Here is a 114044-nt window from a genome sequence, read left to right on the forward strand (position 1 = left end):
GATCGGCCAGAACCTGAAATACGACTGGGTCGTGCTCAAGCGCTACGGCATCGATCTGCGTCCCTTCGACGACACGATGCTGATTTCCTACGTGCTCGACGCAGGCAAGGGCTCGCACGGCATGGACGAACTCTCCCGCCGCCATCTCGGCCATTCGCCGATTTCGTTCGGGGAAGTAGCCGGCACCGGCAAGAATCAGGTTTCATTCGACAAGGTCGAGATCGCCAGGGCCACGGCCTATGCGGCGGAGGATGCGGATGTAACGCTGCGCCTGTGGCAGGTGCTGAAGCCGCGCCTTGCCGGCGAGCACCGCACCACCGTCTACGAGACCCTGGAGCGGCCGCTGGTCGATGTGATCGCGCGCATGGAAATGCGCGGCATCGCCGTCGACCGGCAGATCCTGAGTCGCCTCTCCGGCGATTTCGCCCAGAGCCTCGCGCGGCTCGAGGACGAGATCCACGAGATCGCGGGAGAGAAATTCGCGCTCGGCTCCCCGAAGCAGATCGGCGACATTCTCTTCGGCAGGATGGGCCTGCCCGGCGCGAAGAAGACGCCGTCCGGCCAATGGGCGACGCCCGCGACCCTGCTCGACGAGCTGGCGCAGGCCGGCCATGTGCTGCCGGAAAAGATTCTGGAATGGCGCCAGCTCGCCAAGCTGAAATCGACCTATACCGACACGCTGCAGCAGCACATGCACCCGGAAACGAAGCGGGTGCACACCTCGTTCTCGCTCGCCGCAACCACGACGGGCCGCCTGTCCTCCTCCGAGCCGAACCTGCAGAACATCCCGATCCGCACGGAAGCCGGCCGCAAGATCCGCAAGGCCTTCATCGCGCCGGAAGGCTCGAAGATCATTTCCGCCGATTACAGCCAGATCGAGCTGCGCATCCTCGCGCATATCGCCGATATCCCGCAATTGCAGGAGGCTTTCGCGAAAGGACAGGACATTCACGCGGCGACCGCCTCCGCCATGTTCGGCGTGCCCCTCGACCAGATGACGCCGGATCTGCGCCGTCAGGCCAAGACCATCAATTTCGGCATTATCTACGGCATCTCCGCCTTCGGCCTCGCGGTGCGCCTCGGCATTCCCAATGCGGAAGCCGCCGCCTTCATCAAGCAGTATTTCGAGCGCTTCCCCGGCATCCGCGCCTATATGGACGAGATCAAGAAGACGACGCGGGAAAGGGCCTATGTCACGACCCTGTTCGGGCGCGTCTGCCATTATCCGCAGATCAAGTCCGGCAATCCGTCGGAGCGCGCCGCCGTCGAGCGCCAGGCGATCAATGCTCCCATCCAGGGCACCGCCGCCGACATCATCCGCCGCGCCATGATCCGCATGGAGGATGCGCTCAAAGCCGAGCGCCTCTCCGCGCGCATGCTACTGCAGGTGCACGACGAACTGGTATTCGAAGCGCCCGACGAGGAGATCGAGGCAACATTGCCGGTGATCTCCCGCGTGATGACGGAAGCTCCCTTCCCCGCCGTGACGCTGAAGGTCCCGCTCGCCGTCGAGGCCCGGGCCGCGCAGAACTGGGACGAGGCGCATTAAAGCGTTATCCGGTCTGCCGGATCGGATAACGCTCTATGCTCTTTGACTGTATTTCATTCTCTTTTGCAAAATGTCAGACCTGATCGTACGTTCTGCCCGCGCCTCGGATTCGGAGGCTTTTATCGCGGAAAGGACAACAGAGCCGGTCGGCTTTGTATCCCTCTTCCGTGGCTATGCCGGTTGGCGCGGCTGGATTCGCATTGAATTGTTCGTAGAGGAGGGCCGTCCTGCTCTCCGTTTCTATGAATCAATCGGCATGCGCGATCTCCATCATCGGCATCAGCGCCATAGCCCAACAGGGGCTTCGGCGCTGATGTTAGGAAGTGAGTGGTTCCTATATCGCCGGACCTGCTCTCATGGCCCGGTTAGCGGGGCGTGACATCGAAGCCGAAGTACTTCATCGAGAGCTTCTCGATCGTCCCGTCTGCCTTCGCTTCCGTGATCGCCTTGTCGAACATGGCTTTCAGTTCCGGGTCGCTCTTGCGCAGACCCACGGAGCTCCCGCGACCGAGCATGCCGCCCTGAAAACGTGGTCCCGCGATGGTCATCTGCTCATTGCCTGGCTTCTCTGCAGCGCCGGACAGATAGGCCGTCGATGCCATGATGACATCGATGCGCCCTGCCGTGAGATCGAGATCATGCTGCTCCGTGGTCTTGTACTCGCGGATCTCCGCGACATCCTTCAGGTACTTGTCGAGGAAGTTTGCAGCGATCGACGAGCCCTGCACGCCGATAACCTTGCCTTTCAGGAGCGGCTTCAGCTCCTCGACGGCTGCGGCAGCTCCCGCCTCATTGGTCGCCAGGGAGAAGGGCTTGCCCTTCTCGGGCAGGTTTACGAGAGGGCTCGATTTCAGCACAGCAAAAGTCTGACCGGTGGTCCCGTATGCTTCCGAAAAGGCCATCACGGCTTCACGCTTCGGCGTGGCCGACATGCCGGCCATGATGGCGTCGAACTTGCCTGCGTTCAATGCCGGGATCATTCCATCGAAGGATTGAGCCTCCAGTGTGCACTCCACCTTCATACGCCGGCACAGATCCTGATAGAGTTCGACCTCGAAACCATCGAGCGTGCCGTCCGGTTTCGTGAAGTTCCACGGCGCAAACGCACCTTCCGTCGCAACGCGGATCTTCGTCCACGTCTTCCCCTGCGCCATAGCGCCCGGCCCAATCATAAGAGACGCGCCGGCAAGCGCGAGCACCATGATTTTGTTGATGATTCTCATAATCTGCCCTCTGTTGATCGTTATGAACGAGCAAACGCTGCGTTCTAGGCGGGTGGTTTCAAGCGGATCGAATAATCCTCAGGACGCGACATGCTCAGACCTGGGTTGCCATGAGGCTGACAGGCGGATCCACGTCATCCGGAATGGGATTTACAAAGGGTGCGCCGGCTAACCGCTCGCGAAAGTCGGCCTTGGCCTCCTCGATCAAGACAGGCATGCGGAAGAGATCGACGGCCGTCCCGGCCATCACCTTCGCCGCATGCTCCATCCCCTTGTGAGCGGCAGGTGCTTTTCCCTGTGCGACGAGTTGCCAGGAATGGCCCGGTGTGCCGATGGCGTAGGTTGCGCCGCGCATCTGAACGGTGGGAACGACCCAGCTGACAGTACCCACGTCGGTGGAGCCCACGAGCGTTCCATCCCCGCTTTCGGGTGGAAAGATCATGTCGCAGAGCGGAACTCCCATCCTCGGCTTGAGGCCGAACCGAGCAAAGGAGGATTTGATATCCTCCTGTGTCAGGGTCTTTTGAATCTCGGCCGCGAAGGCCTTGTCCTGCTCGTCGAAGACCGGTGGTCCCAGCCGCTCCAGGTTCTGGTGCATCAATTGCTCGAGGGGCGTGTTGCCGACGAGGTTGGCGTCACCACTGACGATCTCGCTGCACACCGTGGTCTCGGTCATGAGGGCGGCACCCTCGGCGATCTTCTTCACCCGGTGAAGCAGCCCCTGCATCTCCGGCAGGTCGCGCGCACGGATCAGGTAGCGTACTGTCGCGCGGGCCTGCACCACATTCGGAGCGGAGCCTCCGGTGTCTGTGACGGCATAGTGGATGCGCGCCGTGCTGGGCATATGCTCGCGCATATAGTTGACGCCCACGTTCATGAGCTCCACCGCGTCGAGCGCACTGCGGCCCAGGTGAGGAGAAGCCGCAGCATGAGAGGCTCGACCGTTGAAGTGGAAATTGATTTCGTTGCACGCGAGAGAGATCGGGTTGTTGACCCCCGCAAAGGGTGCCGGGTGCCAGGAGATGGCGATATCGACATCGTCGAAAATGCCCGCTCGTGCCATGAACCCCTTGGCGGAGCCCCCCTCCTCCGCCGGACAGCCATAGTAGCGCACGCGCCCTTTAAGACCGTGAGCCTCCAGGTAATCCTTCACCGCAGTCGCGGCCATGAGAGCGCCGCTGCCGAGCAGGTTATGCCCGCAGCCATGCCCATTGCCACCCTCGATGACAGGCCGCTGCTCTGCGATTCCGGCCTCCTGGCTGAGACCCGGCAGGGCGTCGTATTCGCCCAGAATGGCGATCACGGGCCCGCCCTCACCGGCCTCCCCCATGACGGCGGTCGGAATATCCGCCACCCCGCGGGCGACCCGAAACCCCTGCTGCTGCAATATGGCGGTGTGCTCGGCACAGGAGCGGTGCTCTTCAAAGTTGAGCTCCGGCATGTCCCAGATCCGGTCGCTGAGGGTAAAGAAAATCTCGCGCTTTGCCTCGACGAAATCCCAGACTTCCGAAGTGTTCTTTGTGGACACGGCCCGGCCCTCCAACGCGTGGCGCTTCGCTTGAGGCCGACCGGGCTTCAGAACCGAGAACGCTAGATATTTGCCAAAATTGGTACCAATATGATGCACGGCAATGGCGATCAGGCAAGAGGGGATGTTGCCATATGACTTTGCCATCACTCGGACGTTTGCCTAAAGGACAAGCAGCGGCGACAGCTCGACTCAGGGAAAGGGCGTTGCGAGGCAATGATGGATGCAATGGTAGACACGCTGCCGAAGAAGGCTTGGATGACAGTGGCCGATCTGATCACGCGGGATGTCCGGTCCGGCCTCTTCTCGCCCGGCATGTGGCTGAAGCAGATCGATCTTGAAAACCGCTATGGGTACAGACGCCCGGACATACGCCGCGCCTTGGACCATCTGGCGCGGAAGCGTCTGCTGCAGCACGTGCCTAACCGCGGGTATCACGTCTTCCTGCCCGACAGCGATCAGACTGCCCACATCCTCGAACTCCGTGTCATCTTGGAGACAGCAGCTGTGGACAGCATCGTCGCGAATGTGACGCCCGCCGCAATCGAGCGAATTGATCATTGCGCCCGACGATTCGACGATCTGGTACTCCACGGCACGGTCCTTGACCAATACGAGGCGAACCTCGCCTTCCATCGTGAGCTTCTCAGCCTGTGCTCAAATCCTGAGCTTCTCAATCTTGTAGCGGAGCTCCGCAGCCGGACCTCGTCAGCTCTGGCTGGGCAATGGAGCACCCGGGCCCGCGTCGAACAATCGAGCCGCGAGCATCATGCAATGGTCGAGGCCCTGACCGCCCGTGACACGCAGCGCCTGAAGGAGATCATTACGCTGCATATTCGTCAGCCAAAGGGTATATAGAAAGGCCCCATCGCAAATCCGGAGCACGGACGAGCTCGACCATCGACAGCTGCTGGTTCTTTGAACTTGACGAAGACGAGTTTCCCGCATGTAGCGCGGCTCCTCATAAGCGCTGCCGTAGCGGCGCAACGGTAGGAGAATTCAGCAATCCTAGGAAAGTTCAGTCACCCGCTAGCAGAGCCAGCCCGCCTCGTCGGCGTAGGGCACATGGAGCGCAGGGCGAGGTCGGCAGAGAATCTTGCCGTGGATCAAGCAGAGCAGCCAGCAAAAGCTTCACTCGACAGCGGCCTCTGCACGTAGAAGCCAGCACGAAACGACAAGTGACGCAGGAGGAGCTGATTTTTGCGTTGCGGTCGCCCAATTCTGTCCTCACTGGGCCTAATCATGCCTAGTCGGCCTTGGTACTGATTGCAATTCCTCATCTAGGAAAGGTCGATCAAGAAAAGCGCATTAAGTGCATCTGAAACGTGATTCGGCGCAATGCATTTTGATGGTATTACAGCAATATCATACCACCGGCGCAGACACCGTGATCACCTCGTGACGGGGTATTAATCGGTTGTTAATCGGCCGCAGTGTCTTTGCCCGTCGGGGGCTTAATCAAAGACAAGGAGCGTCGATGACTTTAGCCAAAGTTGGTCTTGCCGCCGCCCTCGCCGCGTTCGTCGGCGTGAGCGTGAATGCTGCGAATGCCGCGCCATTTTTGGCTGGCAGTGTTTCTCAAAGGCAGGCAGAGATCGTTCAGGTTCAGTATCATGACCGCGGTCGGCATTTGCGTCCGACGCGCAAGGTCTGCAAGACCGAGGTTGTCCGTCGTTGGGTCAACGGCCGGCCGATTAAAGAGCACGTCCAGCGCTGTTTCACCCGGCGCTGATACACAAGATTGGGCTCGAAAGAGCCCAATCTTTTACGCCCGACTTTCCGCCAACTCCTGATCGCGGATCGAACGGCGAGCCGTGGTACTGACACCTCGGAGGTATAACTGCTCTGGTTCAATAGCTCATTCTTGGACGGTCCTGGAGTAGCTCGCAGTATCACATTCAAAGAGACGCCGATTAATTATACTCGTACTAAGTGGATACGAGACCCACCTCAGCATAAAAGATTTTAGAGTTACGGCAGCAAGGAGACGTCGGGCTGCGATCGAGACAAGTCCGTTCTCCGGGGTGTTTTTCGCCCAATGTGAGGGCGTCGAGACCGTCGTAAGCCGACACCCATCAGAATAATCGGTGCGACCGCTGGCACCCGCCATAAGAGGAACGAATGCGTTGCTTTTTCCACCTCGTAAATGACCGGATCAGTATCCCTGACGACATCGGTGTGGAGTCCGCAGATCTTGAGACGGCAGCTAGGCAAGCTATAGCGACTCTTCACGATTTATGGGTCGAGGATCCTGGTACGACGGATGACTGGAGCGGCTGGAGCCTCAACATTGCCGACGGCACCGGCATTACTCAGATATCCACTAGCCTTGGCGATCTCACTCAAGGGTTATGGGTCCGGATTCAGTGAGCGTCATGCCGCCTAATCGGATATCTGGTCCGTCCAAGCTAAGAGGGTGAAGCGGCTCACTTCTGCCGGCACTGGATCCCGCGCGCCTGATGCTGGTTCTGACTATAGGCTTTGTTGTAGCCGCTGCCTTCTTCGAACTGAAACTGGGATATCTCGTCAGGCACATGGTCGGCGGGCGGGGACAGGGTTGGATACCAGCGCCCATCTCGGCCAGGATCCAGTAGCCGAGCAAGTCGCCTCCGAACTGCAAACCCTTCTTGCCATGGGCCACCCGCACAACAATTTCTTGCAAAACTGGGGCGAGCTCGGCTTCCCGGTTTGTATAGTTGCGCCGATTGGCCGTATCTGAATGTGCCTGATGACCTGATAGAGATTGCCGGAATGAGCATACAAGAGGCCTCAGATATTATTATTGGCTTCGTGCGCAATCACGAGGCCTGGGCGATCCCGATTGTGTTCGCCCTTGCGTTTGGCGAGTCGCTGGCGTTCATCTCGCTTTTGCTTCCCGCAACGGTGGTCCTGCTGGGGATCGGTGCGCTAATCGGCAAGAGCGGCATCGCCTTCTGGCCTCTTTGGGCTTCCGCCATGGCTGGGGCTGCTCTTGGTGACTGGGTGTCCTTCTGGATTGGCTTGAGACTGAAGCACGATGTGGCGCGCATCTGGCCCCTGTCCCGGCATCCTGAGCTGCTCCCGCGAGCTCATGCGTTCTTCGAGCGCTGGGGCGCTTTAGGAGTATTCATCGGACGTTTTTTTGGTCCTCTGCGGGCGGCTGTTCCCCTCGTGGCAGGTGTCTGCGGCATGTCAGTGCTCCCCTTTCAACTGGCCAATTTCGCCTCGGCCGCGGTGTGGGCCGCCGGGATTCTGGCTCCCGGCGTCCTTGGCGTACAGTGGCTCGAGGCGTGGCTTGGATGACATCCGCCGTCTAGAGAAGCGTTCCACTCAAGAAGGCGAGAGCGATACTGAAATAGATCAGCAGCCCTGTCACATCGACGAGAGTTGCCACAAAGGGCGCTGATGCGCTTGCCGGGTCGAAGCCTAGTCGCTTCATCACAAAAGGCAGTGTGGCGCCAGCAAGCGAACCAAATGTCACAATGCCGATCAGGGCAGCGCAGACCGTCAGGGCAATCAGCATCCAATGCGCGCCATAGTCGTAGAATCCGAGGTTCTGCCAGAGCGCAATCCGGAGGACCGCGATCCCACCCAGGATCCCACCGAGTGTAATCCCGGTCGGCAGCTCGCGCAAAGCAACCCGCCACCAGTCTTTAAGCCTGAGTTCTTGCAGCGCGAGGGCGCGGATGAGAAGCGATGTGGCCTGCGAGCCTGAGTTCCCGCCGGAACTCATGATCAAAGGAATGAACAGCGTCAGCACAACGGCTTTGGACAGGGCGTCCTCGTAGTGTTGCATGGCACTTGCGGTCAGCATCTCACCCATGAAGAGCACTGCCAGCCAGCCGCCCCTCTTCCGGATCATCTCCTTGAAGCTGATCTCCATGTATGGGCGGTCGATCGTCTCCAATCCACCGAACCTCTGGACCTCTTCGGTGCTCTCCTCGATCATGGCATCGATGACATCATCGACCGTCACGATGCCGAGAACGTGGCCGACATCGTCGACGACCGGAACCGCGAGCAGGTCGTATTTGGAGATGAGGAGCGCGACCTCCTCACGATCCATGAGTGGAGATGCGACAACAGGGCTTTGGGCTTGTGCCACCGAAAGGATGTCAGCGTTCGGGTCGCTGATGATCAGACGACGCAAGCTCAATGCTCGAAGGAGCGTCTGCGCCATCGGGTCGATGATGTAGATCGCGTATACCGTCTCGCGCGTGCTCTCGACCTCACGGATATGTTGGAGTGTTTGCCCGACGGTCCAGGTCGCCGGAACACTGACGAATTCGGTCGTCATCAGGCTACCGGCGGTGTCCGGTGGATAGGAGAGGAGTTGCTGCAGCGAGACACGGGTTTCAGGGTCAAGCCGCGCAAACAGATGTGAACGCACCGGCTCATCGAGCTGCCGGAACACCTCGGCAGCGCGGTCCTCGGACATTCCCCTAAGCAGGGTTGTCGCTTGCTCGACGGGCAGGCGCTGAAGGATCTCAGCGGAGGCATCGAACTCCGGCTGGTCGAAAACCTCCACCGCACGTTCGTGCGGTAGAAGCGCGAGAACGCTCGAGGCGGTTTCCGTTGGCTGCTCGTTAAGGACTTCGACGATATCGGCGACGTGCTGCGGCGCGAGTTGCGCCGCGAGAGCAGCAGGGTTCTGACCTGCTTCGAACGCAGTACGAGTAGCTTGCATAACTCACCTTTTCGATCTGCCGCCGGCGGCAGGTCGTGGTGAGTCGATCCTTGAAGATCAGGCCACGACAGCCGCGGACGGCAAAAACAATCGACTAGAACTGTCGCTTGGCATTGAATTCAGGGTTCCTGTGGGTCCGGGTTGAATGCGGGAAGCATACCAACCTCGATATTGGGAAATGCTCTGCTAATTAGCCTTCGTCAAGAGAGTTCGCGGCAAGAATCTGCTAAGTTCAAGCTCTCAAGGCATTCTGTCCGATCGTGGGCGGCCATTGGCGAGCGACCCGTTCACGGATCCCGTAAAAAGTCAGGTAAATGAGTTAAACCGGGCGTGCCATTGATAGATCTTGTTCTCCAGTCGGTCTCCGCCGCCGGACATCGAGAACCGGATTTCATGATCGCGGCGCCGGCCTCTCCCGACTGACCAAACCGGAGCAATGATCCATCTAAGTCCGGTCCAACATGTTGTCAGATTGACGAGAGTGACCGCTCCGGCGTGAGTATGGCCGCGGACCAAGGCAATGGTCGCGAACAGATAATAAATTTAGGCAACGTAAAGCAACTTCATCGATTTGCCCGGAAAGGCGCTCTCGATGGTGGACTCACCTGTCTGCACTCGTCCTTTAATAACGCATGTTGGCGAACTGCGGGACCCAGGTGGACCATACGACGCCGTTTCGTTGAATCCAGGCTTATGCGCCAGGCTCCCGCTTGACCTACACCGAGGTCTGCAACGGAACCCTTGAGCCAGAGATCCCTGACCAAGAGTTACCGTGATTTCCCCACTATGGGTGGCGATCGTCGTGCGGCCGACTTGCCTCAACCTCCATACTGCCGCGCAATCCACCCGGCTGACTGAGCTTGGGATACAGATGCGCCATTTCCGCCATGAGAAACTTGGTCGGCACGTCAAAGAAGCCGCCGTGGTCACGGAGATACTCCATGAACCTGCGGCCTTCGCTGTCATACGCCTGCAACAGTGCATCGCCCGTGCCGTCGAAGTCCAAGGGAGCGACGCCGAGCTTGGCGCAGAGAGAGGCATTGAATGTCGGGGTGACCTTGACCCAACCGGCCCCCAAGTGGACGTCAACGTAGCCATGAAACGCGAAGACGTCCGTCCCGACCGCCTCGATCAGGCGCGGTGTGGCAAGATGGTTGCGCACGTCCGCCAGGCCGACCCGCGCCGGCAGTCCCACGGCACGGCAGAGCGCCGCGTAAAGGGCAGCCTTGCCCACACAATACCCGGCCCCGGCCTGAAGCACGCTGCTGGCCCGGAACACCTCGCGGTCGGTATAGTCGACATAGGGATCGTATCGGATGCAATCCCGCACGGCGTCATAGAGGCGGCGGGCCTTTTCAGTTGCGCTGCCGGCCCCGGCTGTCACCTCACCGGCCCACGACCGGATCGCCGGATGATCGCTGTCGACGTACTCGGCCGGGCTGCGCAGAAGCCGGATCTCTGTATCGGTCATTTCGAGGCGCCTCCCCTGCCCTACAAGGGACGCTTCAACCGCGAGCCGATGAAGCCGACAATCCCCTCACGGAACAGCAGCACGCATACCACAAAGACGAAACCCTGAATGACCGTGACCCAGTCGCCGAACGACGCCAGGTAGTTCTGCATGAGGACGACGAGGGCCGCACCAACGATCGGGCCGAAGAACGTATACATGCCCCCGATCAGGGTCATCAGGACGACCTCTCCAGACATGGTCCAGTGAACGTCGGTCAAGGTGGCCAGCTGAAACACGACCGCCTTTGTCCCACCGGCCACGCCTGCCACTCCAGCCGAGATCACGAAGGCGATCAATTTGTACCGATTGACCGCGTAACCCAACGACACAGCACGAGCCTCGTTGTCCCGGATCGCTTTCAAGACTTGGCCGAACGGCGAATGGATGACGCGGTAGACAGCCAGCAAGCAAGCAAAGAAGACGGCAACGACAAACCAGTACAGCGTCCTGTCATCGGCCAAGGGGATCAGTCCGAACAGCGCACCGCGCGGCACCTTCTGGATGCCGTCTTCGCCCCCCGTAAAGGGAGCTTGGAGCGCAAAGAAATACACCATTTGAGCGAAGGCCAGTGTGACCATCGCGAAGTAAATGCCCTGGCGCCGGATCGCGAGCGCGCCGAAAATACAGCCCAACAGGATAGCGATGCCAACCCCGCACAGAATAGCCAGTTCCGGAGAAAGTCCCCAGACCTTTGCCGCATGCGCAGCGACGTAGCTTGACATGCCAAAGTATGCCGCATGCCCAAACGACAACAAGCCAACATAGCCGAGCAGCAGATTGACCGAACAGGCAAACAGCGCAAAGCACAGGATCTTGATCACCAGAATGGGATAAAGCAGGAAGGGTGCCACGAGAAGCACAGCGCCCAATCCCAGCATGACCATCAGGTGGCCGCGCGGCATGCCTAATTTTTGGAACGGGGCCGCAGCGGGCCCACTGCTGTGGGTCGACATGTTAGGAGTTTCTCCCAAAGAGGCCTGCGGGCTTTGCCATGAGGACGATGGCCATGATCACGAAGATGACCGTCGCGGATGCTTCCGGCCAGAACACCTTGGTCAGGCCTTCGACGAGCCCCAGCGAGAAGCCCGTGATGATCGATCCCAGGATCGAGCCCATGCCGCCGATGACGACCACCGCGAAGACGACGATGATGAGATCAGAGCCCATCGTCGGATTGACCGAATAGATCGGAGCGGCGAGCACGCCGGCGAAACCGGCCAGCGCCACACCGAAGCCATAGGTCATGGTGACCAGCAGCGAGACATTGATGCCGAAGGCTTCCGTCAGCGCTGGATTTTCGGTTGCTGCCCGCAAGTAAGAACCGAGACGCGTCTTCTCGATCACGAACCAGGTCGACAGACAGACGATGAGCGACATCGCGATCACGAATGCGCGGGAGTTTGGCAGAAACATGAAACCGAGATTATGTCCGCCGGTCAGAAGCGGTGGCAACGTGTAAGGCATGCCGGTCGCGCCGTAGAAGTTACGGAAGAGGCCGGTGATCATTAACGCGAGGCCGAATGTCAGGATCATCCCATAGAGGTGATCAAGGTCGTAGAGCCACCGCAGCAGGCAACGTTCGATCAGAACGCCGAACAGCCCCACCATGAGAGGCGACAGGATCAGCGCCCACCAATACCCGACCCCCAGGTAATGGAGCAGCATCCAGGCACCGAATGCGCCCATCATATAGAGGGCACCGTGGGCGAAGTTGACGATGTTCAAGAGGCCGAAGATCACCGCGAGCCCGAGGCTGAGCATCGCGTAGAAAGCGCCATTAATGAGCCCCAGGAGCAGCTGACTGAAGAAAACCTGAGGAGGGATGCCGATCAATTCGAACATGAAATCCCCTTTTCTACACGCCTAGATAGCGGCTGAGTTTCGCCGCACTCGCCGCAAGATCGGCATTCGGAACCATGTCGACGACCCGGCCGTGTTCCACGACGTAGTGGCGGTCCGCAACCGTCGTGGCAAAATGAAAATTCTGTTCCACGAGCACGATGGTGAAGCCCCGGGCCTTCAGCTCCCGAATCGTCCGACCGATCTGTTGCACGATGACGGGAGCCAGCCCCTCGGTCGGCTCGTCGAGAAGCAGGAGCTTGGCGCCGGTTCGCAGGATGCGTCCGATGGCGAGCATCTGCTGCTCACCGCCGGATAATTTCGTGCCTTGGCTCTTCAACCGCTCACGAAGGTTGGGAAACATGCCAAGGATTTCCTCGACGGAGAGGCCGCCATCCTGGACAATGGGCGGGAGCCGCAGGTTTTCCTCGACATTGAGGCTCGCGTAGATCCCCCGATCCTCGGGACAGAATGCGATGCCGCTTTTCGCAATGGCACGCGCATTCAGGCCGATGGTCTCCCGGCCCGCGAAACGAATCGACCCCTTGCGCCGGCGCATGATGCCGATAATCGCCTTGAGGGTCGTGCTCTTTCCTGCGCCGTTCCGCCCAAGCAGCGTGACGACCTCCCCGGCCGGGACATCGAACGTCACGCCGTGGAGAACATGACTTTCACCGTACCAAGCCTCAAGCCCCTGAACGGCGAGGAGGGGCATCGATCCGGTATTTCCGGCGGGCGCGCTATGCATGGGCCACCCCGATATAGGCTTCGACGACACGAGGATCCTTCGACACGGTGGCATAGTCGCCTTCAGCCAGGACCTTCCCTCGGGTCAGAACGGTGATCCGATCGGATAGCGATGCGACGACCGAGAGATTGTGCTCCACCATCAGGATTGTCCGGTTCTCGGATATTCTCTTGATCAGCATGGAAACGCGCTCGACGTCTTCCTGCGTCATGCCCGCCATCGGCTCATCCAGCAGAAGCATCTCGGGATCAAGAGCAAGGGTTGTTGCAATTTCCAGGGCACGCTTGCGTCCGTAGGACAGCTCTCGGGCCGGCGTCATGGCGAATTCGGTCAGACCCACAGCCGCGATCAACTCCCAGGCTTCCCCATGCAGTGAGGAGAGGGCCCGCTCGGAGCGCCAAAAGTCGAACGAGTTCCCTCGGATCCGGCGCTGAAGGGCAATGCGGACGTTCTCAAGCGCCGTCATGTGGCCGAAGACCGCCGAGATCTGGAACGAGCGCACCAGACCCAGCCGAGCGACGCTGTCCGGCGCCATCTTCGTGATGTCACGGCCATTGTAAACGATCCGTCCGCTCGTTGGACTCAGCACTTTGGTGAGGAGATTAAAGCAGGTCGTCTTCCCGGCCCCATTGGGGCCGATCAAGGCATGGATTGTGCCGCGCCGCACGGAAAGCTTGACGTCGTCAACGGCGACAAACCCCTTGAACTCCTTAGTCAGCCCCGATGCGCTCAGAATGATATCGTCCGCCATGGCTCCATAGACACCGTTCGAAGGCACGCGCCCGGAGGCACGCGCCGATTTCAGGTTGCAAGAAGTCGAAGTCTACCGATCGAGATGACGGTTACTTGCGGACGAGCGGACAATCGCTCTCCGACAGAGGGCGGAAGGCCTCCTCGCCCGGCACCGTCCGCAGGATCTTGTAGTAGTCCCATGCCGCTTTGGACTCGCTCGGTGCCTTCACCTGCGCCAGATACATGTCATGAACCATGCGGCCATCGGCCCTGATCTTGCCATTCTTCGCGAAGAAGTCGTTGACGGGCGTCTCCTTCATGCGGGCCACCACCTTTTCGGCGGCATCGGTGCCGGCACCTTCAATGGACTTCAAGTAATGCATGATGGCCGAGTAGACGCCGGCCTGAGACATCGTCGGCATGGCGCCGTGGCGCTTGAAGAAGCGCTGCGACCATTCGCGGGTTTCCTCGTTCCGGTCCCAATAGAAACCGGTCGTCAGGTAGAGACCCTGGGCCGTCTGGAGGCCGATGGAATGAACATCGGTCAGAAAGATAGCGAGGCCCGCGATCTTGGCCTTCTGCGTAAGACCGAACTCCTGCGCCTGCTTCAAGGAATTGATTGTGTCGCTGCCGCCATTGGCCAGCGCGATCACATCGGCGTTGGTGCTCGGAATCCGCATCAGGAACGAGGAGAAATCCGACGTGTTGAGGGGATGCTGCACCGAACCGACAACCTTTCCGCCCGTCGCTTCGACGACGCGCGAAACATCCGCTTTCATCGTATGGCCAAAGGCGTAGTCGGCGGTCAGGAAGTACCATGACTTGCCGCCCTCCTGAACAATGGCCTTGGCCGTGCTCACGGCAGCGGAATAGGTATCCCAGGTCCAGTGGATTCCATTGGGCGAACAGGCCTTGTTGGTCAGGTCGGCCGTTCCGGCACCGGAGACGATCAGGACGCGGTTCTTCTCGCGCGCCAATTCTTGAACAGCAAGCACAACCGACGAGTTGGGCACGTCAATGATCATGTCGACGCCCTCGGCATCGAACCAGCGGCGCGCGATCTGGGTGCCCACATCGGCCTTGTTCTGGTGATCGGCACTGACGAGCTCGACCTTCTTGCCGCCAATTTTCGTACCGAAGTCTTCGACCGCCATCTCGGCGGCAACGATCGAACCCTTGCCGGCCAGCGAGGAGAAGACGCCGGTCTGGTCCGTGAGCACACCGATCTTGACGGTGCCATCCGATACCTGCGCAGAGGCGGCCGTAATGGAGCAGGCAACGCCGATAAGTCCGAAGCAGAATTTCTTCATACAGTCCTCCCGATCAATTTTATGGAGTTGATGGCATTCGTTTTTGTTGTTGTGCCCGGAGATTGCCAGAAAACCGCTCCCATTGTGCAAAAATATATTCCGCTGTGCGGAAGGATGGCGCCTGTTCCGGCCGGACAGGCTCAAAGCACCTTTGGGCCCATGCACAGATTGCGGCAACCGGCGGACGACGAGATCGCTGAGAGCGCATCGTCTCGTCGTTCTCTTGCTTGGTGTCACATCAGAGATCAGAGAAGGCTGCGGATGAGGCCTCCATCAACCGCGATATTTTGCGCCGTTATGTAGTCGGCGTGCCGCGAGCAGAGGAAAGCGCACAAGGGACCGAAATCCTCTGCTGTGCCGAGGCGTGCAGCCGGGACGGATGCCGCCATGCGGGCCGATGCTTCCGGTTCCGTGATTCTGTCGCGGGCCGCGCGGGCTCGGATCACGCGATCGAGTGCCCCCGTGGCCATGAGGCCAGGCAGAATATTGTTGACCGTTATCCCCTTGCCCGCGACTTCCCGAGCCAGGGTGGCCATCGCTCCCGTCAATCCGGCACGGACCCCATTGGCGAGAGCCATGTTCGGGTAAGGTTCCTTGACGGCAAACGACGTGATGTTCACGATCCGGCCGAACCGGGCCTCGATCATGCCTGGCAGAAGAAGACGCGCCGCTTGGATGGCCGACAGCATGTTGATTTCCAGCGCTCTGCGCCAGGTCTCGACTGTGTGATCCGCGAACTCTCCCGTCGGCGGGCCGCCGGCATTCGTGACCAGGATATGAATTGGTCCGAGCTGACGCTGAGCCTCTTCGATGAGGCGCGCCGGTTGATCCGGGTCGGCGAGATCTCCCTGCACGAAGATGGCACCGCCCCCAAGCAGAGCAACGGCCTGTGCCCCTTCCTCGGCGTTACGCCCGTTGATGGCCACGCGAACGCCCGCTGCACTCAACTCCCGTGCACAGGCGAAGCCGAGTCCCTTCGTTCCACCCAGCACCAGTGCGGTCTCGCCACTTATTTTGAGATCCATGATCATCCCTTTCCCGAATCGTCCGCAGATCTAGCCTGTTCGCATCGTCGTCATTCCACCGCTTTCGCAGGAGGAGACAACACGATTATGCTCCCTTGTAGTTTGGAGCCCGCTTTTCCAGGAATGCCCGCATGCCTTCGTTCTTGTCGCTGGTGGCGAAGAGAACTTGAAGAGCCTTTCGCTCGAGAGCCAGCGCCGCAGCGAGTGACGCATCCTGACCGTGGAGAATGACCTCCTTGATCTGCGCAAGAGCAATCGGCGGAAGCTTGCTTAACTGCTCGGCCATGGCCATCGCGGTATCGAACACGGCATCATCCTCAGCGAGCTTGCTGACAAGGCCCATGGCATAGGCCTCCTCAGCACCGATAATCTCGCCGGTGAGACACAAGCGCATCGCCTTGAACTTGCCGACCGCGCGCGTCAGGCGCTGCGTCCCGCCCGCGCCCGGCATGATGCCGACGCGCACTTCAGGCTGGCCGAGCTTCGCGTTGCGCCCGGCAATGATGATATCGGCATGCATCGCAAGTTCGAGCCCGCCGCCGAGCGCGAATCCGTTCACCGCTGCGATGACAGGCTGCGGGCAGCGGCCAACGGCTTCCCATAGCCGCTCAGTGTGGCGCAGATACATGTCCACTGCGCTGATCTCCGCCATATCCTGGATATCGGCGCCCGCGGCAAAGCTGGTCTCATCACCGGTCAGGATCACGCAGCGGAGTGACGTGTCGTCCACGAAGCTCTCGAAAATTTCCGCCAGCCTGCGGCGCACCGGCATATTGAGGGCGTTGCGCACCTTTGGCCGGTTGATGCGAACCACGGCTATGGCGTCGGTCTTGCGCTCGAGAATGACTTCCGAATTGGCTGGATTTTCCATCATGCCCTCTCCACGATCAGGGCAATGCCCTGCCCCACGCCGATGCACATGCTACACAACGCCCGCTTGGCATCCCGTTCCTGCAGCTCCAGGGCTGCTGTCAGCGCAAGGCGCGCACCGGACATGCCGAGGGGATGCCCGAGGGCAATGGCGCCGCCGTTGGGATTCACATGCTCGGCATCGTCCGGCAGCCCGAGCTGGCGCAGGCAGGCCAAGGCCTGGGCCGCGAAGGCCTCATTGAGCTCGATCACATCCATGTCTGAAATCCCCAGACCCAGGCGGGCCATCAGCTTCCGGCTGGCGGGAACCGGGCCGGTGCCCATGATCCGCGGCTCCACCCCAGCCGTGGCAAGGCCGGCGACGCGGGCGAGAGGTGTCAAGCCGTATTGGGCCACCGCATCGCCCGAGGCGATGACGAGAGCCGCAGCGCCGTCGTTGACGCCTGAGGCATTGCCCGCTGTCACGCTGCCGCCCTTTCGGAACGGCGTGGACAACTGGCCGAGCTTGTCCAGAGTGGTCTCGCGAGGATGCTCGTCGCGCTCGATCCTGATCGGGTCACCCTTTCGCTGAGGAATCGCGACGGCTACGATCTCGCGGCCGAAGCGGCCCGCCTGCTGCGCGCGGGCCGCGCGCTGCTGGCTTCGCATGGCGAAGGCATCCTGGTCCTGCCGCGAAATCTGAAACTGCTCGGCCACGTTCTCGGCCGTCTCCGGCATGGAATCGATGCCAAACCGCTCCTTGAGGATCGGATTGACAAAACGCCATCCAATCGTCGTATCGAAGATGTCGGCAGAGCGCGAGAAAGCGGTGTCAGCCTTGCCCATGACGAACGGCGCCCGCGTCATCGACTCGACCCCGCCCGCGATGATGACCTCGGCTTCGCCTGCCCGGATAGCCCGTGCCGCCTGACCGACAGCATCGAGGCCCGAACCGCAGAGGCGGTTGATCGTCGTTCCCGGCACCGTATCGGGCAGGCCCGACAAAAGCACCGCCATCCGTGCGACGTTGCGATTGTCCTCGCCGGCCTGATTGGCGCAGCCCATAATGACATCGTCGATGGCCTCCGCGGGAAGAGAGGGGACGCGTGCCATCAGTTCGCGCAGGACCAGGCCTGCCATGTCGTCGGGCCGCACGGCCGCCAGCACGCCGCCGTAGCGCCCGATCGGAGTCCGTACGCCCGCGCAGATATATGCTTCCGCCATGGAGCGATCTCCTTAGAGGGGACAGTCTTTGGTGAAGTTCGGACGGCGCTTATCGCGCAGGGAGGCCAGCCCCTCCTGGACATCCGGCCCCTTGAAGCCCATGAACTCGAGAGCGAGCGATGTGTCGAAGGTCGGCCCGGCCATCCGCAGCCAGTTGTTGAGAGCGTACTTGGTCCAGCGGATTGCGGTCGGCGATCCGGCGGCCAGCTTTCTCGCCACTTCGAGAGCCTTGTCATGAAGCTGCGCGTCATCGACGCACAACGACACGAGGCCGATGCGCTCTGCCTCTTCGCCGCTCACCGGCTCGCAGAGGAGAAGATAGTACTTCGACTTGGCGAGGCCGCAGAGAAGCGGCCAGACGATTGCGGCGTGATCGCCCGCAGCAACGCCGAGCCGTGTGTGCCCGTCGATGATGCGAGCGGTGCGCGAGGCAATTGACACATCAGCCAAAAGGCCAGCGACGAGGCCGGCGCCAACCGCCGGGCCCTGCATGGCGGAAACGATCGGCTTGGAACAATTCACCAGGTTGTAGACCAGATCGCGAGCTTCTTTCCACACCCGGGTGAGCGTGTTGAAATCCTCCGTCATCTCCTTCACGAGATCGAGATCCCCACCCGACGAGAAGGCCTCACCGGCGCCGCGGAGGATGACGACCGAGACATTCGGATCGGAATCGATGTCCCGCCAGATTCGAACCAGCTCGCCATGCATGACCGCGTCGGCCGAGTTAAGACGGCCCGGGTTTTCCATGGTGATGCGCAGAATACGCTCTTCCGGCCAATCGAATTTCAACCGGCTGTAATTGGCGTAGTGGTCGCTCATATTTTTTTCTCCCGATCTTTCCAGTAAGGTTCCCGCAGGACATTTTTCTGAATCTTGCCAATAGGCGTCTTGGGGAACTCCGGCACGAACTTCACGACGCGCGGCCGCTTGAACCGGGCAAGACGCTCCGCGCAGTGCGCAACGAAGTCATCCTCGTTCGCCACCATACCGGCCCTGATCTGAATGTAAGCCGCCGGCACCTCGCCCCATTTATCGTCAGGGATGCCGAAGACCGCACATTCGGCCACGGCGGCATGCTCATAGAGCACGTTCTCGATTTCCTTCGGATAAACGTTCTCGCCGCCGGAGATGATCATGTCTTTCGAACGGTCGACGAGCGTGACGAATCCTTCTTCGTCCACGGTGGCCAGATCGCCGGTCCACCCCCAGCCGTTCCGGAAGAAGCTCGCAGTCTGCTCGGGCTCCTTATAGTATTCGAGCATGACATTCTCGCCGCGCGAGACGAGTTCGCCGATCTCCCCCACCTTGACCGGTTTCCCATTGCGATCGACGACCGCGACATCGACATTGTAGGCCTGCCTGCCGATCGAGCCGAGCTTGGCAGGCAGATGCCAGTGCCGCAGCACGGTCAGTACGCCGACCTCGGACTGGCCATAAATCTGGGTCAGCTTCACATCGGGCAGCTTGTGCAGCAGATCCCGCTGCACCCAATCAGGCATCGGCGCACCGGCGAAGGACAGCTTGGTCCATGTCCTGTAGTTGGCCGCATCAAAGGCCGGGTCGCTGACAACGATGCCGGCCTGGGTCGGCACCATGAAGGCCGCCGTCATTCCCGTTTCGCGCACCATGGCGGCAAAATCGGCGACGTTCCATTTCGACAGGAAGGTACTCGTCGCTCCGGCAAGAACAGCCGGCTGGAACATGATGTTGAGCGCAGCCACATGAAACAGCGGCGTCACAATGCCGACGACGTCGCGCTCGTCGATCGCCTCCTCGACCATGACCGTATGGGCCGTGATCATGCGGTTGCGATGGCTCGTGAGAACCCCCTTTGGACGGCCTGTCGTGCCGCCCGTGTACGTCATGCTGAACGGGTCGTCCTCGTGAATGTCGACAGAGGGATAGTCGTCAGAGCCGCGCGCAAGGACGGCCTCGAACGGAATTGTTCCCTCGACCTCGCCCCCGACGCAGATGAATGTCTTGATCCTGGGCAGGTTGGCCCGCACCGCCATGACCTTCTCGGCAAAAGGATGCTCGAAGATCAGGATTTCGACATCAGCCTTGTCGAGCACGTACTGAAGTTCCTCCGGCGCATAAAGAACGGAGATATTGACCAGGACACCGCCGGAACGCGCGGCACCAAAAAAGGTAATGCCGTATTCGGTACGATTGCGACTGATGATGCCGACCTTATTGCCCTTCGCCAACCCGAGATCGATCAGTGCGTTCGCTAACCGATTGGCGGCGAGATCGAGATCCCGGTAACTCAGTGACGTGCCCTGCCAAAGGATAGCGGGCTTTCTCGGAAAACGCTCGGCCGAGCGACGCAACATGTCACCAGTCAGCATCCAGTTTCTCCCATATTCTGCGTTCGACGACTGTCCGCTTCTGTCGCGGCGGGTGCGTGGACTTTCTCTGAGAGCGGTGCTATTCGCAATGTGTATTTGCGGAAAGCCTTTCCGCAGAGCGGAATAATTAGGAAGTTGCCATGGAGCGTGAGGACCGACAATTCGTCGACGCGTTCGCACGGGGTCTTGCCATTCTCGAGGCCCTGTCCCGCGCGCAGCGACCGTTGAGCAACGGAGAGCTCGCGCGAGCAACGGGTCTTCCTCCCTCCACCGTCAGCCGATTGACGCATACGGCGATGGAACTGGGCTATCTGCGCTTCAGTCAGTCCAAGCGCGCCTATGAGCTGACCCCCAAAAACCTGACCCTCGGCTATCCCGTCCTCGCCGGCATGACGATGCTCGATCGGGCGAAGCCCTTGTTGAAGCAGCTCTCCGAACGGACCGGTGAAACCGTCGGCCTCGTGATCCGCGACGGGCTGCACGTCACCTTTGTCGAAGTGGTCCAAGGTTCCGAACTTGTCGCGGTGCGGCTCGCGACGGGCGGCCGCCTGCCCATTGCGGTGTCGGCCGCGGGGATTGCAATTCTCGCAGCGATGCCGGAGCGGGACCGGCGACTGCTCGCCGCGCGCGCCTCGGCCCATCTCGCCAAGCGCGGCGGCAATGTCGAAGCCTTCAAAGTCGGCCTCACTGAGGCATGCGAACTCGGCATCTCCTTCATTCGCGATGCTTGGCGGCGTGGCATCGGCGGCGTCGCCATCGGCTTTGAGGATGACGGCGACATGGCAGCCATTACCATACCGGTCGCTACCGGCAGCGTCAGCGAGGCCGACATGCGGGGCCGCCTCGCCGATGCGCTGCAGGAGACCGTGGCAGCCCTGTGGGGAGCGACGGGTGGAGCTCACACAGTCCAGACGGCGACATCCAGCGAGGCGCGCCGCCGCAACCATTGACTGGCGCGATAGCGGTCATCGCCTGTCAGCGACTGCAGGGTCGTCAGAACAGAGAGAACATTACCCAAGCCCATCGACTGGGCGAGTTCGAGCGGGCCTTGCGGATAGTTGAGCCCAAGGCGCATGGCCTTGTCGATATCCTGAGGGTCGGCAAGTCCGGCCTGTGCCATCTCGCAGCCCAGATTCGCCACCATCGCGGCAATCCGCTGCGCGATGAAGCCGGGAGAATCCGCGATTGCCGTCACGGCGCGGTTGCTCGCGATCAGGGCGTCGATGACGGCCTGCCGCGTGGCGGGATCCGAGCCCGGCGCCGTCATGACCGTGATCCGCTTGGTCGTGTCGAAGCTCAGGTCCAAAGCGATCAACCGGCGGGCATCGCATTCCGTCCGCGCAGCGAAAGCGGTCGCATCTTCGCCCAGAGGCGCAGCCAGCAACGGCGAAGTACCGTCATCTGCGTCGAGAAGCGAAAGTCCCAGTTCAAGTGCTAACGTCTTCAGCTTTTCGGTGGGTTCGACCAGAAAGACCTTCTCAGCCGCGATGCCTGTTGTTGTCGCATCGGCCGAAGGCTTCTGTGCCCCCTCCCCATATTGGTAGAAGCCGCGCCCGGCCTTGCGGCCGAGTTGGCCCGTTTCCAACAAGTAGCGATGATACGGTGTCGAGCGAAGGCGTGGGTCGCTGAAGAAACTCTCATGAACGAAACGCGTCACGGGAAAGTTCACATCGATTCCCGTCAGATCCATCAACTCGAAAGGCCCCATGCGGAAGCCGCAGCAATCCCGCATGACGGCATCGATCTGTGCGGGCGTGGCCACGTTCTCGTGCAGAATGGCAAGCGCTTCAGTGGTATAGGCCCGCCCGCCCAGATTGACGAGAAAGCCAGGTGTGTCCCGTACAACGACCGGATCCCGTCCCAGCCGTTTGCCGAGCGCGACGAGGGCTTCGATGACGGCGTCAGCTGTCTCCGGACCGGGGATGACCTCTACCAGCCGCATGAGGGGAACCGGATTGAAGAAATGCAGTCCGCCGACACGCTTGCGGTGCTTCAGGTCCGCCGCGATGGCACCAATCGGCAGGGATGAAGTGTTGGACGCAAGAATGGCCTCTTCTCTGACGAGACCCTCGAGAGCCTTGAACAACTCACGTTTGGTGGCGAGATCTTCAATGATCGCCTCGACGACGACATCGCATTCGGCGAGAGCCTCGATCCTGTCCGCCACGTTGAGACAGGCAACTGTCTTCTCGGCTTCCGCAGCTTTGAGCTTGCCTTCATCGACCCGCTTCCACAGGCGCTTGGCGATCTCGTTCCTGCTGTTGGCGGCTGCGTCCTTGCGCATGTCGAAGAGCTGCACTGTGATCCCGGCGGCGGCAGCAACCTGTGCAATACCCGAGCCCATGGCACCGGCTCCGACGATGCCTAAGGTGATCTGGGCTTCAGTCGCGTTCCCCATCGTCCTTGTCCTCTTTCTGCCTCGCACAAAACCAACCCCGTCCGCTGCCGCAACCAGGGCGGCAAAGGCCAACACGTGATTTGCCGGCGGCAAGGCTCTTTCCGAATGAATCCTAAAAGACCTGCGCGGGCCGAACGGTCAAGCAAATTTGCGGAAAACTCTTCCGCTGTGCGGAACAGTTTCTGCCGCCGCGTCGATCGCGCTCCGCTAGATTGACGGCGCCAATTGCTGTTGCCTTTCCTTCCACTGTCCAATCCAGGGCTTGCCCATGCCGAACGATTTTCGAGACCAAGCTGAGGCTGAGGCTGCGCCCATACTTCTGGAACGGGGCGAAGGCTATCGCATCCTGAGCCTCAACCGGCCTGCGCGACTGAATGCCTTCAATGTCGCCATGCACGAGGCGTTAGCAGCCGCTCTCGACGAGGCCGATGCGGACGCAGCCTGTCGGGTCGTGATTCTCACAGGCGCAGGGCGCGGCTTCTGCACGGGCCAGGATCTCGCAGATCGGGTCCGTCCGGACGGATCCGCGCCGGATCTTGGAGCTAGTCTTGACGCGTACTACAACCCCCTCATACGCCGCCTGCGCTCCTTCCGCTGCCCGGTGATCGCGGCCGTCAACGGGGTTGCGGCGGGTGCGGGCGCGAACATCGCACTCGCCTGTGATATTGTCATCGCCGCCCGCTCGGCACGCTTCCTCGAGCTCTTCACCAACCTGGGCCTCGTTCCTGATTGCGGCGGCACCTGGCTCCTCCCGCGCTTGATCGGCATGGCGCGCGCCAGGGCGTTGACGCTGCTCGGCGAGCCGCTCTCCGCAGAACAGGCCGCCGAATGGGGCTTGATCTGGAAAATTTGTGACGACGAAGCACTGCTGCTTGAGGCCCGTGACATCGCTGCGCGCATTGCATCGAAGCCACCGCTCGGCATTACGATGACGAAGCGAGCGCTGGAAGCCTCCGCTACCAACGACCTCACGACTCAGCTTGACCTGGAACGCGATCTTCAGCGCGAGGCAGGATCTGACCCTGGATATGTAGAACGCGTGAAAACGTTCTTAGTAAAGCGCTGAGACGCCTTCATAAGGGGCTTTGTTGCGGTAACCTGGGTAGGTCCAAAGTGCGCTTGCGAAGGCAAAGGCTCCGATGGCGTGGAGTCGTCCCCCACCGAGCCAGGAGAGGCGATCCGCAGTAGGGGCAGTAGGGAACGTAAGAAACAACATTCATCACCGCCTCCGCCGAGACAAAGAAACTCTTTGCAAAACTCCCGGTGCGATGGCCGAGTTCCTGATCCGGCCGGTTGCCGCGGCCGCTCAAGGCCGGATCTCGATCTCGCCGTCGAGGCTGACTTGCTCAAAGTCCGAGATCAGTGCATCGACACGCACTCGCCACAGCCCGGGGATGGGCAAGACGAGGCCCTGGACCTGCCAAGTACCATCCGCCGCTTTCACGGCGCGCCGCTCGATTGGCTCGATCCCCGCATCGGGCTTCGCCAGCGTCACCATCACCTCCTTGGGATCGAGCGGCCCGAAATCCCCGGTCATGAGCACCATGGAGGCTCGTACCGGCCCCACCCTGCCGGGGCTCAGCGTCAGCTCGACCATGGCGGGCGCTGTATGGATATGAACGCTCACAGGCTCTGCGGCGGCCGCGAGGGCCCGCGGCGGCGGGGTGAAGCGCCAGGTTGCAACCAAGCCTAGGATGACGACTGCGAGAGCGATCTCTCCCATGATCGAACGGATCAGATGCTGGCTCGCGGCTGGACCGCTGGCCAGGGCCGGCGTCAGGCGCTGCCGGTTGAGGGCTGCCAATCCGAGGAGAGCGATCACCGCCGTCAATTTGACCAGCAGCACGCGACCGTAGGCTGTTGTCAGCAGGGCCGACGGGGTTTCGACCTGGATGACGCTCAGTGTCAGGCCCGCGAGGACAAGCAAGCCAACCAGAGGAACCGCCACGGACGAGAATCGGCGCACGATGGGCAGGGACGCCTCGCGCAGCTTCCCGACGACGAGTGCCAGGGGCACGAGACTCCCGATCCAGAATGCCGCCGCCGCGCCATGAATGAACACGGCTGGCCGGGTCAGCCACTGCGGCTCGGCTGCGCTGGCATGGCCGCTGAGGGCGAGCGCCAGCCCGGCGCCTCCAAGGCCCAGCAGAGCCAGGATCCTTGGCATAGCCCTGGTCGGAAGAGCCAAGGCGAGCCAAGCGCACAGAAGGGCTCCAACCGCAGCCCATGCGGTCAACCCAAAGGAGGTCGCGATCCCTTCGTGCCACGGATGAAGAGACAGCAACGCGGAGAAGGGCGCATTGAGCGCGTCCAGTCCTTGCAGTCCCACCGACAGGATTATTGCCGCCAGTCCAAGGCCAATGGCTGCTCTGACCAGCGCCAGTGCTGTCTGCGGCGTTGCCTCGGGAGCGATCCAGCGGGCGAAAAAGGCTCCGCCCACACCGGCAAACAACCCGATGTAGAGAGCGAGGCGGGCCACCCAGATGGCCATGGCGACAGGCCAGTCGAGACCCGCAGGCTGCTCAAGGGGAGCGGTCGTCGGGGTGCCGATGGAGAAGACAATAGATCCGGCGACAGGATGGCCATCCGACGAGATCACCCGATAGCTGACAACCTGAGTTCCCTTCGGAAGATCGTTCGGCAGAGTGAGCGTGACCGTTTCGTTCCGAGCCTCATAGTGCAGATTGTCGTGCGCCGTGCCATTGGCGTCGGTGAGCCGCAGCTTGAGCGGCGAGACGGGCTCGTTGAAGCGCAATCGCATACCGGGCGGCGCCGTCGTGACGACCGCCCCGTCGGCGGGAGACGCCTCGATGAGCGAGGCATGCGCCTCGGCCCGCCCACCGGCGAGACCGCAGGCCAGCACAAGAGTGCAGAGAAGGTAACGAAGCCAAGGCATCCCAATATCAGGGCACGCGGGCCAATAGCCGACGCTCCCTGCCCGCTCTCAGTCAGTGGCCTTGGGACGCAGCCTCACGCCCGGTGCCGGATACTTGTAGTCGTCCACTTTCTTGCCCTCGGCCGGGATCTCGATCCAGCGCTCGGCCTTGCCGCCTCCGCATTCCTGCACGGTTGGGAAGTACAGAGTGGTGTCCGGCTTGAGGCCGTCTGTCAGGAAGGCGCGGAAGACGAACTCGTCATAGTGCTTGTCGAGCAGCTTGCCGGTCCAGACGATTTCCCGCACGCCCTCGGTCATGGGCGTGCCGTAATAGTCATAAGGCTGCTTGTAGGGCGCCTCGACGGTATCGACGTCCCAGCCCGCCTTGGGCATGGGCTTGACGGCGATGACCCCCTCCGGGATCTGCACCCGCAGCTTGAGGGTCGGCTGGCCGTCGCAGCCATGCGGCACCCGCAGCACGGCCTTGTAGGTCGAGCCTATCGAGGACTGCTGGGCTTCGAGCGTCACATGGGCGAAGGCCGCTGTGGTGAGGAGACATAGGGATCCGGCAGCGCTGAGCATGCCGAGGCGACGAACGATGGTCATCGAAATGTCCTGTCGGTTGGGTTGATGGAAAGCGGGTCCAATCAGGCAGGAACGGGAGGAGCGCGTGCTCCGATAGGAAGGTTCAGGGAGCGCCTCGAACCAATCGCCCAGTGAGCGGAGGCAAAGACGACGGTCAGGAAGGCTGCCAAAGGGATGAAAGCGATGCAGGATGACGGTATCGGTCCAACCGCGACGCCCAGAACACCGCACAGGATGCAGCAGCCGGCAACGTGGTGGGCGCTGTCATTGGGGACGGGGGCGGCCGGGGCATGATGCTGGTGATGGACATGCGCCTGCCCCGCAGGAGGCTGGTCCTGAACGTGGGAGCGCAGTGGAGCACTGAGTCCCGCGAGGGCTGCTTGCAGAACAAGAGCCAAAACGGCCGCCAGAACGGTGGCGCGGACCGCATGGCTTTGGATCCTGGATGCGCTCCTCATGGCAGCGTTATCTACATGCCAGCTCCGAGAATGCAATGGCCAAAAGTCCTGAATGTGACCGGGGCTTGTGTGTTGGCCAAGGATTTCAGGATCGAGAGTCTGCCGACCATGTTCGGGTTTAAGGCAAAGCGCCCGGGCGATCTCGGGCGGCATCGAAATGGTGCATCTGATCCGGAAAGGACAGATGACGTGCGCCAGAAATCCGTGCTCCCCCCGCTCACTGTGCAGTTCGAGAGGCTCGCCGCATAAGCGTCCACAGTTCGCTTTGGCAGCTCTTTATCCATCGCCAAAAATTGCGACAGGTCCCTCGCTTGACCCACATCACAGTTTGCAACGGCCCTTTGGCGCCACACCGCTGTCGTGTGCGGCAGGATTTCACGGACTGAAAGCTGGCTGAAAGCTTGGCCTGCCATTGTTCCGGTGTAAGCGGCCGCCCACGGGACTAAAAAGGCCGATACAGGAAACGCAAAGGAAGGACCCGATGCTCACACGTCACATCAAGTTGCTTGGCCTGCTCGCTGCCACGATACTTTCAAGTGGGGCGCTCGCCCCGAGTTCGGCCTCGGCGGCCGACAAGATCACGCTCATGGTCGGAGGGCTCGAGAAGCAGATCTATCTGCCCTTTATGCTGACCCAGCGCCTGGGTTATTTCAAGGATGAGGGGCTTGACGTCGAACTTCTGACCGAGCCCTCGGGTGTCGACGCCGAGGACGAGCTCCTGGCGGGCGCCGTGCAGGGCGTCGGGGGTTTCTACGACCACTGCGTCGATCTTCAAGCGAAAGGCAAGTTCGTCGAGTCTGTCGTTCAGATCAACCAAGCACCGGGCGAGGTAGAACTCGTCTCCACGAAACACCCTGAGATCAAGTCCCCTGCCGACTTCAAGGGAACGAGCCTGGGCGTTACGGGGCTTGGCTCCTCGACCAATTTCCTGACGCAATACTTGGCTGTGAAATACGGCGTCAAGCTCGGGGAGTTCACCTCCGTGCCCGTCGGCGCCGGGGATACTTTCATCGCTGCGATGCAGCAGGATAAGATCCAGGCCGGCATGACCACCGAGCCAACCGTCTCGCGGATGCTGAAGACCGGGGAGGCCAGGGTGCTGGTCGACTTGCGGTCCATGGAGACGACCAAGGCTGCCCTCGGCGGCACCTACCCGGCAACCGCGCTCTACATGCAGACCTCGTGGGTCGAGGCCCACAAGACTGAAGCGCAGAAGCTGGCGAATGCCCTCGTCAAGACGTTGCGCTTCATCAACGCGCATTCCGCGGACGAGATCGCGGACAAGATGCCGAAGGAATACCTGGTCGGCGATCGCGAGGGTTATGTCAAAGCGCTGGCTGACGGCAAGGGCATGTTCACTCCGGATGGCGTGATGCCCGAGGGCGGACCGGAAACGGTTCTGGCCGTGCTTTCCGGCTTCTCCAAGAACGTCAAGGGAAAGACGATCGATCTTTCAAAAACCTATACGACAGAGTTCGTGAAGAACGTTCCAAAATCCTGACAACGGACGTTTCGACGCGCTCCGGGGCGACGTCCCGGAGCAACGGGGCGATCCAACAGAAGCAGAGGCGCCGGCTGGCGTGATCCGGCGCCTTGGGCACACACGTCGCGCTTGCCCGACGCATCTTGCCCGCGTGGGCCGGGAGGCGGCCCGCGCACCGTTCCAGATTGCGATCCAGAAGTTTAGGTCTCTTCGGGTGGAGAATACCATGACAGACAACGAACACTCATTTGGCCCTGCCATTGAGCTGATCAATGTCAGCCGGCGCTTTCTGAGCCCCGACGGCAAGTCATTCACGACGCTGCGTGACTTCAACATGACCGTCGGGCGAGGGGAATTCGTTGCGCTCGTCGGCCCGACGGGATGCGGGAAATCGACCACCCTCAACCTGATCACCGGCCTGGGCCGCCCGTCGAGCGGAGAGGTCCGGGTGATGGGAGCGCCGGTGCGCGGCATCGACCCGCGCATCGGTTTCGTGTTCCAGGCCGATGCCCTGTTCCCATGGCGGAACGTGATTGACAATGTCGCGGCCGGCCCGCTTTTCCGTGGCAGGGCGCGCGCCGAGGCGTATGGCGCGGCGCGCGATTGGCTCGGCCGGGTGGGACTTGCTAAATTCGAGATGCACTATCCGCACCAACTCTCCGGCGGTATGCGCAAACGTGTTGCCCTTGCGCAAACCTTCATCAACGAACCGGAGATTCTCCTGATGGACGAGCCGTTCTCCGCACTCGATGTGCAGACCCGCGTCGTGATGCACGAGGAACTGCTCAGGCTCTGGTCGGCATCCAAGGCTTCCGTGGTTTTCGTGACGCATGATCTCGAGGAGGCCATCGGGCTCGCCGACAAAGTCTATGTGCTGACTGCCCGGCCTGCCACGGTGAAGGCGATCCACACCATCGATATCCCGCGGCCGCGCGTGATCTCCGAGATCCGTTACGAGCCGCACTTCATCGAACTGTCGCGGACGATCTGGCAAGACCTCAAGGAGGAGGTCAAGATGAGTTCCGACGACGTGAAATCCGCAGCCTGATCGAGAATGACCATGACAGACATTGCAATCCAGAGCGGCGGAGCCATCGTTTACGCACCCGGCACCTCGGACGTCGAGATCGAGGCCGCCGCCCGTGCGGCGGCGCTCCACCGCAGACGCATGGTCATCTTCTGGCGCTGTCTTATCCTGGCCGTCATGCTGGCCGCATGGGAAGTGACTGCCCGCACCGGAATCATCGACGCCTTCTTCTATTCCTATCCGTCCGCAATCGCGGAGCGGCTGTATGAGCTTGTGATGGAAGGAACCGATGAAGCTCCCCTCTGGTACCATCTCTGGATCACCATGGAGGAGGCTCTGATCGGTTTCTTCTTCGGGTCCGTGTTCGGCATCGTGTTCGGCGTCGCTTTGGGCCGCAACCGGATGGCGTCTGACGTGCTGTCCGTCTACATCAAGGTCCTGAACGCGATTCCCCGCGTCGTGCTGGCGCCGATCTTCATCCTGCTTTTCGGATTTGGGTTGTGGTCGAAGGTTGCTTTGTCGTTCATCATGGTCTTCTTCGTCGTGTTCTCCAACGCCTTCCAGGGGGTCCTGGAGGCTGATCGGGCGATGATCGCCAACGCACAGATCCTTGGTGCATCGCCCTGGCAGGTGACCCGCTCCGTGATCATTCCATCGGCGATGAGTTGGATCTTCGCCAGCCTGCATATCAGCTTCGGGTTCGCCATCGTCGGAGCCATCGTCGGCGAGTTCATCGGGGCTCGCTACGGAATTGGCTTCATCATTCAGACTGCACGAGGGGTCCATGATACGGCAGAGATGTACGCCTCGATCGTCATCATCGTCGTCGTGGTCCTGACGGCGGAATATTTGATGACCTTGATCGAGGAACGGCTCGCCAAATGGCGACCTGCGCCGGTGATGGACGGGCACAACTGAACGGAGGTCAGTCGCTATCCTCCACGGTCGGCAGCCAGACCTCGACCGCAAGACCCGGCCCCTGGGCCGGGTCCCTCAATTCGATCCTGCCCTCATGGGCTTCCACGATCATCCGGACGATGGCAAGGCCAAGCCCCGACCCCTCCGCCTCTGTGCCGGGCATCCGATAAAAGCGCTCGAAAACACGCTCTCGTTCGCTTTCCGCAATTCCAGGGCCCGTATCCGTGACGGTCAGGTGCGCCATGTGGAGCTCACTCGTGACGCTGACCGCAACGGCTCCTCCCGCCGATGTATGGCGCAGGGCATTGTCGACGAGATTGGCGACAATCTCCGTCAGGAGCATCCGGCTGCCGCGAACGTGCGCCGGCCCGCCGCGGGTCTCGAAGCTGAGTTCCTTGCCGCTGGCAACGGCGCGCTCCGCTTCCGCAGTCAATACCGTACGAGCGACATCCACGAGATCAACGATCGTACGGTTGGTGATCGCGGCTTCCGCCCCTGCCTTTGCGAGCGTCAGAAGCTGATTGGTCAAGCGTGTCATCTGGGCTGCGGTCGCTGCGATGGCGTCGAGAGCCTCGTCCTTGTCAGCCGGAGCGGAACTTTTGCGGCCCACGGCCGCCTGCGTTCGTAAAAGCGCCAGCGGGGTTCGCAACTGGTGGGCCGCATCGGCAATGAACTGCCGGCGCTGCCGGATCTGCTCCTCGATCCTTTTGATCGCCGCGTTCAAGGCGATGACGAGCGGCTTTAATTCGTTCTGGACGGACGCGGGATCGAACCGGCTGAGGGAACGCGGATCCTGGGTCCTGACAGCGCCGCTCAGACGTATCAGGGGACCGAGGCCCCGGTTCAGCCCGACGAGGGCCAGAACCACCGCCATGGCGACCATCAGTGCCTCCTGCCATGCGGTCCGGAGCCAAAGTTCATGCTCCATCCGGTTGCGGTTCAACAAGGTCTGGCCGACAATGACGCCTGCTGGCCGCGTCTCGCCGCCGGGCAAGGGTTGCCCAAGCGCGACGGCGCGGATCGGAAGGCCGCGGAAGCTGCTATCGTACCACTGCGGCGTGAGGCTTTCGATCGCGGCAGGTGGGGACGGGACGTCCGGATAGCCTGCCAGGAGATCCCCGGCGGGGCCCAGAACACGATACACGACCCGGTCCCGGTCAGGTGACGAAAAACGCTCGATGGCAGAGGGTGGGATCAGCACCTCAATGCTCCCGTCCCTCTCATTAATTTGTTCAGCGATGCTTCGCGCGGAGGCAAGCAGGGCCGTATCCTGGACGAGCCCTGCCGTAACGCGGGCGCTCGAGTAGCTGATCCACAGGTTGAAGACCAGCAGCAGAGTCAAGGGCACCAGAATCCACGCGAGGAGCTGAACGCGAAGGCTAGTGCGAGCCATCATCGATCACCCGGAGCATGTACCCGATACCGCGCAGGGTTGAGATCTCGACACCGCTGCCCGTGATCTTCTTGCGGATGCGATGGACGTAGATTTCGATTGCGCTGGGCTCGGTGTCTTCGTTGAAACCGAATATGGCGCTGGCGAGGGTATCCTTGGGTACGACCGAGCCGGCGCGGATCGTCAGAACCTCGAGGACGGCCCGTTCGCGCGGCGTCAGGTTCAAGGGCTTGTCGAGAAGACTGAACGTCCGCGTGTTCGTATCGAAGGCGAGAGAACCGGCGCGGATTGTGGTCGTCGCCTGTCCGTGGGCCCGCCGCAATTGGGCTCGAATCCGCGCCTCGAGTTCCTCGGCCTCGAAAGGCTTGGCGAGATAGTCATCGCCGCCGCTGTCGAGTCCGACGACGCGGTCGCTCAATTTGTCGCTTGCGGTTAGGATCAGGACCGGTGTTCGATCCCCGCGGGCTCGGAGCTGCTTGAGGAATTGCAGCCCGCTCATTCCCGGCAGCCCAAGGTCGAGAATGACCAAAGCATAAGGATGCAGGAGGATTGCAGCATCGGCCTCCTCGCCGTCGAATGCCTGATCGACCGTGTAGGTCCGGTCCGCAAGCAGCCGCGACAGCCACTGAGACAGTTTCCTGTTGTCTTCGACGAGCAGAATCCTCACGGCGGGATCTCGGCCATCCTGTGCCAGAGCCTTATACTCTTTCGATCGAGCGCCAACAATCAACTTGGCGCTTGGTAGGTCATACGGTCCCGCAATGGACCTCGAAGCTGCTTGAAAACCGTCATCGTCTGGCTTCGCCGCGCCAGACGGGCATCGTTTCCCCTTCACGGGATCGGAAAGGCAATGGACCGGTCTATCGCGGCACTCTCCGCCCCGGCCTAATGTCTGCGCCTATGCACCGTTAGCAAAAGCGCGGCGTTCGAGGCGATGACCACGCGTCCGATGGATCCTGCCGAACTTGCCCGCCGGGTGCTGAACGGCATCGTGGGAACAGGTTCCGCATCTTCACTCATCCGGCGAGCCACGGTAGACACCTTTGCTTAGCTCCTGAGGGAGCAGGGTGTTCGATCTTTTTTTTTGACCGGCCCACAGCTCGGCGGCAAGCATCGCGATGCTCTCCCGGTCGTTCTACCCAAGCTGGTACGGCATGGAGTTCAGCCCGTGGGCGGGCTTGCCACCATTGCAGTGGCCGGCACGCTTGGCGTTGTCGTGCCACCCTCGCTCGTGCCGATTCTGCTCGGCGACGCCATGATGGGCAAACAGCGACTTGAGATTGGCTTTGACCTGACGCAACTCCACACACCAGAGCTCGAGCATCTGCTCGACGGCCACACCGGTCATGGCAGCCTCCTGGGTCAGATCAGGAGATAACTAGGGCGCCAGCGGCAGGTGCAACTGTAGTGCTAGGGAAGAGGCCTCTGCATACCGATATGCCTCCACCATAAGCCACATCAGGCTCGACGCCACGAGCAGGGCTGCGCCGGCAGCAACGCCTGACATAGTTGGTTCCTGGTCTGGATGAGCGCCCCGGCCCTATGAGGATCTGGCTGGAAGGATGTTCATGCCGGTTCCGGCGTCGCATAAAGCGTGCGCCCCGAGACCTTGATCTCTACGTCAACAAGATATTTGCGAATGCCTTGCCGATCGATATCGATCCCGAGCCCCGGAGCATCGGGCGCAGCGATTTCCCCGTTGCTATCCCGCTGCAGAATGTTTGCCGTAAACGCATGGGCCACCGGCTTGGGCGCAAAGGGAAACTCGCAGATCTTGTGGTCTGCGAGGCCCGCGTAGGGCTGCAATGACGCGCTCAGGGCAAGATGCGAAGTGAATGTATGATTCACGAACGTCACATTTCGGGCCGCTGCGTAATCTGCAACCTTCTTGGCCGGCCCGATGCCGCCTATACGGCCGCAATCGATCTGGATAAACCCAACGCCGCCATAGTCGATAAGATGCCGGGCCATGGAGATGTTGTGTGCACCCTCGCCGCCAGCGATCTTCACTGTGCCGCTCCGGCGGGAAAGCTCACCATAAGCCTCGAGCGCGCTGGCGTGAAAAGGCTCCTCCAGCCAGACGGCACCCGCCGCTTCCAGTGCCGGCAGTCTCGCGGCCGCCGCTTCTACATCCTCTCCCCAGATCTGGCCGACATCGACGAGGAGGATGCCGTCGGATCCGAGCCCCTCGCGGGCCGCCTGAAAGTGTTCCGCGTCGTCCTCGATACGGCCTCGCCCGATCGGCCCCCAGCCGAATTTCACCGCCCTGAAGCCGTCCTTTCTCGCTCTCACGGCACCTTGGTACGTCTCATGGGGCGTGTCGCCGAAAAGCTGGGACGCATAGGGCGTCTTCTTGTAGGAAGCATTGTATCCGAGAAGCCTCCAGACTGGCTCGCCCCTTACCTTGCCGAGAAGATCCCACAGCGCCATTTCCACTCCGGAGAACGTGTGCGCAGCTTGCAGCAGGTCCATGCTGTTGTAGGCGACCTCTGCCGCAATACGGGCGATATCCTGGGGAACGTCGATGCTCTGCCCCAGGACAGAGGCGCCGACTGGGCGGCATACCCCGTGGGACATGGGGCAGACGAAGCTGGCGATCGAAACAAGAGGCGAGGCTTCGCATTCGCCCCAGCCGATATGTCCGCCTGCCGCGACACGCACCAAGAGCGCGTCCTGACTGCCGTCGGCCTCTGTCGTCACCTCTGGCATGGATAGATAAAAGAAATCGACCGCCTCGATCTTCATCGTGGTTACCATGGTTGGATTGGCGTTAGACTAGCGAACGTAAAGGCTGACTTCCGGGGTAAACTCGACGTTCTCGTCCAACGGATACATGGGCCGCGAACAGATAGTATGCCCAAGGCTCTTTAGGTTTGCCGAGGTTGCACCTGGCGCATCGACATTGAAGTTCTTTTCAACCCAGCCATCATACATGTGATGCTCCGTATGAGGTGACTTGACCACGATCAAATCGAAATCCTGTGGATCGACTCCGTTGGAATAGTACATGGCGCGATCGAACAGGCTGACCGTTCGGCTAAGGACGACCACCGTGAAGTTGCCGAACGTCAAAACTGCGGTCGGGCCTGCTTCGAGGCCTATCTTCATGGTCTCGAGCCGCGAACGTCCATTCGACAGCAGTTTGACTTCGGCGCGCACAGACATTGGCTTGAAACGCGTAGAATCGTAGTAGCCGCCGAGAGTGACCTCGATCGTGGCTCCGACGCCCGCCTCGTGGGCCGCGTCCGCCACCTGCGGATCGACGATCTGCGCTAGGACGCGCTTGCGATATCCACTATCGCACAAGGCTTTGAGAATAGCATTGGAGTCACCGGTGGCGCCCGACGATGTGGCGTCCGCAGCGTCGGTGAAGACAACGGGTCCGTCGATCGTGGCCGCCTGGGCGATGGCACGATCGAGCGGGATCAGCTTGCCCTGCATCCGGAAACGCTGCGGCCAAAACTCTTTGGCCAACCGCGTGGCTTCGCGTTGTGCGACTTCTGCATTGCCGTCAGTCATGACCAGGACCTGCGTGCAAAGCTCTGGAACATCGGTGAACGGATTGCCGATCATGATTCCGGCTGCCATCGCGGTGCCGTTCCGCTCAATCCGCTGGCACTCGCGGATCAGATCGCCGTAACAACCGATCTTCGTGATTAACTCGTCTCCGCGAACGAGCGCGGGAATGACGACGCGGGCAATCGCAGGATTCAGGTTGCTGCGGAGCAGCTTGAGCAGGAGCCGGGCGGCACGCTCACCCGTATCTGCGAAGTCAACGTGCGGATAGGTGTGATAGATCGCGAGCCCATTGAGCTGGCGCAGCATTCTGTCTGTCAAAATCCCGTGCAGATCAAGCGATATGACGATTGGGACGTCAGGCCCTGCCATGCGGCGTATCTCAGCGAGAAGATACCCTTCCGGATCGAGTTCTCCGTCCGCGCCCATGGCGCCATGCAGGGAAACGTAGATGCCATCGATGCCATTCATTTTGGCCTCGACGGCCTCAAGGATCTCGGACGAGAGCTTCTGCCAACCGCTTGCGGACAGCAAGCCGGCGCTGCCTGCGCGTGCGCCAATGGCTGGAACTACGGACACACCGTGGCTTGCCTCGAATACCGACAAGGCGCCGCCGACCGCCGTATTCAAACCGCGCTGGGCGTAAAGTTCCTCGCCGTGCTCGACATGGAAATTATCATACTGGGACTGCAGCGGATTGAAGGAGGAGATCTCCTGCATGCATTCGACGATCAGAACTTTCGGCATGATGTTTCCTCAGGCATTCAAGTCGTAAGTGGGAAGCGTGCCATCGGCAGCGCGATGGCATGCGACGAGGCGGTGATCGTCCAACGACCCAAGGGGCGGATCGGCAACCCGGCAGCGTTCCTGCACGAACGGGCAGCGGGAAGCAAAGCGGCAGCCCTTCGGTATGGCCAGCGCGCTCGGCAAATCGCCTGTTAGTCGATGCCGGTGGCGAGGCTCATCTGGATGAGATGGGGGAATGGCCGAGAGGAGCGCCCGCGTATACGGATGTGCCGGGTTTGCAAATAGAGCATCAGCTTTTGCAATCTCGACGATACGCCCGAGATACATCACCGCTACACGGTCGGAGATATGGCGCACGACGGACAGATTGTGCGAGATGAAGAGGTAGGTCAGGTTCAGTTCACACTGCAGATCCTGCAGGAGATTGATGATCTGCGCCTGCACCGACACGTCGAGAGCCGAGACCGCCTCGTCGCAGACGACGAAACTTGGTTTCAGGGCCAGGGCACGGGCGATGCCGACGCGCTGGCGCTGGCCGCCAGAGAATTCGTGCGGGTAACGCGTAGCCGCCGAGCGCGGAAGATGCACCAAATCCAACATTTCGTAGACGGAGCGCTGCCGCATAGCATCGTTGCCGATGTCATGGATCACGTAGGCTTCAGCTATCGCATCGCCGATCGTCATGCGCGGATTGAGCGAGCCGTAAGGATCCTGGAAGATGATCTGCATCTGCCTTCGGCTGCGGCGCAATTCCGCCCTGGTCAGTTCCGTCAGATTGCGTCCATTGAAGAACACCGATCCGGCGGTCGGCTCGATCAGACGAAGGAGCAGGCGGCCGGTGGTCGACTTGCCGCAGCCGGATTCACCTACGAGACTGAGGGTTTCGCCTAAGCGCACGGTGAGGTCGATCCCGTCAACGGCACGGGCCTCTGCGGATTGTCCTTTGAAAAGCCCGCTCCGGGTGCCAAAGACCTTGGTCAAGCCGCGCGCTTCAATGACTGTTCCCGACGTCATGCCAGGGCCCCTTCCTGCGGCTCCTCGAAACCGAAGGGTTGCCTGCAAGCCACGGCCTGGCCGAGCGAGACAATGCCCAATCGGGGCGGCTCCTGCTCGCATATGTCGCGCCGGAACGGGCAGCGCGGCGCATAGCGGCATCCTCTGGGCATGGCACCGATGGAAGGAACCGCGCCTTCAATGGTCATGAGCCGCCCGCGCGGCCCGTTGATTTCCGGGATCGAAGCCAGCAAGGCGCGCGTATAAGGGTGCTGCGGACTGTCGAAGATCTTCCGGACGGGAGCAAGTTCCGCAACGCGCCCGGCATACAGAACCAGAACCCGGTCGGCGATTTCTGCAATGACGCCGAGATCGTGCGTGATGAAGAGCAGAGAGAGGCCCCTCTCCTTTTGAAGTTTCCGCAAAAGGTCGAGGATCTGCGCCTGAACGGTCACGTCGAGCGCCGTCGTCGGCTCGTCGGCGATGAGAACCTTCGGGTCCGCCGCAAGCGCGATGGCAATCATGACCCGTTGCCGCATGCCGCCCGACAATTCGTGCGAGTACGCTCTGACGCGTTGCTCAGGTGAAGAAATCTCGACTTGCCTGAAGAGATCGATCGTCTCCTGTCGGGCCTTCTCGCTAGGCATGCCTCGACGGCGCAGAACCTCCACGACCTGATCTCCGACCCGCATGACGGGATTGAGCGCGGTCATGGGCTCCTGGAAGATCATCGCGAGGTCGCGCCCGCGCCTCTCCCGCCAACCGCCGGACGACAAGCCAGTCAAATCCTCGCCGTCGAGGACGATATGTCCTGCGGTTCGACGGATAGCCTTCGGGAGGAGGCCCATCACGGAGAGGGCAAGCATGCTCTTTCCGCTCCCGGATTCGCCGACGACGCCAAGTACTTCGCCTCGCTCTAGGGAGAAGGATACGTCTTCGAGGACCGTGGCCCTGCCGCTGGCAAGGGCCGTCGTGAGGCCTCTGATCGCGAGAAGTGGGCCCGTCATTTCAGGTCCTCATCCGCGGGTCGAGCACATCGCGCAGCCCGTCGCCGAGGAGGTTGAGCCCCAGGACCGATACGATGATAGCCAGGCCAGGGAAGATCGTGATCCAAGGGGCCTCTGCGATAAAATCCCGCCCTTGCGCAATGATATTGCCAAAGGATGGCGCAGGTGGCGGTGGGCCAACCCCGATGAAAGACAGGGCTGCCTCTGCGAGGATGGCCGTGGCGAACACATAGGTAAGGCGCACGATGAGCGGGCCGAGGGCATTGGGAAGCACGTGCCGGAAAAGAAGCCTGAATTCCGATGCACCGAGTGCCCGCGCCGCCTCGACGAACTCATGCTCGCGCACGACCAGCACAGAGGCGCGTACGATGCGAGCCGTATGCGGCGTCGTCGCGATTGCTAAAGCGATGATGACATTCGTCACCGATGCACCAAGAACAGCGGCGACGGCGATGGCGAGTAGAATGGCTGGAAACGCCATCAGGGCGTCCATGAGGCGCATCATGGGGTTGTCCAGCGGTCGGAAGAACCCTGCCGTTGCCCCGATGAGCGTTCCCGCAATCCCGGTTAGGAGCGCCGTGAGAATACCGATCGTGAGAGAGATCCGGGCGCCTAAGATCACGCGTGAGAAGATATCCCGCCCGAAATGGTCCGTACCGAACCAGTAGGTCCCGTCTGGCGAGCGAAGCCGCGTCCGAAAACTGTTCCGCAGCGGATCATAGGGAGCCAGAACATCGGCAAAAACCGCGATGAGGGCTATCCCAAGCACCAGCCCAGCCCCGATCAGGAAGGAGCGATTGTGCAGGAGTCGCGTCGCGGCGTGCCAGGTCGGACTTTGGCGAGAGGCCTCCAGGCCGGATACAACGGCACTCATTCCAAACGCACTCGCGGATCAACGATGGCGTAGAGGATGTCGACGGCAAGGTTCACGCCAAGATAGATCACCGCCAGAAACAGCAATCCCCCCTGGATGACCGGATAGTCGCGTGAAAGGATGCCTCCGATAATAAGGCGCCCGACCCCGGGAATGGAGAAGACCTGCTCAATGATCACGGCGCCGCCGAGAAGGGCGCCCGCGACGATTCCAGCAACTGTGAGAACGGGAACGAGGGCATTCGGAAGACCGTGACGCAGCATGATCGCGCTGCGCTTGAGTCCCTTGGCGTCGGCCGTCCGGATGAAGTCCTGGTTCAGGACCTCCAGCATCGAAGCACGGGTCATGCGCGCGATGAAGCCGACCTGAATGGCCGCCAGCGTCATGGCCGGCATGAAGATGCTGCTCAGCCAGCCGAGAGGATCCTCGCTAATCGGAATGTAGCCGCCCGTCGGGAAGAAGCCGAGCTTCACGGCAAACAGCAGGATCAGCATGATCCCGAGCCAGAAATCCGGAACCGACAACCCGAACAAGGCAGCCGTCATGACAACCTGATCGAGCCAACGGTTGTGGTTGACTGCAGCCACGATGCCAGCCGAGACGCCGGCTACGAGAGCCAGGACGAACGCGATGCCGGCAAGCGAAAGCGTCACGGGCAGGCGCTCAAGGATCGCCGCCGTAACGCTCCGGCTCAGAAGAATAGACTGTCCGAGATCACCTTTCAGAACACGGCCATACCAGTCGAGCATCTGGATGAGCATGGGCTGGTCGAGGCCAAGCTCATGGCGCAGCCGGGCCACTTGCTCCGGTGTAGCGCTGGTGTCGAGAAAGGCTGCGGTCGGATCACCCGGCACGAGCCAGATGATCGCGAACGATATCAGCGACACGAGCACGAGGACGACAAATGCTCCAGCAAGCCGTTTGGTCAGAAACCTCACCATTATCCCTCCCTAGCGCATCGTGCGGAAAAGTGGCCCCGGTTTTCCGCAAAGAACGATGCGCTCATCCAACAAGAGAGCATCGAATCGATCCCAAAAGTGGATTCCACTTTTGGGTCCGATGCTCTAGAGAGACGGGCAGAGGCGGCAACGCCCCTACCCGCCCGGTGTTCTCAGTTCTGTTCCAGCCATACTCCCCACATCCGCGGGATCCGGGAAGGCTCGAAGTTCTTCAGTTTCGCGCTTGCGACCTGGAATAGGCCATAGTTACCAGCTTTCAGGGCGACGGCGTTGTTGTACATGTGTTTCTGGAAGTCGGCGAAAATCTGCTTGCGCTTGCCTTCGTCCATCGTTGTCGTCAGGGCAGCGTAGAGTTGGTCGATCTTCTCGTCCTTCTTCTGTTGCGAGGTGCCGTTGACCCAGGGCGCCATGACTGAGGCTGGCCCCTCGTAGGGCTCGATCCCATAGCCATGAGCCCAGAAGTTCCAGCCTGTCGGCGTGAAGCCGATCTTTGAAACGGTTGGCCAATCCGCAACCGAGAGCTCGACATTGATGCCGATATCCTTCAGCCGCTGCTGCACTACCGTTGCCGTATCAGTGTTGGCTCGCAGATTGTCGACGATGAAGGTGAGCTTCTCACCCTTGTAACCTGACTTCGCGAGCAAGCCCTTCGCGGCCGCTAGATCGGCTTGGTTGTATTTCTCCGTATTGGCCTTCGTGTGGAATGCGGCCCCCGGGTAGAGCCATGCTCCATCCATCTGATAGATATCTGGATAGGAGATCGCCATGACCTCTTCCATGTCCAAAGCGGCCTGAACGGCCAGACGGAAGCTCACGTCGTTCGCCGGCGGTTGAGCGTGGTTGAACTTGATCACCTGGAAGGCGAAGGGGAGAACCTTGTAAACGACAAATTTCTTGTCGTTCTGGAGACGTTTCGCGGTCGGTCCATCGACGGTCTCCAGAAGCTGCACTTCGCCCGCCTCCAGTGCCGCATTGCGAGCGCCGGCCTCCGGCATGAATCGGAAGGTCACCGAGTCAAGGAAGACCTCCTTCTTGCCGGCCAGACCATCGCGCCCCTTGGCATTGGGATTAGGCACGTATCCGTCGAAACGCTCGATCTTTACATGGCTGTCGGGTTTATACTCGACGAACCGGAACGGCCCGGTGCCGATATAGTTGATTTGGTTCGCCGGCTTGGAGGCCTCCTCGGCAGGATAGATCGCAATCGGCGCACGTGGCGAAGACAGGTTGTCGAGGAAGGTGGATTGAACATCCTTCAGGGTGATCGTCACCTCTCGCGGGCCGGTCGCACGGACCGAGTCGACCGCGCTCAGAAGGGGAGCGGAAGCACCGATTTTGCGGTACCGCTCAAGCGAGGCGACAACATCGTTGGCATCGAGTTCCTTACCGTTGTGGAACTTGACCCCCTGACGAACAGGGAAGACATAGGTCTTCCCGTCATCGGAGATCTTCACACCCTCTGCGAGTTCCGGAACGGGCTTTGCATTTTCATCCCGCGCATACAGTGTTTCGTAGATGTGCAGCGTGACGTTCCGCGCCGCCTGCGCTGTGGTTACATGGGCATCGAGGGACGGGGGAGCCTGGACGATGCCGACGATGACCTCACCACCCTTGCGTTGAGCGGAGGCGGCCCCGGGAACCATCAACAGCATTGCCGCTCCCAAGGCGACTGCGCCAAAGTCTAACCATTGTCTCATATCGTCCTCCGTTGTTGCGACCTAAGGCCGGTTTCCCTCATGCAATGATTGGATCGTCGGACTCGTACCTTGGCCTTCCCTGCATGTTCTGTGACTGAATCCTCTGCTTCGCCACGACCGCCCTTCATGCAGCCGCTAGCGCATCTTCGTAATCGTTCATCACTACAGCGACGACGTCGCCACGCTGCACGCGACCTGGCCCCGATGCCATCCAGACGACGCCGGACTTTCGGTAGCGGATCTCGACTGGCGCGCGGTCTATATCTTCGACGAAGTGCAGAAAGCCGGCGACGTCACCCTCATCGATAGTCTCTCCCGCTAGATGCCGCGGTTCGAAAACGCCGCCAGCGGGAGCAAACAGATAGCAATCCTGACCGCGCACCATCATGTGGCGCGTCCTGGACGCCCCATCACGCTGCGAGGTGTCGGGCCTGCCATCCATCACGCCAATATGCTTGAGGACATTGGCGAGGCCTCGTTTGCCGATACGCACACCCTCAACGTTGACGCGGCCCCAGCCGCCGAGCTCCGTTCCGACCGACAGGATGCCGCGGCGCTCGACGGCGGAGGTCAGAGTGGCGCCTTCGTCGACGCCCCAGAACACAACGTTGAACGGCGCGCCGAAGGCAGCCGCCGCATCCATCGTTCGCTTGCGCATCTTCGGATCCGGCAGATAGTGCATGTTCGTGGAAAGTGCCGCCTCCATTGAATGCCCTGCCGTATGAACATCGACCGAGATGTCCACCAGCGGCAGCAGGACGGTGTCGATGTAATGGGCCAGCATCTCCGAGAACGTACCGCGGGGATTGCCAGGGAAGCAGCGGTTCATGTCGCGGTGGTCGACAGGCGATAGGCGCGTGTCGTTCTGGACAGCCGGCACATTGACGGCCGGCAGCATGATGACACGCCCCTGAACGGCCGAGGGATCCAGTGTATGCGCCAGGCGGGATACAGCAATCTGGCCTTCGTATTCATCGCCATGCACGCCACCGGTAAACAAGACCGTAGGGCCAGTGCCATTCTTCACACAGACAATGGGGATCTCCACTGTCCCCCAGCCCGACGTGTTGCGCGACAGAGGCGCCCGTAAATAGCCGGCCTGCCGTCCGTCCCTATCGAAATCGATCCCGCACTGAATTCGGCTCTTGATCTCAGTTTCGGCCATCGGTTTGCCCCAAACGATCTTGTTTTGCCATTCGTATGAATGTATACGATCCTACAATTGTCAATGGCCTCCCGTTTCCGAAACGCTCTTCATGCAAGCAGCGCAAGAAACGGTGGCCGGCAACCTGGAGATGGCGCAGCTGCTCCCGCCGACCACGAATTGAGCAATCGACCGATGAACGCAACGAAATCCCATTCCATAAAATCGTCTCCCCCCGAGAGCGCTGACGCCGGCTCGGACAGTGGTTGGCGGCCCTTGAAGCCACGTACGCTGGTCGACGCGGTGATCGATGAAATCGTTGCCGCAGCTGCATCGAGTCGCATTCTTCCCGGCGATCGGATCGTCGAGGCCGAGCTCGCGCAGGGTCTCGGAATTAGCCGCGTGCCGGTGCGTGAGGCGTTACGGATCCTGGAGAGCCAGGGCCTTGTCGTTAACGAGCCTTACAAAGGTATCCGCCTGCGCTCGGTTACGCAGGAGCGCATCGATCACCTCATCGAGGCGCGGGTTGCACTGGAGACGGCTGCAGCGACCCGCGCCATTGTGGCAGGGCGGAACGGCAAGCGGGAGGTGCAGCTTCTCCACCGTCACGTGGACGAACTCGAACTGATGGGAGCGCGTGGCGATGCCTACGGGTTTGCAAATGCCGATACCAGCTTCCATCGGGCCTTGTGCCAACTCAGCGGCAACGAGGTGATTTGTGACCTTTGGGAAATGTTGTCGCGGCAGCTCACGATCATCGTCGGTCTATCGACTCTCGGGAAGCGCATGGCCGACATCGTCGAAGAGCACCGGACCCTCGTGAGGGTCTTCGGGACCGGCAACCTGGAGCGGATGACCAAGGCCCTCGACGATCACATCAACGTGCAGACCCATGCGGTGGACTTTCTCGGCCTCATTGCTCAACGCCGGTCGGAGCGGGAGGCGGAGCGGAAACTGGCCACCAAAACTTGACCGCGTTTTCTCGTTCTCTCCTCTCCCCTCGAACAAGGCTCTCCCCATGGCATATGCAGCGGCTGCTCCAACCCAGCATTCGACGGCCATTCCACCCATCAAGATCCGGTCGATCGAGGCTGCTCCGCTCTTCGGGGAAAGCCCGAAAGGAGGATGGTCGGCCGAGATCAAGCCCGAGGATTCAATCCATGCCATCGTTGCTGTTCATACGGATGCTGGGATTACGGGTTTTGGCAGCGCCTTTACCGACGGGCGCCTTGTCCAGGCCAGCTTAAAGGTCCTTGAGCCGCTCTATGCTGGAGAGAACGCGCTGGAACCGGAGCGCGTCACAGAAAAACTTCACCAGAACACTTTCTGGATGGGCCGGGGCGGGACGCTGACTCACACCATTAGCGGCATCGACATCGCCCTGTGGGACATTCTGGGCAAGGCCACCGGAATGCCAGTGGGACGCCTGCTCGGAGGAACCTACCGGCAGCGCGTTCAGCCCTATTGTTCGCTTCTCATGGAGGAGCCGGCAAGGATGCGCGATATCGTCGCCGAATATCGCGCAAAGGGCTTCCGCGCGTTCAAGATCGGCTGGGGCCCGTTCGGACGGGCGCAGGATACGAAGCTCGACGAAGCCATCGTCCGCGCTGCGCGCGAAGCTGCGGGAGATGGCAACAGGCTGCTCGTCGATGCCGGTGCGAGCGACGCACATTGGCCACATGGGCTCAAATGGGCGATTCGGACAGCCGAAATGCTGAAGGATTACGATGTCGGTTGGTTCGAAGAGGGGCTCAAGCCCGACGCCATTGACGATTTCTGCCATCTCAGGCGCATAAGCCCGGTCCCGATTGCCGGTGGAGAGGTTTTGACCCGTCGGCAGGCTTTTATCCCATGGCTGACCCGAGGCGCATTCGATATCGTGCAGCCGGACGTCACAAAGGTCGGCGGCATCAGCGAGCAGCGCCGGATCGCCTGGATGGCAGCGGATCTCGGCGTCAAATATATCGGCCATGGCTGGAACACGGCGCTTGGCGTCGCCGCCGATCTGCAAATGGCCGCGGCCTTCCCCGATGCGGATCTTGTCGAGTTCATCGGCGGGAGCCCCTATGTGGACGGAATCCTGGCCCAGCCCTTCAAACTCGATGACGAAGGCTATCTGGCTATCCCCGATCAGCCTGGTCTGGGGATCGAAATCGACCGCGATAAGGTCGCCCGGTTCGTTCCGGATGCATCTTCGCTCTTTGCATGACCCGAAGGACCCTGCCGCCTCCCGCATGAGGGGCAGAATGGCACAAATGGATTAGACCGGATGCCCTGGAGAGAGGCGAATACAGGAACCTCGTCATTCGGCATCAATGCGAGTTGAATAGCTCACGGAAGCACACAACGACCGTGCAACATCATAAGAACCACAAAAGCGGGCAGCTGAAATCTGCGGAGGAAGGAACCATGTGGAGAACAGCCATTGGGCTCACACTGAGCCTTTTCATCACGACCGCCAGCGCGCAGGAGTTCCAACATGAGGCATCGCCCCTGTTCGACTCGTGCGGGGACGGCTCCTATCAGAGAGCCGTGAAGGATGGCATAACGCTGGGGATCTCCCCCTCCCCGCCTTATACCTCGCTTGATCCGGCAACCGGCAAAGCGAGCGGACTCGACGTGGAAATCAATGAGGCGGCCTTGAAATGGATGGGCGTCTCGAAGATTCGGTATGAGGTCGCGCCGTTCGGGCAGCTCATTCCGGCTCTTCTAGCGAAACGCATCGATACGGTTTCCTCCAACATCCACATAACACCGGATCGACTGAAAGTGGTGTCCTTCACAGGACCTGCGTGGTGGTACGGACCGGCCATCGTCACCCAGAAAGGGAATCCCGAGAAGCTGACGTCCTTTGACATGCTGAAGGGAAAAAAGATCGGCGCGATCGCGGGCTCCGCTGCCGATGAGTACCTGCGGAAAATCGGGGCTGATGTCGTTGCCTTCCAAACGGATGCTGAGGAATTTGCCGCAATCTCGACCGGACGCGTTCCCGCCATCGTCGAAGACGACGTGAAGGTTCTCGAATTTCTCGATGCGAACAAGTCGGCGCCCATCGAAATCGTAGGCAACGTTAAAGTTCCGGACGAGCTCATCTTCAAGTACGGCTATGGTTACGCCCGCTACGCTGTTCGCAAGGAAGACTGCTCCCTGCGCGCCGCTTATACGCAGGCACTCGCCGAGACACGCGGCAACGGCACCGTCTCAGCCATTCTCAAGAAATATGGATTGTCCAATCGCAATCTGTTCTTCTTTCCTCTCTGACCTCTCCGAATACTCGCAGGACTGCCTGCCCCATCGGGGCAGGCAGAATAGAGAATGGATCTTTTAAACCTTTCGGTTATTTGGGATTATGGCGACGTCCTTCTCAAAGGATTGCTGACCACTGTTCTCCTGACGCTCATTGTCATCGTGCTTGCCGGGGTTCTCGCAATTCCGGTCGCCCTCGCGAGGCTGGCGCACTCGCGTTGGATCCGCCTGCCGGCGGATGCCTATGTCGAGTTCCTACGAGGAACGCCGCTGATCCTTCAGCTTTTGTATATTTATTATGTCCTTCCGAGCGTCGGGATCCGCCTTGAACCATTCACCGCAGCAATCATCGGACTGACGGCAAACTACACTGCATATATGAGCGAGGTCTATCGCAGCGGGATCCAAGCCGTTCCGCGCAGCCAGGTCGAAGCGGCCAGCTCGCTTGCGTTGCCGCCATTCCTCACGTTCAGACTGATCGTGCTGCCGCAGGCGTTCAAAATTGTGCTGCCTGCCCTGGGCAATTACCTGATCGCGCTCTTCAAGGACACCGCGCTTGCATCGGTTGTTACAGTGCAGGAACTCATGTTTACGGGTCAGATCATATCGGCCCGGAGCTATCAATATTTCACCGTCTATACAGTGACGGGAATTCTCTACTTTGCGGTCGGGTATCCGGCTGCACTCATCGTTCGCAGGCTTGAAGCGCGATCACGCTCCGGCTGGGGGCCCTCTCCTCTCATTTCCGCGCGACCGGCGCCTGCTCTACAGGACGTAAAGAGTCGATTGTCCTGATCAGCACTCGCCTTAATAGCAGGAACTTGGAAAGGGCATAACGAGCCCACCCGATGGATTCATCAAACGGCAAGGCCGAATAGCCGGCCGACCGGACGGACCAGCCCCTGAGCTTCGACCTGGCGCAACTCCGTACACCAGAGTTCGAGCAGCTGCCCGATGACCACGCCGGTCATGGCAGCCTCCCGCGCCAGAGCAGGAGGTGACTCGCGCAAGATCGCCAGGGACAACTGTCGTGATAAGGGAGGGAACCTCTTCTATATTCCCTCGCGTTGCCCACCGAAACGCGGGAGCGCCACATGCCCTATGAACTCTACTACTGGCCCAGCATTCAGGGACGCGGCGAGTTCGTGCGGCTGGCGCTGGAGGAGGCCGGGGCGAATTATGTCGACGTGGCCCGGACGCCGAAGGGCATGGCCGCGATGATGCGGATGATGGACAGCGCCGAGCATCCGCCCTTCGCGCCGCCCTTCCTGAAGGATGGCGATCTCATCATCGGCCAAGTGGCAGTAATCCTTCTTCATCTGGGCCAGCACCACAACATCGCGCCGAAGAGCGAGGCGGGGCGGCTCTGGACGCATCAAATCCAGCTCACCATCGCCGATCTGGTGACGGAAGCGCATGACACGCACCACCCGCTCGGCCCAAACCTCTATTATGAGGATCAGAAGCAGGAAGCGGCCCGGCGCGCCACGGATTTCCGCAAGGACCGGATCCCGAAATTCCTCGACTGGTTCGAAACGATACTGGCCCGCAACCCTTCCGGCGACAGACATCTCGTCGGCGCGTCGGTAACCTATGCCGATCTCTCCCTGTTTCAGGTGGTGGAAGGTTTATCCTATGCCTTTCCCAGGGCGATGAAGCGCGCCCTGAAGGACGCACCGCGTGTCGCAACTCTGCACGATGCGGTCGCAAAGCGGCCGCGCATCAAAGCCTATCTCGAAAGCGACCGGCGCATCCCTTTCAACGAGGAAGGGATTTTCAGGCACTATCCGGAGTTCGACGGCTAGAGCCCGTTTTGTGAACTCCGCTCGTAAGATGGCCCCGGTTTTTTGAAAGAAAATGCTCTGGTTCGAAACCGGCCTCTCAGACGAACCCATCGGGTGAATGGCAACGATGCCTTAAGAGTCGCGTGCGCAATGTCGGCCTGCGGACTGGTGATGGTGCGATGGTCCCGCCCTCTCCCAGGTTCGCAGCGCGTGCGTGGAGTAGCCGATGAGTGATGAAGCCGAAACAATTGCGACCCGCCTCTGGCGTGACCGGATCGGGATCCGGGAGCAGGAGCGCGATGCCGCGCTGGCCCGGGCCCGGCAGGCGGAGGAGAAGCTTGCGGCTCTCATGGCCGAAAACGATCGGCTGGCGCGGGAAAATGCGCGGCTGCGGATGCAGATCGGTTCGGAGACCGGACAGGCCCCATCCGAGACGGAGCTTCAGATGGAAGCCCTCAAAGGCGCCCTTCTGCCCCTGCTATCGTCGCCGGGTATCGGACTGAACGCGTAAAGCAGCGGACCCAAAAGCGGATTCCACTTTTGGGATCATCCGATGCGCTCTTCTCTCGAGAACGCGTCGATTCCGTTGAAACGCGGCTTCAGGCCGCCAGAGAGCTGATCGCCTCGTTGAGGCACTCGACCCGGATCGCCTCGCCCGCGCGGGCGACGAGGGTGCAGCCCTTGGGGACCTCGCGCCAGCCGCGATCCTTGTCGTCGATGGGTTCCGAAACCACCAGAAGACCGTCCGGCTCCTCACGGAAATAGAGGGTCGGGGGCTTCGCATCGCAGGACCAGCGATAGGCGAAGAGGCTTTCCCCGTCGGTGAAGGCAGCGGTAAACCTGAACGGTTCGTCGATCCCGGCCTCGTCCATCAGGCCGCGCACGGTCTTCAAGGTTCGCGCCATGGCGGCGACCGGCTCCGTGCCGAGGCCGTTGGCGAGCGCGAGGAGAAAAATCGCCTCCGAATCCGTTGTACCGACGCGCGTGTCGTAAAGTTCGTCCGGAATGAGCGCCTCGAGACGGCGCTTGATGCGCCCATAGCCGCCGATCTGGCCGTTATGCATGAAGAGATGACGGCCATGGGTGAACGGATGGCAATTGGCCCGCGTAGTCGAGGTGCCGGTGGAAGCGCGCACATGGGCGAAGAACAGGCGGGAGCGCACCTGATCGCACAGGCTTCTCAGATTTTCGTCGGACCAGGCGGGACGGACTTCCCGGTAGAGCCCCGGCTCGGTCCGCTCTCCATACCAGCCGATGCCGAAGCCGTCGCCGTTGGTCTCGGTCTTGGCCTCGATCGCGTGGAGCGATTGATGCACCAGCGAATGGGCCGGCGCGCAGACGAGATCGGCAAGGAAGATCGGCTCTCCCCGATAAGCTAGAAAGCGGCACATCGGTGTCTTAACCCCCGGGGCGTTCAACGCTTTATGAAACTATGTTTACTGTCTTTCAGGCTTGGTGAACAGCCGGTTAATGGAGGGGCCGTTGCGGCTTCGGCGTCGTTCCCCTACACCTTACGCGCCATAGGATAGCGCCAGCCGAACTGGCGACATGGGGAAACAGCATGCTTCGTGCCTTGAGTCTGGCGCTCGCCACCGCCCTGACCGTTTTGCCCGAGGCCGCCTTCGCGGCCGAGCTCGACGGGCGAAGCTTGAGCGCCTTATGGGCACTGCCCTTCGCAGGAATTCTGCTGTCCATCGCGCTGTTTCCGCTTCTGGCCGCCCATACCTGGGAGCATCACCAGGGCAAGATCGCCGCCCTGTGGGGTCTGCTCGTCCTCATCCCCATGGGCCTGATCGCCGGGCCGGAGGCCGCCCTGCATGCTCTCGCTCACACGGCTTTTCTCGAATACATCCCGTTCATCCTGCTGCTTCTCGCCCTGTTCACGGTGGCGGGCGGCGTCGTGGTGCGCGGCAATCTTCACGGCTCGCCCGTCACGAACACCGTACTCCTCGCCATCGGCACCGGGCTCGCAAGCTTCATCGGCACCACGGGCGCATCCATGGTGATGATCCGCCCCGTATTGCGAGCGAACGACGACCGGCGGCACAACGCCCATGTGTTCGTGTTCTTCATCTTCCTCGTGTCGAATATCGGCGGCTCGCTCACGCCGCTGGGCGATCCGCCGCTCTTCCTCGGCTTCCTGCGCGGCGTCGATTTCTTCTGGACGACGCAGCATCTCTGGCCCGAGACGCTGTTCGTCGGCGGGCTCGTGCTGGCCGTCTTCTTCCTGCTCGATTCCATCATCTACCGGAAGGAAGGCCATATCCGCCCCGACCCGACGCCGGATCAGCCGGTGCGCGTCACGGGCGGCATCAACTTCCTGCTGATCGCCGTCATCATCGGCGCGATCCTGATGAGCGCGACGGTGGATCTTGGCAACATCACGCTCCTCGGCATCGAGATCGAACGGGCCAATGCCCTTCGCGATCTCATCATGGTCGCGGTGACTTTCACGTCGCTCGCGCTCACGCCGAAGGAGCACCGGCTCGAGAACGGCTTTTCCTGGGGGCCGATCCAGGAGGTCGCGAAACTGTTCGCCGGCATCTTCATCGCCATCATTCCGGTTCTCGCCATGCTCAAGGCCGGCGCGGAGGGCCCCTTCGCGCCGCTCGTCGCCCTCGTGTCGAACCCGGATGGCAGCGCCAACAACGCCGCCTATTTCTGGCTCACCGGCGGCCTGTCCTCCTTCCTCGACAACGCCCCGACCTATCTCGTCTTCTTCGAGCTCGCGGGCGGCGATCCGCAAAAGCTCATGACGACCGGCGCACTTTCGCTCGCCGCCATTTCGGCGGGCGCGGTCTTCATGGGCGCGAATTCCTATATCGGCAACGCTCCGAACTTCATGGTCTATGCCATTGCCCGCGACGGCGGCGTGAAGATGCCGAGCTTCTTCGGCTACATGCTGTGGTCGGGCGCAGTGCTGATCCCGACCTTCCTCATCGCGACGTTCCTGTTCTTCAGGGCATAGGGTGCAATCGTCTTCCCTCCCCCTTGCGAGGAGGGACCGAGTGTGGGGGTCGCAAAGTCGAAGCGCTGCGCGTCGTGATGAAGATGCGTGGCCGATACAGTGCCTTTCTCTCGGCACCGCTCACCAAGCTGAACCACCCCCACCCCTGCCCTCCCCGCAAGGGGGAGGGGAATAGCGTCACGCACCCAGCCGCTCCGCCACATCCTCGGCAATCGACAGGCATGACGTCAGCCCCGGGCTTTCGATGCCGAACAGATGCACCAGACCGGCCAAGCCATGCTCGGCCGGACCCTCGATCATGAAATCCGCCGCCTTCTCGCCGGGTCCCGTCAGCTTGGGACGAATGCCCGCATAATCCGGCACCAGGGCGCCGTCGGGAAGGCCGGGCCAGTAACGGCGGATGGACGCGTAAAAACTCTCCGCGCGGCGCGGATCGACCTCGTAATCCTCCCGATCAACCCATTCCACATCGGGCCCGAAGCGCATGCGCCCGGCAAGGTCGAGGGTGACGTGGGTTCCCAACCCGCCTTCGACGGGAGCCGGATAGATCAGGTGCGAAAAGGCGGGCTTGCCGAGGCAGCCGAAATAATTGCCCTTGGCGAGAACGAGGCGCGGCACTTCCGCTTTCGGATAACTCTCGGTCGCGCGGGCCAGCGCCTGCGCGCCGAGGCCCGCCGAATTGACGACCGCATCGACGGGAATCACCGCCTTTTCGGCGCCGCCCGCATGCACCTCCCATCCGGAGCCGGCCCTTGCGATGCGCTCGACGGGGGAATGGAAGGCGATCATGCCGCCCACGGCTTCGAGATCGCCCTGGAGCGCCAGCATCAGGGCATGGCTGTCGATGATGCCCGTCTCACGGGAGAGCACTGCGCCCGTGCAGGCGAGGTTCGGCTCGAGCGCCTTCGCCTCGGCAGCCGACAGAAAGGACAGGCCCTCGACGCCGTTGGCGATGCCCTGCTCGTAGATGCCCTCGATCTTGGCCTGTTCGAGATCGTTCGTCGCCACGATGAGCTTGCCGCATCTGGCATGCGGCACGCCGTGGCTCTCGCAGAATGCATAGAGCATCCGCCGCCCGGCGACGCAGTGGCGCGCGCGCAGGGATCCGGAAGGATAATACATCCCCGCATGGATCACCTCGCTGTTGCGCGAGGATACGCCGTTGCCGATGCCGCCCGTCGCCTCGGCCACGATCACGCTATGGCCGCGTAGACCGAGCGCGCGGGCGATGGCCAGGCCGACGATTCCGGCCCCGATGACGAGAATATCCATCGATACTTACAGTTTTTTCTTACGGAGAATGACAGAGAGGAAAGACGCCAGCAGGATCGCCGTGACGATGGGAGAAACGATAGCACCTGCAAGGTAACTTCCGCCACATCCCTCTTCCCGCGCGGCTTCCACGATGCGGTGAGGATAGAGGTTTTCCCACACGGATATCCACGAGATCGACGCAGAGAAGATCATTGCCGTCAGAGTAAGCCACCGCAGTTCCTGAGAGAGAAAGTTCAGGACAGCGACGCCTAGCAGGATCAGCGTCAGGAAGGAAAACACCTCGTTGACGAGATAAACCCATAAAGGCGCATGCATGAGCCAGAGAGGGGCCCAGTCTCCCAGAACCTTATCGCAAACCTCGGCCATAGCCGGCGAAGCGGTAAGACCGAGGGTGATGACTGAAAGCAACACCGTTTGGTGACATGAAATGAAAAGGCGACCCATAGGCCGCCTTTTACACTATTCAAGCATTAATGTAACAAAGTTCGCTATGCCGCAATCGATGTCTGCGGTGCGGCGGCGCGCACGTCGGCGTCGACGTGGCCCTCGAAACGCTTGAAGTTCTCGTTGAACATGTCGACGAGGCGCTTCGCGGTCTGGGCGAAGGCGGCCTTATCAGCCCAAGTCTTGACGGGATAGAGGATATGCGGCTCGACGCCGGGCACCGAGGTCGGCACCGCGAAGCCGAAGTAAGGATCGCGGCGGAAATCGGCGCGGGAGAGCGAACCGTCGAGCGCCGCTGTCAACAGGCGGCGCGTGACGCGGATCGGCATGCGCCGGCCGGTGCCGTATTTTCCGCCGGTCCAGCCCGTGTTGACGAGCCAGCAATCCACATGGTGCTTGGCGATGAGATCGCGCAGCAGATTGCCGTACACGGACGGATGGCGCGGCATGAAGGGTGCGCCGAAGCAGGTGGAGAACGTCGCCTCCGGATCCTTCACGCCCTTTTCCGTGCCCGCCACCTTCGCGGTGTAGCCGGAGAGGAAGTGATACATGGCTTCCGCCGGGGTCAGCTTGGCGATGGGGGGCAGGACGCCGAAGGCATCGCAGGTGAGCATCACGATGTTCTTCGGGATGCCGGCGCGACCGGTGACGCTCGCATTCGGGATGAAATCGAGCGGATAGGCGCAACGCGTGTTCTCCGTCTTCGACGCATCGTCGAAATCCGGCACGCGGGTAATCGGGTCGATGACCACGTTTTCCAGCACCGTGCCGAAACGCTCGGTGGTGGCGAAGATCTCCGGCTCCGCCTCGCGGGAGAGACGGATGGTCTTGGCGTAGCAGCCGCCCTCGAAATTGAACACGCCGTTCGGGCCCCAGCCATGCTCGTCGTCGCCGAGCAGGGTGCGGTTCGGATCGGCGGAGAGAGTCGTCTTGCCGGTACCCGAGAGGCCGAAGAACACAGCCACATCGCTGGTATGGCCCACATTGGCCGAGCAATGCATCGGCATGACGTGCTCGGCGGGCAGCGCGTAGTTGAGATAGGTGAAGACCGACTTCTTCATCTCGCCCGCGTAGGAAGTGCCGCCGATCAGCACGATCTTGCGCGTGAAATCGCAGGCGATGACCGTCTCCGAGCGGCAGCCGTGGCGGGCGGGGTCGGCCTTGAACGAGGGCAGGTCGATGATGGTGAGGTCAGGCACGTAGCCCTTGAGCTCGCCCTGGTCCGGGCGGATCAGGAGGTTGCGGATGAACAGGGAGTGCCAGGCGAATTCCGTGAAGACCCGCGCCTTGACCCGGTAGGCCGGATCGGCCCCGCCATAAAGGTCCTGCGCGAACAGCTCCTTGCCTTCGGCATGGGCGAGGAAGTCCCGTAGCAGGATGTCGAACTGCTCGGGTGTGATGGAGCCGTTATTCTCCCACCACACGGCGTCCTCGGTCGCTGCATCCCGCACCACGAACTTGTCCTTGGGCGAACGACCCGTGTGCACGCCGGTCTCGGCGAGAAGCGCGCCACCCTGGACGAGCTTGGTCTCGCCCCGGGTCAGGGACTGCTCGTAGAGCGAAGGCGCCTCGAGGTTCCAATAGACCCGTTTCAGATTGCGTAGGCCGAAAGCCTCAGCGCCGTGCGCGCTGTTGAAGACGCCGATTGTGTCCACGAAAGACTTCTCCTGATAGCCAGCCGCCTTTGGCGGCCCGGATGCCATGCCTGATGGCGCTGTCCTCTGATCGGTCCAAGCGGTACGAGGTTTCCCGCCGCTTGAGCACGGAGGGGATTGTTTAGGACATGGAGCGTCGCCGTCAACTGAGGCGTTCCATTTCATTCCATTTTATCCGGGAACCTCGCCTTATGCCCGTTCACCTCCGGTTGAGGCTGGGCCCTCAATAATCCCGATTGTGACACACCCCCCTGGCACTTCGCTGGGGAGACCTTACTTATGCCATCAGAAAGGCGCAGTTGGACACGTTTTGTTGCCTTTGGCGTTGTCTTGCAACATGCTGACGCCACTTGATTTTTTAGCAAGGAAGAGTTCATGCCAACGATCGCTCTCGTCGATGACGATCGCAACATTCTCACCTCCGTATCCATTGCCCTGGAGGCGGAAGGATACCGGATCCAGACCTATACGGATGGCGCCTCGGCCCTGGACGGCCTGAAGCATGCCCCGCCGGATCTGGCGATCTTCGACATCAAGATGCCGCGCATGGATGGTATGGAGCTTCTGCGCCGCCTGCGCCAGAAATCCGATCTTCCGGTCATCTTCCTCACTTCCAAGGATGAGGAAATCGACGAATTGTTCGGCCTCAAGATGGGCGCCGACGACTTCATCCGGAAACCCTTCTCGCAAAGGCTGCTGGTGGAGCGCGTCAAGGCCGTTCTGCGCCGTTTTGCGCCGCGGGACCAGTCGACTCCCCGCGAGGCGGATGCGAAGGCCCTCGAGCGGGGCCAGCTGAAGATGGACCCGGAGCGCCACGCCTGCACCTGGAAGGGCGAACCGGTGACGCTGACCGTCACGGAATTCCTGATCCTGCAGGCGCTCGCCACCCGCCCCGGCGTGGTGAAAAGCCGCAACGCGCTCATGGACGCGGCCTATGACGATCAGGTCTATGTGGACGACCGCACGATCGATAGCCACATCAAGCGGCTGCGCAAGAAGTTCAAGTCGGTTGACCAGAACTTCGAAATGATCGAGACCCTCTACGGCGTCGGCTATCGCTTCAAGGAAGGCTGACGTTCGAGATAAAGCATTTTCCGCAAAAGTGGCTTCCGGTTTTGCGCAAGAAAATGTGTCTCATCGAAAACGCTCTAGCCTGAGAGAGGCATGAAGGCTGACCCGATCCACGCCGAAGCAGCAACCGACGACCCTCTCCCGCCGCGTGGCGTTCTGGCGCGCCTGAGGCGCGTCGGCCGCATCCTGACGCAGCGCGCCTCGTCGAGCCTGACACGGCGCATCGTGGTGCTCAATCTCGGCGGGCTCGTCGCCCTCCTGATCGGCTTTCTCTATCTCAACCAGTTCCGCCAGGGGCTGATCGAGGCGCGGGTCCTGAGCCTTCTCACGCAAGGCGAGATCATCGCCGGCGCCATCGCCAGCTCGGCGACGGTGGACACCGATGCGATCACCATCGACCCGGACAAGCTCCTGCAGATGCAGGCGGGCCAGACCGAGCGGTTCAACGAGGAAAACTTCTCGCCCCTCGAATTCTCGATCAATCCCGAACGGGTCGCCCCGCTCCTGCGCCGGCTGGTGACGCCAACGAGGACCCGGGCCCGGATCTTCGACCGGGAAGGCGCCCTCCTTCTGGATTCCCGCAATTTCTATTCCCGGGGCGACATCTTCCGGCAGGACCTGCCGCCCGTCGCGGACGAGGATACGAGCTTCATCGAGCGCGGCTGGAATACGATCCGCGGCGTCTTCGTCCGCAAGAAGAGGGCCGTCTTCGAAGAGCCCGGCCCGACCAACGGCAAATCCCTTCCGGAAGTGCAGCAGGCCTTCGCGGGCCAGCGCGCGAACGAAGTCCGCACCAATGCGCGCGGCGAGACCATCGTCTCGGTGGCGGTGCCGATCCAGCGCTTCAGGGCGGTTCAGGGGGTGTTGCTGCTCTCGACGCTCGGGGGCGACATAGACGGCATCATTGCCTCGGAAAGATTCGCCCTGCTTCAGGTCTTCCTGGTGGCGGCCGTCGTCATGATCGTTCTCTCGCTCCTGCTCGCGGGTGCCATCGCCGGCCCCGTGAGGCGTCTGGCGGAAGCGGCGGAGCGTGTTCGCTGGGGCACGAAATCACGCCAGGAGATCCCGGATTTCACCAACCGCTCGGATGAAATCGGCCATCTCTCGGGGGCGCTGCGCGACATGACGCGGGCGCTCTACAACCGGATCGACGCCATCGAGAGCTTCGCGGCGGATGTGGCGCATGAGCTGAAGAATCCGCTCACTTCCCTGCGCAGCGCCGTCGAGACCCTGCCGCTCGCCCGCAACGACGATTCCCGGACACGGCTCATGTCGATCATCCAGCACGACGTGAAACGTCTCGACCGGCTGATCAGCGACATCTCGGATGCGTCCCGCCTCGATGCGGAGCTGGCCCGGGCCGATGCCGAGCCGGTGGACATGGCCCGGCTTCTCGAGGCGGTGGTGTCCGTCGCGAACGAGCGCCGGCGTGAGCACGATCCGATCGTCGTGCTTAAAGTCGAGCCGCAGGGGCGCAATCCCTTCATCGTATTCGGCCACGACAACCGGCTGGGCCAGGTGTTCAACAACCTGATCGACAATGCCCGCTCCTTCTCGCCGCCCGACGGGTCGGTGCGGATCTTCCTGCGGCGCCGGAAGGGCGGTATCGAAATCATCGTGGAGGATGACGGCCCCGGCATCGAGCCGCATGCCTTCGACCGGATCTTCGAACGTTTCTACACAGATCGTCCGGAACAGGGTTTCGGCCAGAATTCGGGCCTGGGCCTGTCCATCTCGCGCCAAATCATCGAGGCCCATCGCGGAACCATCAGGGCGGAGAACCGACTTGGGCCGCCCGACGAGACCGGGGAGCCGACGCGGCTTGGCGCCCGCTTCGTCATCCGCCTGCCCGCCGCGGGTCAACAGGGATGAGGAGCCCCCCGGGAGAAAGCATTCACGCGGGCTGCGTCGCCCTGGGCGAGGCGGGACTTCTGATCCGGGGCATGCCGGGCACCGGCAAGTCGACCCTGGCCCGCGAACTCGTTCGCGAAGCGAATCAGTCGGGGCTGTTCGCCTGTCTGGTCAGCGACGACCGGACCCGTCTCGAAGCCCGGAACGGCCGCCTCGTCGCCCGCCCCATGGCTCCCATCGCCGGCTGCGTCGAGATTCGCGGCGTCGGGATTGTGCGGGTTCCGTTCGAGCCGGCCGCCGTCATCCGCCTAGTGATCGATCTCTCGGAGGGCGAGCCGACCCGCCATCCCGAGGCGACGGACTCGCAGGTGCACCTGTGCGGCGTCTTGCTCCGTCGCATTCAGGCCAGAACTGGGGCACCTTTGCTGGATATCGCCCTGAGCAGCATGAGTGGTGTTTACGACGCAGTCGTGACACTGTGATGAAGTTTTTATCTTCCGTGCTCTTGCGCTTAGCTTCGCGGTGCACAAAATAGCGGCTCCGCTCAACGGAGCGATCGGACCAGTAACATTATGATTGGCATGGTGCTCGTCACCCACGGGCAACTCGCGACGGAGTTCAAGGCCGCGCTAGAGCACGTGGTGGGGCCTCAGGAACAGCTTGAAACGATCACGATCGGACCTGACGACGATATGGAGACGCGGCGCAAGGACATCATGGCCGCCGTGTGCCGCGTCAATTCGGGAAGCGGGGTCGTGGTCCTGACGGACATGTTCGGGGGAACGCCCTCAAACCTTGCCCTCTCATGCATGAACGGCAGCTCTGTCGAGGTCGTCGCGGGCATCAACCTGCCGATGCTGATCAAGCTGGCCAGCGTCAGGGACGAGGAATCGTTGACCGATGCCGTTTCCCATGCTCAGGAAGCGGGACGGAAATATATCAACGTTGCATCGCGCGTTCTGACGGGAAAATGAATCGCATGGACCACTCCACCGACGAGGACTGTCCCCCCGCTCCCGTCCCCGATGGAGCTCAGGCCCGGGAAATCCGGATCACCAATCGCCGCGGCCTGCATGCCCGCGCTTCCGCCAAATTCGTCCAGACCGTCGAGCGCTTCGATTCCGACGTCACCGTAACCCGCTGCGGCGAGACGGTGGGCGGCCGCTCCATCATGGGTCTTCTAACCCTCGCGGCGGCGCAGGGAACCACCATCACAGTCACGGCCAAGGGCCAGGATGCGGCCTCCTGTCTGCAGGCGATCGACGATCTGGTCACCAACAAGTTCGGCGAAGACGAATAAAGGCCTCAAGCCGACGCAACGCCCGCGCCTTTCGCGGAAAACGCCCCGGACAACATATAAAGACATCTTTATATGTTGATTGCCTCTCTCCGTACTCTCTGATAAACACGGCGCCAATCCAACCGTGCAGACAGAGAGTCCCATGAGCCAAGCCGCACAGAAGAGCGCGAACGACGCGCGCGACTACATCGTCAAAGACATCAGCCTCGCCGATTTCGGCCGCAAGGAAATCTCGATCGCCGAGACCGAGATGCCCGGCCTCATGGCCATCCGCGAGGAATACGGCCCGAAGCAGCCCCTGAAAGGCGCCCGCATCGCCGGCTCGCTCCACATGACGATCCAGACGGCGGTTCTGATCGAGACCCTGAAGCATCTCGGCGCGGATATCCGCTGGGTGTCGTGCAACATCTATTCGACCCAGGATCACGCGGCTGCCGCCATTGCCGCCGCCGGCATCCCGGTCTTCGCCTATAAGGGCGAGACGCTGACCGAGTACTGGGACTACACCGCCAAGCTGTTCGACTGGCATGGCGGCGGCGTGCCGAACATGATCCTCGACGACGGCGGCGACGCCACCATGCTCGTCCATCTCGGCCTGCGCGCCGAGCAGGGCGACGTGGCCTTCCTCGAGAAGCCCGGCGCGGAAGAGGAGGAAGTCCTCTTCGCGCTCATCAAGCGCCTTCTGAAAGAAAAGCCGAAGGGCTGGTTCGCGGAAGTCGCCAAGTCCATCAAGGGCGTGTCGGAAGAGACCACCACCGGCGTCCACCGCCTCTACATCATGGCGAAGGAGGGCAAGCTCCTCTTCCCGGCCATCAACGTGAACGACTCGGTCACCAAGTCGAAGTTCGACAACCTCTATGGTTGCCGTGAATCGCTCGTCGACGGCATCCGCCGCGGAACGGACGTGATGATGGCGGGCAAGGTCGCCATGGTCGCGGGCTTCGGCGACGTGGGCAAGGGCTCGGCGGCTTCGCTTCGCCAGGCCGGCTGCCGCGTGCTGGTGTCGGAAGTCGATCCGATCTGCGCGCTCCAGGCCGCGATGGAAGGCTATGAAGTGACCACGATGGAGGACGCCGCTCCCCGCGCCGACATCTTCGTCACCGCCACCGGCAACAAGGACGTCATCACCCTCGATCACATGCGCGCCATGAAGGATCGAGCCATCGTCTGCAATATCGGCCACTTCGACAACGAGATTCAGGTCGCGGGCCTCAAGAACCTCAAGTGGACCAACATCAAGCCGCAGGTCGACGAAATCACTTTCGCCGACGGTCACCGCATCATCCTGCTCTCGGAAGGCCGTCTCGTGAACCTCGGCAACGCCATGGGCCACCCGTCCTTCGTGATGTCGGCCTCCTTCACCAACCAGACGCTGGCCCAGATCGAGCTCTGGAACAACGCGGGCAAGTACGAGCGCAAGGTCTACACCCTGCCCAAGCACCTGGACGAGAAGGTGGCCTCGCTGCATCTCGAGAAGATCGGCGTGAAGCTGACCAAGCTGCGGCCCGATCAGGCCTCCTATATCGGCGTGTCCGAGACCGGCCCGTTCAAGCCGGATCACTACCGCTACTGATCCCGCGCCATCGCGATATCGAGGAAAGCCCGGCTTTGCCGGGCTTTTTTCATGCCCCTTTCCGGTCCGATTCGACCGGCCTGACCCCCATGTGTCGCCCGCCTGCAATACACATCGACAAATTGTCCACAGGTTCTCCAAAGGAACCTTAAGAGGGCCTTAACCCTCTTCCTGGCGGAGTCGGGGGTGGTCTAGAGTGGGCGCGATTCGTCCGGTTGTGTCGGGTTTGCGAGCCGGGTCGGCAGTTCCCGTTCATGCGTATGCGAGACCCATTCCTGCGGCGTCGAAAGACCCGCCGGGGCCGGATCATTTTGACCCGCGTCGGGTCGCGAGCGAAGGGAAGGACAGCGCGGAATGGCCCTGCACAGGGAGCGTCACGATGGCGGCAAAGGCAGCGCGAAACCGCGCCCGATCTTTGCCCGCACGCCCCTCAACGCTCCCCTGGCGCTGACGTTTCTGGCGGGTACGTCCCGGCCGGCGCTGGCCATCGATCTTTCCGTGCCCTTCGCCGAGAAGGCCTCCGACCTTCTCGGATTCCTGCAAAATTTCGAGCTCGAAAACGCGGCCTATTTCGGGCTCTTCATGGGACTCGTCGCCTTCTCGACGACCACCGCTCTGATGCTGTTGCGCGAACAGCGGCGCCATGTCCGGCTGGAGCGGGCGCTGCGCGGCGAATTGACGGCCTTGCGTGGCGTAGACGACTTGGCGACCCTGCTGATGGGCTCGGAACGCCAGCTTCTGGTGAGCTGGCAGGGACGGGACGGCGAGCCCCGCTTCGAAGGCGATCCCTCCATCGTCGGCGACGGCGCTCCCGCCAAGCGGGCGCTTGCTTTCGGGGCTTGGCTGTCGCCAGCCGACGCCTCCGCCCTCGACGGCGCCCTGGAGCAGTTGAAGCAGCGCGGCGAAGCCTTTCGCCTTACGGCACGCAGCCTCGCCAACCGGTTCATCGATGTGGAAGGCCGCACCATCGGCGGGCGGGCGATCCTGCGCCTGCGCGACGTCACCGGGGATCGGGCGGAACTGATGGCGGCGCGAGCCGAACTGGCTGGCGCGCGCGACGACCTGCGCTCCATCACCACGCTTCTCGATTCGGTCGTCTATCCGCTCTGGATCCGCGACGGAACGGACCGGCTGGTCTGGGCCAATCAGGCCTATCTCCATTCCATCGAGGCTTCCGACATCGCCGATGCCACGGCCCGCTCCCTTGATCTGCTCGGCCAGAAGACACGCGAGGAATCGTCGAGACAGCGCAAGAGCGGGGCAACCTTCTCCGCCCGCGTCACCGCCGTCATGGCGGGGCAGCGCTCGATCCTCGACGTGGTCGAGCGCCCGACCCCAGGCGGAAGCGCCGGCATCGCCGTCGATGTCTCGGAACTCGAAGCGGTCCGCACCGATCTGCAGCGGCAGATGGATGCCCATGTGCGCACCCTCGATCAATTGCCGACCGCCGTTGCGATCTTCGACGGGTCGCAGCAGCTCATCTTCAGCAATGCCGCCTATCAGCAGCTCTGGGGACTCGATTCCGCCTTCCTGTCCTCCCGCCCTACGGACAGCGAAGTGCTCGACCGTCTCTATGCGGCCCGCAAGCTGCCGGAGCAGGCGGATTTCAGGGCCTGGAAGGCCGAATTCCTCGCGAGCTACCGCGCCGTCGAATCGAACGAGACCTGGTGGCACCTGCCCGACCGCCGCACCCTGCGCGTGGTGATGAACCCGAACCCGCAAGGGGGCGTGACCTATCTCTTCGACGACGTGAGCGAGCGCTTCCAGCTGGAATCGCAGGTCACCGCGCTCACCCGCGTGCAGAGCGAGACCCTCGACACCCTGAAGGAGGGTGTCGCGGTGTTCAGCTCGGACGGACGCCTCAAGCTGTACAACCGCGCTTTCGCCGATATGTGGCAGCTGCCGCCGGACATGCCTTCGGAACACCCGCATATCGATGCGGTGATCAAGGCCTGCCGCCTGCTCGCACCGCAGGACGAGCCGTGGATCGACATCCGTGGCGCGGTGGCCGGCCTGCCCGACATGCGCATGGGCCTGAGCTGCCGCATGGAACGTCGGGATGGCTCCGCCCTCGACTGCACCGCCCAGCCGCTGCCGGACGGCGCGACGCTTCTGACCTTCATCGATGTCACGGCGAGCGTGAGCGTGGAGCGCGCGCTGACCGAGCGCAACGAGGCCTTGGAACGCGCCTCGCGCCTGCGCGACGAATTCGTGCATCACGTGTCCTACGAGCTGCGTTCGCCGCTGACCAACGTGATCGGCTTCGCGCAGCTGCTCGGCGACGAGACGGTCGGCGAGCTCAATCCGCGCCAGCGCGACTACACGGATCACATCATGCGCTCCTCGGCGGCGCTGCTGGCGATCCTCAACGACATTCTGGACCTCGCCTCCATCGACACGGGCTCGCTCGAGCTGACGCCCGAGATCGTGGATATCCGCTCGACCATCGAGGCCGCCATGCGCGGACTCGAGGACCGGCTCGCGGAATCCGCACTTCAGGTGATCATCGATACCCCGGAGGACATCGGCTCCTTCGTGGCCGACGGCAAGCGCGTGCGGCAGATCCTGTTCAATCTGCTCTCCAACGCGGTCGGCTTCTCGTCGCCCAGCCAGAGCATCACGGTCTCGGCCCGCAAGAGCGGCGGCGAAGTGATCTTCGAGGTCAGGGACCAGGGCCGGGGCATCCCGCCGGAAGTCAAGGCCCGCGTCTTTGACCGGTTCGAGAGCCACACGCTCGGAACGCGCCATCGTGGCGTAGGCCTGGGCCTCTCCATCGTGCGCTCCTTCGTCGAGCTGCATGGTGGGCGGATCGAGCTGGCCTCGACTCCTGGCGTCGGCACCATCGTGACCTGTATCTTCCCCAACGAGAGATATGAGTCGCCCTCGGATGGCCGTTCCGGGCAGAATGCGGTACCACCGCTCGCCGCAGAGTAAGGATCGGCGATGGTGAATGGATTGGCTCTCATGACCGCGGAAGACGTGTCGCGCTCGGCCTGGATCGTGACGCTGCCCGACCACGCAGCGACGGAACGCCTTGCGCGGCTTCTGATCGACGAGCTGCGGCCGGGCGATCTCGTCACGCTCTCGGGTGGCCTCGGCGCCGGCAAGACGACGCTCGCCCGCGCGCTCATCCGGGCGCTTGCGGGCGATCCGGATCTCGAAGTCCCGAGCCCGACCTTCACCCTGATGCAAACCTACGAGGGCGCGCATCCTCCCATCGTGCATGCGGATTTCTACCGCCTCGGGGGCGGGCAGGAACTGTTCGAGCTGGGCTGGGACGAGACGACGGAGAACACCGTCACCCTGGTGGAATGGCCCGAGCGCGCCGAGGATGCCTTGAAGGCCGAACGCCTCGACATCCGGCTCGATTTCGCGCCCGGAAGCAACGGTTCCGGGCGGATCGCGATCCTCACCGGTTCCGGCGGATTCGGCCCGCGGCTCCAGCGTCTCAAGGCGTTCCACGCCCTCGTCGGGCGCAGCGGCTGGGCCGATGCCGTCCGCATGCCGATGCAAAGCGACGCCTCCGTGATCCGCTCCTATGAGCGCCTGGTGAAGCCCACCGGCGAAACCGCCTTGCTCATGATCTCGCCGCCCCGGCCCGTCGGGCCGCCCGTGCGCCGCGGCAAGCCCTATACGACCATCGCGAAGCTCGCCGAGACCGTCCATGCTTTCGTCGCCGTCGACCGGGGCCTGCGGGCGTTGGGTTTCAGCGCGCCGCTGATCTATGGCGAGGATCTCGATACGGGACTGCTCATCCTGGAGGATCTCGGCAGCGAGCCCGTAGTGGATGCGAACGGCCCGATCCCGGAACGCTATGCGGAGGCGACACGGGTTCTCGCCCGCCTTCACGGCACAGCCCTGCCCCAGGTGCTGCCCGTGACCGAGGGACAGGACTACGCTCTGCCGCCCTACGATCTTGAAGCCCTGCTGATCGAAGTGGAGCTTCTGCCCGATTGGTATGTGCCGCATATCATCGGCTCCCTGCTCTCGGGCTCCGCCCGGGCGGAGTTCGTCAATCTCTGGACCGAGACCCTCGCGGAAATCCTCTCGAGCACCGTGACCTGGACCCTGCGCGATTATCACTCGCCGAACCTGATCTGGATGCCTCACCGCGAGGGATTGCAGCGGATCGGCATCATCGATTTCCAGGATGCGGTGCTGGGCTCGCCCGCCTATGACGTGGCCTCCCTGCTCCAGGATGCGCGGGCGACCGTGACGCCCGATCTCGAATTGAGGCTGATCGGCCTCTATGCCCGCGAGCGCAAGGCCGCCGATCCCGACTTCGACGTGGCGGCCTTCGCGCGGGCCTACGCCATCATGGGTGCGCAGCGCGCCACCAAGATTCTCGGCATCTTCGCCCGGCTCGACCGGCGCGATGGCAAGCCGCATTATCTCAGGCACCTGCCGCGCATCGAAGCCTACCTCATGCGCAACCTGGCCCATCCGGCGCTGTCGCGGCTCAGGGTTTGGTACGAAACCTACCTGCCGCGCCTTATCCCGCATCCGCCCGCCGACGATACTCCTCCCTCGCCCTGAGCCCTTCCTTGTCCAACGCTTCTCACCCCGCTCCCATCTCCGCCATCGTGCTTGCCGCCGGACTGGGCAAGCGCATGATGCCGATCACCGCGACGATGCCCAAACCGCTGGTCAAGGTGGGTGGAAAAACCCTGATCGATTTCGCGCTCGACAGGCTCGATGAAGCGGGCGTCGAGACGGTGGTGGTGAACGTGCATCACTTCGCCGACATGCTCGAAGCGCACTTACGCACACGCAAAATGCCGCACATCGTCGTCTCCGACGAGCGCGACGCGGTGCTGGAAACCGGCGGCGGCGTGAAGAAGGCGCTGCCGCTCCTCGGCGCCAATCCGTTCATCACCTTCAACTCCGATTCGATCTGGATCGAAGGCCCGCAGTCGAATCTCGCGCGCCTGAAGGCGACCTGGGATCCGGCGCGAATGGACATTCTGATGCTCGTCGCGCCGTTATCCACAAGCGTCGGCTACGAGGGACGCGGCGATTTCAGCATGGATCCGAGCGGGCGCCTGCGCCGCCGCAAGGAGGACGAAATGGTGCCCTTCGTCTATGCGGGCGTCTCTATCGTGAAGCCGGAACTCGTCGCGGAAACGCCGGACGGAGCGTTCTCCGCCAATGTCTTCTACGACCGCGCCATCGCGAACGGCCGGCTCTACGGGTTGCGCCTCGACGGGCAATGGCTGCATGTTGGTGAGCCTCAGGCCATTGCTGAGGCGGAAGAATGCCTTGCCGCCAGCATGCGGTGAGGACTTATGATGCCGAGCATGATCGGGAAAAGTGGAGACCGGTTTTCCGATCAGATCATGCAGCACAAAGAAACCGATGCGCATGTCTTCACGATTCCTCCGGGCTGCGCCTTCCTGCCGACCCTGGTGGATGCGCTGATCGGCGGGCGACTTCTCGGTCCTCTTCCCGATGATCCGGCGGCTCTCGCCGATGTCACGATCTACGTTCCCACACGCCGCGCCACGCGCGCGCTGATCGCGCTTCTGGCCGAACGCGGAGGCGGGAAGGCGCAGCTTCTGCCGCGCATCGTGCCGCTCGGCGAAGCGGATGAGGCCGAGTTCGAATTGACAGGCCTGGAAGGCACGCCGCTGGAAGAGGCGGCGAGTTTGAAGCCACCGATTCCGCCGCTGGAGCGCCGGCTCATTCTCACGCGCCTGATTCAGCGCTGGTCGGCCGAAGTCGATCGCGCGCTGCTGCAGCTCGGTCCCGACATGCCCTTTCTCGTTCCCGGTTCTCCCGCCGATGCGGTGAGTCTCGCGGGCGATCTCGAGACCCTGATGGATGCCTTCACCACCGAGGGCATCGACTGGCATGCCCTCGAACTAGCGGTGGATGCGGATTACTCCGAGTATTTCAGGATCACGCGCAACTTCGTGCAGATCGTCAGCGAGAACTGGCCGAAGATCCTGGCGGAAAGGCAGGCAAGCGACCCGGCGCAACGGCGCGGCGCGCTGATCGAGGCGGAGGCGCGCCGTCTCATGCGCGACCGCCCCGCAAGCCCGATGATCGTGGCGGGATCGACCGGCTCGATTCCGGCGACCGCCAATCTGATCGCCGCCATCGCGCGCCTGCCGAAAGGCGCCGTGGTGCTACCGGGCCTCGACATGGATCTCGACGATGAGAGCTGGGCTTCCATCGGCGACATCGCAGACAGCGAGGCCGACCCGGTGCACAGCCATCCGCAGGCGGCGTTGCGTCGGCTCCTCGACCGGCACTTACGCGTGCCGCGCTCCGCGATCACGGTGTTGGGAGATGTTCCCGACAATGCGAGAGCCCGCAATCGCCTGCTCTCCGAAGCGCTTCGGCCGGCGGATACGACCGACCGCTGGTCGCAGATCCCGCAGGACGAGCGCCTTGCGCTCGGAGCGCAAGGCTGCACGGGACTGACCGTCGTCGAGGCGCTGGACGAGCGCGAGGAGGCTTTCGCCATCGCCATCGCCTTGCGCGAGACGCTGGTTCACCCGGACCGCACGGCGGCGCTCGTCACGCCCGACCGGGCGCTTGCCGCCCGCGTCGCGGCGGAACTCGCGCGCTGGGGTCTCGCCGTCGAGGATTCGGCGGGCATTCCGCTCTCCGACACGCCGGCCGGCCGTCTTGCGCGCCTCGCGGCGGAAGCGGCAGCGGACGATCTGAAACCCTTGCGCATCCTGGCACTCCTCGCCCATCCTCTGGTGCGCCTCGGCTGGCCGCGCGAGACTGTCGAACACGCGGCCGCCATTCTCGAAATCGGCGTGCTGCGCGGCCCCGCGCCAGCGCCCGGCTTCGGCGGAATGCGCACGGCGCTCGCCAGGAACCGCGCGGACAAAAATCATCGCACCCCGCGTCCGCGCCAGCGTCTGACCGAAGCCGATTGGGATCTGGCCGACGAACTTCTGCAACGCCTCGAAATCGCCTTTGGAGATTTCACGCCTGCCATGCACAGCGAGGGCGTGCTCGATCTGATTGCGCTGACGGAAGACCACCGCCGTACCGTCACGGCGTTGGCCGACAAGCCCGCCGACGAGATCGAGTACGAGGACCGCGACACCTCCATGGAAGCGCTGGAGGCGCTGTTCGACGATCTGCAATATTCGGAAGTCCGCAAGGAGGAAGACCACCCGCTGCAGGGCCGCTTCTCCGATTATCCGGCCTTCTTCACGACGCTTGCGAAGCAGCAGTCCTTAAGCCCGTCTCCGCGCTCGACCCATCGCCGCCTGAAGATCCTCGGCCTTCTCGAAGCGCGTCTTCTGTCGGTGGATCGCGTCGTGCTCGGCGGGCTCGATGAAGGCACATGGCCGCCGCGCACGGTGACCGATGCCTTCCTCAACCGCCCCATGCGCGCCCGCATCGGCCTTGCGCCGCCCGAACGGCGCATCGGCCAGACGGCGCACGATTTCGTGCAGGCGCTCGGCACACAGGACGTGGTCATCACCCGCGCGCAGAAGCGGGATGGATCGCCCATGGTTCCCTCCCGTTTTCTCCAGCGTCTGAAGGCTTTCATCGGCAAGGAGAGCTGGGACCGCATGGTGAAGGCGGGCGAACGCTATCGCCGCCTGGCGCTGAGCCTCGACACGCCGCAACCGGCCCCGCCGCTCGCGCGTCCGCGCCCGAAAGCCGATCCGGCTCTGTTTCCGCGCACGCTCAGCGTTACCGAAATCGAGACGCTGCTGCGCGATCCTTATTCCATCTTCGCGCGCCACATCCTGAAACTCGATGCGCTCGATGCGATTGCGCTCGCACCCGGCGCCGCCGATCGCGGCACGATCATCCACGATGTGCTCGGCAGCTTCGCGCAGGAGTATCCGAAGGCGCTGCCGGCTCTCGCGCTGGAGGATCTGCTCGGACGCGGCACGGAAGCCTTCGCCGCCATCGCCGAAGCGTTTCCCGAACTCTATGCGGAATGGTGGCCCCGCTTCACGCGGCTTGCCACCGCCTTCGTCGAATGGGAGCAGGAGCGCCGCCCGGATATCGCCGAGGTCTATCCCGAACGCTCAGGCAAATTGCCGATTCCGCTTGCCGACGGCACGGTCTTCACCTTGCGCGCCCGCGCCGACCGGATCGAGCACAGGCGCGACGGCACCTTCGCCATCATCGATTTCAAGACCGGCCAGCCGCCGGGGATTCGCGAGGTCTATGCGGGGTTCTCGCCGCAGCTCACGCTGGAAGCGATGATGCTGATGAAGGGCGCCTTCAAGGGCCTGCCGACGGCGAAGGACACGCCCGACCTCGTCTACGTTCACACCACCGGCGGACGCGAGCCGATCAAGCCGCGCGAGATCAAGCCGGGACGGGACGAGACGCGCTCCGTCGCCGATATCGTCGAGGAGCATCGCCGCCGCTTCGAGGGCATGATCGCGCGCTACGCGTCGGGCGAAGCCGCTTACGTGTCGCGCCCCTTCCCGAAATATGCGCGCCGCTTTTCGGAATACGACCATCTCGCCCGCGTGAAGGAATGGTCGCTCGCCAGCAATGGCGGCGGGGAGGGATTCGAATGAGCGGCGATCTCGTCATCCCGAACCACACCAAGGAGTCGCAGCGCCGCGCAGCCAATCCGCGCGCCTCGGCCTGGGTGTCGGCCAATGCGGGCGCAGGCAAGACGAAGGTGCTCACCGACCGTGTCGTGCGGCTTCTCCTCGCGGGCTCGCCTCCGGGACGCATCCTCTGTCTCACCTTCACCAAGGCCGCTGCCGCCAACATGGCGATCCGCGTGTTCGAACGCCTCGGCAAATGGGTGACGCTCGATGACGAGAGTCTGATCCAGGAACTGACGGAGCTCGAGGGCGAGCGACCGAGCCGCGACCAGGTGCGGCTTGCCCGCACGCTCTTTGCCCGCGCGGTGGAAACGCCGGGCGGTCTCAAGATCGACACCATTCACGCCTTCTGCGAACGGCTTCTCCATCTCGTGCCTTTCGAGGCGAACGTGCCCGCGCGTTTCGCCGTGCTCGACGAGAGCCAGACGGACGAGATGCTGGCGCAGGAAACCGCCAACGTGCTGGCGGATGCGGCGAGCGGCGATTATCCGCATCTGAACGAGGCGCTCGCCATCGTCAGCATGGAGGCCGCGGGCGACGCCATGGCCGCCGCCTTGAACGCGGCTTTGCGGTGCAAGGCGTTTCTGCACCATCCCGGAGGTCTCGATACTGCGCTTGCGCGTCTTAAGACGACGCTTGGCCTCAAGGCCGGCGAAGATCTCGCTGCCATTGAACGCGCCATGCTCGAAGATGGATTGGCGCCTGCGGAATGGCCCGCCATCGCGCAGGAACTGCTGGCCGGAAAAGCGACCGATCAGGAACGCGCCGCATCCTTCATCGCGGTCGCCGAGGCGACGGAGCCGGCAGAGAAGCTCAAGCACTACCTTGCCGTTTTCCTGAAGGAATCGGACGACACCCCGCGTGCGGAATCGCGGCTCGTCACCAAGTCGGTCGATCCCGCCTTGAAGGAGCGGCTGCTTGCCGAGCAGGCGCGGATCTGGCAGCTCATGGACAGGCGCAAGGCCGCGCGCGCTTTCGAGCGTACCTCTGCGCTCTTCACGCTCGCCGCCGAGATCGGCGCGCGCATCGAGAGGGCGAAGGCGCGATACGGCGCGCTCGACTTCCAGGACCTGATCGACAAGACGCTGACGCTTCTCTCCCGCAACGACGCTGGCTGGATTCTCTACAAGCTCGATCGCGGCATCGACCATGTGCTGATCGACGAGGCACAGGACACCAACCCCGAACAATGGGACATCCTGCGCCGCATCACCGAGGATTTCACCACCGGTCACGGCGCGAGCGGCAGACGTGTCCGCACGCTTTTCGCGGTCGGCGATCCGAAGCAGTCGATCTACGGCTTTCAGGGCGCCGCGCCGCAGGAATTCGAATCGAGCCGCAAGGTCTGGTCGCGCAAGGTGAGCGACGCGGAGCTTCACTTCGAGGATGTGAAACTCACCGTGTCGTTCCGCTCCACCAAGGCCGTGCTCTCGGCGGTGGATGCCACCTTCGGCGTCGCGCAGAATTTCAAGGGCCTGTCCTTCGAGGATACGGCCGTCGGCACCGTGCACGAGAGCGCCCGCCCGCATTCGCCGGGACTGGTGGAACTATGGCCCACCGAGACTCCCGCCGACGAGGAAGAGCCGGAAGCCTGGGTCCTGCCCGTCGACGGCCAGGAGCAGCAGGCCCCGCCCGTCGTCGTCGCCCGGCGGATCGCCAAGGCCATCCAGACCTGGACCACCAGAGGCGATGAACTGGGTCGCATCTGGAAGGCGGGCGACGTTCTGGTGCTGGTCCGCAAGCGGGGCGCAGCCTTCGAGGCGGTGATCCGCGCGCTGAAAGAAGCGCATGTTCCGGTCGCCGGCGCGGACAGGCTCAATATTGGCGAACATATCGCCGTTCTCGATCTCGTGGCGGCGGGACGCGCGGCGCTGCTGCCGGAGGACGATCTCACCCTCGCCACGGCCCTGAAATCGCCCCTCGTCGGGCTGACGGACGACGACCTGATCCGCATCGCGGCCCGTCGCGGCGACGACGAATCGCTCCTCGCCGCCCTGGAGCGCCACGCCAGGGACGGCGACAAGGCCGCCCTCTCCGGGCTCGACGCGCTGGGCGCGTGGCGCGCCCTCGCGCGCATCCACGGCCCCTTCGGCTTCTTCGCCACCCTGCTCGGCCCCATGCATGGACGTATGAGGCTCGTGGCGCGGCTCGGCAGCGAGGCGGGCGACGCCATCGACGCCTTTCTCTGCTTCGCCCATCAATCGGAGCAGGCGGAGACGCCCTCGCTCACGGTTTTCCTCAACCGCTTCGAATCCGCCTCCCACACCATCAAGCGCGACCTCGATTCGACCAATAACGAGGTGCGGGTGATGACGGTGCACGGGGCCAAGGGCCTGGAAGCGCCGATCGTGATCCTCATCGACGGCTGCGACGTGCTGGGCCGCGACCCGCCGCTGATGCAGCTTCCCACGGCAAGCGGTGACACGATTCCCGTCTGGGCGCCGGGGAAGAATTCCGATTGCGATGCAATGGCCCAGGCCCGCGAGAGCATGCATCTGAAGGGGCTGGAGGAGCACAACCGGCTTCTCTACGTGGCCATGACCCGCGCCAAGGACCGGCTCGTGATCGCGCCCTATCTGACCGGCCGCAAGGATTCGCCGCAGGAGGCCTGGTGCGAAATGATCCGGCAGGGCTGGATCGCGGCGAATGAGGGCAAGGAACTGCCCGGCGCGCCCTTCGACCCCCTGATCCTCTGGCAGGACGGCCAGCCCGGCAGGGCCACCGCTGAATCCGAGGTCGCACCGCTCGATCCCATCGAAGTCCCCGGCTGGCTCACGCTGCAAGCGGAGCCGGAGCCCGAGCCCCTGCCGCCGATCCGGCCCTCCAGCGCCCTTGGCGCGGCGGACCGGATGACGCGTCCGGGAGATGGCCCCTATGCGCCGGAAGCAAGGCTGCGCGGCACCTTGATCCACGCGCTCCTGGAGCGCCTGCCCAGCCTTCCGCGCGAGCGCCGCGAGGCCATGGCCCGCGCCTATGTGAAGGCCCGCGCGCCACGCCTGCCCCAGGACCTGCGCGAAGCGGTCGTCGCCCATGCGCTCGGCGTGATCGACCATGAGGCTTTGAGCCCCCTCTTCGGGCCGAGTTCCCGCGCCGAGGCGCCCATCGCCGGTCGGATCGATACCGCGGATGGGGAAATCCTGGTTTCCGGCCAGATCGACCGCCTTGCGGTACTCGAAAGCGAGGTGCTGGTGGCCGATTTCAAGACCACCGCCCGCCCGCCGCGTCCCGGCCAGAAGCCGCCACGCTCCTACGTGACCCAGCTCGCGCTCTATCGCCTTCTGCTGCGGGAGATCTATCCCCAGAAAAAGGTCCGCGCCTTCCTGGTCTGGACCTCCGGTCCGGTCATCCACGAACTGATGGAAACGGAGATGGAATCCGTCCTGGCCTTCATCGCCGCCTGAGGCGAGGGCCCTCGGGGAAGGCCCTTGCTTGATTCCGGAAAAGGCCGTTCTTAACTAGTTTCTATCGTCGAGCGGCTTAGGATTGAGTCGCGTTGAAATACAAAAAGGTGATGAGATGGCGACCGTGAAGGTGACCGATGCGAGCTTCTCGCAGGACGTCCTGAATTCCTCCGAGCCCGTCGTGGTTGATTTCTGGGCGGAATGGTGCGGGCCCTGCCGCATGATCGGTCCGGCTCTGGAAGAAATTTCCAACGAGATGGCCGGCAAGGTGAAGATCGCGAAGCTCAACGTGGACGAGAATCCGCAGGTCTCCTCCCAGCTCGGCATCCGCTCGATCCCGGCCCTGATGATGTTCAAGGACGGCAAGGTGGTGGCCCAGAAGATCGGCGCCGCCCCTAAGGGCGACCTCGCCAAGTGGATCCAGGCCTCGGCCTGAGACTGACCGCGATCAGGATTTAAAAGGGGCCGAAGGGCCCCTTTTTCATGCGCTGCCCCTTCACCTCTCTGAGGGAGAAGTCGGACCTTCAGGTCCGGGCGAGGGGATGTGCCTTCTCCGGAAAGGGCGCGACCTGCTCTCCTTCCCACGAATCTCGGGTGTTCCCGAGATCCGCTTCATCTGGCGCAAGTCGGGAACACCCGACTTGCGATGGGGAGGAGCTGGAGGTGGGGGTCGCAAAGTCGGAGCGCTGCGTTGGATGGGAGTAGTGCTCCGATTCATACCGGCGCTTTGCTGGATTGCTCACTCACCCGGTCGTTCCACCCCCACCCTTCATCCCTCCCCGCAAGGGGGGAGGGAAAGCGCTCTATCCGGATGGAGCCAGATCTTGCACGCGATCCCAGATCGCCTGGCGGCGCCCGGGATGACGCTTACCTACTCCGGCAGCGTCCCGTTCGCTGCCAGCACCTCGCCGGCGAGATACAGCGAGCCGCAAATGAGCACGCGGGGCGGGCGGTCCCAGACGTAGTCGTGGAGGGATGCCAGAGCCGATTCGACGCTGGGCTTTGTCGAGACGGTCAGCCCGACGCTCTGCGCGATGGCGGCGACCTCTTCCGCCGGGCGGGCGGCGATCTGGCCTGAGATCGGCACCGCGATCACCTCGCGGGCGAGGCCTAGAAAATTCTTGAAGAAAGCTTCCGAATCCTTCGTGCCGAGCATGCCGGTGACGAGCACCAGCGGCGCGTCGTTGCTCTCGCTGCGGTCGGCCATGGCGGCGGCAAGAACCCGGCCGCCATCGGCATTGTGGCCGCCGTCGAGCCAGAGTTCGCAACCCTCAGGAGCAATCTCCGGCAGGCGGCCCTTGGCGAGACGCTGCAGGCGGCCCGGCCATTCGGCGCGGGTCAACCCGGCCTCGAAGGCCGAGGTCTCGAACTTCTCGAACCCGGCCGCGCGGAGCGCCGCGATGGCGGTGCCCGCATTGATGTATTGATGGCGCCCGACGAGCTTCGGGAGCGGCAGGTCGAGCAGGCCCTTCTCATCCTGGTAGACGAGCCGCCCGCCCTCCTCATGAACCGAGAAATCCTGCATGCCCACGAGAATGGGCGACGCACCGACCCGCTCGGCCTCCTCGCGCAAGGTCTTATCGGCGGCGAGATAATCCTGCGCCGCGATGATGGCCGGGCAACCGCGCTTGAAGATGCCGGCCTTTTCCCGCGCGATCCCCTCCAGGGTCGTGCCGAGATATTCCGCGTGGTCGTGGCCGATGGAAGTAACGACGGCGGCGGCGGGCGCATCGATGACGTTCGTGGAGTCGAAGCGTCCTCCCAAACCGACTTCGAGCAGCAGCAAGTCGGCAGGCTCTTCCGCGAAGAGCAGCAGGGCCGCCGCCGTGGTGATCTCAAATACGGTGATCGGCTCGCCCGCATTCACCTTTTCGCAGCGGCGCAGGGCCTCGACCAGCCGGTCTTCCTCCACATAGCGCCCGCCACCGAAGCGGCCAATGCGGATGCGCTCGTGAAAGCGCACCAGATGGGGCGAGGTATAGACATGTACGGCAAGCCCGGCGCTTTCCAGGATCGCCCGCATGAAGGCGATGGTGGAGCCTTTGCCGTTGGTGCCCGCCACATGGATGGTCGGCGGCAGACGCCGCTCGGGGTGACCGAGTTGGGCCAAGAGTCGCTGAATGCGCCCGAGCGACAGATCGATCGCCTTCGGGTGCAGGGCGAGAAAGCGCGCGATCAGCGCATCGGAGGAGTCCATCACCCTGCCCTCGATCGATTACGCAGCCGCGGCCGGAGCCTTGGTGAAAAGGCGCGAAAGCCGGGCGATGGTGGCCTTCAGGTCGTGGCGGTGCACGACCATGTCCACCATGCCGTGATCCTTCAGATATTCGGCGCGCTGGAAGCCATCGGGCAGCTTCTCGCGGATCGTCTGCTCGATCACGCGTGGACCGGCAAAGCCGATGAGCGCGCCTGGCTCCGCCAGATGCACGTCGCCGAGCATGGCATAGGAAGCCGTGACGCCGCCCGTGGTCGGATTCGTCAGCACGACGATATAGGGAAGCTTCGCATCGCGCAGGCGGCGGATGGCCACCGTGGTGCGCGGCATCTGCATGAGGGAGAGGATGCCCTCCTGCATGCGCGCGCCGCCGGAGCCGGCAAAGAGGATGTAGGGCGTCTTCTTCTCGAGCGCCGTCTCGGCACCTTTGACGAAGGCCTCGCCCGCCGCCATGCCGAGGGAACCGCCCATGAAGCCGAAATCCTGCACGGCAAGGGTCATCGGCACGTTCTCGACCCGGCCGAAGCCGACCTTGAAGGCGTCCTGCTGGCCGGTCTTGGCGCGGGCGTCCTTCAGGCGGTCGATATAGCGCTTCTCGTCGCGGAACTTCAGCGGATCGATCGGAGCTTCCGGCAGCGCCACATCGAGCCAGGTGCCGCCGTCGAACATCAGGCCGAGGCGCTGGGTCGCCGAAATGCGCATGTGGTGGTTGGAACCGGGGATCACCCACTGGTTCGCCTCCACATCCTTGTGGAACACGACCTGGCCCGTATCCGGGCACTTGATCCAGAGATTGTCCGGCGTCTCGCGCTTGAAGAGCGTCTTGATCTTCGGACGGACGACTTCGGAAATCCAGTTCATGATTCACATACCTTCTTTTCAGCAGGAACTCCGGAGCCCTCATCCTGAGGAGGCGCATCGCGCCGTCTCGAAGGACGAGGGCGTCTCCAGCCCCCTCTGGAACCGGCATCCTGATCCTTCGAGCCGCTTGCTCCGCAAGCCCTCAGGATGAGGACGCCTTTCGTTAGCCCTAAGCCGCCGCGCGCTTCGCCACCGAGCGCACGCCTTCGCTCAATTCCTTCACCAATGTGGTGACGGCCTCGACCGTGCGCGAGGTGGCGCGGTCGTTCGCGTCGAGGGTGCCCTTGAGGGCGTCGATCAGCGCCGAGCCGACCACGACGCCGTCCGCCCCCTTGGCCACCGCCGCCGCATGGGCGCCGCTCTTCACGCCGAAGCCCACCACCACGGGCAGGGGCGTATGGCGCTTGATGCGTTCCACCGAGGTGGCGACCTTGCCGAAATCGGGAGTCGCAGCGCCGGTGATGCCGGTGATGGAAACGTAATAAACGAACCCTGCCGTATTGGCGAGTACCGCAGGCAGACGCTTGTCGTCCGTGGTCGGGGTGGCAAGGCGGATGAAGGCGAGCCCCGCTTTCAGCGCGGGCAGGCACAGCTCGTCGTCCTCCTCCGGCGGCAGATCGACAACGATCAGGCCATCCACCCCCGCTTCCTTGGCATCGTTGAGGAAGCGCTCGACGCCATAGACGTAGATCGGATTGAAATAGCCCATGAGAATGATCGGCGTCTCGCTGTCTTCCTTGCGGAAGCGGCGCACGAGATCAAGGGTTTTGACCGTGTTCTGGCCGACCTTGAGGGCGCGCAGGCCCGCCGCCTGGATCGATGGGCCGTCGGCCATCGGATCGGTGAACGGCATGCCGAACTCGACGATGTCCGCCCCGGCCTTCGGCAGGTTCCGCATGATTTCGAACGAGGTCTCAAGATCCGGATCGCCGGCCATGACATAAGTGACGAGCGCGGCGCGGCCTTCCGCGCGGCATTTCTCAAAACGGGCTTCGATGCGGGAGGTCATCACGACTTGCCAACTTTGCAAATGGGGCGATTGAACGGAGCACCCAGCTTCTCGGGAGCTTCGTATTCCCCCTCGCCTGGCCGCACGGTCAAGCGCGCAATGGTGAACTTTTTCACCAGACGCTCGCCCTGATGAAACTCGCAATTGATGTTGCGTGCCTCAGCAGGCTTCTCGTTGGGGTTGAAGAACAGTAGGAAGACGGTCGACGTCCGGGCATTGGAACTCTGAACGACCGTCTTGATGTTCATCCCCCGATATTCGACGGGCTTCAGCCCCTGCGCAAGACAAGGCGAGCCTGCGATGGTCAATGCCCCAAGGGCGATCAGAAACAGACGGCTCACAGCTTATTCCCCAGAATCTCGGCAATCTGCGGAACATCCTTGTCGCCGCGACCGCTGATGTTCACCACCATCAGGTGGTCCTTCGGCTTCTTGGGGGCGAGTTCGATGACCTTGGCGATGGCATGGCTCGATTCGAGGGCCGGCAGAATGCCCTCGAGCCTTGAACAGAGCTGGAAGGCGTCCAGCGCCTCCTGGTCGGTCGCAGAGATGTAATTCACGCGGCCGACATCGTGCAGCCAGGAATGCTCCGGACCGATGCCGGGATAATCCAGCCCCGCCGAGATGGAATGAGCGTCCTGGATCTGGCCGTCATCGTCCATGAGGAGATAGGTGCGGTTGCCGTGCAGCACGCCGGGACGGCCGCCGGTGAGCGAGGCCGCGTGGAGCTTGTCGAGGCCGTGGCCCGCCGCTTCGACACCGTAGATCTCCACCCCGCGATCGTCGAGGAAGGGATGGAACAGGCCGATGGCATTGGAGCCACCGCCGACGCAGGCGATGAGCGAGTCGGGCAAACGGCCTTCGGCCTGCATCATCTGCTCGCGGGTCTCGTTGCCGATGACGCATTGGAAATCGCGCACCATGGCCGGATAGGGATGCGGCCCCGCCACCGTGCCGATGCAATAGAAGGTGTCGGCGACGTTAGTGACCCAGTCGCGCAACGCCTCGTTCATGGCGTCCTTCAGGGTCCTGGTGCCGGATTGCACCGGCACGACCTTGGCGCCGAGCATGTTCATGCGGAAGACGTTGGGCTTCTGCCGCTCCACATCGACCGCGCCCATATAGACGATGCATTCCAGCCCGTAGCGGGCGCAGAGGGTCGCGGTGGCGACGCCGTGCTGGCCAGCGCCGGTCTCGGCGATGATGCGCTTCTTGCCCATGCGGCGGGCGAGAAGGATCTGGCCCAGCACGTTGTTCACCTTGTGCGCGCCGGTATGATTCAGCTCTTCGCGCTTGAAATAGATCTTGGCCCCGCCCGACAGGCCAGAAGCCGTCGATACTTCACGAAGATGCTCGGTCATGCGCTCGGCGAAATAGAGCGCGCTCGGGCGGCCGATGTAATGGGTCATCATCGATGACATTTCGGCATGGAAGGCCGGGTCGGCCTTGGCCTCGGCATAGGCCTTTTCCAGCTCGAGGATGAGCGGCATCAGGGTCTCGGCCACGAAGCGGCCGCCGAACATGCCGAAATGGCCGCGCTCATCGGGGCCGGTGCGGAAGGAATTGGGTTGGGGCTGCGTTGTCACGCTTGTCCTGCCTTACGCTGTGAGCATTCGTCGAAAAGCGGGATACCGGATTTCCGACGGGAATGCGCGAATTTAATGAGCCAGCGCGGCGTATGCCGCACGAGCCGCCTCGATGAAGGCCACGATCCTGGCCGGATCCTTGATCCCCGGCCTGCTCTCCACCCCTGACGAAACGTCAACGGCACTCGCCCCCGTCAGGCGGATGGCCTCGGCCACGTTGTCGGGATTGAGGCCCCCTGACAACATGAAGGAGAGGCCGGGGTCAAGCCCGGCCAGGAGGCGCCAGTCGAAGGGCAGCCCGTTGCCGCCGGGCAGGGCATCCGGCGTGCGCGGGGGCTTCGCGTCGAGGAGGATATGGTCGGTAACCGCCGCATAGGACGGCAGGATATCGAGATCGGAGGCCTCCGCGATGCCGAGGGCCTTCATCACCGGACGCCCGAAGCGCGAGCGGATGTCCCTGACGCGCGCAGGCGTTTCATGACCGTGCAATTGCAGCAGGTCGGGATCGAAGGCCTCGACCACCTCGGCGATGGCTGCGTCATCCGCATCGACCAGAAGAACCGCGCGCCGGGCGCGGCCCTTGGCCTGTTGCGAGAGTTCGCGACCGACCTCAAGGCTCACATGGCGCGGGCTCTTGGGAAAGCGCGCGAAGCCGACGAAATCCGCACCCGCATCGAGGGCGGCGTCGAGGGTCTCAGGGGTCGAGAGTCCGCAGATCTTGATCAGACGTTCCATGGCGCGATGCTACGATGTTTGCGGCAGATGGCGCCACACCAGCATCGCCGCAGCCAGATCCTCCAGGGCGGCTCCGACCGATTTGAACAGGGTGATCGCGTCATCGGCTCTTTGCGGTGAATTGCGACAGAGATCGAAGAGATCGCCTTTCACATGACTCTCGGCAATCGCGCCACTCTTGAGGGCGAGCGCCACGTCGCCGCCCTCGCTCTTGGCAGCGTGTGTGTCCACGTAGATTTCGGCCTTGCGCAAAGCCTCGTCGTCGGCCTCGCGCATACTCAGATTAAAGGCGCCGACGAGATCGAGATGGGCGCCCGCCTTCAGCCACGCGCCCTTCACGATGGGCTCGGCCGACAGGGTAGCGCAGGAGACGAGGTCCGCTTCGCGCACCGCGCCCTCGAGATCGGTCACGGCGGTGACCGGCAGGCCTTCCGCTTGAAGCCGCGCAGCCAGATCCCGCGCCCTTTCCGGACGGTGGTTCCACAGGGCCACTTCCCGGATCGGGCGCTGGCTCATATGGGCGCGGATCAGGAAGGGGGCGAGGGAACCGGAGCCGATCATGACCATGCGGCTGGCGTCCTGTCGTGCCAGAAAGCGCGCCGCGAGCGCCGAAGCCGCGGCCGTGCGCCAGACGGTGAGTCGCGTGCCGTCGAGGGCCGCGCGGGGCTCTCCCGTCGCGCCGTCCATCAGCAGATAGGTGCCGAGAACGCTCGGCAGATTTTTGGCTCCGTTGTCAGGAAACACCGAGACCACCTTCACGCCGACGAAGCCGCCTTCCGTGGCGGGGCCGGTCCAGGCGGGCATGAGCAGGAGCGTACCGTGGCTGCCTGCGCGTTCGATCTCGTGGTGATGGCGAACCGGGGTGACGATGCCCCCGCGAAAGGCTTCGCTTAAGGCATCGATCAGGGCGGGAAAGGTGAGAGCCCGATCGATTTCGGCGGAGGTGATGACGCGCATTAAGGGCCTAGGGCGTTTTTCGTAAAAGTGGGCTTCCGGTTTTGCGAAAGAAAACGCGTCCCTTCAAGACAATTGAGCTTTCCTCATGAATTCGAGTTCATGAGGAAAGCTCAGTAGGACGGGGTCTGCGACGGCGGCAGGGCCGGCAGGGAGGAGGAGCTCCGAGTCTGCGACCGCAGGCGCTCGGTCTCGTTACGCAGGTGATTTACCTCGCGGCGGAACTGGCGGCGGGCGCGGCGGTGCTTGCCCTGCGCGAGCCACGTGGCCGTGCCGCCGATCACGATTCCGACCATGACGGCGGCGAAAATGATGGCGAAGAGCGGAAGCTGCGTCGCGAATTCCGGCGCATCCTGGGAAAAGGGATCGAGCGACAGCATGACCGGAGAGCGGTTCGCGACCGCGAGCAGCACGATCAGGACCGCGATCGGCAGGAGGATGAGCGCCTTGAGAAAGCGAATCACAGACAATCCTCTCCTTTTATTGGGCTGCCGTCTTCAGGGCTTTCGGCGACGTGTTGAGGCGCTGGCGCATCTCCTTGCCCGTCTTGAACACGGGCACGACCTTCTCGGAGATGTCGACGGACTCGCCGGTGCGGGGGTTGCGGCCGGTACGGGCATCCCGCTTCTTGACCGAGAAGGCCCCGAAGCCACGCAGTTCCACCCGGTCGCCACGGGCAAGGGCATCGGCGATGGTGTCGAGAATCGCGTTCACGATGTTCTCCACGTCTCGCTGATACAAATGCGGGTTCTGCTCGGCGATTTTGAGCACCAGTTCGGATTTGATCATTGGGCTGTTATATCTTTGATGCGGCTTTACTTTTCGGAAGGGTGCCAGACCGCCAGGAGACCGTCAAGCTGGGCAGCCTGGACGCCCGTGGCCGCCCGACGGAAGGAATCGGCCACGCTTTCGAATCCTAGCAGGTCGGCGCTGGTGGCCGCCCAGGCAAAGATCGAGAAGTCCCGTTCGCCGCGCGGTCTCCAATCGCGCACGGGGAGATTCGGATGCACGCCCTTTTCCCGCTCGAGCCAGGCGATGGCATCCCGTTCGCCGCCGATCGCGTCGACGAGCTTCAGGGGCACGCCCTGGTGGCCGCTGAAGATCTGCCCCGTGGAGACGGTGGCCAGTTCCTCATCGCTCATGTGCCGACGCTCGCGCACCAAACGCTTGAACCAATCATAGGTGTCGTTGACCACCAGCGTCAGGGCGGCGCGCGCTTCGGGGCTGGTGGGCTTGAAAGGGCTGGGCTCGGCCTTGAGAGGCGCGGACTTCACCTCCTCCACCTTCACGCCCACATGGCCGAGAAGGCCGGAGAGATCCGGATACTGGAACAGCACGCCGATGGAGCCGACGAGGGAAGTCTCCCGGGCGACGATGTGGTCGGTGGCGATGGCGGTGATGTAGCCGCCAGACGCCGCTGTGCCATCCACGAAGGTCACGACCGGCTTCCTCTCGGAGAGTCGCCGGATGTTGCGGAAAAGCTCCTCGGAGCCGGTGGTGGTGCCGCCGGGGCTGTTGATGGAAATGACGACGCCGGAGACGGACTTGGCCTTGCCGACCCGATCCATGAGATCCGCCAGCCGCTGGTTGCCGGCGATGAATCCGTGGATGGAAATGCGTGCGACATGGGCCGAACCGCCGAAGCCCAGGCGGTTCGCGGCCGTATAGCCTAAGGCGACGATGGCAGCGATGAGGGCCAGGAACCCGGTCACGCGCCAGAAGGTCAGTTTGCGGCGCAGGCGGCGGCGGTCGGCGATGGCTTCGGCGTCGATGGACATCGGTCTCGTCTCTCGATTCTGGCAATCCGGGCGAAAGGCGGCACCCTATCCCGATTTTCGGTTTCGTCGAACCCGAAAGCCGGCAGAAGGTTTCACAGGGGGCCATTTTCCCGCAACCGGGCATCCTGTCCTAGGAAAAGGCTTATGGTAGAGGCAGATAGGGCGGCAAGGCGCCGAGCCAATAAAGATCTCGCCTTCCGCAACATGATCGGGACAAGAGGCCTGCGGTCGCCCGCCAGGATCATCGGCCATCGCATTCTAGAGCATCGTGCGCAAAAGTGGCCCCGGTTTTGCGGCCACACGATGCTCTCGCCAAAAGAGAAAGCATCGGATGATCCTAAAAGTGGAAGCCACTTTCAGGTCCGAGGCTTTAGGAAATCGTCCGAGGCCAGAAGAACCAGAGCAGAAGCGCCGCCGCCAGGAACCATAGAACGACGATCGCCCAGGCAGCGGCCCTGCTCATCGGCCGCTCTGCCCGCATCCGTGCCCCGGCCCGAAATTCGTCCATCAGGACAGGCGGAATCAGCCTGACCGCGAGCAGGATGCCGAGCGGCACGAGGATCACATCGTCGAGATAGCCGAGCACCGGAATGAAATCGGGAATCAGATCGATGGGGCTCAGTGCATAGGCGGCGACCGCCATGGCGACGAGCTTGGCGTGCCAGGGCACGCGTGGGTCGCGCGCCGCAAGATAGAGCGCGACGATGTCGGTCTTGATGGCCCGGGCCCACCCGCGAAGGCGAGCCAGGAGGCCGGTATCCTGCGTCGAGTACTTCATCGATCCCGTCTGAAAGCCCGATGCTGGCCCATAAAAAACCCGCGCGAGGGACCCGCGCGGGTTCTGAAGAGAAGTCCCCGGATCAGGTCCGGGGACGATCAGACCGTTACCGGCCCGATCACTTCTTGTCGGTGCGGGCCTTGAGGGCGGCACCCAGGATGTCGCCGAGCGAGGCACCCGAATCGGCCGAGCCGTACTGCGCCATGGCTTCCTTCTCCTCCGCGACCTCGAGGGCCTTGATGGAGAGGGTGACGCGGCGCGCCTTGCGGTCGAACTGGGTCACGCGGGCATCGACCTTCTCGCCGGCGGCGAAGCGCTCGGGGCGCTGGTCGGCGCGATCGCGCGCAAGCTCGTTGCGCTTGATGAAGGTGGAGAGGTCGGTATCGACGATCTTCACCTCCAGGCCGCCGTCCTTCACCTCGAGAACCTCGCAGGTGACGACCTGGCCCTTCTTCAGCTCGCCGGCTTCGGCGAAGGGATCGCCGCCCAGCTGCTTGATGCCGAGCGAGATGCGCTCCTTCTCGACGTCCACGTCGAGAACCTGAGCGCGCACCATGTCGCCCTTCTTGAAGTCGTCGATGACCTGCTCGCCCGGACGGTTCCAGTCGAGGTCCGAAAGGTGGACCATGCCGTCGACGTCGTTCTCGAGGCCGATGAAGAGACCGAACTCGGTCTTGTTCTTCACTTCGCCTTCGACTTCCGAGCCGACGGGATGCTTCTCGGCGAAGGCCTCCCACGGGTTCTGAAGCGTCTGCTTCAGGCCCAGCGAGATGCGGCGCTTCACCTGATCGACTTCGAGGATCACGACCTCAACCTCCTGCGAGGTGGAGATGATCTTGCCCGGATGAACGTTCTTCTTCGTCCAGGACATCTCGGAGACGTGGATCAGGCCTTCGATGCCCGGCTCGAGCTCCACGAACGCACCGTAATCGGTGATGTTCGTGACGCGGCCCTTCAGCTTGGCGCCGACGGGGTAGCGGGCGGCGATGCCTTCCCACGGATCGGCCAGGAGCTGCTTGATGCCGAGCGAGATGCGGTGCGTGTCGTGGTTGATCTTGATGATCTTCACCTTGACCGTCTGGCCGATGTTTACGACCTCGGACGGGTGGTTCACGCGTCTCCACGCCATGTCGGTGACGTGCAGCAGGCCGTCGATGCCGCCGAGATCAACGAACGCACCGTATTCGGTGATGTTCTTGACCACGCCGTCGATGACCTGACCCTCTTCGAGGTTGGCCACGAGCTCGGAACGCTGCTCGGCGCGGCTCTCTTCGAGAACCGTGCGGCGCGACACGACGATGTTGCCGCGGCGGCGGTCCATCTTGAGGATCTGGAACGGCTGAGCCACGCCCATGAGCGGGGTGACGTCGCGCACCGGACGGATATCGACCTGGGAGCGCGGCAGGAACGCCACGGCGCCGTCGAGATCGACGGTGTAGCCGCCCTTTACCTGGTTGAAGATCACGCCGTTGACGCGCTCGTTGGCCTCGAAGGCCTTCTCGAGCTTCACCCACGATTCTTCGCGGCGGGCCTTGTCACGGGAGATGACGGCTTCGCCCAGCGCATTCTCGATGCGCTCGACATAGACCTCGACCTCATCGCCGACCTTCAGTTCGCGGTCGCGGTTGGGGCCGGCAAATTCCTTGAGGGCGACGCGTCCCTCGGTCTTCGCGCCGATATCGATGACCGCGACGTCTTTCTCGATCGCGACCACCTTGCCCTTCACGACCGAGCCTTCGCTGATCTCGTTCGTACGGAAGGATTCTTCGAGCAGGGCCGCGAAATCTTCACGGCTCGGCTGTTGCAAAGCTGCAGACATAGGTTCTCCTGAATGGCCCAATCAAAGGGGCAACGCCGGCGGCTCGTGTTAAGGGCCGCTTCCATCCGCCGCTGCCAGGGACGCCCCATCCGGGCCAGATCCAAGGCATGCCGCTCAAAGAGCGGGCCGGCGTATCATCGACGGATGAAAACGCTTTGTCCGTCAGGATTTGAGGAACACCGCCAGGGCACGCTAAAACGCACCCTCCACGCTCTTACCGTCAAAGTCTTGTCGGATGGGCGTTCTTTTATCGCGTTTCGCCCCGAATAACAAGCTTTCCGGACCAGGCGCGCACGAGCCATGGGGCGGGCATTACATGGGCGTTACATGGGAAAGTCCGACCGCCGCGCTCGCCCGCCCGCCCATTCGAGGGCCCGCTCGAGCCGGTCGTTGCCCCAGAACAATTCCCCGTCCTCGGCCAGGAAGGTAGGAGCGCCGAAAATGCCGCGAGACTGGGCAACCTCCCCGACCCGGCGCAGGCGGGTCTTGTTGGCCTCCGTTTCGGCCTCCTCCAGGACGGAAGCCGCATCGATGCCGAGCCCGGTCAGGATCTCGGCCAGGAGGGCAGGATCGCTGATATTGCGGCCCTTGCCGAATTCCGCGGCGAAGACCGCCCGGGTGAAGGCGGGCGTCCAGCCCCGATCCGTACCGACGAGGGCGACGCGCGTGGCCAGCAGGCTGTTCTGGGGAAAGGGGTTGGGTTTGCAGAACGGGATGCGCAGGCGGGCAGCCTCCCGCTCCATGTCGCGCCACATATGGCGCCCCTTGGCGGGGTAGAGATTGAAAGGCGAGGAGGTCCATCCCTGAGCGCCGAAGATCGGGCCGAGCAAAAAGGGCCGCCAGAGCAGGCCCACCCCCGCCGCCTCGGCCGCCTCCTCGATGCGCATGGTGGCGAGATAGGAATAGGTCGAGGCGAAATCGTACCAGAATTCGAGAATGGGCCGGCGCATCGGGAATGCCTCTCGTCGTCGAGGTCCGTGGATCCGGTCGCGAACAGCAGTTCTTGAGCCGGCTCACTCCGGATACGGCTCCCTAGCCTATCACGGCTTTTTCGGGCAGCTGCGCCATTTCCGGGCGGGGATGCCGTGGGTGCATATCAAATCCCAGGTTGCGCCGCCCAAGCTTCCGTTCTAAGTCGCGCATATCCTGTCACCTTGGAATCCCTGCTATGGCTGAAAAGCGCGTGAACAAGGTCGTGCTCGCCTATTCCGGCGGTCTCGACACCTCGATCATCCTCAAGTGGCTGCAGACCACCTATGGCTGCGAGGTCGTGACCTTTACCGCCGATCTCGGCCAGGGCGAGGAGCTGGAGCCGGCCCGCAAGAAGGCTGAACTCCTCGGCATCAAGCCCGAAAACATCTTCATCGAGGACCTGCGCGACGAATTCGTGCGCGACTACGTGTTCCCGATGTTCCGGGCCAACGCCCAGTACGAGGGTCTCTACCTGCTCGGCACCTCCATCGCCCGCCCGCTGATCGCCAAGAAGCAGATCGAGATCGCCGAGAAGGTCGGCGCGGACGCGGTCGCCCACGGCGCCACCGGCAAGGGCAACGACCAGGTGCGCTTCGAGCTCGGCTATTACGCCCTGAAGCCCGACGTGACCGTCATCGCCCCCTGGCGCGAATGGGACCTGCGCTCCCGCGAGCAGCTCATCGCCTTCGCTGAAGCGAACCAGATCCCGATCGCCAGGGACAAGCGCGGCGAGGCCCCGTTCTCCGTCGACGCCAATCTCCTGCACGCCTCCTCCGAGGGCAAGGTGCTGGAAGACCCGGCGGCCGAGGTTCCGGATTACGTCTATTCGCGCACCAACGATCCGGAATCGGCCCCCGACAAGCCGACCGTGATCTCCATCACCTTCGAGAAGGGCGATCCGGTCGCCATCGACGGCAGGAAGATGGGCCCCGCCGACCTTCTGGCCAAGCTCAACGAGCTCGGCCGCCTCAACGGCATCGGCCGTCTCGACCTGGTGGAAAACCGCTTCGTCGGCATGAAGAGCCGCGGCATGTACGAGACCCCCGGCGGCACGATCCTGTATCTCGCCCATCGCGGCATCGAGTCGATCACCCTCGACCGGGGCGCTGCTCACCTCAAGGATGAGCTGATGCCGAAATATGCCGAGCTGATCTATAACGGCTTCTGGTTCTCGCCGGAGCGCGAGATGCTCCAGGTCATGATCGACAAGTCCCAGGAATTCGTCACCGGCGAGGTCAAGCTCAAGCTCTACAAGGGCGGCGTCCATCTCATCGGCCGCGAGAGCCCCTACTCGCTCTACGACCAGGACCTCGTGACCTTCGAGGAAGGCGCCGTCGCCTACGACCACCGCGACGCCGCCGGCTTCATCAAGCTCAACGCGCTCCGGCTGCGGACGCTGGCGCAGCGGAAGAAGAAGCTGGGGCTGTGAGGTCAGTACAACGTCATGGCCGGGCTTATCCCGGCCATTTACGTCTTAGAAGCAGCGATCCAAATACGTTGATGTTTGTCACAAGGCCGAGCATGGCGCAGCGGCTATCGAAATTTTTTATTGTACTCGGAAATTACGCTCTCCAAATTGTTACGCTGAAATGAATCCTCGTAAGTTACAGTTGTAACCAAGATTTCGTCGTTTTTTCCTACAACTACTGACCCAAGAGCATTTGTATAATCATCATCGCTAGCATGTTGATGCATGTGGACAATAAGTCCATCGAAATAAAATCTGAAGATAGGTATTTTTCGCTCCGAATTGTTTTCGACAGCGGGAATAGTCTTCACATTTGCAACTGGGGCATAGTTATGAATCATGCCTATCGTTGAGAGCTGAATAAGAGAGGCAGGATAAAATGATATAGGATCAGAATCTCCTGCCAATATCATTACGCGAAGTTGTTCTAGATCCTGTCGAGATAATGCGATCTCTGAGAATTCAAATCGCTGAGTTACTGCCGCGCGCCAAAGAAGACTCAGGAAGAATAATCGGAGACGCTTTGTATCTATACCCTTGATTATCCGTATGCCCCAAGATGTACCTTCGAAGGGCTGATGTCCCTCTGTAAGAACTGTCATTGGCCCCCAGCCGCTCCAAACGAGGCGGTGTTTCCTCATTTCAGTAATGGCCCATGTATCCAGTGCAGTAAGTATGTCTTCTCCCGCCTGCGTTACGAGATGTTTGTCATACCAACTATCCCAACGACGTTCGGGCAATTTTCCAGAGCCATATTGAATGAGTGGTGCTCCTGCTACAGCAGGGCGCGTCAATGCTTTTGGAATTAAGTGTGAGGCTATGAGCTTACCGTTCTTGCCCGTAAGCTTGCAGATTCCCTGACTCAATTTGCGTCCCTAACCTCAAAGCTAGTTTTGGAGACTAACCCAGACTTTTGGGTCTCGCATAGTCAGTTTGTTCTATTTTTGTTCTTGACAATCGTCCTAGCCTTGGCTATGTCTTGGCCTGTCCCGACCCACCGAGGGGCGCGCTCGCGAGGCGTCGTGATTGTGGGGTCGGGCACGGTCTCGCGGAGAAGGTCACGCAACCTGCTCCGGCGGGAGGCCCAGGCTGTTGTGGTTGGGCTCGCGGTTGGTCCGCGACCGCCCGCTTGTTGTAACAAGCGGTGTCCGTCGCGGGCAGCGTGTGAGCCGGCGTCGCCTGTCCGCCTAAACAAACCGTGCGCGAGGTGCCATCCGGCTCTTCCCCCTCTCCCTTCCATCATCGAGCCGGACCGCACGTCGCGCCTCCCTCGATCACCGTCCAGGCTTGGGGCATTCCTGCCCCGAGCCCGAAGGCGCTTGCCTCACGCTCTTTGACAACCCAGCTGTGCCGTTGCGACCGTATCGATCACTCTGCGACAGCGCAGATGCGTCTCTTCACCTTCCGAACCGGCCCCACCGCCCTACCTCAAGGTTCGAAGCCGCTCGCGGAGATCCCCATGCTCTGGTCCATTCCGGTCGGGCGCATCGCCGGGACGGTGGTGCGCATTCATGTGACCTTTCTGCTGCTCCTTGTCTGGATCGGCGCGGCGCAATGGCAGCGCGGCGGGCGCGAGGCGGCTATCGATGGGGTGCTGTTCATCGTGCTCCTCTTCGCCTGCGTTCTCGCGCATGAGTTCGGACATATCCTGACCGCGCGGCACTATGGCATCCGCACCCCGGAGGTGACCCTCTGGCCCATCGGCGGCATCGCCAGTCTGGAGCGCATTCCCGACAAGCCGCGGGAGGAGCTGATCGTGGCTCTGGCGGGGCCGGCCGTGAACGTCGCGATCGCGGTGGTGCTCATTCTGGCGCTCGGTGCGCGCCTGAGCGGGGCCGCCATGGCCGAGATGGACAATCCTCATGCCGGGCTGATCGCGCGGATCGCCGCCGCCAACATCATCCTCGTCCTGTTCAACCTAATCCCCGCCTTCCCGATGGATGGCGGGCGGGTGCTGCGCGCGCTGCTTGCCATGCGCATGAACCATGTCGCGGCGACCCGTCTCGCGGCGCGGATCGGCCAGGGCGCGGCTTTCGTCTTCGCCCTTGTCGGCCTGTTCGTGAATCCGATGCTGATCATCATCGGCCTCTTCGTCTATCTCGCGGCCACCGCCGAATCCCAGCACGTGGCCTTCCAGGATGCGACCCGGGGACTGCCCCTGCGCTCGGTCATGATGAGTTCCGTCGAGACGCTCTCGACCTCATCGACCCTGAACGACGCGGTCGATCTGATGCTCCGCACGTCCCAGAAGGAATTTCCCGTCGTGGACGGCTCCGGCAGACCGCAGGGTCTCCTGACCCGGGAGGGCCTGATCATGGCCCTGCACCAGGGCGGCCCGGCGACGCCGGTCCTGGGAGCGATGACGCGGGACGTGCCGACGGCTCTCGACCGGCAGCCCTTCGACACCGCCGTCGCCCTCCTCAACAAGGCGAAGGCTCCGGCGCTCCTCGTCGTCGACGATGCGCAGAAGCTCGTGGGGCTTCTGACGCCGGAGAATATCGGGGAGATGATGATGGTGCGCAGCGTCCGCCCGGACTGGCGCTTCTACGGCCGGCGGTCCTACCTCCCGGGTCCCATTGGCACGAGCCGGGAATGACGGACAGGCCGTTTTACGGTTTCTGGACCTCTTGCGGTGTCGTCCCGCCGCCGTCGAGCACGAATTTCCACGAGCCGTCGGGCTGCTTCTTCCAGATGGTCACATAGACCCCGTGAGACTTGATCTCGCCGCCGTCCCGCACCTTGTAGCGCCCGAACGTGTAGCCGAGATCCTGGCTCTGGGCGATTTCCGCCTTCAGTGGCTCCCAGCTCAAGGGCGAGCCGGGCACCTTAGAGAACGCGTCGACCAGCTCGCTTTTGCCGAGAAGGGGCATGTTGCCGGGGCGGATCATGGTCGGATTCTCGGCCGAATAGGCGATGAAGGCTTTGCCCATCCCATCCTGCTGGGCCATTTCGTTGAAAGCCTTATCGGCATCGATCAATTGCTGGGCTGACATTTTTTCTTCTGCCATGGCGTTGAAGGCGGAGAGCAGGCAAACCCCTGTCGCAATTGCGGTTTTTCGGAGCGGGCGCATCGTTTTCTCCCTTTATTGAAATCTTATAACAACTCCCGAAGCATCCGCCTAGGGTCAGATCCGATGACGCAGCCCTATTGCCGCCGCCCGCTCATCACTATATTGCAGTGCAATCAATTTCCGCCCGGTTCGAGCCAGGGGCGCGGGGACATCCACCGCGAGCCGGGCTGCTTTGCTTTGAAAGACCCCCTTATGAAACTGCGCAATATCGCCATCATCGCCCACGTCGACCATGGCAAGACGACCCTCGTCGACAAGCTTCTCTCCCAGTCGGGAAGCTTCCGCGAGAACCAGCGCGTGGAAGAGCGCGCGATGGACTCGAACGACCTCGAGAAAGAGCGCGGCATCACGATTCTCGCCAAGGCGACCTCGGTCGTCTGGAAGGATACCCGCATCAACATCGTCGACACCCCCGGCCACGCCGATTTCGGCGGCGAGGTGGAGCGAATCCTGAGCATGGTCGACGGCGCCATCGTTCTTGTGGACGCGGCCGAGGGCCCGATGCCGCAGACCAAGTTCGTGGTGTCCAAGGCCCTCAAGATCGGCCTGCGCCCCATCGTCGCCATCAACAAGATCGACCGGCCCGACGCACGTCATCAGGAAGTCATCAACGAGGTGTTCGACCTCTTCGCCGCGCTCGACGCCACCGACGAGCAGCTCGATTTCCCCATCCTCTACGGCTCGGGCCGCAACGGCTGGATGGCGAAGTCCCCTGAGGGCCCGAGCGACCAGGGCCTCGCGCCCCTGTTCGATCTCGTGCTCGAGCACGTGCCCCCGGCCAAGACCGAGGAAGGCCCTTTCCGCATGCTCGGCACCCTGCTCGAAGCCAACCCCTTCCTCGGCCGCATCGTCACCGGCCGCATCAGCTCCGGCTCGGTGAAGCCGAACCAGGCGATCAAGGTACTCGACCGTGAAGGCAACGTGGTCGAGACGGGCCGCGTGTCAAAGATCCTCGCCTTCCGCGGCCTGGAGCGTCAGCCGATCGAACTGGGTGAAGCCGGCGACATCGTCTCCATCGCAGGACTCGTCAAGGGCTCGGTGGCGGACACCTTCTCGGCGCTTGAGAACGACATTCCGATCCAGGCCCAGCCGATCGATCCGCCGACCGTCACCATGTCCTTCATCGTCAACGATAGCCCGCTTGCCGGCACCGAGGGCGACAAGGTCACGAGCCGTATGATCCGCGATCGCCTGTTCAAGGAAGCGGAAGGCAACGTGACCCTCAAGATCGAGGAAGCGGCGGACAAGGACTCGTTCTACGTCTCCGGCCGCGGCGAATTGCAGCTCGCCATTCTCATCGAGACCATGCGCCGCGAGGGCTTCGAGATCGCCGTGTCGCGTCCCCGCGTGGTGATGAAGAAGGACGAGGCCACGGGCCAGCTTCTCGAGCCGATCGAGGAAGTCGTGATCGACGTGGACGAGGAGCATTCCGGCGTCGTGGTGCAGAAGATGTCCGAGCGCCGTGCCGACATGGTGGAGATGCGCCCGTCCGGCGGCAACCGCCAGCGTCTCGTGTTCTACGCTCCCACCCGTGGCCTCATCGGCTATCAGGGCGAGCTGATGACCGATACGCGCGGCACCGCCATCATGAACCGCCTGTTCCACGCTTACGAGCCCTACAAGGGCGAGATCGCAGGCCGCCGCAACGGCGTGCTGATCTCCAACGACCAGGGCGAGGCTGTCGCCTACGCGCTGTGGAACCTGGAAGATCGCGGCCCGATGATGATCGAGCCCGGCTGGAAGGTCTATCAGGGCATGATCGTCGGCGAGCACAACCGCGAGAACGATCTCGAGGTGAACGTGCTGAAGGGCAAGAAGCTCACCAACATCCGCACCACCTCGAAGGACGAGGCGGTGCGCCTGACGCCGCCGATCCGCATGACGCTGGAGAAGTCGCTGGCCTGGATCCAGGACGACGAACTCGTCGAGGTAACGCCGAAGTCGATCCGCATCCGCAAGGCGATCCTCGACCCGAACGACCGCAAGCGCGCCGAACGTTCGAAGGAAGCCTTGAGCGCTTAAGAAGCCTCAAGCCTTTCGAGAAATGAATAGGCCGCCCTTGAAACCGAGGGCGGCCTTTTTTCGTGACGGGCCTCAACCGTCATTCCGGCCGAAGCGCAACGGAGAGCCGGAATCGCATGCGACAGGGAAACGCCAAGAAAAACACGTTTCCGGCTTCCGCCTTACGGCTCCGGGATGGTGGACCGCACGCCTGTTCCGACGCTCAGCCGCTGGTGGAATCCGTCGCGTCGCATTCTCCCGCTTCCGGCAGGGTGCCGGCGCCGGGAGTCGCCTGGTCGCTGGTCAGGCCGGGTTTTGCGTGCGGACCCGCGGCCGGGAGCTTCCTGGCCTCGCCCGGATCGCCAGGGCGCCGCTCGTTCTTTTCGGTTGCTAGGTCCGCCTTGGGATCCGACTGCTCGGTGGGCCCGGTATCCTGCTGGCTGTTGTTTCCATAACCGGCATAGCCCATGGGAATTCTCCTGTGATCGATCCAGAAGGCACTCAGCCCGGACGGTGACGACGCTCCTTCGCAGGATCGCCCGTGCCCTTGCCGGTAGTAGCGCGCTCGATGGCCTCAGCGGTGGCATCCTTGTCCTTCGGAGAAAGGCTGGCATCGCTCAGGTGTTTCGTCGTCTGCGGGGTCTCGGCGGCCGTCAGGTCGGAATGACCCTCGTCCCGGTTGCCTGCGCCGCCCATGGACTGGCGATAAGCGTAAGCCTCGCCGCCGGGTTCGTCCCACACCTTGCGCATGGTGTCGTTGGCCTCGGGGCCCTTGTTCGACGTGTCGGCAACGCCGCCGCCGCGCTGCTCGTTGCGGATTTGATCCGCCGTCTGGTTCTTCAATGAATGGGGTACGTGCCTGTCCGCCATCGCAAACTCTCCTTGAAACAAGTCTTTCAAGGGGAACCCGGCGGAGGGGGTAAGGTTCTGGCCAAGCTCTCCGTTCGATCAGTCAGACGGAGGCCAAGCCTTTCATGAAGTCCGGAAGAGGGCGGCCCTCGGAGACGAGGAAAGCCGCCATGGCCCCGGCAACCTGCCTCACGGCCGGGCGGGCCGTGATTCTCGCGCGCCAGCGGAGCAGCCCCGGAGTGGCCTCGGTCATGCCCGCTCCCATGCGCGCGCCGAAAAGCTGCGCCATGTAGAAAGCGATATCGGCGAAGGAGTAGGGCCCGGCGAGATAGTCGCGCCCGTCGAGCTGCCGCTCCATCTCGCCATAGAAGCGGGCGGCCTGGTCGCGCGCAGCGATCGCGGCGGGATCCTCAGGCGTATCCTGCAGGCCCATCAGCCGGATGATGGGCGGGAAGTAGACCTCGTCCGATTTATGCTCGATGAGGCGCGCCCGCGCCCGCTCCGCCGGGTCTGCCGGCCAGAGCGGCGGGTTGGGCGCGACATCTTCGAGATATTCGAAGATCTGGGTCGAATCGAAAATCTCCAGATCCCCATGGATCAGGACCGGCACCTGCCGCTTGGGATTGATACGCAGCACCTCGGGATGTTTCGGCTCGTACAACCGCTTCATCTCGAAGGGCACCATGACGAGTTCGAAGGCGAGCCCCTTCTCCAGGGCGGCGATCTGCGCCTTGGCCCCGAACATGCTCAAAGGACCGGAGAACAGGCGCATCGGGGCATCGGGCGCAATCATGGTATTCCTTTCGTCAGAGCATGATCCGAGCCCGGGGCCACGTCAGCGAAACGCAGACCCCGGTTTTCTGAAAAGATCAGGGCCCGCCATCATAGACAAAAGAAAAGGGCAGCCGCAGCCGCCCTTTCGTAACGTCCACATGGAAAGCTCAGAGCCCCTCGAACAGGGCGCTCGAAATGTAGCGCTCGGCGAAGGAGGGCGCGACGGTGACGATGCGCTTGCCCTTGAACTCGGGCCGCGCCGCGATCTCGAGCGCCGCCGCCACGTTGGCGCCGGTGGAGATGCCGCCGGGAATGCCCTCGAGCTTGGCGAGCTTGCGCGCGATGTCGAAGGCGGTCTGGTTGCCGACCGTCACCACGTTGTCGATGACCGAGCGGTCGAGGACGTCCGGCACGAAACCTGCGCCGATGCCCTGGATCTTGTGCGGGCCGGGTTGGCCGCCGGAGAGAACCGGGGAATCCTCGGGCTCGACCGCGATGATCTTCAGGTTCGGCAGGCGGGGTTTCAGCACCTGGCCGACGCCCGTCATGGTGCCGCCTGTGCCGACGCCGGCCACGAAGGCGTCGAGCTGGCCGTTGGTGTCGTTCCAGATCTCCTCCGCCGTCGTCCTGCGGTGGACCTCCGGGTTCGCCGGATTCTTGAACTGCTGCGGCATCACCGAATTCGGGATTTCCTGCAGAAGCTCCTCGGCCTTGGCGATGGAGCCCTTCATTCCCATGGGGCCGGGCGTGAGCACCAGCTCCGCACCGAGATAGGCCAGCATCTTGCGTCGTTCGAGGGACATGGTCTCCGGCATGACCAGGATCAGCCGGTAGCCGCGCGCGGCCGCGACGAAGGCGAGCGCGATGCCGGTATTGCCCGAGGTCGGCTCGATCAGGGTCGCGCCGGGCTTGATATGACCCGCAGCTTCCATGGCCTCGATCATGCTGACGCCGATACGGTCCTTCACGCTCGAAATCGGGTTGAAGAACTCAAGCTTGACGAGAATTTCGGCGTCGACGCCGCTCTCTTTCGGCAGGCGGTTCAGGCGAACGAGGGGCGTGTTGCCGATGGTCTCGGTGATGGAACCATAAATGCGGCCGCGGCCCGGCTTGTTGGCAGTGTCAGCCATGAAATTCTCCTCAAGGGTCAGGGTGGCTATTTATTCCTTTTAGCGTCTCATGTCGATAAATAGATTATATCACATACTAAATTGTGAAATCTACGGATGGCATCGGCTCGACAGCCGCCTCGGCCTGCGCCTGATGACAGAGGTCGTCCACGGTGACCCGATCCAGTTCGGCGAGGAACGCCTCGGTCCCCCGCCTGACCACGGGCGCGATGACGGTTTCGGCCAGGCGCGATTCAGGCAGGGGCGAGCCGCTTTCGTCCTCGCCTGCCGTCATGGCGACGCGGACGATCTCGCCCGCCGTGATCCGCCGCCGCTCGCGCGCCAGCTCGTAGCCGCCGCGCGGCCCGCGTACGCCTTTCAGAATGCCCTGACGGACGAGAGCCTGGAGGACCGGCTCGAGATGGCGGGGCGGCAGGTTGTGCCGGGCGGCAAGCGCCTTGGCGGAAACCGGCATCGGCCGGGCATGAAGCGCGATATCCGTGACGGCGGCGATGGCGAGCAGCGAGCGGCGCGACAGGAAATTCATCGGCCTCTCCCCGCAAGCCCTGTCGATCCGAAGCCCGCGGCCGCGCGCGGCGTCTCGTCGACGGCCTCGACCGCGATCGGCTCGACCATGGTCACGGGCGCGACGACCATCTGCGCGATACGCATGCCGCGCGTGATCGTGAAGGGCTTCTGCCCGAGATTGACGAGAAGCACCTGCACCTCCCCGCGATAATCCGCATCGATGGTCCCCGGCGCGTTCAGCACCGTCACCCCATGCCTGAAGGCAAGCCCGGACCGGGGGCGGACTTGCGCCTCGAAGCCCGGCTCCAATTGAATCACGAGCCCGGTCGGCACGAGGACCCGCGCCAGGGGCGCGAGAACGACAGGCGCATCGTCCGGATTGGCGGCGATCAGATCCATCCCCGCCGCCCCCGCCGTCTCATAACGGGGAAGCGGCAGATCGCCGGCATGGGCAAGACGCCGGATGCGAAGCAGATGGCTCATGGCTTCGCGCCTCCCGCCATTTGGCCCAGGCGCGCGATCAGCTTTTGCGCAACCTCGCTCTTCGACAGGGTCGGCCAGGTCTCGACGCCCGAGGCCGTGACGAGATGCACCGTGTTGCTGTCGCCGCCCATCACGCCCGTCCCCACCGAGACGTCGTTGGCGACGATGAGGTCGCAGCCCTTTTTCACAAGCTTCTGCTTGGCATGCTCGATCACGTGTTCCGTCTCGGCGGCAAAGCCCACCATCAGCGGCGGACGGCCCTCGTTGCGACGGGATATGGTGGCGAGAATGTCCGGGTTTTCGGTAAGCGAAAGCTCCGGCAGCTTTCCGCCGTTCTTCTTCATCTTCTGCTCGCCCGCATGGGCGACGCGCCAATCGGCGACGGCGGCGGCGAAGATGCCGATATCGGCGGGGAGAGCCTTTTCCACAGCGGCGAGCATCTCGCGGGCGCTTTCCACATGCAGGGTGGCGACGCCCGCCGGATCGGGCAGATCGACGGGTCCCGAGACCAGCGTCACCCGCGCACCGGCCTCCGCCGCGGCGCGGGCGATGGCATGGCCCTGCTTGCCTGAGGAGCGGTTGGCGATGTAGCGCACCGGATCGATGGGCTCATGGGTCGGCCCCGACGTGACGAGAACATGCTTGCCGGCAAGCGGGCCGGAAGGCGCGAGAAGCGTCTCGATGGCGGCGACGATTTCCAGCGGTTCGGCCATGCGGCCGGGGCCCGTTTCCGCCTCCGCCATGGCACCCTCGTTCGGCCCGACCACGTGAACGCCGTCGGCTCGGAGCGTCGCGAAATTGCGCTGCGTCGCCGGATGCAGCCACATGCGCACATTCATGGCGGGCGCGATCAGGATCGGCAGCGTGGTGGCGAGCAGCACCGTGGAGGCGAGATCGTCCGCATGGCCGCCCGCCATCTTAGCCATGAGATTGGCGGTGGCCGGCGCGACGACGATGGCATCCGCATCGCGAGCGAGGCGGATATGCCCGATATCGGCCTCGTCCTCCCGGTCGAACAGATCCGTATGGGTGCGCTGGCCCGAAATCGCGGAGGCCGCAAGCGGCGTGATGAATTGTTGCGCGCCCGCGGTGAGGATGCAGCGCACGGACGCGCCACGCTCGCGCAGGCGGCGGATCATGTCGAGGGACTTGTAGGCCGCGATCCCGCCGCCGATGACGAGGAGGATGCGTTTGCCCGACAGCACCATCGTTCAATAACCTCTTATCACGATGATCATCAGCGACAGCGCGATGATCCACAAGGCCACCGAACCCCAACGATTGCTGCGCGCCTCGGCGCGACCGATGGCGGAGACGCTTTCCGTATCGAGCGTCATGCCGCCTGCCGTCATGTCCTCGATCTGGCCGAGGACGCGCCGGGCGCGAAGAGCCATGTCCGGCAGGTCGGCGGCGACGCCGACGAGCGTCATGAAGCCGGCGCCCGCTTCCTCGATGCGGCCGATGGGGCCGAGATTGCGCTCCATCCATTCGCGCACCACAGGCTCGGAAGTGGTCCACATGTCGAGCCGAGGATCGAGATTGCGGGCGACGCCTTCGACCACCACCATCGTCTTCTGCAGCATGACGAGTTCGATGCGGGTCGCCATGTCGAACAGGGACGTGATCTCGAAGAGCAGAGTGAGCAGCTTCGCCATCGAGATCTCGTCGGCCCGCCGGTCGTGGATCGGCTCGCCGATGGCGCGGATGGCCTGCGCGAAATCCTCCACCGAATGGTGCGGCGGCACGTAGCCCGCCTCGAAATGCACCCGCGCCACGCGCAGGTAATCGCGGCGGATGAACCCGAGAAGGATTTCGGCGAGGAAGCGCCGCTCCTTCATGCCGAGCCGGCCCATGATGCCGAAATCGACGGCGGCGAGGCGGCCCTGCCCGTCGACGAACAGGTTGCCGGGATGCATGTCCGCGTGGAAGAACCCGTCGCGAATGGCGTGGCGCAGGAAGGACTGGATGATCGTGCGCGCCAGCGCGACACGGTCGAAGCCTGCCGCCTCGATGGCGGCGATGTCGTTGAGGCGGATGCCCTCGATCCAGGTGATGGTGAGCACGTCGCGGGCGGTGAGGTCCCATTCGGGTTTGGGCACCCGGAAATCAGGATCGTCCTTGGTGTTCTCGCCAAGCTCCGACACCGCCGCCGCTTCGAGACGCAGATCCATCTCGACCGCGACGGAGCGGGCCAGCGCCTCGACGATCTCCACGGGCTTGAGGCGCTTCGCATCGGGCACGACGCGCTCGAACAGGCGGGCTGCGGCGCGCATGGCCTGGAGATCGCGGGCGAATCCTTCGCGCACGCCGGGGCGCACCACCTTCACCGCGACGGTTTCCAACCCCTCCGGCGTGCGGATGACGGCCTTGTGCACCTGGGCGATGGAAGCGGCCGCGATCGGCTCGCTGAATTCCAGGAAAAGCTCGTCGATCGGACGGCCGAGCGCCAGCTCGACCATGCGCACCGCCTCCTTGCGCGGGAAGGGCGGCATCCGGTCCTGCAGGAGTTCCAGATCGCGCGCCGCCGCCGCGCCGACGATGTCGGGCCGCGTCGCCAGGAACTGGCCGAATTTCACATAGGAAGGCCCGAGGCGGGTCAGAGCCGCCGAGAGCCGGGCTGCGCCGTCTCCCGCCTGCGGCCGCTCGATGATGCGGGCGAGGCGCAGCACGATCCGGGCGGCCGGCGGCAGGGCGCTCGGATCGACCAGCGACAGCGCGCCCTCGCGGGCCAGGACGAAACCGGCGCGCAGATTGCGGAAGAAATGGACGAGGCTGCCGATCACGTCAGATCTTCCAGCCGGAATGAATGTTGACAACGCCCGCCGTCAGGGGCCGGTGCGTCACCCGCCTGAAGCCGGCCTCCTCGATCATCCGCGCGAAGGCGGCGGGGGTGGGGAAACGGCGGATCGACTCGACGAGGTATTGATAAGATTCGGAATCCCCCGTCACCATCTGCCCGAGCCTCGGGATGACGTTGAAGGAATAGGCGTCGTAAATCTTGTCGAGGACCGGCACGTCCACCTTGGAGAATTCCAGGCACAGGAAGCGCCCGCCGGGCTTGAGCACCCGGTACGCCTCGCGCAGGGCGGCATCGATGCGCGGCACGTTTCTGATGCCGAAGGCGATGGTGTAGGCGTCGAAACTCTTCGATTCGAGCGGCAGTTCCTCCGCATTGGCCTCCACGAAGTCGATGCGCCCGTCATAGGCATGGCCCGCCCGTTCGCGCCCCACTTTCAGCATCTCGCCATTGATGTCGAGCACGGTGACATGGGTCTGCGGGCCGCCCGCGTCCAAGATGCGGAAGGCCACGTCGCCCGTGCCGCCGGCCACGTCGAGATGCCGGAAGGGACGCTCCCGGGGCGGGCGCAGCATGGCGACCAGGGTGTTCTTCCACAGGCGGTGGAGCCCCGCCGACATGAGGTCGTTCATGAGATCGTAGCGACCCGCCACCGAGTGGAAGACCTCGTTGACGCGGCCCTGCTTCTCGGCGAGCGGCACGGATTGAAACCCGAAATGGGTCTTCTCGTCGGTCATGATCTCAAACCTCTCGTCGCCCAGATCTCTTGTCGTCCAAATCTCCAGGCACCCTTGCCGCGATCCATAGCGGAAGCGGACCCGGAAGGCTATGTAATGGGACCCTTGAACCGAAGAGATGGTTGATGCCCGAACTTCCCGAAGTCGAAACCGTCCGCCGGGGCCTCGAGCCCGCCATGGTGGGAGCGCGCTTCACGAAGGTTAAGCAGCGCCGGCCCGATCTGCGCTTTCCGTTTCCGGAGCGCTTCGCCGCACGGTTGGAGGGACAGGAAATCACCGCCCTCGGCCGCCGGGCCAAATATCTCCTGGCCGACCTGTCGTCAGGCGAGGTGCTGGTGATGCATCTGGGCATGTCGGGGCGCTTTCTCGTGACCCAGGGCGGCAGAAGCGTCGCGCCGGGGGAGTTTCACCATGAACATGGGGCTTCAGGTGCCCATGACCATGTAATCTTCGGCCTCTCGAACGGAGCGACCGTCACCTATAACGACACGCGCCGCTTCGGTTTCATGGATCTGGTGCCTCGTCCCGAAATCGAGACCTGCCGCCATTTCAAGGAGATGGGGATCGAGCCCCTCGGCAACGAACTCTCGGGGGAAACCATCGCGCGGCTTTTCGCCAGCAGGCGCACGCCCCTCAAAGCCGCCCTCCTTGATCAGCGACTTATCGCGGGGCTGGGCAATATCTATGTCTGCGAAGCCCTGTTCCGCACCGGCCTGCATCCGGAAGCGGCGGCGGGCTCCCTCGCGACGGCGAAAGGGAAACCGACGGCCAAGGCGCACCGGCTGGCCGGAATCATCCGCGATGTGCTGAACGAGGCCGTCGAGGCGGGAGGGTCCACCTTGCGCGACCATGCGCAGGTCGACGGATCACTCGGCTATTTCCAGCATGCCTTCCGGGTCTACGACCGGGAGGGGGAGCCTTGCGTCACCTCGGGCTGCACCGGCACCGTCGCCCGCCTCGTGCAATCGGGGCGCTCGACCTTCTACTGCCCGAAATGCCAGCGTTAACAGGGAGCCGCCCGGTCACTTCGGGTCGCATCGCTTGCGATTTCGAGAAAATACCCGTCTCCCCGGAGACAGATTCCCTCCCGGCGAGTACACTTCTCTTGTCGATATGCAGGTTGCGGCTCCGCGTTGTCAGCGGCCTCCTGGGGGCAAAGGCCCATTGCATCACGTCGGCGCCGTGACCCCTTGAACAGAGGTTCGGGAGGTTTAGGCCATGGCGAAACTACACGCGATCCCCGGCGCAGGCTCGGCGGAGGACAATCCCGTCGTGCGGACCATCGGCGTTGCCGATCTCAAGGCAGCGCTTGCCCGCGGGATCGACGACTTCTCGGCGATGCCGACCCATGCCTTCTTCATCGCGCTCATCTATCCGGTTCTCGGCCTTTTCCTGGCCGCCGCCATCTTCGGCAACAATGTGCTGCCGCTGCTCTTTCCCCTCATGGCGGGCTTTGCCCTGATCGGCCCTTTCGCCGCCGTCGGCCTCTACGAACTCAGCCGCCGCCGCGAACGCGGCGAGGATTTCAGCTGGGCGCGGGCCTCGCAGGTTCTACGCTCGCCCTCCATCGGGTCCATCGCCGCGCTGGGCATATTTCTCCTCGTCATCTTCCTGTTGTGGCTCGCCACGGCGCAGGCGCTCTATCATATGGTCTTCGGCGCCTACACGCCCACATCGGTCACCGGATTCCTGCATGAGGTCTTCACGACCCGGCAGGGTTGGACGCTGATCCTCCTCGGCAATGCCATCGGCCTCGTCTTCAGCGCCATCGTGCTTTCCATCAGCGTGGTGTCCTTCCCCATGCTGCTCGACCGCAACGTGAGCGCCGCCACCGCAGTCCAGACCTCGCTTCAGGCGGTGAGCGCCAATCCGGGAACCATGGCGCTGTGGGGATTGATCGTCGCGGCCGCTCTGATCGTCGGCTTCATTCCGATGTTCTTCGGCCTTGCGGTGGTGCTCCCGATCCTCGGGCACGCCACCTGGCATCTGTATCGGCGGCTGGTGGGTCCTTGAGCCCACCACATGGCAACCGGCCGCGCTGTGTTTCCCGGCATCGGAAGACACAGCGCGGCCGCTCCCCCGAAAGTTTCACTTCGATTTTTCTTGCCTGCCCTGATCCCCTCGCCTACCGGTGAGCCTCCACTCGCGCATCGTGCGGAAAAGTGGACCCGGTTTTTCGCTGACGCGGACCTTCGGTTCGCATGGAACGATGCGCTCATCCATGAGGGAGCATCGGATCAATCCCAAAAGTGGATTCCACTTTTGAGTCCGATGCTCTAGAGCCTGATCATGCTCCAGGGAGGCGACGGCATGGGTTATGAAACGATCATCGTCGAGACGCGCGGCAAGGTGGGACTGATCACCCTCAACCGTCCCCAGGCGCTGAATGCTCTCAACGCAACGCTGCTTGCGGAAGTGAACCAGGCCCTCGACGCTTTCGAGGCGGATCCCGGCATCGGCTGCATCGTCATCACCGGCTCGGAAAAGGCTTTCGCGGCCGGCGCCGATATCAAGGAGATGGCGAGCCTGTCCTATCCGCAGATCTATGCCGACGACCAGTTCAGCGGCTGGGACCGGGTGGCGAACCGGCGCAAGCCGATGATCGCCGCGGTCGCGGGCTTCGCGCTCGGCGGCGGCTGCGAATTCGCCATGATGTGCGACTTCATCATCGCGGCGGAGAACGCCAAGTTCGGCCAGCCCGAAATCAAGCTCGGCGTCATGCCCGGCATGGGCGGCACCCAGCGCCTGACCCGCCTCATCGGCAAGGCCAAGGCCATGGAGATGTGCCTCACGGGCCGCATGATGGGAGCCGAGGAGGCCGAGCGCTCCGGGCTCGTGGCCCGCGTCGTGCCCACGGCAGAGTTGCTCAATGAGGCGCTCAAGACCGCCGAGACCATCGCTTCCATGTCCCAGCCCATCGTCATGATGACGAAGGAAAGCATCAACCGCGCCGACGAGACGACGCTCAGCGAGGGCATCCGCTTCGAGCGCCGCGTCTTCCACGCCATGTTCGCCACCGCCGACCAGAAGGAAGGCATGGCCGCCTTCGTCGAAAAGCGCGCGCCCCAGTTCAAAGACCGCTGAATCGTGGGCGATATGGGGTTCGATATGATGGCGGCGCTCGCCGCCATCTCGCTTTTGGCCGGGTTCGTCGATTCCATCGCCGGAGGCGGCGGGCTCCTGACCGTGCCCGCCCTGCTGCTCGCCGGGCTCGATCCGGCTCAGGCGATTGCGACGAACAAGGTGCAGGGCACCTTCGCCGCCGCGTCCGCCACCTATACTTTCGGTCGCAAGGGACTGATCGACTGGCGGTCGGCCTGGCGCTTCGCCCTCGTCGCCTTCGCCAGCGGCGTCACCGGCGCGCTCTGCGTGCGGTTTCTGCCGAAATTCGTCCTCGACGTGCTGATCCCGGTGCTTCTGATCGCCATTGCCCTCTTCTTCGCCCTTTCGCCCAAGGTGAAGAACGAGGATGTCCATGCCCGGATGACGGCGCTCACCTTCGGCCTGACCGCGCCGGTGGCGGTGGGCTTCTATGACGGCATTTTCGGCCCCGGCGCGGGCTCCTTCTATATGCTCGCCTTCGTCACCCTCCTCGGCTACGGAATCGTGCGGGCGAGCGCCCATACGAAGCTGCTCAATCTCTCGAGCAATCTCGGCAGCCTGGCGCTCTATGCGGCAACGGGGGCCGTGGTCTGGCCGGTCGGGCTCGTGATGGCCGGGGCCTCCCTCATCGGGGCCCAGATCGGCGCGCGGCTCGCCATGCGCCACGGTACGACGATCATCCGCCCGCTCCTGGTCGTGGTGTCGAGTCTCATGGCCTTGAAGCTGCTTCTCGATCCGGCAAATCCTTGGCGCCACGCCCTCGAAGCGCTTTTTTGACGCGCAAACGCCCAGCAGCGTTGACGTTCGACCCTCTCACGGCTATAAGCCGCCTCACATGAGCCCGCGCGATCCGCGGGCTCTTCGGTTTCCATGCAATCACCCGATCGCCGCCGGAGCTCTCGATGAGACCGGCTTGCCGCATCGGATTTTAGAGAACGAGGTTAGGCCATGGCCAACACCGTGTCGGCCAAGAAGATGACCCGCAAGATCGCGAAGCGCACCGCGGTCAACCGCACGCGCCGCAGCCGTATGCGGACCTTCATCCGTAAGGTCGAGGAGGCGATCGCCTCCGGCAACCAGAACGAGGCCGCTGCCGCGCTCCGCGCCGCTGAGCCCGAGATGATGCGCGCTGCCCAGAAGGGCATCCTGCACAAGAACACCGCTTCGCGGAAAGTGTCCCGTCTCGCGCACCGCATCCAGACGCTGAGCGCCTGAACACAGCCCCATCGCTGTCTTCCAGGACAAGATTCAAAACCCGGCCCGGTGCCGGGTTTTTTCATGCCCAGATCCGACCTTTGAATGCCCTATTTTATCCACATTGCCCCTTGACTCGCCTGCCCTTTCGCCGGGTGACTTGCCGGCGTCACTGACTTGAAATTGCACATGAAAGTGCAAGTATAATCAAAAGCTTAGCAGGCAAAGGTTCATGAGGCATTGGAATCGATCAGCGATTCCGACCGAATCACTCTTGAATCAAGGTTGCGGAAAACTCTTTTTCGCAGGCTGCCGCCAAGCTGTGTTGGAACTGTGAATCAATTGGAGAGTCAGGACTTTATGGCCTCGCTTGAAAAGCTGTGGACGAGGTTGTGGACCCTTTGTTCCCCTATCAGGCTCTCCTCCATCGACTCGTCCATATTGCTCCCCTCCCCCCCCCTGTGTAAGGTCGATCCTACTTCGACGGCCCGCCGCGAAGTCATCCACTCAAGGATCAAGGTATAAAGCTCATCGACGGGGAGAGCGCTTTGTTTCATTCTTCAAGAAGCAAGAGAAAGCTCATCGCCTTGTCCGAGCTGCACTTGGGAAAGCTCGAGCGGATAAAACGAGAATGATCGATCGTGATCGTCTCGACTTAAATACAGAACGATAATCTTTTGTAGAATTGGGGCGCCAGGTTTCCAAAGAACTTGGCGGATGTCTGTCTCTTGCGTTGAGGGCAGACCATGGCGTGGGGGCTCTCTGCTTTTGAAAAGAGGGTCTCGTGGAGGGATTTTGATGTATCGCAGCGATGATCAGCGCACCTATGCGGCTCCGAACGAGAGTGGCGCCGAGGTATCGGGTGAGCCGTCGGCAACGGACGTCTGGATGCGGGTCAAGCGCCGTCTCCGGGCGGAGCTGGGCGAGGATATCTTCGCCAGCTGGTTCGGCCGCCTCGAACTCGACACGGTGATCGACCGCTGCGCCTATCTCACGGTGCCGACACGCTTCCTGAAGAGCTGGATCGAATCCCATTACACGGACCGGGTGCTGGCGCTCTACCGCGCCGAGACCAACGATGTGGAGCGCGTCATGATCGGCGTCCGCTCCAGCATGGGCCGCGAGTCGGTGCCCCTGCGCCGCGCCAGCGAGGCACCCCGTCCGAGCGCGGGCCCCGGCGCGGCCCCGAACCCGGCCGGCGCAAACGTCGCCGTCGAAGCCAAGCCCATCACCATCTCCCAGCCGGAGGAACGGGGCGACGCCACCGATCTCGGCGGCGCACCGCTCGATACGCGCCTCACCTTCGACAGCTTCATCGTCGGGCGTTCCAATGCGCTGGCCCACGCGGCCGCGGACCGGGTCGCCCATGCCCAGAACGGGCAGGCGATCTACAATCCGCTCTACCTCCATGCGGGGGTCGGCCTCGGCAAGACGCATCTTCTTCATGCCATCGGGCATGAGGTGCGGGCGCAGGGCCGCCGGGTCATCTATCTCACCGCCGACCGCTTCATGTACGGCTTCGTCGCGTCCTTGAAGGCGCAGACTTCACTCGCCTTCAAGGAGCGCCTTCGAGGCATCGACCTGCTCATTCTCGACGACGTGCAGTTCATCCAGGGCAAGCAGATCCAGCAGGAATTCGGCCATACCCTGAACGCCCTCATTGATGCGGGCCGCCAGATCGTGGTGGCCGCGGACCGTCCTCCGGCGGATCTGGAGAGCCTCGACGAGCGCGTGCGCTCGCGCCTTGCCGGCGGCCTCGTGGTCGAGGTCGGCGCATTGGACGAAGCGCTTCGCGCCTCGATCCTCACCACCCGCATCGACGCCCTGAAATCCGTTCATCCGACCTTCGAGGTCGGCCCAAACGTCGTCGCCTATGTGGCCCGCGCGATTACGGCCAACGGCCGAGACCTGGAAGGCGCGGTGAACCGGCTTCTCGCCCATGCGACCCTGACCGGATCCGCCATCACGCTGGAGACCGCCGAGACCGCGATCCGCGATCTGGTGCGCAACCGCGAACCGAAACGGGTCAAGATCGAGGATATCCAGAAGCTGGTGGCCTCGCGCTACAACGTCTCCCGCTCGGACATCCTGTCCGAGCGCCGTACCGCCGCCGTGGTGCGGCCGCGCCAGATCGCCATGTATCTGTCGAAGGTGCTCACCTTGCGCTCCCTGCCGGAGATCGGCCGCCGCTTCGGCGGGCGCGATCACACCACCGTGCTCCATGCGGTGCGCAAGATCGAGAAGGCGCTCGGCGAGGACAATGTGCTCTCCGACGAGGTCGAGCTCCTCAAGCGCATGCTTCAGGAATAGGTCCTGATTCGGCGGCAAATCGGCGGGTTGTTGGGGAAAGCTGGGCCGGATCTTGCTTTTGACGGCAACCTTCGCCAATCTTGCTGCCCCTCGTGATCCATCCAAGTGCCGGATGGCCGGCCAATAATTCCAACGAGAACGGGTGTTGGGCTATGAGAGTTACTGTTGAACGAGCCGCTCTTCTGAAGGCGCTCGGGCATGTGCACCGCGTCGTCGAGCGCCGCAACACCATTCCGATCCTCTCCAACGTTCTTCTGCGCGCCGAGGACGGAACCTTGCGCCTCAAGGCGACCGACCTCGATATCGAGGTGACGGAGACGATCCCCGCCGACATCACGGATGCGGGTTCGACCACAGTGCCCGCCTACATGATCTACGACATCGTCCGCAAACTGCCGGACGGCGCCCAGGTCTCGCTCGAAATGACGGGCGACACGGGACAGATGCAGATCCGCTCCGGCCGCTCGCGCTTCATGCTGCAGGCTCTGCCGGAAAGCGACTTCCCGGATCTCGCCGCCGGCGACCTGCCGCACCGCTTCACGCTGACGGCGACCGATCTCAAGCGCCTGATCGAGAAGACGCAATTCGCCATCTCGACGGAAGAGACGCGCTACTACCTCAACGGCATCTATCTCCACACCATCGACGTATCCGGCACGACCATGCTGCGCGCCGTGGCGACGGACGGGCACCGGCTCGCCCGCGTCGAGCTGCCGGCCCCCCAGGGTTCCGAGGGTATGCCCGGCGTGATCATTCCGCGAAAAGCCGTGGCCGAGATCGTCAAGCTCGTCGAGGACGGCAGCGAATCCGTGGTGATCGAGCTCTCCTCCGCCAAGGTGCGCCTGACCTTCGACGGTGTGGTGCTGACCTCCAAGCTGATCGACGGCACCTTCCCCGACTACCAGCGCGTCATTCCCGCCGGAAACGACAAGCTGCTCACGGTGGAGCGGGCCGATTTCGCGAAGGCGGTGGACCGCGTCTCGACCATTTCATCCGAGCGCGGCCGCGCCGTGAAGCTTGCGCTCAACGATGGGCGTCTGACGCTTACCGTCAACAATCCGGATTCGGGCAGCGCGACGGAAGAGATCGAGGTCGATTACGATGCCGCGCCGATCGATATCGGCTTCAACGCCCGCTACCTCCTCGACATCACCGCCCAGCTCGACGGCGACACGGCCCTGTTCAAGCTCGCCGATCCCGGCTCGCCGACCGTGGTGCAGGACCGCGAGGGCGCATCCGCGCTCTACGTTCTGATGCCGATGCGGGTCTAGAGCATCGTGCGCAAAAGTGGCCCCGGTTTTGCGGCCACACGATGCTCTCACCAAAAGAGAAAGCATCGGATGATCCTAAAAGTGGAAGCCACTTTTAGGTCCGAGGCTTTAGCGTCTCGTACGGAAAAGTAGACCCACTTTTCCATACCGACGATGCTCTAGGGCCGGGGCTTTTCGTCTGTCGTCATGACGGGGCCGTCCAAGGACGGCTCCAAAAGATCGGTCGGAACCTGGACCCGGGCCGTCATGCCATAGTCGCGTGAAACCTCTGCGACCCGCAGGCGATACTGCTCGAAGATTTCCGCTCGCCCACGCGCCTGCGCCAGGCGGTGCTCGGTCTGCAGCCGCCACGCTTTCACGGCCGCCTCGTCGCGCCAGAACGACAGCGACAGGATTTTTCCCGGTTGGGTCAGGCTGACGAATCTCTCGATCGAGATGAAGCCGTCGATCTCGTCGAGAAGCGGGCGCAGCGACGCGGCGATCGCGAGATAATCGTCGCGATGCCCCTCGCGCGGTTCGACTTCGAAAATCACGGCGATCATGGCGGCCTCCAGAACGGACTCGATTCCGTCTCGGATCTTTTTTCACGGCAGATCCGTCCTGTCGCGGGCGAACGGTTCGGCGGCCACCGAAATATCGCCCGGCATTCCGGCAGCGCTTGATCTTTCCCCTTCGCTTCGGGAAAAGGGACTGAGATCATCATGTCCTCAGCTCCCTTCGCCACCTCCCTCATCACGCACCTGATGCTTCAGGATTTCCGCACCTATGCGAGCCTGGATCTTGCCGTGTCGCGCCCGCTCGTGGCGCTGGTGGGCGAAAACGGAGCGGGCAAGACCAATGTGCTGGAGGCGATCTCCCTGTTCATGCCGGGGCGGGGCCTGAGGCGGGCGGAACTCCCGGACATGGCGCGCCAGGGCGGACCCGGTTCCTTCGCCGTCTCCGTCACCCTGGACACCCCTTACGGCGAGCACCGCCTCGGCACCGGGCTCGAGCGCCCGAACGAGGATTCCCGTGTCTCCCGGATCTGCCGCATCGACGGCATGCCGGCCTCGTCCCCGGCCGCCTTTGCCGAGCATCTGCGCATCGTCTGGCTGACCCCGGATCTCGACGCCCTGTTTCGCGGGCCCGCCGGCGACCGGCGTCGTTTTCTCGACCGCTTCGTTCTGGCGGTGGATGCCGAGCACGGCGCAAGGGTGAATGCGCTGGAGCGCGCCTTGCGCTCCCGCAACCGGGTGCTTGAGGACAATCCCGACGACCGGCTCTGGCTCGACGCCCTGGAGCGCGAGGTGGCGGAACTCGCCATCGCCGTGGCGGCGGCGCGCCGGGAGACCGTGGAGCGACTGGCGGCGCTGATCCTCGCCACCCGCGACGATTCCTCGCCCTTTCCCTTCGCAACCCTGACCCTGGAGGGCGAAATCGACGCCCTCGTGGCCCATCAGCCCGCCGTCGATGCGGAGGACCGCTACCGCGCCATCTTGCGCGACTCCCGCGCCCGCGACCGGGCGGCGGGGCGTACCCTCATCGGCCCCCAGGCGACGGACCTTCTGGTGCGGCACGGTCCAAAGGACATTCCGGCCAACATGGCGTCCACGGGCGAGCAGAAGGCGCTGCTCATCGGCCTCGTCCTCGCCCATGCGCGGCTCGTGGGCAGCATGAGCGGGATCGCGCCCTTCATCCTCCTCGACGAGGTTGCCGCCCATCTCGATCCCAAGCGCCGCGCCGGCTTGTTCGAGACCCTGGAAACCTTGGGTGGGCAGGTCTGGATGACCGGGGCGGATCCGGGGCTTTTCGCCGAGCTTGAGGGCCGGGCCGACCTGTTGCAGGTCGTGCCGGGCAATGTGCACCACCAGAGCCCATGACGACTTTCGCAAAGCCTTTCCTCGCCTTCGGCGCCCTCGGGCTTCTCGGCGTCCTCTCCCTGATCCCGAGCCTTGCCCCCGCCATCGCGCAGCTTCGCCGCTTGCCCGAGGCTCCGGCCCTCTCGGAGACGGCCCTGATGGCGCTCCTGCTGCTGCAGCCGAGCGCCCTGACGCTGATCGCGGTTGCAGGCGGCGTGGCGCTCGCGGAGCGGGCGGGGCTGACCTCGCTGATTCTCAAACGGCTGCGCGGAGAGGTTTTGCCCCCGGCCAAGGGCCGCTGGGCCTCGACCCTGTCCCTTGCCGCGATCGGCGGGATCCTGGCGGCTGCCATCGATCTCATCCTGCGCAAGCTGTTTCCCGCTTCTTTTACGGGCCTCCCGCGCCTCGACGAAGTCTCCACGGCCGGACGCCTGACGGCCCTCCTTTACGGCGGCATCACCGAGGAGCTGCTAATGCGCTTCGGGCTGATGACGCTGCTGCTCCGGCTCGGGATGCGCCTGACCGGCGGGCGCAGGCCCGTGGTCCTTGTCTGGACCGCGATCACGCTCGCCGCGCTCGCCTTCGCCGCCGGTCATCTCCCGGCCCTGATGGGAGCGGTGAGCGCCGATGGGGTTCTGATCCTGCGCACCCTCGGCCTCAATGGGGCCCTGGGCCTCCTCTACGGCTGGCTTTACGCGCATCGCTCCCTCGAACACGCCATGCTGGCGCATGCCGCCACTCATGTCGTATTCTGGGTCGCGACGCCGTTTCTCGTCACTCTCGGCCTGTAACCTCGAATGCCGCCCTCTCTCTTTGCGGAGCTTGGAAAGCGGGTTCCCATCTCTCATGATGACCCGATCATGCCGCCTTCGCAGGAGCCCGCTTTTGAAAATGTCAGGCATCCCTTTCGGGACAACGGACTGGTCCTCGGTCGAACCAACGGTCCATCCGGGTGAAGAGGGTCACGCCACTTGGCGAACCCGGCAATTCAATGACATCCGCGTGCGACTGGTCGAGTACTCGCCCGGCTATCTGGCGGATCATTGGTGCAGCAAAGGGCACATTCTTTTCGTTCTCGATGGCGAACTGGTGACAGAACTCAAGGATGGCCGGGTCTTTACGCTGACGGCAGGCCAGAGCTATCAGGTTGCCGATCAGGAAGAGCCGCACCGGTCGATCTCGGCGAAAGGCGCGAAGCTTTTCATCGTCGACTGAACCCCGTGATCGAAAGTGACGTCCCATGGATCTCGCCGGACTTCTCGTCTTCTCGACCGCCCTCTTCATCGCGGCGGCCTCGCCGGGGCCGGGCATTGCCGCCATCGTGGCGCGGGTTCTCGGACGGGGCGCGAAGGGCGCCCTGGCCTTCAGCTTCGGCATCGCGGTCGGAGACGTGGTCTGGCTGACGCTTGCCGTCGTGGGCCTTGCGGCCCTGGCGCAGGCCTTTCACGAGGTGTTTCTGGTCGTGAAATGGGCCGGCGCGGCCTATCTGCTCTATATCGCCTACAGGCTCTGGACGGCTCCCGCTGCGGCGCAGGAGATGGATACGGAAGTGTCCTTCGAGAATCCGCTCCAGCTCTTCTTCGGGGGCGTGGCGGTGACCATGGGCAACCCGAAGCCGATGGTGTTCTATCTCGCGCTGTTGCCGACCATTCTCGACCTGACCAAGGTCACGGCGCTGGGCTATGCGGAGCTGGTGGCGGCGACCTTCGCCGTGCTCGGCGTGGTCTTCGCGATCTATATCGGTCTCGCCTCCCGCGCCCGGCGGCTATTCACGAGCGCGAGGGCCATCAAGATCCTGAACCGGACCACGGGAGCGGTGATGGCGGGAGCGGCGGCGGCGATTGCAGCGCGTTAGCCCCGTGAAAGGCTGAAACTGCCCATCCGGTCCTCCCTGGCTTCCTCAACGAGCTTGGCCGTTGTTGCAGCGCCGGGAAGGACAAAATCGGGCCCCTGCCCTCAAAGCGCCACCCTGGCCCTTCAACAGGGACTTTTCCGGCAATTTTGCCCCCTTTATCCACGCGCGCGTATGCGCGTGGGGGTGAAATTTCAATCGGAAATGCCTAAATACTTGATCTAACGAATCAAACATCGAGCGCGCACCCGATTCCCGCCGCGCTCCGAAGGATCCTCAATGGCCGAACCCGCAATCAACGTGAATGCCGACGCCTATGGCGCGGACTCGATCAAGGTGCTCAAGGGCCTTGATGCGGTGCGCAAGCGGCCGGGCATGTATATCGGCGATACCGACGACGGCTCGGGCCTGCACCACATGGTCTACGAAGTGGTGGACAACGCCATCGACGAGGCGCTTGCCGGCCACGCCACCGAAGTCACCGTCACGCTCAATGCCGACGGCTCGGTGACGGTCACCGACAACGGCCGCGGCATCCCCACCGACATTCACCAGGGCGAAGGCATTTCGGCAGCCGAGGTCATCATGACCCAGCTGCACGCGGGCGGTAAGTTCGACCAGAATTCCTACAAGGTCTCCGGCGGTCTTCACGGCGTGGGCGTCTCGGTGGTGAACGCCCTGTCGAGCTGGCTGAAGCTGCGCATTTATCGCAACGGCAAGGCTCACGAGATCGAATTCCGCCACGGCGATGCGGTCGCTCCCCTTGCCGTGGTCGGCGACGCCGAAGGCAAGCGCGGCACGGAAGTGACCTTCCTCGCCTCGACCGAAACCTTCACCATGGTGGAATACGACTACGCCACCCTGGAGCACCGCCTGCGTGAGCTCGCCTTCCTGAATTCGGGCGTGCGCATCATCCTCACCGACAACCGCCATGCGGAGCGCAAGCGCGAGGAGCTGATGTACGAGGGCGGCGTCGAAGCCTTCGTGCGCTATATCGACCGCGCCAAGAGCCCGCTGATTCAGCAGCCCATCGTCATCCGCTCCGAAAAGGACGGGATCGGCGTCGAGGCCGCCCTGTGGTGGAACGACAGCTATCACGAGAACGTGCTCTGCTTCACCAACAACATCCCGCAGCGTGACGGCGGCACGCACCTCGCGGGCTTCCGCGCGGCCTTGACCCGTCAGGTCAACGGCTATGCGGAATCCTCCGGCCTGACGAAGAAGGAAAAGGTCTCGCTCACCGGCGACGATGCCCGCGAGGGCCTGACCGCCATCGTCTCCGTGAAGGTGCCGGACCCGAAATTCTCCTCGCAGACCAAGGACAAGCTGGTCTCGTCCGAAGTGCGCCCCGCCGTCGAGAACGTGCTCAACGAGGCCCTCAACAACTGGTTCGAAGAGCATCCGAACGAGGCCAAGACCGTGGTCGGCAAGGTGGTGGAAGCTGCCGCCGCCCGCGAGGCCGCCCGCAAGGCGCGCGAGCTCACCCGCCGGAAAGGCGCGCTCGACATCGCGTCGCTGCCCGGCAAGCTCGCCGATTGCCAGGAGCGCGACCCGTCGAAATGCGAATTGCTGCTCGTCGAGGGTGACTCGGCCGGCGGCTCCGCCAAGCAGGGCCGCGACCGCGCCTTCCAGGCCGTGCTGCCGCTGCGCGGAAAAATCCTCAACGTGGAGCGCGCGCGCTTCGACAAGATGCTGTCCAGCCAGGAAATCGGCACGCTGATCACCGCGCTCGGCACCGGTATCGGCCGCGAGGAATTCAACCCCGACAAGCTGCGCTATCACCGCATCATCATCATGACCGACGCGGACGTGGACGGCTCGCATATCCGCACCCTGCTGCTCACTTTCTTCTTCCGGCAGATGCCGGAGCTGATCGAGCGCGGGCATCTCTACATCGCCCAGCCGCCGCTCTACAAAGCGACCCGCGGCAAGCAGGCGATCTATCTCAAGGATGAACGCGCGCTTGAGGACTTCCTCATCGATGCGGGCATCGACAATGCCTCCTTACGCCTCGCCTCGGGCCTCGAATTCCAGGGCGAGCAGCTGAAAGGCCTGATCGACGAGGCGCGCCTCGTGCGGCAGGTCCTGGCGAGTCTGCATTCGCGCTACGACCGCAAGGCGGTGGAACAGGCGGCGATCGCCGGCGCGCTGCGCCCCGACGTGGTGGATGATCCCGAACGCGGCCCGGCGGCGGCGACCTATATCGCCCAGCGGCTCGACGCGATCTCGGATGAGATCGAGCGCGGCTGGACCGGCGAGGTCCGTGATGGCGGCTATGTCTTCTCCCGCACCCTGCGCGGCGTGAAGCAGGTTGCCGTGCTCGACCAGGCCCTCATTGCCAGCCAGGAGGCGAAGAAGCTCGACGAGCGCGCCAATTCCCTGCAGGACGTCTATGCCAAGCCCGCATTCCTCGTGCGCAAGGGCGACCAGATGCAGATCGACGGGCCGCTGACCCTGTTCACCTCGGTGCTCGCCGCCGGCCGCAAGGGCCTGCAGCTCCAGCGCTACAAAGGTCTCGGCGAAATGACCGCCCAGCAGCTCTGGGAAACCACTCTCGACCGCGACGTGCGCTCGCTCCTGCAGGTGAGGGTGAAGGATGTCACCGATGCCGACGACCTGTTCGTCAAGCTCATGGGCGACGTGGTGGAACCCCGCCGCGAGTTCATCCAGGAAAACGCACTCTCCGTGGCGAACCTGGACGTCTAGTCCAGCCCGTTTGATCAACCGCCCCGGATGACATCGAACCGGGTGAATGCAAAGAAGCCGGCGCAACGCACCGGAGCGCATCTTTCGCGCAAGGTGGCGCCGGCTTTTGAAAACGGAATCCGGCAAGGCGACGACGCGTCTTGAATCACGCCGGACTTTGAGCGAGATGTCGGGAGAACCATCCGCAGGCAGCCCTCACCACCGCATCCAATGTGCCCGGTTCCTCGAAGAGGTGCGTCGCGCCCGGAATGATCGTCAGGTCGGTCGGACAGCGCAGCTGTTGCTGGGCAGCCCGGTTGAGCTTCAGGACCTCGTGATCCTCGCCGCCGACGATCAGCAGGGTGGGGGCTCGGACCGAGCCGAGAGCCTCTCCCGCAAGATCGGGGCGTCCTCCGCGAGACACGACGGCTTGGACGTCCTCCGGCGCCATCGCAGCCGCCGCGAGGGCCGCGGCCGCGCCCGTGCTCGCGCCGAAGAGCCCGAGCGGATAATCCCGCAATGACGGCGCGTCCTTCGCCCAGCGGATCGCATCGAGAACCCGGCCTCCGAGAAGGGGAATATCGAAGACGTTGCGCCGGTCCTCCGCTTCGGCAGGGATCAGAAGGTCGAACAGAAGCGTGGCGAAGCCTGCCGCGTTGAGCTGCTCCGCGACGAAGACGTTGCGCGGGCTGTGCCGGCTCGAACCGCTCCCGTGGGCGAAGACGACCAACCCAGCCGCATGGGAGGGTGTCGTCACAGAACCTGGCAGTCTCGACGAGCCGACGAGAACGTCTCTGATGCGAACCGGATCGTCCATGGTCAAGCTCCTGTTGCCGGAATGCGGCCAGGGATGCCTTTTTGGGGAAAGTCTGACTCTGAAAGGACCGGCCTCCATTGAGGTTCGTCAATGCGGTCCGCCTTCATCATGTGACTGGAAGATTGGCGAGAGCATCATGCAAAGAAGTGGACCCTGGTTCTTCGCAACAACGACGCGTCGGAAGGACAGAGCGCTTCAGATCAGGTCGATGTGCTCGTGCGCCAGATCGGGCTCGCCAAGTTGCGAAAGGATCCTTGCGCGGGTTGCGTCGCGCAGGCGGATCGCCGCGGTAAAATCGTTCCCGGCCGGAGCGAGCGGTTCTCCGATGTGAACGAGGATCGTACCACGCCTGGGGAACCATTGCTCCGAGCGCAGGATCGAGCGGGTCCCGCGAATGACGACGGGGACGATGGGAATGCCCGCTTTGCAGGCGACCTCGAACGCGCCGAGATGAAAATCGAGCAGCCCCGGCATGCGGTTGAACGTGCCTTCCGGAAACCAGACGAGACGTTGACTGGTGCGGGCGGCCTCGAGAGCGCGCATCGTATCGGCGACCCCTCCCGCCGGATCCGCCCGGCGGACGAACACCGTCCCGAGACGGCGCAGGAAAAGGCCTGCAAAGACCTGCTCCTCAAGCTCCTGCTTCGCCACGAACGTAAGGCCGCCCGGACAGGCGACGGACAGGACCGCGCCGTCAAGATAGC

107 protein-coding genes (2 of these 107 cut by a window edge) are annotated in these 114044 nt (G+C 63.0%); 46 read left to right on the plus strand and 61 right to left on the minus strand.

Annotated features, from left to right (window positions below; translation table 11 throughout):
* Positions 1–1549 carry the 3' portion of a DNA polymerase I gene (gene polA / locus AB4Y97_RS01020; RefSeq protein ID WP_441997132.1) on the plus strand. 1487 nt of this gene lie to the left of the window's left edge, so the window shows 1549 of its 3036 coding nt (coding positions 1488–3036); the start codon falls outside the window, past its left edge; the stop codon is at positions 1547–1549.
* Between the two features lie 365 nt (positions 1550–1914).
* Here the strand turns inward: polA and AB4Y97_RS01025 are convergent, their stop codons facing one another.
* Both AB4Y97_RS01025 and AB4Y97_RS01030 read right to left on the minus strand, forming a co-directional pair.
* The gene (locus tag AB4Y97_RS01025) at positions 1915–2772 is read right to left on the minus strand and encodes a transporter substrate-binding domain-containing protein (RefSeq protein ID WP_441997133.1); all 858 of its coding nucleotides are present in this window, start codon (positions 2770–2772) and stop codon (positions 1915–1917) included.
* A gap of 94 nt (positions 2773–2866) precedes the next feature.
* Positions 2867–4300, minus strand: a complete 1434-nt coding sequence (locus AB4Y97_RS01030; RefSeq protein WP_441997134.1) for a M20 family metallopeptidase — start codon at positions 4298–4300, stop codon at positions 2867–2869.
* 258 nt (positions 4301–4558) lie between these two features.
* Here AB4Y97_RS01030 and AB4Y97_RS01035 point away from each other — a divergent pair, with 258 nt between their 5' ends.
* From AB4Y97_RS01035 to AB4Y97_RS01055, 5 genes are all read left to right on the plus strand, one after another.
* A complete protein-coding gene (locus tag AB4Y97_RS01035; protein WP_441997135.1) occupies positions 4559–5158 on the plus strand; it encodes a GntR family transcriptional regulator in 600 nt (199 codons plus the stop codon).
* 619 nt (positions 5159–5777) lie between these two features.
* On the plus strand, positions 5778–6032 hold the full coding sequence (locus AB4Y97_RS01040; protein ID WP_441997136.1) for a hypothetical protein: 255 nt from the start codon (positions 5778–5780) through the stop codon (positions 6030–6032).
* A 389-nt stretch (positions 6033–6421) separates the two neighbouring features.
* Complete coding sequence (locus AB4Y97_RS01045; RefSeq protein WP_441997137.1) at positions 6422–6670, plus strand: DUF6894 family protein; 249 nt, start codon at positions 6422–6424, stop codon at positions 6668–6670.
* A 187-nt stretch (positions 6671–6857) separates the two neighbouring features.
* The gene (locus AB4Y97_RS01050) at positions 6858–7019 is read left to right on the plus strand and encodes a hypothetical protein (RefSeq protein WP_441997138.1); all 162 of its coding nucleotides are present in this window, start codon (positions 6858–6860) and stop codon (positions 7017–7019) included.
* Positions 7020–7051: 32 nt separating this feature from the next.
* Positions 7052–7582 carry a DedA family protein gene (locus tag AB4Y97_RS01055; protein ID WP_441997396.1) on the plus strand — a complete coding sequence of 177 codons (531 nt, stop codon included), beginning with the start codon at positions 7052–7054 and terminating at the stop codon, positions 7580–7582.
* 10 nt (positions 7583–7592) lie between these two features.
* On the opposite strand, the gene mgtE is transcribed toward AB4Y97_RS01055, so the two are convergent.
* The 13 genes from mgtE to AB4Y97_RS01120 form a co-directional block, all read right to left on the minus strand.
* A complete protein-coding gene (gene mgtE, locus AB4Y97_RS01060; RefSeq protein WP_441997139.1) occupies positions 7593–8966 on the minus strand; it encodes a magnesium transporter in 1374 nt (457 codons plus the stop codon).
* Between the two features lie 306 nt (positions 8967–9272).
* Positions 9273–9509 carry a superinfection immunity protein gene (locus AB4Y97_RS01065; RefSeq protein WP_441997397.1) on the minus strand — a complete coding sequence of 79 codons (237 nt, stop codon included), beginning with the start codon at positions 9507–9509 and terminating at the stop codon, positions 9273–9275.
* 241 nt (positions 9510–9750) lie between these two features.
* Entirely contained in the window at positions 9751–10437 is a 687-nt protein-coding gene (locus AB4Y97_RS01070) for a transglutaminase-like domain-containing protein (RefSeq protein WP_441997140.1), read from the minus strand.
* Positions 10438–10457: 20 nt separating this feature from the next.
* Positions 10458–11381, minus strand: coding sequence for a branched-chain amino acid ABC transporter permease (locus AB4Y97_RS01075; RefSeq protein WP_441997398.1), 924 nt, complete (start codon positions 11379–11381; stop codon positions 10458–10460).
* A gap of 52 nt (positions 11382–11433) precedes the next feature.
* Positions 11434–12321, minus strand: a complete 888-nt coding sequence (locus AB4Y97_RS01080; RefSeq protein ID WP_441997141.1) for a branched-chain amino acid ABC transporter permease — start codon at positions 12319–12321, stop codon at positions 11434–11436.
* A gap of 13 nt (positions 12322–12334) precedes the next feature.
* On the minus strand, positions 12335–13066 hold the full coding sequence (locus AB4Y97_RS01085; RefSeq protein WP_441997142.1) for an ABC transporter ATP-binding protein: 732 nt from the start codon (positions 13064–13066) through the stop codon (positions 12335–12337).
* Positions 13059–13817 (minus strand): ABC transporter ATP-binding protein, encoded by a 759-nt coding sequence (locus tag AB4Y97_RS01090; protein WP_441997143.1) that lies wholly within the window; start codon positions 13815–13817, stop codon positions 13059–13061. Before AB4Y97_RS01090 ends, AB4Y97_RS01085 begins: the two co-directional genes overlap by 8 nt.
* A 91-nt stretch (positions 13818–13908) precedes the next feature.
* Complete coding sequence (locus tag AB4Y97_RS01095; RefSeq protein WP_441997144.1) at positions 13909–15108, minus strand: ABC transporter substrate-binding protein; 1200 nt, start codon at positions 15106–15108, stop codon at positions 13909–13911.
* 245 nt (positions 15109–15353) lie between these two features.
* Positions 15354–16133, minus strand: coding sequence for an SDR family oxidoreductase (locus AB4Y97_RS01100; RefSeq protein WP_441997145.1), 780 nt, complete (start codon positions 16131–16133; stop codon positions 15354–15356).
* An 85-nt stretch (positions 16134–16218) separates the two neighbouring features.
* On the minus strand, positions 16219–17004 hold the full coding sequence (locus AB4Y97_RS01105) for an enoyl-CoA hydratase-related protein (RefSeq protein WP_441997399.1): 786 nt from the start codon (positions 17002–17004) through the stop codon (positions 16219–16221).
* Entirely contained in the window at positions 17004–18206 is a 1203-nt protein-coding gene (pcaF, locus tag AB4Y97_RS01110) for a 3-oxoadipyl-CoA thiolase (RefSeq protein ID WP_441997146.1), read from the minus strand. The genes AB4Y97_RS01105 and pcaF overlap by 1 nt, the downstream gene beginning before the upstream one ends.
* 12 nt (positions 18207–18218) lie before the next feature.
* On the minus strand, positions 18219–19028 hold the full coding sequence (locus AB4Y97_RS01115; protein ID WP_441997147.1) for an enoyl-CoA hydratase/isomerase family protein: 810 nt from the start codon (positions 19026–19028) through the stop codon (positions 18219–18221).
* Complete coding sequence (locus AB4Y97_RS01120; protein WP_441997148.1) at positions 19025–20557, minus strand: class I adenylate-forming enzyme family protein; 1533 nt, start codon at positions 20555–20557, stop codon at positions 19025–19027. The genes AB4Y97_RS01115 and AB4Y97_RS01120 overlap by 4 nt, the downstream gene beginning before the upstream one ends.
* Before the next feature lie 140 nt (positions 20558–20697).
* Between AB4Y97_RS01120 and AB4Y97_RS01125 the strand changes: the two genes are divergently transcribed.
* The gene (locus tag AB4Y97_RS01125) at positions 20698–21507 is read left to right on the plus strand and encodes an IclR family transcriptional regulator (protein WP_441997149.1); all 810 of its coding nucleotides are present in this window, start codon (positions 20698–20700) and stop codon (positions 21505–21507) included.
* Here the strand turns inward: AB4Y97_RS01125 and AB4Y97_RS01130 are convergent.
* Positions 21456–22955 (minus strand): 3-hydroxyacyl-CoA dehydrogenase, encoded by a 1500-nt coding sequence (locus AB4Y97_RS01130; protein WP_441997150.1) that lies wholly within the window; start codon positions 22953–22955, stop codon positions 21456–21458. The two genes, AB4Y97_RS01125 and AB4Y97_RS01130, sit on opposite strands and share 52 nt — an antisense overlap.
* A gap of 268 nt (positions 22956–23223) precedes the next feature.
* Between AB4Y97_RS01130 and paaG the strand changes: the two genes are divergently transcribed.
* Positions 23224–24021, plus strand: coding sequence for a 2-(1,2-epoxy-1,2-dihydrophenyl)acetyl-CoA isomerase PaaG (paaG, locus tag AB4Y97_RS01135; RefSeq protein WP_441997151.1), 798 nt, complete (start codon positions 23224–23226; stop codon positions 24019–24021).
* Positions 24022–24261: 240 nt separating this feature from the next.
* Here paaG and AB4Y97_RS01140 read toward each other — a convergent pair whose 3' ends face one another.
* Entirely contained in the window at positions 24262–25851 is a 1590-nt protein-coding gene (locus tag AB4Y97_RS01140) for a copper resistance CopC/CopD family protein (protein WP_441997152.1), read from the minus strand.
* Between the two features lie 48 nt (positions 25852–25899).
* The gene (locus tag AB4Y97_RS01145) at positions 25900–26436 is read right to left on the minus strand and encodes a YcnI family copper-binding membrane protein (RefSeq protein WP_441997153.1); all 537 of its coding nucleotides are present in this window, start codon (positions 26434–26436) and stop codon (positions 25900–25902) included.
* Between the two features lie 269 nt (positions 26437–26705).
* Between AB4Y97_RS01145 and AB4Y97_RS01150 the strand changes: the two genes are divergently transcribed.
* From AB4Y97_RS01150 to AB4Y97_RS01165, 4 genes are all read left to right on the plus strand, one after another.
* Positions 26706–27122, plus strand: a complete 417-nt coding sequence (locus AB4Y97_RS01150; protein ID WP_441997154.1) for a hypothetical protein — start codon at positions 26706–26708, stop codon at positions 27120–27122.
* A 232-nt stretch (positions 27123–27354) separates the two neighbouring features.
* Positions 27355–28374, plus strand: a complete 1020-nt coding sequence (locus AB4Y97_RS01155; RefSeq protein WP_441997155.1) for an ABC transporter substrate-binding protein — start codon at positions 27355–27357, stop codon at positions 28372–28374.
* Between the two features lie 208 nt (positions 28375–28582).
* Positions 28583–29404 carry an ABC transporter ATP-binding protein gene (locus tag AB4Y97_RS01160; RefSeq protein WP_441997156.1) on the plus strand — a complete coding sequence of 274 codons (822 nt, stop codon included), beginning with the start codon at positions 28583–28585 and terminating at the stop codon, positions 29402–29404.
* A 12-nt stretch (positions 29405–29416) separates the two neighbouring features.
* Entirely contained in the window at positions 29417–30301 is an 885-nt protein-coding gene (locus AB4Y97_RS01165) for an ABC transporter permease (RefSeq protein ID WP_441997157.1), read from the plus strand.
* Between the two features lie 7 nt (positions 30302–30308).
* Here the strand turns inward: AB4Y97_RS01165 and AB4Y97_RS01170 are convergent, their stop codons facing one another.
* From AB4Y97_RS01170 to AB4Y97_RS01220, 11 genes are all read right to left on the minus strand, one after another.
* Positions 30309–31697, minus strand: a complete 1389-nt coding sequence (locus tag AB4Y97_RS01170; RefSeq protein WP_441997158.1) for a sensor histidine kinase — start codon at positions 31695–31697, stop codon at positions 30309–30311.
* Positions 31681–32361, minus strand: coding sequence for a response regulator (locus tag AB4Y97_RS01175; RefSeq protein WP_441997159.1), 681 nt, complete (start codon positions 32359–32361; stop codon positions 31681–31683). Before AB4Y97_RS01175 ends, AB4Y97_RS01170 begins: the two co-directional genes overlap by 17 nt.
* Before the next feature lie 468 nt (positions 32362–32829).
* A complete protein-coding gene (locus AB4Y97_RS01180) occupies positions 32830–33042 on the minus strand; it encodes a hypothetical protein (RefSeq protein ID WP_441997160.1) in 213 nt (70 codons plus the stop codon).
* 218 nt (positions 33043–33260) lie between these two features.
* Positions 33261–34439: a mandelate racemase/muconate lactonizing enzyme family protein gene (locus AB4Y97_RS01185; protein ID WP_441997161.1), complete on the minus strand. Its 1179-nt coding sequence runs from the start codon at positions 34437–34439 to the stop codon at positions 33261–33263.
* A gap of 30 nt (positions 34440–34469) precedes the next feature.
* The gene (locus AB4Y97_RS01190) at positions 34470–35957 is read right to left on the minus strand and encodes a M81 family metallopeptidase (RefSeq protein ID WP_441997162.1); all 1488 of its coding nucleotides are present in this window, start codon (positions 35955–35957) and stop codon (positions 34470–34472) included.
* Between the two features lie 9 nt (positions 35958–35966).
* Complete coding sequence (locus AB4Y97_RS01195) at positions 35967–36971, minus strand: ABC transporter ATP-binding protein (RefSeq protein ID WP_441997163.1); 1005 nt, start codon at positions 36969–36971, stop codon at positions 35967–35969.
* Positions 36968–37957: an ABC transporter ATP-binding protein gene (locus AB4Y97_RS01200; protein WP_441997164.1), complete on the minus strand. Its 990-nt coding sequence runs from the start codon at positions 37955–37957 to the stop codon at positions 36968–36970. The genes AB4Y97_RS01195 and AB4Y97_RS01200 overlap by 4 nt, the downstream gene beginning before the upstream one ends.
* Position 37958: 1 nt before the next feature.
* On the minus strand, positions 37959–38831 hold the full coding sequence (locus tag AB4Y97_RS01205) for an ABC transporter permease (protein WP_441997165.1): 873 nt from the start codon (positions 38829–38831) through the stop codon (positions 37959–37961).
* Positions 38828–39772: an ABC transporter permease gene (locus AB4Y97_RS01210; RefSeq protein WP_441997166.1), complete on the minus strand. Its 945-nt coding sequence runs from the start codon at positions 39770–39772 to the stop codon at positions 38828–38830. The genes AB4Y97_RS01205 and AB4Y97_RS01210 overlap by 4 nt, the downstream gene beginning before the upstream one ends.
* Before the next feature lie 170 nt (positions 39773–39942).
* Positions 39943–41487 carry an ABC transporter substrate-binding protein gene (locus tag AB4Y97_RS01215; RefSeq protein ID WP_441997167.1) on the minus strand — a complete coding sequence of 515 codons (1545 nt, stop codon included), beginning with the start codon at positions 41485–41487 and terminating at the stop codon, positions 39943–39945.
* 124 nt (positions 41488–41611) lie between these two features.
* A complete protein-coding gene (locus AB4Y97_RS01220) occupies positions 41612–42652 on the minus strand; it encodes a succinylglutamate desuccinylase/aspartoacylase family protein (protein WP_441997168.1) in 1041 nt (346 codons plus the stop codon).
* Between the two features lie 255 nt (positions 42653–42907).
* Here AB4Y97_RS01220 and AB4Y97_RS01225 point away from each other — a divergent pair, with 255 nt between their 5' ends.
* From AB4Y97_RS01225 to AB4Y97_RS01240, 4 genes are all read left to right on the plus strand, one after another.
* Positions 42908–43603 carry a GntR family transcriptional regulator gene (locus AB4Y97_RS01225; RefSeq protein ID WP_441997169.1) on the plus strand — a complete coding sequence of 232 codons (696 nt, stop codon included), beginning with the start codon at positions 42908–42910 and terminating at the stop codon, positions 43601–43603.
* 46 nt (positions 43604–43649) lie between these two features.
* Positions 43650–44840, plus strand: coding sequence for a mandelate racemase/muconate lactonizing enzyme family protein (locus AB4Y97_RS01230; protein WP_441997170.1), 1191 nt, complete (start codon positions 43650–43652; stop codon positions 44838–44840).
* Positions 44841–45040: 200 nt separating this feature from the next.
* Positions 45041–45892 carry a substrate-binding periplasmic protein gene (locus AB4Y97_RS01235; protein ID WP_441997171.1) on the plus strand — a complete coding sequence of 284 codons (852 nt, stop codon included), beginning with the start codon at positions 45041–45043 and terminating at the stop codon, positions 45890–45892.
* Positions 45893–45946: 54 nt separating this feature from the next.
* Positions 45947–46672 carry an amino acid ABC transporter permease gene (locus tag AB4Y97_RS01240; RefSeq protein ID WP_441997172.1) on the plus strand — a complete coding sequence of 242 codons (726 nt, stop codon included), beginning with the start codon at positions 45947–45949 and terminating at the stop codon, positions 46670–46672.
* A 62-nt stretch (positions 46673–46734) separates the two neighbouring features.
* Here the strand turns inward: AB4Y97_RS01240 and AB4Y97_RS01245 are convergent, their stop codons facing one another.
* A complete protein-coding gene (locus AB4Y97_RS01245) occupies positions 46735–46887 on the minus strand; it encodes a hypothetical protein (protein WP_441997173.1) in 153 nt (50 codons plus the stop codon).
* Between the two features lie 84 nt (positions 46888–46971).
* Between AB4Y97_RS01245 and AB4Y97_RS01250 the strand changes: the two genes are divergently transcribed.
* A complete protein-coding gene (locus AB4Y97_RS01250) occupies positions 46972–47682 on the plus strand; it encodes a glutathione S-transferase (RefSeq protein ID WP_441997174.1) in 711 nt (236 codons plus the stop codon).
* Between the two features lie 205 nt (positions 47683–47887).
* Positions 47888–48172: a hypothetical protein gene (locus tag AB4Y97_RS01255; RefSeq protein WP_441997175.1), complete on the plus strand. Its 285-nt coding sequence runs from the start codon at positions 47888–47890 to the stop codon at positions 48170–48172.
* An 88-nt stretch (positions 48173–48260) separates the two neighbouring features.
* Here the strand turns inward: AB4Y97_RS01255 and AB4Y97_RS01260 are convergent, their stop codons facing one another.
* Positions 48261–49052: a class II glutamine amidotransferase gene (locus tag AB4Y97_RS01260; protein ID WP_441997176.1), complete on the minus strand. Its 792-nt coding sequence runs from the start codon at positions 49050–49052 to the stop codon at positions 48261–48263.
* A gap of 170 nt (positions 49053–49222) precedes the next feature.
* Here AB4Y97_RS01260 and AB4Y97_RS01265 point away from each other — a divergent pair, with 170 nt between their 5' ends.
* Complete coding sequence (locus AB4Y97_RS01265) at positions 49223–50629, plus strand: sodium:proton antiporter (RefSeq protein WP_441997177.1); 1407 nt, start codon at positions 49223–49225, stop codon at positions 50627–50629.
* 177 nt (positions 50630–50806) lie between these two features.
* On the opposite strand, the gene AB4Y97_RS01270 is transcribed toward AB4Y97_RS01265, so the two are convergent.
* From AB4Y97_RS01270 to AB4Y97_RS01280, 3 genes are read right to left on the minus strand one after another with little or no spacing between them, the layout of a single operon-like run.
* Positions 50807–51901, minus strand: a complete 1095-nt coding sequence (locus AB4Y97_RS01270) for an NAD(P)/FAD-dependent oxidoreductase (RefSeq protein ID WP_441997178.1) — start codon at positions 51899–51901, stop codon at positions 50807–50809.
* Positions 51902–51907: 6 nt separating this feature from the next.
* Positions 51908–52348, minus strand: a complete 441-nt coding sequence (locus AB4Y97_RS01275) for a hypothetical protein (RefSeq protein ID WP_441997179.1) — start codon at positions 52346–52348, stop codon at positions 51908–51910.
* Positions 52349–52392: 44 nt separating this feature from the next.
* Positions 52393–54003 carry a phosphoenolpyruvate carboxykinase gene (locus AB4Y97_RS01280; protein ID WP_441997180.1) on the minus strand — a complete coding sequence of 537 codons (1611 nt, stop codon included), beginning with the start codon at positions 54001–54003 and terminating at the stop codon, positions 52393–52395.
* 375 nt (positions 54004–54378) lie between these two features.
* On the opposite strand from AB4Y97_RS01280, the gene AB4Y97_RS01285 reads away from it, so the two are divergent.
* From AB4Y97_RS01285 to trxA, 12 genes are all read left to right on the plus strand, one after another.
* Entirely contained in the window at positions 54379–55077 is a 699-nt protein-coding gene (locus AB4Y97_RS01285; protein WP_441997181.1) for a response regulator transcription factor, read from the plus strand.
* 90 nt (positions 55078–55167) lie between these two features.
* Positions 55168–56946: a stimulus-sensing domain-containing protein gene (locus AB4Y97_RS01290; RefSeq protein ID WP_441997182.1), complete on the plus strand. Its 1779-nt coding sequence runs from the start codon at positions 55168–55170 to the stop codon at positions 56944–56946.
* On the plus strand, positions 56943–57407 hold the full coding sequence (locus tag AB4Y97_RS01295) for an HPr kinase/phosphorylase (protein ID WP_441997183.1): 465 nt from the start codon (positions 56943–56945) through the stop codon (positions 57405–57407). Before AB4Y97_RS01290 ends, AB4Y97_RS01295 begins: the two co-directional genes overlap by 4 nt.
* Positions 57408–57497: 90 nt before the next feature.
* Positions 57498–57899 carry a PTS sugar transporter subunit IIA gene (locus AB4Y97_RS01300; RefSeq protein ID WP_441997184.1) on the plus strand — a complete coding sequence of 134 codons (402 nt, stop codon included), beginning with the start codon at positions 57498–57500 and terminating at the stop codon, positions 57897–57899.
* 5 nt (positions 57900–57904) lie between these two features.
* A complete protein-coding gene (locus tag AB4Y97_RS01305; protein WP_441997185.1) occupies positions 57905–58225 on the plus strand; it encodes an HPr family phosphocarrier protein in 321 nt (106 codons plus the stop codon).
* Positions 58226–58367: 142 nt separating this feature from the next.
* On the plus strand, positions 58368–59798 hold the full coding sequence (ahcY, locus tag AB4Y97_RS01310; RefSeq protein WP_441997186.1) for an adenosylhomocysteinase: 1431 nt from the start codon (positions 58368–58370) through the stop codon (positions 59796–59798).
* 354 nt (positions 59799–60152) lie between these two features.
* Positions 60153–62732 (plus strand): PAS-domain containing protein, encoded by a 2580-nt coding sequence (locus AB4Y97_RS01315; RefSeq protein WP_441997187.1) that lies wholly within the window; start codon positions 60153–60155, stop codon positions 62730–62732.
* A 30-nt stretch (positions 62733–62762) separates the two neighbouring features.
* Positions 62763–64334, plus strand: coding sequence for a tRNA (adenosine(37)-N6)-threonylcarbamoyltransferase complex ATPase subunit type 1 TsaE (gene tsaE / locus AB4Y97_RS01320; protein ID WP_441997188.1), 1572 nt, complete (start codon positions 62763–62765; stop codon positions 64332–64334).
* An 8-nt stretch (positions 64335–64342) separates the two neighbouring features.
* Positions 64343–65077, plus strand: a complete 735-nt coding sequence (locus tag AB4Y97_RS01325) for a nucleotidyltransferase family protein (RefSeq protein ID WP_441997189.1) — start codon at positions 64343–64345, stop codon at positions 65075–65077.
* A 57-nt stretch (positions 65078–65134) separates the two neighbouring features.
* The gene (addB, locus tag AB4Y97_RS01330; RefSeq protein WP_441997190.1) at positions 65135–68311 is read left to right on the plus strand and encodes a double-strand break repair protein AddB; all 3177 of its coding nucleotides are present in this window, start codon (positions 65135–65137) and stop codon (positions 68309–68311) included.
* On the plus strand, positions 68308–71748 hold the full coding sequence (gene addA / locus AB4Y97_RS01335; protein ID WP_441997191.1) for a double-strand break repair helicase AddA: 3441 nt from the start codon (positions 68308–68310) through the stop codon (positions 71746–71748). Before addB ends, addA begins: the two co-directional genes overlap by 4 nt.
* A gap of 115 nt (positions 71749–71863) precedes the next feature.
* The gene (trxA, locus tag AB4Y97_RS01340) at positions 71864–72184 is read left to right on the plus strand and encodes a thioredoxin (RefSeq protein ID WP_441997192.1); all 321 of its coding nucleotides are present in this window, start codon (positions 71864–71866) and stop codon (positions 72182–72184) included.
* 435 nt (positions 72185–72619) lie between these two features.
* Here the strand turns inward: trxA and AB4Y97_RS01345 are convergent, their stop codons facing one another.
* The 13 genes from AB4Y97_RS01345 to AB4Y97_RS01405 form a co-directional block, all read right to left on the minus strand.
* A complete protein-coding gene (locus AB4Y97_RS01345) occupies positions 72620–73945 on the minus strand; it encodes a bifunctional folylpolyglutamate synthase/dihydrofolate synthase (protein WP_441997193.1) in 1326 nt (441 codons plus the stop codon).
* 18 nt (positions 73946–73963) lie between these two features.
* Positions 73964–74824: an acetyl-CoA carboxylase, carboxyltransferase subunit beta gene (accD, locus tag AB4Y97_RS01350; RefSeq protein WP_441997194.1), complete on the minus strand. Its 861-nt coding sequence runs from the start codon at positions 74822–74824 to the stop codon at positions 73964–73966.
* A gap of 169 nt (positions 74825–74993) precedes the next feature.
* Positions 74994–75833, minus strand: a complete 840-nt coding sequence (gene trpA, locus AB4Y97_RS01355) for a tryptophan synthase subunit alpha (RefSeq protein WP_441997400.1) — start codon at positions 75831–75833, stop codon at positions 74994–74996.
* A complete protein-coding gene (locus AB4Y97_RS01360) occupies positions 75833–76174 on the minus strand; it encodes a hypothetical protein (protein WP_441997195.1) in 342 nt (113 codons plus the stop codon). Before AB4Y97_RS01360 ends, trpA begins: the two co-directional genes overlap by 1 nt.
* Positions 76171–77355, minus strand: a complete 1185-nt coding sequence (gene trpB, locus AB4Y97_RS01365) for a tryptophan synthase subunit beta (protein WP_441997401.1) — start codon at positions 77353–77355, stop codon at positions 76171–76173. The genes AB4Y97_RS01360 and trpB overlap by 4 nt, the downstream gene beginning before the upstream one ends.
* Before the next feature lie 135 nt (positions 77356–77490).
* Entirely contained in the window at positions 77491–78153 is a 663-nt protein-coding gene (locus tag AB4Y97_RS01370) for a phosphoribosylanthranilate isomerase (RefSeq protein ID WP_441997196.1), read from the minus strand.
* A gap of 9 nt (positions 78154–78162) precedes the next feature.
* Positions 78163–79110, minus strand: a complete 948-nt coding sequence (locus tag AB4Y97_RS01375) for an ornithine cyclodeaminase family protein (RefSeq protein WP_441997197.1) — start codon at positions 79108–79110, stop codon at positions 78163–78165.
* 110 nt (positions 79111–79220) lie between these two features.
* A complete protein-coding gene (locus AB4Y97_RS01380) occupies positions 79221–79571 on the minus strand; it encodes a lipopolysaccharide assembly protein LapA domain-containing protein (RefSeq protein ID WP_441997402.1) in 351 nt (116 codons plus the stop codon).
* Between the two features lie 16 nt (positions 79572–79587).
* The gene (gene ihfB, locus AB4Y97_RS01385; RefSeq protein WP_441997198.1) at positions 79588–79896 is read right to left on the minus strand and encodes an integration host factor subunit beta; all 309 of its coding nucleotides are present in this window, start codon (positions 79894–79896) and stop codon (positions 79588–79590) included.
* Between the two features lie 26 nt (positions 79897–79922).
* The gene (sppA, locus tag AB4Y97_RS01390; protein WP_441997199.1) at positions 79923–80885 is read right to left on the minus strand and encodes a signal peptide peptidase SppA; all 963 of its coding nucleotides are present in this window, start codon (positions 80883–80885) and stop codon (positions 79923–79925) included.
* Positions 80886–81255: 370 nt separating this feature from the next.
* On the minus strand, positions 81256–81663 hold the full coding sequence (locus AB4Y97_RS01395) for a YkvA family protein (RefSeq protein WP_441997200.1): 408 nt from the start codon (positions 81661–81663) through the stop codon (positions 81256–81258).
* Between the two features lie 118 nt (positions 81664–81781).
* The gene (gene rpsA / locus AB4Y97_RS01400) at positions 81782–83482 is read right to left on the minus strand and encodes a 30S ribosomal protein S1 (protein ID WP_441997201.1); all 1701 of its coding nucleotides are present in this window, start codon (positions 83480–83482) and stop codon (positions 81782–81784) included.
* 323 nt (positions 83483–83805) lie between these two features.
* A complete protein-coding gene (locus tag AB4Y97_RS01405; RefSeq protein WP_441997202.1) occupies positions 83806–84432 on the minus strand; it encodes a 2-hydroxychromene-2-carboxylate isomerase in 627 nt (208 codons plus the stop codon).
* Between the two features lie 218 nt (positions 84433–84650).
* Here AB4Y97_RS01405 and AB4Y97_RS01410 point away from each other — a divergent pair, with 218 nt between their 5' ends.
* Positions 84651–85883: an argininosuccinate synthase gene (locus tag AB4Y97_RS01410; protein ID WP_441997203.1), complete on the plus strand. Its 1233-nt coding sequence runs from the start codon at positions 84651–84653 to the stop codon at positions 85881–85883.
* 104 nt (positions 85884–85987) lie between these two features.
* Here AB4Y97_RS01410 and AB4Y97_RS01415 read toward each other — a convergent pair whose 3' ends face one another.
* A complete protein-coding gene (locus AB4Y97_RS01415) occupies positions 85988–86788 on the minus strand; it encodes a hypothetical protein (protein ID WP_441997204.1) in 801 nt (266 codons plus the stop codon).
* Positions 86789–87381: 593 nt separating this feature from the next.
* Here AB4Y97_RS01415 and AB4Y97_RS01420 point away from each other — a divergent pair.
* Complete coding sequence (locus tag AB4Y97_RS01420; protein WP_441997205.1) at positions 87382–88518, plus strand: site-2 protease family protein; 1137 nt, start codon at positions 87382–87384, stop codon at positions 88516–88518.
* Positions 88519–88531: 13 nt separating this feature from the next.
* Here AB4Y97_RS01420 and AB4Y97_RS01425 read toward each other — a convergent pair whose 3' ends face one another.
* A complete protein-coding gene (locus tag AB4Y97_RS01425) occupies positions 88532–88993 on the minus strand; it encodes a YybH family protein (protein ID WP_441997206.1) in 462 nt (153 codons plus the stop codon).
* 192 nt (positions 88994–89185) lie between these two features.
* On the opposite strand from AB4Y97_RS01425, the gene typA reads away from it, so the two are divergent.
* Positions 89186–91015 carry a translational GTPase TypA gene (gene typA, locus AB4Y97_RS01430; protein WP_441997207.1) on the plus strand — a complete coding sequence of 610 codons (1830 nt, stop codon included), beginning with the start codon at positions 89186–89188 and terminating at the stop codon, positions 91013–91015.
* Positions 91016–91217: 202 nt separating this feature from the next.
* Here typA and AB4Y97_RS01435 read toward each other — a convergent pair whose 3' ends face one another.
* The 9 genes from AB4Y97_RS01435 to ubiE all read right to left on the minus strand — a co-directional run bounded on the left by AB4Y97_RS01435 (position 91218) and on the right by ubiE (position 98271).
* Positions 91218–91463, minus strand: coding sequence for a hypothetical protein (locus AB4Y97_RS01435; protein WP_441997208.1), 246 nt, complete (start codon positions 91461–91463; stop codon positions 91218–91220).
* Between the two features lie 32 nt (positions 91464–91495).
* A complete protein-coding gene (locus AB4Y97_RS01440; RefSeq protein WP_441997209.1) occupies positions 91496–91864 on the minus strand; it encodes a hypothetical protein in 369 nt (122 codons plus the stop codon).
* A gap of 82 nt (positions 91865–91946) precedes the next feature.
* The gene (locus AB4Y97_RS01445) at positions 91947–92636 is read right to left on the minus strand and encodes a glutathione S-transferase family protein (RefSeq protein WP_441997210.1); all 690 of its coding nucleotides are present in this window, start codon (positions 92634–92636) and stop codon (positions 91947–91949) included.
* 148 nt (positions 92637–92784) lie between these two features.
* Positions 92785–93747 carry a cysteine synthase A gene (gene cysK, locus AB4Y97_RS01450; protein WP_441997211.1) on the minus strand — a complete coding sequence of 321 codons (963 nt, stop codon included), beginning with the start codon at positions 93745–93747 and terminating at the stop codon, positions 92785–92787.
* 76 nt (positions 93748–93823) lie between these two features.
* Complete coding sequence (locus AB4Y97_RS01455; RefSeq protein WP_441997212.1) at positions 93824–94273, minus strand: RrF2 family transcriptional regulator; 450 nt, start codon at positions 94271–94273, stop codon at positions 93824–93826.
* Positions 94270–94737: a dUTP diphosphatase gene (gene dut, locus AB4Y97_RS01460; protein WP_441997213.1), complete on the minus strand. Its 468-nt coding sequence runs from the start codon at positions 94735–94737 to the stop codon at positions 94270–94272. Before dut ends, AB4Y97_RS01455 begins: the two co-directional genes overlap by 4 nt.
* On the minus strand, positions 94734–95945 hold the full coding sequence (gene coaBC, locus AB4Y97_RS01465; RefSeq protein WP_441997214.1) for a bifunctional phosphopantothenoylcysteine decarboxylase/phosphopantothenate--cysteine ligase CoaBC: 1212 nt from the start codon (positions 95943–95945) through the stop codon (positions 94734–94736). Before coaBC ends, dut begins: the two co-directional genes overlap by 4 nt.
* 3 nt (positions 95946–95948) lie before the next feature.
* On the minus strand, positions 95949–97520 hold the full coding sequence (gene ubiB, locus AB4Y97_RS01470) for a 2-polyprenylphenol 6-hydroxylase (RefSeq protein ID WP_441997215.1): 1572 nt from the start codon (positions 97518–97520) through the stop codon (positions 95949–95951).
* A 1-nt stretch (position 97521) separates the two neighbouring features.
* Positions 97522–98271: a bifunctional demethylmenaquinone methyltransferase/2-methoxy-6-polyprenyl-1,4-benzoquinol methylase UbiE gene (ubiE, locus tag AB4Y97_RS01475; protein WP_441997216.1), complete on the minus strand. Its 750-nt coding sequence runs from the start codon at positions 98269–98271 to the stop codon at positions 97522–97524.
* Positions 98272–98396: 125 nt separating this feature from the next.
* On the opposite strand from ubiE, the gene mutM reads away from it, so the two are divergent.
* The 7 genes from mutM (at position 98397) to dnaN (ending at position 106148) form a co-directional block, all read left to right on the plus strand.
* Positions 98397–99278, plus strand: a complete 882-nt coding sequence (gene mutM / locus AB4Y97_RS01480) for a bifunctional DNA-formamidopyrimidine glycosylase/DNA-(apurinic or apyrimidinic site) lyase (RefSeq protein WP_441997217.1) — start codon at positions 98397–98399, stop codon at positions 99276–99278.
* 211 nt (positions 99279–99489) lie between these two features.
* Positions 99490–100284 carry a DUF2189 domain-containing protein gene (locus AB4Y97_RS01485; RefSeq protein WP_441997218.1) on the plus strand — a complete coding sequence of 265 codons (795 nt, stop codon included), beginning with the start codon at positions 99490–99492 and terminating at the stop codon, positions 100282–100284.
* A gap of 297 nt (positions 100285–100581) precedes the next feature.
* Positions 100582–101355 carry an enoyl-CoA hydratase gene (locus tag AB4Y97_RS01490; RefSeq protein WP_441997219.1) on the plus strand — a complete coding sequence of 258 codons (774 nt, stop codon included), beginning with the start codon at positions 100582–100584 and terminating at the stop codon, positions 101353–101355.
* Positions 101356–101367: 12 nt separating this feature from the next.
* Positions 101368–102150 (plus strand): TSUP family transporter, encoded by a 783-nt coding sequence (locus tag AB4Y97_RS01495; protein WP_441997403.1) that lies wholly within the window; start codon positions 101368–101370, stop codon positions 102148–102150.
* Positions 102151–102321: 171 nt separating this feature from the next.
* Positions 102322–102588 carry a 30S ribosomal protein S20 gene (gene rpsT, locus AB4Y97_RS01500; protein ID WP_441997220.1) on the plus strand — a complete coding sequence of 89 codons (267 nt, stop codon included), beginning with the start codon at positions 102322–102324 and terminating at the stop codon, positions 102586–102588.
* 777 nt (positions 102589–103365) lie between these two features.
* The gene (gene dnaA, locus AB4Y97_RS01505) at positions 103366–104877 is read left to right on the plus strand and encodes a chromosomal replication initiator protein DnaA (RefSeq protein WP_441997221.1); all 1512 of its coding nucleotides are present in this window, start codon (positions 103366–103368) and stop codon (positions 104875–104877) included.
* A gap of 152 nt (positions 104878–105029) precedes the next feature.
* Positions 105030–106148 carry a DNA polymerase III subunit beta gene (gene dnaN, locus AB4Y97_RS01510; RefSeq protein ID WP_441997222.1) on the plus strand — a complete coding sequence of 373 codons (1119 nt, stop codon included), beginning with the start codon at positions 105030–105032 and terminating at the stop codon, positions 106146–106148.
* A 158-nt stretch (positions 106149–106306) separates the two neighbouring features.
* On the opposite strand, the gene AB4Y97_RS01515 is transcribed toward dnaN, so the two are convergent.
* Positions 106307–106690, minus strand: a complete 384-nt coding sequence (locus AB4Y97_RS01515; RefSeq protein WP_441997223.1) for an antibiotic biosynthesis monooxygenase family protein — start codon at positions 106688–106690, stop codon at positions 106307–106309.
* 159 nt (positions 106691–106849) lie between these two features.
* Here AB4Y97_RS01515 and recF point away from each other — a divergent pair, with 159 nt between their 5' ends.
* From recF to gyrB, 5 genes are all read left to right on the plus strand, one after another.
* Positions 106850–108007, plus strand: coding sequence for a DNA replication/repair protein RecF (gene recF, locus AB4Y97_RS01520; protein ID WP_441997224.1), 1158 nt, complete (start codon positions 106850–106852; stop codon positions 108005–108007).
* On the plus strand, positions 108004–108777 hold the full coding sequence (locus AB4Y97_RS01525) for a CPBP family glutamic-type intramembrane protease (RefSeq protein WP_441997225.1): 774 nt from the start codon (positions 108004–108006) through the stop codon (positions 108775–108777). The genes recF and AB4Y97_RS01525 overlap by 4 nt, the downstream gene beginning before the upstream one ends.
* A 100-nt stretch (positions 108778–108877) precedes the next feature.
* Positions 108878–109201: a DHCW motif cupin fold protein gene (locus tag AB4Y97_RS01530; RefSeq protein ID WP_441997226.1), complete on the plus strand. Its 324-nt coding sequence runs from the start codon at positions 108878–108880 to the stop codon at positions 109199–109201.
* 25 nt (positions 109202–109226) lie between these two features.
* Complete coding sequence (locus AB4Y97_RS01535) at positions 109227–109841, plus strand: LysE family translocator (protein ID WP_441997227.1); 615 nt, start codon at positions 109227–109229, stop codon at positions 109839–109841.
* A gap of 276 nt (positions 109842–110117) precedes the next feature.
* Complete coding sequence (gyrB, locus tag AB4Y97_RS01540; RefSeq protein WP_441997228.1) at positions 110118–112544, plus strand: DNA topoisomerase (ATP-hydrolyzing) subunit B; 2427 nt, start codon at positions 110118–110120, stop codon at positions 112542–112544.
* 145 nt (positions 112545–112689) lie between these two features.
* On the opposite strand, the gene AB4Y97_RS01545 is transcribed toward gyrB, so the two are convergent.
* Positions 112690–113340, minus strand: coding sequence for a dienelactone hydrolase family protein (locus AB4Y97_RS01545; RefSeq protein WP_441997229.1), 651 nt, complete (start codon positions 113338–113340; stop codon positions 112690–112692).
* Between the two features lie 195 nt (positions 113341–113535).
* Positions 113536–114044, minus strand: partial view of an AMP-binding protein gene (locus AB4Y97_RS01550; RefSeq protein ID WP_441997230.1) — the final stretch only. It continues 2377 nt past the right edge of the window; only the last 509 of its 2886 coding nucleotides appear in the window; the start codon falls outside the window, past its right edge; it ends in the stop codon at positions 113536–113538.

The organism is Microvirga sp. 2TAF3 (assembly GCF_052114965.1).
In the GTDB taxonomy this organism is placed as follows: Bacteria; Pseudomonadota; Alphaproteobacteria; order Rhizobiales; family Beijerinckiaceae; genus Microvirga.

Excerpts from the sequence above, each read along its gene's own strand:
- AB4Y97_RS01410 (WP_441997203.1), top strand. The coding sequence starts at position 84,651 with ATGGCTGAAAAGCGCGTGAACAAGGTCGTGCTCGCCTATTCCGGCGGT.
- AB4Y97_RS01055 (WP_441997396.1), top strand. The coding sequence starts at position 7,052 with ATGAGCATACAAGAGGCCTCAGATATTATTATTGGCTTCGTGCGCAAT.
- cysK (WP_441997211.1), bottom strand. The coding sequence starts at position 93,747 with ATGGCTGACACTGCCAACAAGCCGGGCCGCGGCCGCATTTATGGTTCC.
- AB4Y97_RS01195 (WP_441997163.1), bottom strand. The coding sequence starts at position 36,971 with ATGACGTCGGGAACAGTCATTGAAGCGCGCGGCTTGACCAAGGTCTTT.
- AB4Y97_RS01300 (WP_441997184.1), top strand. The coding sequence starts at position 57,498 with ATGATTGGCATGGTGCTCGTCACCCACGGGCAACTCGCGACGGAGTTC.
- AB4Y97_RS01395 (WP_441997200.1), bottom strand. The coding sequence starts at position 81,663 with ATGAAGTACTCGACGCAGGATACCGGCCTCCTGGCTCGCCTTCGCGGG.
- rpsT (WP_441997220.1), top strand. The coding sequence starts at position 102,322 with ATGGCCAACACCGTGTCGGCCAAGAAGATGACCCGCAAGATCGCGAAG.
- tsaE (WP_441997188.1), top strand. The coding sequence starts at position 62,763 with ATGACCGCGGAAGACGTGTCGCGCTCGGCCTGGATCGTGACGCTGCCC.
- addA (WP_441997191.1), top strand. The coding sequence starts at position 68,308 with ATGAGCGGCGATCTCGTCATCCCGAACCACACCAAGGAGTCGCAGCGC.
- AB4Y97_RS01025 (WP_441997133.1), bottom strand. The coding sequence starts at position 2,772 with ATGAGAATCATCAACAAAATCATGGTGCTCGCGCTTGCCGGCGCGTCT.
- dnaA (WP_441997221.1), top strand. The coding sequence starts at position 103,366 with ATGTATCGCAGCGATGATCAGCGCACCTATGCGGCTCCGAACGAGAGT.
- AB4Y97_RS01220 (WP_441997168.1), bottom strand. The coding sequence starts at position 42,652 with ATGGCCGAAACTGAGATCAAGAGCCGAATTCAGTGCGGGATCGATTTC.
- AB4Y97_RS01455 (WP_441997212.1), bottom strand. The coding sequence starts at position 94,273 with ATGAATTTCCTGTCGCGCCGCTCGCTGCTCGCCATCGCCGCCGTCACG.
- AB4Y97_RS01045 (WP_441997137.1), top strand. The coding sequence starts at position 6,422 with ATGCGTTGCTTTTTCCACCTCGTAAATGACCGGATCAGTATCCCTGAC.
- AB4Y97_RS01100 (WP_441997145.1), bottom strand. The coding sequence starts at position 16,133 with ATGGATCTCAAAATAAGTGGCGAGACCGCACTGGTGCTGGGTGGAACG.
- paaG (WP_441997151.1), top strand. The coding sequence starts at position 23,224 with ATGCCGAACGATTTTCGAGACCAAGCTGAGGCTGAGGCTGCGCCCATA.
- AB4Y97_RS01495 (WP_441997403.1), top strand. The coding sequence starts at position 101,368 with ATGGGGTTCGATATGATGGCGGCGCTCGCCGCCATCTCGCTTTTGGCC.
- AB4Y97_RS01095 (WP_441997144.1), bottom strand. The coding sequence starts at position 15,108 with ATGAAGAAATTCTGCTTCGGACTTATCGGCGTTGCCTGCTCCATTACG.
- AB4Y97_RS01235 (WP_441997171.1), top strand. The coding sequence starts at position 45,041 with ATGTGGAGAACAGCCATTGGGCTCACACTGAGCCTTTTCATCACGACC.
- dut (WP_441997213.1), bottom strand. The coding sequence starts at position 94,737 with ATGAGCCATCTGCTTCGCATCCGGCGTCTTGCCCATGCCGGCGATCTG.
- addB (WP_441997190.1), top strand. The coding sequence starts at position 65,135 with ATGCAGCACAAAGAAACCGATGCGCATGTCTTCACGATTCCTCCGGGC.
- trpB (WP_441997401.1), bottom strand. The coding sequence starts at position 77,355 with ATGTTCGGCGGCCGCTTCGTGGCCGAGACCCTGATGCCGCTCATCCTC.
- AB4Y97_RS01180 (WP_441997160.1), bottom strand. The coding sequence starts at position 33,042 with ATGACCGGTGTGGCCGTCGAGCAGATGCTCGAGCTCTGGTGTGTGGAG.
- AB4Y97_RS01080 (WP_441997141.1), bottom strand. The coding sequence starts at position 12,321 with ATGTTCGAATTGATCGGCATCCCTCCTCAGGTTTTCTTCAGTCAGCTG.
- AB4Y97_RS01275 (WP_441997179.1), bottom strand. The coding sequence starts at position 52,348 with ATGGGTCGCCTTTTCATTTCATGTCACCAAACGGTGTTGCTTTCAGTC.
- AB4Y97_RS01255 (WP_441997175.1), top strand. The coding sequence starts at position 47,888 with ATGAGTGATGAAGCCGAAACAATTGCGACCCGCCTCTGGCGTGACCGG.
- AB4Y97_RS01240 (WP_441997172.1), top strand. The coding sequence starts at position 45,947 with ATGGATCTTTTAAACCTTTCGGTTATTTGGGATTATGGCGACGTCCTT.
- AB4Y97_RS01085 (WP_441997142.1), bottom strand. The coding sequence starts at position 13,066 with ATGCATAGCGCGCCCGCCGGAAATACCGGATCGATGCCCCTCCTCGCC.
- accD (WP_441997194.1), bottom strand. The coding sequence starts at position 74,824 with ATGAACTGGATTTCCGAAGTCGTCCGTCCGAAGATCAAGACGCTCTTC.
- AB4Y97_RS01545 (WP_441997229.1), bottom strand. The coding sequence starts at position 113,340 with ATGGACGATCCGGTTCGCATCAGAGACGTTCTCGTCGGCTCGTCGAGA.
- AB4Y97_RS01185 (WP_441997161.1), bottom strand. The coding sequence starts at position 34,439 with ATGAAGATCGAGGCGGTCGATTTCTTTTATCTATCCATGCCAGAGGTG.
- AB4Y97_RS01405 (WP_441997202.1), bottom strand. The coding sequence starts at position 84,432 with ATGCGCCGGCCCATTCTCGAATTCTGGTACGATTTCGCCTCGACCTAT.
- AB4Y97_RS01155 (WP_441997155.1), top strand. The coding sequence starts at position 27,355 with ATGCTCACACGTCACATCAAGTTGCTTGGCCTGCTCGCTGCCACGATA.
- typA (WP_441997207.1), top strand. The coding sequence starts at position 89,186 with ATGAAACTGCGCAATATCGCCATCATCGCCCACGTCGACCATGGCAAG.
- AB4Y97_RS01165 (WP_441997157.1), top strand. The coding sequence starts at position 29,417 with ATGACAGACATTGCAATCCAGAGCGGCGGAGCCATCGTTTACGCACCC.
- dnaN (WP_441997222.1), top strand. The coding sequence starts at position 105,030 with ATGAGAGTTACTGTTGAACGAGCCGCTCTTCTGAAGGCGCTCGGGCAT.
- AB4Y97_RS01215 (WP_441997167.1), bottom strand. The coding sequence starts at position 41,487 with ATGAGACAATGGTTAGACTTTGGCGCAGTCGCCTTGGGAGCGGCAATG.
- AB4Y97_RS01125 (WP_441997149.1), top strand. The coding sequence starts at position 20,698 with ATGGAGCGTGAGGACCGACAATTCGTCGACGCGTTCGCACGGGGTCTT.
- AB4Y97_RS01130 (WP_441997150.1), bottom strand. The coding sequence starts at position 22,955 with ATGGGGAACGCGACTGAAGCCCAGATCACCTTAGGCATCGTCGGAGCC.
- AB4Y97_RS01230 (WP_441997170.1), top strand. The coding sequence starts at position 43,650 with ATGGCATATGCAGCGGCTGCTCCAACCCAGCATTCGACGGCCATTCCA.
- AB4Y97_RS01115 (WP_441997147.1), bottom strand. The coding sequence starts at position 19,028 with ATGAGCGACCACTACGCCAATTACAGCCGGTTGAAATTCGATTGGCCG.
- AB4Y97_RS01150 (WP_441997154.1), top strand. The coding sequence starts at position 26,706 with ATGATGCTGGTGATGGACATGCGCCTGCCCCGCAGGAGGCTGGTCCTG.
- AB4Y97_RS01190 (WP_441997162.1), bottom strand. The coding sequence starts at position 35,957 with ATGCCGAAAGTTCTGATCGTCGAATGCATGCAGGAGATCTCCTCCTTC.
- AB4Y97_RS01440 (WP_441997209.1), bottom strand. The coding sequence starts at position 91,864 with ATGGCGGACAGGCACGTACCCCATTCATTGAAGAACCAGACGGCGGAT.
- AB4Y97_RS01145 (WP_441997153.1), bottom strand. The coding sequence starts at position 26,436 with ATGACCATCGTTCGTCGCCTCGGCATGCTCAGCGCTGCCGGATCCCTA.
- mutM (WP_441997217.1), top strand. The coding sequence starts at position 98,397 with ATGCCCGAACTTCCCGAAGTCGAAACCGTCCGCCGGGGCCTCGAGCCC.
- AB4Y97_RS01120 (WP_441997148.1), bottom strand. The coding sequence starts at position 20,557 with ATGCTGACTGGTGACATGTTGCGTCGCTCGGCCGAGCGTTTTCCGAGA.
- AB4Y97_RS01070 (WP_441997140.1), bottom strand. The coding sequence starts at position 10,437 with ATGACCGATACAGAGATCCGGCTTCTGCGCAGCCCGGCCGAGTACGTC.
- AB4Y97_RS01425 (WP_441997206.1), bottom strand. The coding sequence starts at position 88,993 with ATGCGCCCGCTCCGAAAAACCGCAATTGCGACAGGGGTTTGCCTGCTC.
- AB4Y97_RS01370 (WP_441997196.1), bottom strand. The coding sequence starts at position 78,153 with ATGGAACGTCTGATCAAGATCTGCGGACTCTCGACCCCTGAGACCCTC.
- AB4Y97_RS01140 (WP_441997152.1), bottom strand. The coding sequence starts at position 25,851 with ATGCCTTGGCTTCGTTACCTTCTCTGCACTCTTGTGCTGGCCTGCGGT.
- rpsA (WP_441997201.1), bottom strand. The coding sequence starts at position 83,482 with ATGTCTGCAGCTTTGCAACAGCCGAGCCGTGAAGATTTCGCGGCCCTG.
- sppA (WP_441997199.1), bottom strand. The coding sequence starts at position 80,885 with ATGTCCATCGACGCCGAAGCCATCGCCGACCGCCGCCGCCTGCGCCGC.
- recF (WP_441997224.1), top strand. The coding sequence starts at position 106,850 with ATGTCCTCAGCTCCCTTCGCCACCTCCCTCATCACGCACCTGATGCTT.
- AB4Y97_RS01305 (WP_441997185.1), top strand. The coding sequence starts at position 57,905 with ATGGACCACTCCACCGACGAGGACTGTCCCCCCGCTCCCGTCCCCGAT.
- AB4Y97_RS01420 (WP_441997205.1), top strand. The coding sequence starts at position 87,382 with ATGCTCTGGTCCATTCCGGTCGGGCGCATCGCCGGGACGGTGGTGCGC.
- AB4Y97_RS01530 (WP_441997226.1), top strand. The coding sequence starts at position 108,878 with ATGTCAGGCATCCCTTTCGGGACAACGGACTGGTCCTCGGTCGAACCA.
- AB4Y97_RS01490 (WP_441997219.1), top strand. The coding sequence starts at position 100,582 with ATGGGTTATGAAACGATCATCGTCGAGACGCGCGGCAAGGTGGGACTG.
- AB4Y97_RS01270 (WP_441997178.1), bottom strand. The coding sequence starts at position 51,901 with ATGGATATTCTCGTCATCGGGGCCGGAATCGTCGGCCTGGCCATCGCC.
- AB4Y97_RS01515 (WP_441997223.1), bottom strand. The coding sequence starts at position 106,690 with ATGATCGCCGTGATTTTCGAAGTCGAACCGCGCGAGGGGCATCGCGAC.
- AB4Y97_RS01205 (WP_441997165.1), bottom strand. The coding sequence starts at position 38,831 with ATGAGTGCCGTTGTATCCGGCCTGGAGGCCTCTCGCCAAAGTCCGACC.
- AB4Y97_RS01035 (WP_441997135.1), top strand. The coding sequence starts at position 4,559 with ATGACAGTGGCCGATCTGATCACGCGGGATGTCCGGTCCGGCCTCTTC.
- AB4Y97_RS01435 (WP_441997208.1), bottom strand. The coding sequence starts at position 91,463 with ATGGGCTATGCCGGTTATGGAAACAACAGCCAGCAGGATACCGGGCCC.
- gyrB (WP_441997228.1), top strand. The coding sequence starts at position 110,118 with ATGGCCGAACCCGCAATCAACGTGAATGCCGACGCCTATGGCGCGGAC.
- AB4Y97_RS01290 (WP_441997182.1), top strand. The coding sequence starts at position 55,168 with ATGAAGGCTGACCCGATCCACGCCGAAGCAGCAACCGACGACCCTCTC.
- AB4Y97_RS01105 (WP_441997399.1), bottom strand. The coding sequence starts at position 17,004 with ATGGAAAATCCAGCCAATTCGGAAGTCATTCTCGAGCGCAAGACCGAC.
- ubiE (WP_441997216.1), bottom strand. The coding sequence starts at position 98,271 with ATGACCGACGAGAAGACCCATTTCGGGTTTCAATCCGTGCCGCTCGCC.
- AB4Y97_RS01485 (WP_441997218.1), top strand. The coding sequence starts at position 99,490 with ATGGCGAAACTACACGCGATCCCCGGCGCAGGCTCGGCGGAGGACAAT.
- coaBC (WP_441997214.1), bottom strand. The coding sequence starts at position 95,945 with ATGGTGCTGTCGGGCAAACGCATCCTCCTCGTCATCGGCGGCGGGATC.
- ihfB (WP_441997198.1), bottom strand. The coding sequence starts at position 79,896 with ATGATCAAATCCGAACTGGTGCTCAAAATCGCCGAGCAGAACCCGCAT.
- AB4Y97_RS01265 (WP_441997177.1), top strand. The coding sequence starts at position 49,223 with ATGCTTCGTGCCTTGAGTCTGGCGCTCGCCACCGCCCTGACCGTTTTG.
- AB4Y97_RS01525 (WP_441997225.1), top strand. The coding sequence starts at position 108,004 with ATGACGACTTTCGCAAAGCCTTTCCTCGCCTTCGGCGCCCTCGGGCTT.
- AB4Y97_RS01315 (WP_441997187.1), top strand. The coding sequence starts at position 60,153 with ATGGCCCTGCACAGGGAGCGTCACGATGGCGGCAAAGGCAGCGCGAAA.
- AB4Y97_RS01200 (WP_441997164.1), bottom strand. The coding sequence starts at position 37,957 with ATGACGGGCCCACTTCTCGCGATCAGAGGCCTCACGACGGCCCTTGCC.
- AB4Y97_RS01295 (WP_441997183.1), top strand. The coding sequence starts at position 56,943 with ATGAGGAGCCCCCCGGGAGAAAGCATTCACGCGGGCTGCGTCGCCCTG.
- AB4Y97_RS01090 (WP_441997143.1), bottom strand. The coding sequence starts at position 13,817 with ATGGCGGACGATATCATTCTGAGCGCATCGGGGCTGACTAAGGAGTTC.
- AB4Y97_RS01260 (WP_441997176.1), bottom strand. The coding sequence starts at position 49,052 with ATGTGCCGCTTTCTAGCTTATCGGGGAGAGCCGATCTTCCTTGCCGAT.
- AB4Y97_RS01170 (WP_441997158.1), bottom strand. The coding sequence starts at position 31,697 with ATGATGGCTCGCACTAGCCTTCGCGTTCAGCTCCTCGCGTGGATTCTG.
- AB4Y97_RS01535 (WP_441997227.1), top strand. The coding sequence starts at position 109,227 with ATGGATCTCGCCGGACTTCTCGTCTTCTCGACCGCCCTCTTCATCGCG.
- AB4Y97_RS01160 (WP_441997156.1), top strand. The coding sequence starts at position 28,583 with ATGACAGACAACGAACACTCATTTGGCCCTGCCATTGAGCTGATCAAT.
- trpA (WP_441997400.1), bottom strand. The coding sequence starts at position 75,833 with ATGACCTCCCGCATCGAAGCCCGTTTTGAGAAATGCCGCGCGGAAGGC.
- AB4Y97_RS01210 (WP_441997166.1), bottom strand. The coding sequence starts at position 39,772 with ATGGTGAGGTTTCTGACCAAACGGCTTGCTGGAGCATTTGTCGTCCTC.
- AB4Y97_RS01375 (WP_441997197.1), bottom strand. The coding sequence starts at position 79,110 with ATGCGCGTCATCACCTCCGCCGAAATCGATCGGGCTCTCACCTTTCCC.
- trxA (WP_441997192.1), top strand. The coding sequence starts at position 71,864 with ATGGCGACCGTGAAGGTGACCGATGCGAGCTTCTCGCAGGACGTCCTG.
- AB4Y97_RS01445 (WP_441997210.1), bottom strand. The coding sequence starts at position 92,636 with ATGATTGCGCCCGATGCCCCGATGCGCCTGTTCTCCGGTCCTTTGAGC.
- AB4Y97_RS01040 (WP_441997136.1), top strand. The coding sequence starts at position 5,778 with ATGACTTTAGCCAAAGTTGGTCTTGCCGCCGCCCTCGCCGCGTTCGTC.
- AB4Y97_RS01075 (WP_441997398.1), bottom strand. The coding sequence starts at position 11,381 with ATGCCGCGCGGCCACCTGATGGTCATGCTGGGATTGGGCGCTGTGCTT.
- ahcY (WP_441997186.1), top strand. The coding sequence starts at position 58,368 with ATGAGCCAAGCCGCACAGAAGAGCGCGAACGACGCGCGCGACTACATC.
- pcaF (WP_441997146.1), bottom strand. The coding sequence starts at position 18,206 with ATGGCGGAAGCATATATCTGCGCGGGCGTACGGACTCCGATCGGGCGC.
- AB4Y97_RS01250 (WP_441997174.1), top strand. The coding sequence starts at position 46,972 with ATGCCCTATGAACTCTACTACTGGCCCAGCATTCAGGGACGCGGCGAG.
- AB4Y97_RS01345 (WP_441997193.1), bottom strand. The coding sequence starts at position 73,945 with ATGGACTCCTCCGATGCGCTGATCGCGCGCTTTCTCGCCCTGCACCCG.
- AB4Y97_RS01285 (WP_441997181.1), top strand. The coding sequence starts at position 54,379 with ATGCCAACGATCGCTCTCGTCGATGACGATCGCAACATTCTCACCTCC.
- mgtE (WP_441997139.1), bottom strand. The coding sequence starts at position 8,966 with ATGCAAGCTACTCGTACTGCGTTCGAAGCAGGTCAGAACCCTGCTGCT.